Source organism: Arthrobacter sp. MDT2-16, from assembly GCF_054510925.1.
Genome location: NZ_JBTNDP010000001.1, coordinates 56,961 through 171,850, shown reverse-complemented (window position 1 = coordinate 171,850; position 114,890 = coordinate 56,961). Strand labels below are relative to the sequence as shown.

Sequence of the window (114,890 nt, the reverse complement as noted above, 5' to 3'; positions counted from 1 at the left end):
GGCGGGTCATGCGGTCCCGCGCGGCCCCGGGCCCGCGGCGCCCTGCGGGTAGAGCAGGGGGAGCTGGAGCGTCAGCCAGGGGCTGAAGGCCCAGGGTGTGGCCGTGACGGCCCGGACGAGTTCGGCGGCGTCGACCCACTGGAAGTCCATGACCTCCTCGGGCAGGGGATCCACGGCACCGTCCGCGACGGCGGTGTAGACCGGGCAGATCTCGTTCTCGACGATGCCCGAGGCATCGACCGCGCGGTAGCGGAAATCGGGGAGCGCGGCGCGGACGTCCCGCACCGTGAAGCCGAGCTCCTGGGCCGCACGCCGGTCGACGGCGTCCTCGAAGGCCTCGCCGGGGGCCGGGTGCCCGCAGAAGGAGTTGGTCCACACGCCGGGCCACGCCTTCTTCGACAGCGCGCGGCGTGTCACGAGGATGCGGCCCCGGTCGTCGAACACGTGGGTGGAGAACGCCAGGTGCAACGGCGTGTCGAGGGTGTGGACGGTCGACTTCGCGTGCGTACCGACCGGGCTGCCGTCCTCGGCGAGCAGCACCACGACCTCGTCCTCGGGGGCCGTCCGTCCCGTGGCTGCCGCGTCCTGCCGCGTGGTCCCTGCTTCGCTCGCCATCGTGGCACCCTCTTGTCGCTGATGATCCGGCCGGCGGGTCCGCCGCAGCCGGGCAGCCGATCCGGCCGCCTGTGCCCTGCATTTCGTCAGGGGCACCCTATCCGTTGTTTACTTTACCTATGGACATGGACACCCTGCTGGTCGCGCCCGCCGGGCTCGAGCAGGTCGAGGGTGCCCTCGCCCGGTTCTTCGAGGAGTCCAAGGTCCGTGCCGCGAAGGTGGGTCCCGGTTACCACACGCTGTGGGAGACCCTCGAGCGGTGCACGGCCGGGGGCAAGCGGTTCCGCCCCCGCCTGGTGATGTCCGCCTACCAGATGCTCGGCGGGCAGGACCTCGACAACGCTGCCGAGCTCGGCGCCGCCTTCGAGCTCCTGCACACCGCCCTGATCGTGCACGACGACGTGATCGACCGCGACTTCGTCCGCCGCGGGATCCCGAACGTCTCCGGCCACTACCGGGGCGTCGCGGCCGCCGCAGGCATGACACCGGACGGTGCACACCACGTCGGTCTCTCGGCCGGGGTGATCGCCGGGGACCTCGCGCTCTCCAACGCCTACCGGCTGCTCGAACGGGTCGAGGCCGGCGCCGCCACCCGCCGCAGGCTCGGGCAGATCCTCGACGAGGCGGTCTTCGCCTCCGCCGCCGGCGAGTTCCTCGACATCGAGACCTCGCTCGCCCCCACCATGCCTCCCCTCGAGGAGATCGTGCAGATGGCCCGCCTCAAGACCTCCGTCTACTCGTTCGAGGGGCCGCTGCAGGCCGGCGCCGTCCTCGCGGGCGCGGAGGAGCAGGTGATCGTGCGGCTCGGTGAGTTCGGCCGCGACGCCGGCATCGCCTACCAGATCGCCGACGACCTGCTGGGTGTCTTCGGCAACGAGACACGCACGGGGAAGACCAACTGGGGGGACCTGCGCGAGGGCAAGCGGACCGCCCTGATGTCCTACGTGTCCGCGCGGCCCGAGTGGGACAGCATCTCCTCGCTCGTCGGCAGTCCGGGCATGTCCGCGGCGGACGCCGACTTCGTCCGGCGCATCCTGGTCGACAGCGGTGCCAAGGACTACTCCGCGGGCCTCGCGGAGCACTACGCCGCGCGCGCCCGCACGCATCTGGAGTCCGGAGCGGTCCCGGAGGCGCTGCGCTCCGCGCTGGAGCCCGTGGTCACCGCCGTCGTGGACCGGGTGCACTGAGTGGGCGTTGAGGACTCGCTCGCGCGCTACAACGCCGCGGCGCTCAGGACCTCCGCGGAGGTCATCCGCTGCTACTCGACGTCGTTCGGCCTCGCCGCGCGTACGCTCGACCGCACCACCAGGAGCTCCATCGAGGCGGTGTACGCGCTCGTACGCGTCGCCGACGAGATCGTCGACGGCGCCGCCGCCGGGGCCGGCCTGCCGGCGTCGGCCGTCGAGCGGCTGCTCGACGACCTCGAGCGCGAGACGGAGGCCGCCCTGGCGACGGGCTACAGCGCCAATCTCGTGGTGCACGCCTTCGCGGTCACGGCGCGCGCCACCGGGATCGGCACCGACCTGACGCGGCCCTTCTTCGCCTCGATGCGCGCGGACATCACCCAGCGCGAGCACACCCCGGAGTCCTTCGACCTGTACGTCTACGGGTCCGCGGAGGTCGTGGGGCTCATGTGCCTGCGGACGTTCCTCGTCGGTCGGACGGTGACGCCCGAGGAGGACGCCGTCCTCGTCGACGGCGCGCGCCACCTGGGCGCCGCCTTCCAGAAGATCAACTTCCTGCGGGACCTCGCCGAGGACTTCTCCACCCTCGGCCGGAGCTATTTCCCGGGTATCCGGCCCGGCAGCTTCACCGAGGCGGACAAGATCCGGCTGCTGGACGACATCGACGCCGACCTGCGTATCTCCGCCGCGGCCCTCCCGGGCCTGCCGCCCACGCCGCGCCGCGCCGTGGCCCTCGCACAGGGCCTGTTCGCCGAACTCGCCGCCAGACTGCGGCGCACCCCGGCCGACGAACTCCTCCGTGCGAGGATCCGGGTGCCCAACCCGGTGAAGCTCCGCATCCTGGCACAAGCCTTCACCGGTCGCGCGGTACCGGAAGTCACCGCGCAGGAGAGGACGGCATGACACCGAAGCAGGGCGGGCGAACCAGGGTGGGCGCGAAGGACGTCGTCGTCGTCGGCGGCGGGATCGGCGGGCTGGCGACGGCGGCGCTGCTCGCACGCGAGGGCCACTCCGTCACGCTGCTGGAGAAGCGGGACCAGGTGGGAGGACGCGCCGGGTCCTGGGAGCAGGACGGCTTCCGCTTCGACACCGGCCCGTCCTGGTACCTGATGCCCGAGGTGATCGACCACTTCTTCCGCCTCATGGGGACGAGTGCGCAGGAGCAGCTCGAGCTCGTGAAGCTCGATCCCGGCTACCGCGTGATCTTCGAGGACGGTTTCGACACCGTGGACGTGCCCGCGGACCGCGAAGCCGTCACGAAGCTCTTCGAGTCCCTGGAGGCCGGGGCCGGCGAACGGCTCTCGCAGTACCTCGATTCGGCCGAGGACGCCTACGAGATCGCCAAGAAGCGTTTCCTCTACTCGACGTTCCAGTCCTTCCTGCCCTTCATCCGCCCGGACGTCCTCCGGAGGCTGCCCCGGATCGCCTCCCTGCTGCTGCAGCCGCTGCAGTCCTTCGTCGAGAAGCGCTTCACGGACCCCCGCATCCGGCAGATCCTCGGCTACCCGGCGGTGTTCCTGGGCAGTTCGCCCTTCGACGCGCCGAGCATGTACCACCTCATGAGCCACCTCGACCTCGACGACGGCGTGCTCTACCCGATGGGCGGCTTCACCACCCTCATCCAGGCCATGCGCCGCGTCGCCGTCGACGCCGGCGTCGAGATCCGCACGGGTGCCGACGTCGTCTCCATCGACACCGCCCCCCGCACCCCCGGACGGTCGCCACTGGACCGGCAGGCGGCGAGCGTGCGCGCCGTCACCTACCGCGCGGGTGGCGCGACGACGTCGGTCCCCGCCGACATCGTCGTCTCCGCCGCCGACCTCCACCACACAGAGACCACGCTGCTGCCGGCCGAGCTGCAGACGTACCCGGAGCGCTACTGGGAGACGCGTGTCCCCGGACCGAGCGCCCTGCTGCTGTATCTCGGCGTCCGCGGCGGGCTGCCGCAGCTCGACCACCACACCCTGCTCTTCACCACCGACTGGCGCGACAACTTCGGCCGGATCTTCGGGAAGGAGACCTCCGTGCCCACGCCGGCGTCGCTCTACGTCTGCCGGCCCAGCGCGACCGACCACTCGGTGGCTCCGGAGGGCCACGAGAACGTCTTCGTCCTGGTGCCCATCCCGGCGGACGTGACCATCGGCAGGGGAGGGCTCGAGCGCGGGGGAGACGCCCGCGTCGAGGAACTCGCCGACGCCGTGATCGGGCAGATCTCCGAGTGGGCCGGCATCTCCGATCTCGCCGAGCGCATCGTGGTGCGGCGCAGCTACGGACCCCAGGACTTCGCGGAGGACCTCAATGCATGGCGCGGCACGTCCCTCGGGCCGGCGCACATCCTGAAGCAGAGCGCGTTCTTCCGCGGATCGAACCGCAGCGCGAGGGTGGAGAACCTCTTCTACGCGGGCAGCTCCACGGTGCCGGGCATCGGCATCCCCATGTGCCTGATCAGCGCCGAGCTCATCGTGAAGCGCCTGCGCGCGGACACCAGTACGGGCCCGCTGCCGGAGCCCGCGGCCGGCTAGGCGGCAATCACCTGGGGATACTGGGGGTCCCACGTCCTCCCCACCAGACGCAGCGGGCTTGACGCATCCGGGGGAGAGAAGCTATTGGACTTCACGCTGCGCATGCCGTAGTGTAGTTCTTTGCGTCTTCCCTCAAAACTGTGGTTCATTCTAAAAGCGGTAGCCTTCATATAGCGGTGGGCATTGCTCTGCTCTCGTCGTTCGACCGGCCGCCCGGTCGGGAAGCATGCGAGCAGACCCGGTAGGCACTGAGATCCCCGCAGCACACTGCGGTGGCGGTGCCGAGGCGAAAGCGCTGACAAGCCTGACGGTCTGTGGAAGGATCCCTCTTGGTCGCCCCGAGCACCTCTAATAATGCAACCGCTACCAGCCAGGTCGACGCCGACGGCGCCGCACCCCGGCTCTCATTCGCAAAGATTCACGAACCGCTTGATGTCCCCAACCTCCTCGCCCTGCAGACGGACAGCTTCGACTGGCTCGTCGGCAACGAGCGCTGGAAGGCCCGCGTCGAGGAAGCGCTCGAGAAGGGGCTGCAGGGTGTAGCCACCACCTCCGGGCTGGCCGACATCTTCGAGGAGATCTCCCCGATCGAGGACTTCCAGGGCACCATGTCCCTGAGCTTCTCCGAGCCGGAGTTCGCCGATCCCAAGTACACGATGGCCGAGTGCAAGGATCGCGACGCGACCTACTCGGCACCGCTGTACGTCAAGGCCGAGTTCATGAACAACAACACGGGCGAGATCAAGCAGCAGACCGTGTTCATGGGCGACTTCCCCCTCATGACCGACAAGGGCACGTTCGTCATCAACGGCACCGAGCGTGTCGTCGTGTCGCAGCTGGTCCGCTCACCGGGCGCCTACTTCGAGCGCACCGCGGACAAGACCAGCGACAAGGACATCTTCAGCGCGAAGATCATCCCGTCGCGCGGTGCCTGGTTCGAGCTCGAGATCGACAAGCGCGACCAGGTCGGTGTCCGCCTCGACCGCAAGCGCAAGCAGTCCGTCACAGTGCTGCTCAAGGCCCTCGGCTGGACCGAGGCACAGATCCTCGAGGAGTTCGGCCAGTACGACTCCATCCGCGCCACCATGGAGAAGGACGCCACGGAGACCCGCGAGGACGCCCTCCTGGACATCTACCGCAAGCTGCGACCGGGCGAGCCCCCCACGGTCGAGGCTGCCCAGACGCTCCTGGACAACCTGTACTTCAACCCGAAGCGCTACGACCTCGCGAAGGTCGGCCGGTACAAGATCAACCGCAAGCTCGGCATCGACAAGGACCTCACGGATTCGGACGCCTCGGTGCTGAACATCGACGACATCGTCGCGATGATCAAGTTCCTGGTCGCCCTGCACGCCGGCGAGAAGACCCTCGGCGGCAAGCGTGACGGCGGCGACGTCGAGCTCCGCGTCGAGGTCGACGACATCGACCACTTCGGCAACCGCCGCATCCGCGCGGTCGGCGAGCTCATCGAGAACCAGGTCCGCACGGGCCTGTCCCGCATGGAGCGCGTCGTCCGTGAGCGGATGACCACCCAGGACGTCGAGGCGATCACGCCGCAGACCCTGATCAACATCCGCCCCGTCGTCGCCGCGATCAAGGAGTTCTTCGGGACCTCCCAGCTCTCGCAGTTCATGGACCAGAACAACCCGCTCGCCGGACTGACGCACAAGCGTCGCCTGTCCGCGCTGGGCCCGGGTGGTCTGTCCCGTGACCGCGCCGGCATGGAGGTCCGTGACGTCCACCCGTCGCACTACGGCCGCATGTGCCCCATCGAGACCCCTGAAGGCCCGAACATCGGCCTCATCGGTTCGCTCGCCTCGTACGGCCGTATCAACGCGTTCGGCTTCATCGAGACCCCGTACCGCAAGGTCGTCGACGGCATCGTCACCGACCAGATCGACTACCTGACCGCCGACGACGAGGTGGAGCGCCTCATCGCCCAGGCGAACGCGCCCCTCGACGCGAAGAACACGTTCACCGAGGACATGGTCCTCGTGCGGACGCGCGGTGGTTCCGGTGAGCCCGTGCTCGTCGAGCCCTCCGAGGTCGAGTACATGGACGTCTCCCCGCGCCAGATGGTGTCCGTCGCCACCGCGATGATCCCGTTCCTGGAGCACGACGACGCCAACCGCGCCCTCATGGGTGCGAACATGCAGCGCCAGGCCGTCCCCCTGCTCCGTTCCGAGCGTCCCCTCGTGGGCACCGGCATGGAGAAGAACGCGGCCGTCGACGCCGGTGACGCCGTCACCGCGACGAAGGCAGGCGTGGTCAACGAGGTGTCGGCCGACCTGGTCAGCGTCCTCAACGACGACGGCACGGAGACGAACTACCCGATCATGAAGTTCGCCCGCTCGAACCAGGGCAACGCGTACAACCAGCGCGTCCTGGTCTCCGAGGGCGACCGCGTCGAGTACAACACGATCATCGCCGACGGTCCCTCCACGGACCAGGGCGAGCTCGCGCTCGGCAAGAACATGCTCGTCGCGTTCATGTCCTGGGAGGGTCACAACTTCGAGGACGCGATCATCCTGTCGCAGCGCATCGTCTCCGACGATGTCCTGACGTCGATCCACATCGAGGAGCACGAAGTCGATGCCCGCGACACCAAGCTCGGTGCCGAGGAGATCACGCGTGACATCCCGAACGTCTCCGAGGAGGTCCTCGGTGCTCTCGACGAGCGCGGCATCATCCACATCGGTGCCGAGGTCGAGGCGGGCGACATCCTCGTCGGCCGTGTCACCCCCAAGGGCGAGACGGAACTGACTCCGGAGGAGCGCCTGCTGCGCGCCATCTTCGGCGAGAAGAGCCGCGAGGTCCGCGACACGTCGCTGAAGGTGCCCCACGGCGAGTCGGGAACGGTCATCGGCGTGCGGATCTTCGACCGCGACAACGACGACGAGCTGCCCCCGGGCGTCAACCAGCTGGTCCGCGTGTATGTGGCGCAGAAGCGCAAGATCACGGACGGCGACAAGCTGGCCGGCCGCCACGGCAACAAGGGCGTCATCTCCAAGATCCTGCCGATCGAGGACATGCCGTTCCTGGAGGACGGGACCCCCGTCGACATCGTCCTGAACCCGCTCGGCGTCCCCGGACGCATGAACGTCGGCCAGGTCCTCGAGATCCACCTCGGCTGGGCAGCCAAGCAGGGCTGGAAGATCGAGGGCGAGCCCGAGTGGATGAAGAACCTCCCGAACCTCCCCCGGGAGATCGCATCGACCACCGTCGCCACCCCCGTGTTCGACGGCGCCACCGAGGACGAGATCGTCGGCCTGCTCGGTTCCACGAACGTCACCCGCGACGGACAGCGCCTCATCGGCGAGTCCGGCAAGGCGCGGCTGTTCGACGGCCGCTCCGGCGAGCCGTTCCCGGACCCGATCTCCGTGGGCTACATGTACATCCTGAAGCTCCACCACCTGGTGGACGACAAGATCCACGCCCGCTCCACCGGTCCGTACTCGATGATCACGCAGCAGCCGCTGGGTGGTAAGGCGCAGTTCGGTGGCCAGCGCTTCGGTGAGATGGAGGTGTGGGCCCTCGAGGCCTACGGTGCGGCGTACACGCTGCAGGAACTCCTGACCATCAAGTCGGACGACATCCACGGACGCGTGAAGGTGTACGAGGCCATCGTGAAGGGCGAGAACATCCCCGAGCCGGGTGTCCCCGAGTCCTTCAAGGTCCTGATCAAGGAAATGCAGTCGCTCTGCCTGAACGTGGAAGTCCTCTCCACCGACGGCACCACGATCGAGATGCGTGACTCGGATGAAGAAGTCTTCCGGGCCGCGGAGGAACTGGGCATCGACCTCTCACGGGCCGAGCCGAGTTCTGTCGAAGAGGTCTAGGTTTCATGGCGCCGGTCCGGTCCGGTGCCCGGAACGGCGGCAACGAAATTTCCGCGGCCGCTGGGCGGCCTTGAAATATTGAAGCCGCCTTCCTCCGGACACCTCCCCGGACCGGCGTCGACCTGGCTTTTCGCCGCACCCCACGAGACTTCAAGAATTTAGAGAACAAAGAGAGAACAGGGACCATATGTCCAGCGAATCCTCCTTCGGCCTCATGCAGATCGGCCTCGCCACCGCGGATGAAATCCGTGGCTGGTCGTACGGTGAGGTCAAGAAGCCGGAAACCATCAACTACCGCACGCTCAAGCCCGAGAAGGACGGCCTCTTCTGCGAGAAGATCTTCGGCCCTTCCCGTGACTGGGAGTGCTACTGCGGCAAGTACAAGCGCGTGCGCTTCAAGGGCATCATCTGTGAGCGCTGCGGCGTCGAGGTGACGCGTGCCAAGGTGCGCCGCGAGCGCATGGGCCACATCGAGCTCGCCGCTCCCGTCACGCACATCTGGTACTTCAAGGGCGTGCCCTCACGCCTCGGCTACCTCCTCGACCTCGCCCCCAAGGACCTCGAGAAGGTCATCTACTTCGCCGCGTACATGATCACCTCGGTGGACGAGGAGAACCGCCACGCCGAGCTGCCCAACCTCCAGGCCGAGCACGACCTCGAGAAGAAGCAGATGACGGACCAGCGCGACTCCGACATCGCCACGATCGCCCGCGACCTCGAGGACGAGCTCGCTCGCCTCGAAGGTGAAGGCGCGAAGGCCGCCGACAAGAAGAAGGCCCGAGACTCGGCCGACCGCCAGATGGCGAACGTCCGCAAGCGTGCCGATGCCGACATCGAGCGCCTCGTCCAGGTTTGGGAGCGCTTCAAGAGCCTCAAGGTCGCCGACCTCGAGGGCGACGAAGGCCTCTACCGCGAGCTGCGCGACCGCTACGGACTGTACTTCGAGGGCTCGATGGGAGCCGAGGCGATCAAGAAGCGCCTCGAGAACTTCGACATGCCCGCCGAGGCCGAGCTGCTGCGCGACATCATCCAGAACGGCAAGGGACAGCGCAAGACGCGTGCCCTGAAGCGCCTCAAGGTGGTCAACGCGTTCCTCACGACGACGAACAGCCCCCTGGGCATGGTCCTCGACGCCGTGCCGGTGATCCCGCCGGAACTGCGCCCGATGGTCCAGCTCGACGGTGGCCGTTTCGCGACGTCCGACCTCAACGACCTGTACCGCCGCGTCATCAACCGCAACAACCGCCTCAAGCGCCTGCTCGATCTCGGTGCCCCCGAGATCATCGTGAACAACGAGAAGCGCATGCTGCAGGAAGCGGTCGACTCCCTGTTCGACAACGGCCGTCGCGGCCGTCCCGTCACCGGACCGGGCAACCGTCCCCTGAAGTCCCTCTCGGACATGCTCAAGGGCAAGCAGGGTCGTTTCCGCCAGAACCTCCTCGGCAAGCGCGTCGACTACTCGGGCCGTTCGGTCATCGTCGTCGGCCCTCAGCTGAAGCTGCACCAGTGCGGTCTGCCCAAGCAGATGGCCCTGGAGCTCTTCAAGCCGTTCGTGATGAAGCGCCTGGTCGACCTCAACCACGCGCAGAACATCAAGAGCGCCAAGCGCATGGTCGAGCGCTACCGTCCGCAGGTCTGGGACGTGCTCGAGGAGATCATCACCGAGCACCCCGTGCTGCTGAACCGTGCACCCACCTTGCACCGTCTCGGCATCCAGGCGTTCGAGCCGCAGCTCGTCGAGGGCAAGGCGCTCCAGCTCCACCCCCTGGTCTGTGGTGCGTTCAACGCCGACTTCGACGGCGACCAGATGGCGGTGCACCTGCCGCTGAGCCCCGAGGCCCAGGCCGAGGCGCGCATCCTGATGCTCTCCTCGAACAACATCCTGAAGCCGTCGGACGGCCGTCCGGTCACCCTGCCCTCGCAGGACATGATCATCGGTCTGCACCACCTCACCACCAAGCGTGAGGGAAGTGCCGGCGAAGGCCGCGTCTTCACCAGCATGGCCGAGGCGATCATGGCGTTCGACATGGGCTCCCTCCACCTCAACTCGGTGGTCCGGATCCGCGTGGACAACTTCGTGCCCAGCGCCGACATCGCCGCTCCCGAGGGCTGGGAGCCGGGTACCCCCGCGCTCATCGAAACCTCACTCGGACAGGTCCTGTTCAACGAGACGCTTCCCCTGGACTACCCCTGGGTGGAGAAGGTCGCCGACAAGGGCCAGCTCTCGACGATCGTCAACGATCTCGCGGAGCGGTACCCGAAGGTGGTCACCGCGGCGACGCTGGACAACCTGAAGGACGCCGGTTTCTACTGGGCCACGCGCTCGGGCGTCACCGTCGCGATCTCGGACATCTCCGCGCCGATCAACAAGGCCGGCATCATGGAGGGCTACGAGACGCAGGCCGCCAAGGTCCAGTCGCAGTTCGACAAGGGCCTCATCGCCGACGAGGAGCGCCGTCAGGAGCTCATCGACATCTGGAACAAGGCGACCAACGAGGTTGCCGCATCCATGCGCGACGCGATGCCGAAGGACAACACCATCAACCGCATGGTGTCCTCCGGTGCCCGTGGCAACTGGCTGCAGGTCCGCCAGATCGCCGGTATCCGTGGCCTCGTGGCCAACCCGAAGGGCGAGATCATCCCTCGTCCGATCAAGTCCTCGTACCGCGAGGGCCTGTCGGTCCTGGAGTACTTCATCGCGACGCACGGTGCCCGTAAGGGCCTCGCCGACACCGCCCTGCGGACGGCCAACTCGGGTTACCTGACCCGTCGCCTGGTCGACGTCTCGCAGGACGTCATCGTCCGCGAGGACGACTGCGGTACCGAGCGCGGCCTGAAGGTCACCATCGCCGTGCCGAACGCCGACGGCGAGCTGGTGCTGCACGAGGAGGTCGAGAACTCGGCGTACGCACGTACGCTGGCCACCGACGTCCTCGACTCCAAGGGCGCGGTGCTCGCTGCGGCGGGCTCCGACGTCGGAGACGTGCTCATCGGTGAGCTGTTCGAGGCGGGCATCTCGGACATCAAGGTGCGCTCCGTGCTCACCTGCGAGTCCAGCGTCGGTACCTGTGCGCTCTGCTACGGCCGCTCGCTCGCGACCGGCAAGACCGTGGACATCGGCGAGGCCGTCGGCATCATCGCCGCACAGTCCATCGGTGAGCCCGGTACGCAGCTGACCATGCGTACCTTCCACACCGGCGGTGTGGCCTCCGCGGAGGACATCACCCAGGGTCTGCCGCGTATCCAGGAGCTCTTCGAGGCGCGTACCCCCAAGGGTGTCGCCCCGATCTCCGAGGTCGCAGGGCGTGTCACCATCGAGGATGCCGAGAAGCAGCTTCGCCTGGTGGTCACCCCCGACGACGGATCCGAGGAGATCGCGTACCCGGTCCTGCGCCGTGCACGCCTCCTGGTGGCGGACGGCGACCACGTCGAGGTCGGGCAGCAGCTCGTCTTCGGTGCGGTCGACCCGAAGCAGATCCTGCGCATCCTCGGCCCCCGCAAGGCCCAGGAGTTCCTGGTCGACGAGGTGCAGCGCGTGTACCGCAGCCAGGGCGTGGGCATCCACGACAAGCACGTGGAGGTCATCGTCCGCCAGATGCTGCGTCGCGTCACCGTGATCGAGTCCGGCGAGTCGGACCTGCTCCCCGGTGAGCTGGCAGAGCGTCGCCGCTTCGAGGACGAGAACCGCCGCGTGGTGTCCGAGGGCAAGAAGCCGGCCTCCGGCCGTCCCGAGCTCATGGGCATCACCAAGGCGTCGCTCGCCACCGAGTCGTGGCTGTCGGCCGCTTCCTTCCAGGAGACCACGCGTGTCCTCACGCAGGCCGCCATGGAAGGCAAGAGCGATCCGCTGCTCGGCCTCAAGGAGAACGTCATCATCGGTAAGCTCATCCCGGCCGGTACCGGCCTGGACCGCTACACCAAGGTGACCGTCGAGCCCACCGAGGACGCCAAGGCGAACCTCTTCACCGGTCCGAGCGCGTTCAGCGACTTCGACTACGCCGGTGTCGAGGGCGGCCTGAGCCCCGAGTTCCATGCCATCCCGCTGGACGATTACGACATGGGCAACAGCGACTTCCGCTAGGAAGACCGCGAGGGTGGCACCGGCTGGAGGCCGGTGCCGCCCGGTGCCCGAGAGGCCCCGGACCGAACCTGGTCCGGGGCCTCTCCCGTCCGCAGCGGCACCCCTACCACACGGGGGAGGGCCGCCCGCGTGGGACGACATCCGATCTCTGGTAGACTTGGGACCAATTGTTTGTGTGGCAGTGGATCGGCGTTGCGAAACGTATCTCCGTGCTGTACGTAGGTTGTACAGCGAATGCCACATTTTCGCACGCCTTCAGTCGTTCTGCGGCAGCTTGTCAGTTGGTGGTGCGCCAAACGACTGATCATCCCGACCTCCGGACCGCGCGGCCCTGCGAAGCCGCCGCGACCGCGGAGTAGGGCGACAGGAATCTCATCTTCAGACATTACGGAGAACACGAAAGTGCCTACGATCAACCAGCTGGTCCGCAAGGGCCGGTCACCTAAGGTCTCCAAGACCAAGGCGCCCGCACTGAAGGGCAGCCCCATGAAGCGCGGCGTTTGCACCCGCGTCTACACCACCACCCCGAAGAAGCCGAACTCGGCTCTCCGCAAGGTCGCCCGCGTGCGTCTGAACGGTGGCATCGAAGTGACCGCGTACATCCCCGGCGTCGGTCACAACCTTCAGGAACACTCCATCGTGCTCGTGCGCGGTGGCCGTGTGAAGGACCTCCCCGGTGTCCGCTACAAGATCGTCCGTGGCGCGCTGGATACCCAGGGCGTGAAGAACCGCAAGCAGGCTCGCAGCCGCTACGGCGCAAAGATGGAGAAGAAGTAATATGCCTCGTAAGGGCCCGGCCCCGAAGCGGCCGCTCGTTGTAGATCCCGTCTACGGTTCGCCCCTGGTCACGCAGCTGATCAACAAGGTGCTTGTCGACGGCAAGAAGTCCACCGCAGAGCGCATCGTCTACGGTGCCCTGGAAGGCGCACGCGCCAAGTCCGGCGGCGATCCCGTGGCAGCACTGAAGAAGGCCATGGACAACGTCAAGCCGACCCTCGAGGTCCGCTCACGCCGCGTCGGTGGCGCCACCTACCAGGTCCCCGTCGAGGTCAAGCCCGGTCGTTCCACCGCCCTGGCCCTCCGCTGGCTCGTCGGCTACTCCAAGGCCCGCCGCGAGAAGACGATGACCGAGCGCCTGCAGAACGAGATCCTCGACGCCTCCAACGGCCTCGGTGCCGCTGTGAAGCGCCGCGAGGACACGCACAAGATGGCTGAGTCCAACAAGGCCTTCGCACACTACCGCTGGTAGTCAGGGCTGCCGGTCGGGCCGTCACCCACAAGGGGCGGCCCGGCCGCTAGGCCAGCAGAACTCCATTCTCGTCAAAAGGGAGACACCGTGGCACAGGACGTGCTTACCGACCTCAACAAGGTCCGCAATATCGGCATCATGGCCCACATCGATGCCGGCAAGACCACTACTACCGAGCGCATCCTGTTCTACACGGGTGTAAACCACAAGATCGGCGAGACGCACGACGGTGCCTCCACCACCGACTGGATGGAACAGGAGAAGGAGCGCGGCATCACCATCACGTCTGCCGCCGTGACCTGCTTCTGGGAGAACAACCAGATCAACATCATCGACACCCCCGGGCACGTCGACTTCACCGTCGAGGTGGAGCGTTCGCTCCGCGTCCTCGACGGCGCCGTCGCGGTGTTCGACGGCAAGGAGGGCGTGGAGCCCCAGTCGGAGACCGTCTGGCGCCAGGCCGACAAGTACGAAGTGCCCCGCATCTGCTTCGTCAACAAGATGGACAAGCTGGGCGCCGACTTCTACTTCACCGTCGACACCATCATCAGCCGCCTGGGCGCGAAGCCCCTCGTGCTGCAGCTCCCCATCGGCGCCGAGAACGACTTCGTCGGCGTCGTGGACCTGCTCTACATGCGTGCCCTCGTGTGGCCCGGCGACTCCAAGGGTGACGTGACCATGGGTGCCAAGTACGAGATCCAGGAGATCCCCGCCGATCTCAAGGAGAGGGCCGAGGAGTACCGCGCGACCCTCGTCGAGACCGTCGCCGAGTCCTCCGACGAGCTCATGAACAAGTACCTCGAGGGCGAGGAGATCTCGATCGAGGAGCTGAAGGCCGGCATCCGCAAGATGACGATCAACTCCGAGCTCTACCCGATCCTCTGCGGTTCCGCGTTCAAGAACCGCGGTGTGCAGCCGATGCTCGACGCCGTCATCGACTACCTGCCGTCGCCGCTGGACGTCCCCCCGATGATCGGTCACGATCCCCGCAACGAGGAGACCGAGCTGACGCGCAAGCCCAGCACGGAAGAGCCGTTCTCGGCCCTCGCGTTCAAGGTCGCCACGCACCCCTTCTTCGGTCAGCTGACCTTCATCCGCGTGTACTCCGGCCAGATCTCGGCCGGCACGCAGGTGACGAACTCGACGAAGACCAAGAAGGAGCGCATCGGCAAGCTGTTCCAGATGCACGCCAACAAGGAGATCCCCGTGGAGGAGGCCCTCGCCGGTCACATCTACGCGGCCATCGGCCTGAAGGACACCACCACCGGTGACACCCTGTCCGACTCGGCGAACCAGATCGTCCTCGAGTCCATGAGCTTCCCGGAGCCCGTGATCTCGGTGGCCATCGAGCCGAAGACGAAGGGCGACCAGGAGAAGCTGTCCACCGCCATCCAGAAGCTCTCGGCCGAGGATCCCACCTTCCAGGTGTCCCTCAACGAGGACACCGGGCAGACGATCATCGCCGGCATGGGCGAGCTCCACCTGGACATCCTGGTGGACCGCATGCGCCGCGAGTTCAAGGTCGAGGCGAACGTGGGCAAGCCCCAGGTCGCCTACCGCGAGACGATCAAGCGCTCCGTCGCCAAGCACGACTACACGCACAAGAAGCAGACCGGTGGTTCGGGTCAGTTCGCGAAGATCCAGATCGCGATCGAGCCCCTCGACACCTCAGAGGGCGAGCTCTACTCGTTCGACAACAAGGTCACCGGTGGCCGCGTGCCGCGCGAGTACATCCCGAGTGTCGACGCCGGCATCCAGGATGCACTCAACGACGGTGTTCTCGCGGGCTACCCCGTGGTCGGCATCAAGGCGACCCTGCTCGACGGCGCCTACCACGACGTCGACTCCTCGGAGATGGCGTTCAAGATCGCCGGCCGCATGGCGTTCAAGGAGGCCGCGCGCATGGCACAGCCCGTGCTGCTCGAGCCGCTCATGGACGTCGAGGTGCGCACTCCTGAGGAGTACATGGGCGAGGTCATCGGCGACCTGAACTCGCGCCGTGGCCAGATGCAGTCCATGGAGGACGCGAGCGGCGTGAAGGTCATCCGCGCCCACGTGCCCCTGTCGGGCATGTTCGGCTACATCGGCGACCTGCGGTCGAAGACCCAGGGCCGCGCCGTGTACTCGATGCAGTTCGACAGCTACTCGGAGGTCCCGAAGGCAGTAGCCGACGAGATCATCCAGAAGACGCGCGGCGAGTAGCCCCCGAGACGGGATACCGGAGAGCGGGTCGGCCTGTCCAAGGGCGGGCCGACCCGCCTTCCAGCCGCTGGATCACCCGGTCCCGCGGCGAACGGCAATTTCATCAAAACCAAAGCCCCCCAGTAGACTTGCATGAGTTTCAGCTGCGAAAAGCGCGGCTGGGAAGCAGATCTTCTCAAACGTTCTAGGAGGAACCCGTGGCGAAGGCAAAGTTCGAGCGGACTAAGCCGCACGTTAACATCGGCACCATCGGTCACGTCGACCATGGCAAGACGACGTTGACGGCTGCCATTTCCAAGGTGCTGTACGACAAGTACCCCACTCTCAACGAGCAGCGTGACTTCGCGTCGATCGACTCGGCTCCCGAGGAGAAGCAGCGCGGCATCACCATCAACATCTCGCACGTCGAGTACCAGACCGAGAAGCGCCACTACGCACACGTGGACGCCCCCGGTCACGCCGACTACATCAAGAACATGATCACGGGTGCGGCGCAGATGGACGGCGCCATCCTCGTTGTCGCCGCGACGGACGGCCCCATGGCCCAGACCCGCGAGCACGTTCTGCTCGCCCGCCAGGTCGGCGTTCCCTACCTGCTGGTCGCGCTGAACAAGTCCGACATGGTCGACGACGAGGAACTGCTCGATCTCGTCGAGATGGAGGTGCGTGAGCTCCTCAGCTCGCAGGGCTTCGACGGTGACGACGCTCCCGTCGTGCGCGTCTCCGGCCTGAAGGCCCTCGAGGGCGACGCCGAGTGGGTCAAGTCCGTCGAGGACCTCATGGAAGCCGTTGACAACAACGTTCCTGATCCCATCCGCGACAAGGACAAGCCGTTCCTCATGCCTGTCGAGGACGTCTTCACGATCACCGGTCGTGGAACCGTCGTCACGGGCCGCGCCGAGCGTGGAACCCTCGCCATCAACTCCGAGGTCGAGATCGTCGGTATCCGTCCGGTCCAGAAGACCACGGTCACCGGTATCGAAATGTTCCACAAGCAGCTCGACGAGGCCTGGGCCGGCGAGAACTGTGGTCTGCTGCTCCGCGGCATCAAGCGTGAAGACGTAGAGCGTGGCCAGGTCATCGTGAAGCCGGGTTCCATCACCCCGCACACCGACTTCGAGGCCAACGTCTACATCCTGGCCAAGGACGAGGGCGGGCGTCACAACCCGTTCTACTCGAACTACCGCCCGCAGTTCTACTTCCGCACCACGGACGTGACCGGCGTCATCACCCTCCCCGAGGGCACCGAGATGGTCATGCCCGGCGACAACACCGAGATGAGCGTCGAGCTCATCCAGCCGATCGCCATGGAAGAGGGCCTCGGCTTCGCTATCCGCGAAGGCGGCCGTACCGTCGGTTCGGGACGTGTCACCAAGATCCTCAAGTAGTCCTTCCGACTGCTGACCGATCAGAGAGAGGCCCCGTTGCTCCGGCAGCGGGGCCTTTCTCTTCGCAGGGCCGACCCAGCAGGAGGACTCCCCGTCCCCGTCCTCGGGGCGGGAATCGAGGACGCCGTGGTGCAGCCGGTGGTTGTGACAGTCGGCCTACGGGGGCTCGACCACTCCGCGAGCGGAACGACGACGGGTCTGATCGACTGCCCCGTCGGCGGGGGAGTAGCGCACATCACCCGGGCCCGCGTCCCGTCGGTTCGCAATCGTCAGGGCAATCTGCGACACTAGATAAGTTGTTCAAGTGCTCACGCGCGTGGTCTGAGACTTCATCCCGGTCGGGATAATGCCCGATGCAGGGATCAGGTCCGCCGAATCGCGTGGCCCAAATATAATCCACCCCGTTCGGCCCTGCCGGAATCAGCGGAGCGTGTGTGTCCAGATTGTGGTTTCCCCACAGCGCGACACGCCCGAGCGCGGGGGTCGGAGCCCTGGCAGGGTGAGGAACCCGGATTCTTCCGGATTCAGTCTGCTCAGGAAGCGTCGTACAACGGGCGCAGGAAATGTACGCATGTACCGGAACTGCCCAGGCAGTTAGAGAGAGAGTCGAGACGCCATGGCGGGACAGAAAATCCGCATCCGGCTGAAGTCATATGACCACGAGGTCATCGATGTTTCAGCACGGAAGATCGTTGAGACGGTGACGCGCGCAGGCGCAACGGTAGTGGGCCCCGTGCCCCTGCCCACGGAGAAGAACGTATTCGTTGTCATCCGGTCCCCGCACAAGTACAAGGACAGCCGTGAGCACTTCGAAATGCGTACTCACAAGCGTCTGATCGACATCATTGATCCCACGCCCAAGGCCGTCGATTCGCTGATGCGTCTCGATCTGCCTGCGGACGTGAACATCGAAATCAAGCTGTAAGGGAGAGCGGATACACATGTCTACTTCACTTACGCGCCAGGTCAAGGGCCTGCTGGGCGTCAAGCTCGGCATGACCCAGGTCTGGGACGAGAACAACGTCCTCATCCCCGTCACCGTCGTCCAGGCTGACTCCAACGTCATCACGCAGCTCCTCAGCGCGGACAAGGACGGCTACACGGCCGTCCAGATCGGCTTCGGCCAGATCGATCCCCGCAAGGTCACCAAGCCGCTCGCCGGACACTTCGAGAAGGCAGGCGTCACGCCCCGCCGTCACGTCGTCGAGCTGCGCACCTCCGACGCCGAGAGCTACTCGCTCGGCCAGGAGCTCTCCGTCGAGATGTTCGAGGCCGGCCAGACGGTCGACGTCATCGGCACCACCAAGGGCAAGGGCTTCGCCGGCGTCATGAAGCGTCACGGCTTCCACGGTGTCGGCGCCTCGCACGGTGCCCACAAGAACCACCGCAAGCCCGGTTCCATCGGTGGAGCATCCACCCCCAGCCGCGTCTTCCGTGGAATGAAAATGGCAGGCCGTATGGGTGCCGTTCGTCAGACCACGCTGAACCTCCGCGTTCACGCTGTCGACGCCGAGAAGTCGCTGCTGCTGATCAAGGGTGCCGTCCCCGGCGCCCGCGGCCAGGTCGTCCTCGTACGCACCGCCGTGAAGGGAGCATAGCCAGATGGCTGCCAACACTGTAAAGGTCGATCTCCCCGCGGAGATCTTCGACGCACAGACCAACGTGCCGCTGCTGCACCAGGTCGTCGTGGCTCAGCTTGCCGCCGCCCGCCAGGGCACGCACAAGACGAAGACCCGCGCCGAGGTCAGTGGCGCAGGCCGCAAGCCGTTCAAGCAGAAGGGAACCGGTCGTGCCCGTCAGGGTTCGATCCGCGCCCCCCACATGACCGGTGGTGGCGTCGTCCACGGGCCCACGCCCCGCGACTACAGCCAGCGCACCCCCAAGAAGATGAAGGCCGCCGCCCTGCGCGGAGCCCTCTCGGACCGGGCACGCAACGGCCGTATCCACGTCCTCGAGTCCCTCGTCACCGGCGGCAAGCCGTCGACCAAGGGTGCCATCGAGACCCTCCGCGCGATCTCCGAGCGGCCCCGCCTGCTCGTCGTGATCGAGCGTGCCAACGACGTCGCAGCACTGTCGGTGCGCAACGTCCCCGAGGTACACGTCCTCTACGTAGACCAGCTCAACACGTACGACGTGCTGGTGTCCGATGACGTGATCTTCACCAAGGCCGCCTACGACCAGTTCGTCGGCACGGCTGATGTCATCTCCGAGGAGGATGCCAAGTGAGCGGCACCATCGCAAAGGACCCGCGCGACGTCGTCATTGCACCCGTCGTATCGGAAAAGAGCTACGGCCTGATCGACGAAGGCAAGTACACCTTCCTGGTCGACCCCCGCTCGAACAAGGAAGAAATCAAACTGGCGGTCGAGAAGATCTTCTCCGTGAAGGTCGACTCCATCAACACCATCAACCGGGCGGGTAAGCGCAAGCGCACCAAGTTCGGCTGGGGCCAGCGCAAGGGCACCAAGCGTGCCATCGTGTCCCTCAAAGAGGGCACGATCGACATCTTCGGCGGTCCGCTCTCCTGAGAGCGGAGACCACTTTAACGAGGAATTGAGTTATGGGAATCCGTAAATACAAGCCGACAACCCCGGGCCGTCGCGGCTCGAGCGTTGCCGACTTCGCTGAAATCACCCGGTCGACGCCGGAGAAGTCGTTGGTCCGTCCCCTCCCCAAGAAGGGTGGACGCAACAACACCGGTAAGATCACGACCCGCCACAAGGGCGGTGGACACAAGCGTCAGTACCGCCTGATCGACTTCCGCCGCCACGACAAGGACGGCGTCGACGCCCGCGTTGCCGAGATCGAGTACGATCCGAACCGCACCGCGCGCATCGCCCTCCTGCACTACGTCGACGGCACCAAGCGCTACATCGTCGCGCCGAACAAGCTCAAGCAGGGCGACTTCGTCGAGGCCGGGGCCGGGGCCGACATCAAGCCCGGCAACAACCTGCCGCTGCGCAATATCCCCGTGGGTACCGTCATCCACGCCGTCGAGCTCCGTCCAGGTGGCGGCGCGAAGATGGCACGCTCCGCCGGTGCGTCGGTCCAGCTCGTCGCCAAGGAAGGCCGCTTCGCCCAGCTGCGACTGCCCTCCGGCGAGATCCGCAACGTCGACGTCCGCTGCCGCGCGACGATCGGCGAGGTCGGCAACGCCGAGCAGTCGAACATCAACTGGGGCAAGGCCGGCCGTAACCGCTGGAAGGGCATCCGCCCGACCGTCCGCGGTGTCGCCATGAACCCGGTCGACCACCCGCACGGTGGTGGCGAGGGCAAGACCTCCGGTGGACGCCACCCGGTCAACCCGAACGGTAAGGCCGAAGGCCGTACCCGTCGCCCCAACAAAGAGAGCGACTCACTCATCGTGCGTCGCCGTCGTTCCGGCAAGAACAAGCGATAGGAGCCTGGAGACATGCCACGCAGCCTGAAGAAAGGCCCCTTCGTCGATCAGCACCTTTACGTAAAGGTCGCTCGCGAGAACGAATCGGGCACGAAGAACGTCATCAAGACGTGGTCCCGCCGCTCCATGATCGTCCCCGACATGCTCGGGCACACGATCGCGGTGCATGACGGACGCAAGCACATCCCGGTGTTCGTCACCGAGTCGATGGTCGGGCACAAGCTCGGCGAATTCGCTCCCACGCGGACCTTCCGCGGCCATGTTAAGGACGACCGCAAGGGCAAGCGCCGCTAGGCGCTGCTCTTACGGCTAAGACGAGAGAAGGAAAGCAATGGAAGCCAAGGCTATTGCGCGTCATATCCGCGTAACGCCTATGAAGGCCCGGCGCGTCGTCAACCTTGTTCGTGGTAAGCAGGCGAATGAGGCTCTGGCTATTCTGAAGTTTGCCCCACAGGTTGCTTCGGAGCCGGTATTCAAGGTGGTCCAGTCGGCCATGGCCAACGCCCGGGTCCTCGCGGACCGCGACGGCGTGGCCTTCGACGAGGACAACCTCATCATCAGCGAAGCATTCGTCGATGAAGGCCCCACGATGAAGCGGTTCCGTCCGCGTGCCCAGGGCCGCGCGTTCCGCATCAACAAGCGGACCAGCCACATCACGGTTGTCGTCGCTACCCCTCAGAAAGTGGAGGTCCGCTAAGTGGGACAGAAAGTAAACCCGCACGGGTTCCGACTCGGCATCACCACCGACCACCGGTCACACTGGTTCGCCGACAGCAACAAGCCGGGCCAGCGCTACCGTGACTTCGTCCGCGAAGACATCAAGATCCGCCAGCTCATGTCGACCGGCATGGACCGCGCCGGCATCGCGAAGGTCGAGATTGAGCGCACCCGTGACCGTGTCCGCGTGGACATCCACACGGCACGTCCCGGCATCGTCATCGGCCGCCGTGGAGCAGAGGCGGACCGCATCCGCGGCGAGCTCGAGAAGCTCACCGGCAAGCAGGTCCAGCTGAACATCCTCGAGGTCAAGAACCCCGAGATCGAGGCACAGCTCGTGGCCCAGGGCATCGCCGAGCAGCTTTCCTCCCGCGTGGCGTTCCGCCGTGCGATGAAGAAGGCCATGCAGTCCGCACAGCGTGCCGGCGCCAAGGGCATCCGTGTCCAGTGCTCCGGTCGTCTGGGCGGCGCAGAAATGAGCCGTTCGGAGTTCTACCGCGAGGGACGCGTTCCCCTGCACACGCTCCGTGCCAACATCGACTACGGCTTCTTCGAGGCGAAGACCACCTTCGGCCGCATCGGCGTGAAGGTCTGGATCTACAAGGGTGACGTCACGGCGAAGGAACTCGCAGCCCAGGCTGCAGCAGCTCCTTCCCGTGGCCGCGGTGGAGACCGTCCGGGCCGTGGCCCTGCCGGCGCCGACCGCGGTGGCGACCGTGGTGGAGACCGCCGTCGTCGTGCTCCCGAGCGCTCCGAGGGCCAGGGTGCCTCGGCACCCGCCGAAACCGCCGCAGCACCCGCTGCGACTGAAGGAGGACAGGCTTAGATGCTTATCCCGCGTCGCGTCAAATTTCGCAAGCAGCACCACCCGGGTCGTTCCGGCGCTGCTACCGGCGGTACCGAGGTCAGCTTCGGCGAGTGGGGTATCCAGGCGCTGAGCCCGGCATACGTCACCAACCGCCAGATCGAGTCCGCTCGTATCGCCATGACCCGCCACATCAAGCGTGGCGGCAAGGTCTGGATCAACATCTATCCGGACCGCCCGTTGACCAAGAAGCCTGCCGAGACCCGCATGGGTTCCGGTAAGGGTTCGCCCGAGTGGTGGGTGGCCAACGTCAAGCCGGGACGTGTTCTGTTCGAACTGTCCGGTGTTTCCGAAGAGGTAGCCCGCGAAGCCCTGCGCCTCGCGATCCACAAGCTGCCGTTGAAGGCACGCATCGTGCGTCGTGAGGGTGGTGAATAGTTATGGCTCTGGGTTCAAAGGAACTGGCAACAGACCAGCTGGACGGCTTCGACAAGGACCGTCTGGTGGAAGAACTGCGCAAGGCCAAGGAGGAGCTGTTCAACCTCCGTTTCCAGTCGGCCACGGGCCAGCTCGAAAGCCACGGGCGCCTTCGTTCGGTCAAGCGCGACATCGCCCGCATCTATACGGTGCTGCGTGAGCGTGAACTGGGTATCCGCCCCGAGGTCGTCGCTCCCGTCGAGGAAGCGAAGCCCGCCAAGGAGGAGAAGCCCAAGAAAGCCAAGAAGGCCTCCAAGGACGCACCGTCCGTGGACACCGAGGCTTCTGAGGAGGACGCCAAATGAGTGAGCAGCAGAGCGAAGCGACAGTAGGAACCGAGAAGGCCGCCCACGGCGCCGACTCGCGCGGCTACCGCAAGGTACGTCGTGGCTACGTCGTCTCGGACAAGATGGAGAAGACGATCGTCGTCGAGGTCGAGGACCGCGTGAAGCACGCCCTGTACGGCAAGGTGCTCCGCCGCAGCTCCAAGGTCAAGGCGCACGACGAGCAGAACATCGCCGGCATCGGCGACATGGTCCTGATCAGCGAGACCCGGCCGCTGTCCGCCACCAAGCGGTGGCGCCTGGTCGAGGTCATCGAGAAGGCCAAGTAGCACCCGAGCAGTACCCGGTCCGGCAGTGCCGGCCCTGAATGCCCCGGACACGATTTCGTGCCCGGGGCATTCTCGCGATACTATAAGAATCTTGTCTGTCTGGTGGGCTGGCGCATGCCCTGACGAAGCCTCCTTCGCAGGGCCTTCCCAGGGTTTCCTGCACACCGGGCAAATAGGCAAAAGCCCGATAATCTTGTTCACCACGAATCCGCTGTGCAGAAGATCCACGCACAGCCGCGCCCAGGCGTGCACGTGCTGAGTACCAGTATTACGGGGCCCACCCATATCCGTTCCGCAAGGCTCGACGAGAGAACCGGCGCGACGACAGGAGTAACAAGTGATTCAGCAGGAGTCGCGGCTAAAGGTCGCCGACAACACGGGTGCCAAGGAAATCTTGACCATCCGCGTTCTCGGAGGATCCGGGCGCCGCTACGCAGGCATCGGCGACGTCATCGTCGCCACCGTGAAGGACGCGATCCCCGGCGGCAACGTCAAGAAGGGCGACGTCGTCAAGGCGGTCATCGTCCGCACCAAGAAGGAACGCCGCCGCGCGGACGGTTCCTACATCAAGTTCGACGAGAACGCAGCAGTGATCCTGAAGAACGACGGCGACCCCCGCGGTACCCGTATCTTCGGCCCTGTCGGTCGCGAGCTCCGCGACAAGCGTTTCATGAAGATCATCTCGCTGGCGCCGGAGGTGCTGTAGTCCATGGCACAGAAGACAAAGCTCAAGATCAAGAAGGGTGACCTCGTGCAGGTCATCACCGGAGCCAAGCAGGAGCGCGGCGGAGACCGCGGCAAGCAGGGCAAGGTACTGAAGGTCTACCCGGACACCAACCGTGTCCTCGTGGAAGGCATCAACCGGATCACCAAGCACACCAAGGTCGGGCAGTCGCAGCGCGGCACCACGACCGGTGGCATCGAGGTCGTCGAGGCCCCTGTGCACATCAGCAACGTCGCGGTCGTCGACCCCGAGACCAAGAAGCCGACCCGCGTCGGATTCCGCACCGAGACCGTCGAGCGTGACGGTCGCGAGCGCGTCGTCCGCATCCGCGTGGCCAAGTCATCAGGGAAGGATCTGTAATGACTGTCGAAACCACAGAAACCAAGGTTCTTCCCCGCCTCAAGGCGCGCTACGCCTCCGAGATCAAGGCCACCCTGCAGGAAGAGTTCAACTACGCCAACGTGAACCAGGTCCCGCGCCTGGTCAAGGTCGTCGTGAACATGGGTGTCGGTGACGCCGCCAAGGACTCCAAGCTGATCGACGGCGCCGTCAAGGACCTCACCGCGATCACGGGCCAGAAGCCCCAGGTCACGAAGGCCCGCAAGTCCATCGCGCAGTTCAAGCTCCGCGAAGGAATGCCCATCGGTGCGCACGCCACCCTCCGTGGCGACCGCATGTGGGAATTCACGGACCGCCTCATCTCCCTGGCCCTGCCCCGTATCCGTGACTTCCGCGGCCTCAACGGCAAGCAGTTCGACGGCAACGGCAACTACACCTTCGGCCTCACGGAGCAGTCCATGTTCCACGAGATCGACCAGGACCGTATCGACCGCGTCCGAGGCATGGACATCACCGTCGTCACCACCGCCAAGACCGACGCCGAGGGCCGCGCGCTCCTCAAGGCGCTTGGCTTCCCCTTCAAATCCGAAGATTAATCTAACTACGTCTCAGGTCCACTCCAGCCGGCACCCCGTGTGCCGATCGGAGCACGGAAACCGTTTCGAGGAAGGGCAAGAGCCCACATGACAATGACAGATCCTGTCGCAGACATGCTCACGCGTCTGCGCAATGCGAACTCGGCTTACCACGACTCCGTGTCCATGCCGTACAGCAAGCTCAAGGCCCGCGTCGCGGACATCCTTAAGGCCGAAGGCTACATCGCCGGCTGGAAGGAAGAGGAGGCGGAGGTCGGCAAGAAGCTGACCATCGACCTCAAGTTCGGTCCGGACCGCCAGCGTTCCATCGCCGGTATCCGCCGTATCTCCAAGCCGGGACTGCGCGTGTACGCGAAGTCCACGAACCTGCCGCACGTGCTCGGCGGACTCGGTATCGCCATCCTGTCCACGTCCTCCGGTCTGCTCACGGACCGCCAGGCATCCAAGAAGGGTGTGGGTGGGGAAGTCCTCGCCTACGTCTGGTAACGGGAAAGGGAAAGAATAATGTCACGTATTGGACGTCTCCCCATCGCCGTTCCCGCCGGTGTCGAGGTCAGCATCAACGGTAGCGAGGTTTCGGTCAAGGGCTCGAAGGGCGAGCTGAGCCACACGGTTCCCAGCCCCATCGAGGTCACCCTGGACGAGGGCACCCTGACCGTCTCACGCCCCAACGACGAGCGCGAGGCGCGTTCGCTCCACGGGCTCACCCGCACGCTGATCTCCAATATGATCGTCGGAGTCACCGAGGGCTACAAGAAGAACCTCGAGATCGTGGGCACGGGTTACCGTGTGCAGGCCAAGGGCAGCGACCTCGAGTTCGCTCTGGGGTACAGCCACCCGGTCGCCGTCAAGGCTCCTGAGGGCATCACCCTGACCGTCGACAGCCCCACCAAGCTCTCGGTCGCAGGCATCAACAAGCAGCAGGTCGGCGAGGTCGCTGCAACCATCCGCAAGCTGCGCAGGCCCGACCCCTACAAGGGCAAGGGCATCCGCTACGCAGGCGAGATCATCCGCCGCAAGGTCGGAAAGGCTGGTAAGTAACCATGGGTCTGAGCATCAACAAGAAGCGCAGCTCGAAGAGCAAGTCCGCCTCGCGTGGACGCCGCCACCTCCGGGTACGCAAGCGCGTCTCCGGCACGGCCGTCCGTCCCCGCCTGGTCGTCAACCGTTCGGCCCGCCACGTCTTCGTGCAGGTCGTCGACGACACCAAGGGCGTGACCGTGGCATCAGCCTCCACCCTCGAAGCGGACCTCCGTGTGTTCGACGGTGACAAGACCGCCAAGGCCAAGCGCGTTGGCGAACTCGTTGCACAGCGTGCCATGGCCGCCGGCGTCGAAGCGGTCGTCTTCGACCGCGGCGGCAACAAGTACCACGGTCGCGTAGCAGCAATCGCAGACGGCGCACGTGAAGGTGGGCTGGCACTGTGACCGAGGAGATCAAGGCAAAGGAAGCCCCATTGAATACGGCTACAGAGCAGCCCGCGGCCGAGGCGACAACAGCCGCAGGCACGACGGACACCGCGTCGGCTGACGCGAACCGTGGCCGCGGCGGCAACGCCCGCGGCGGCGAGCGTGGCGGCAACTCCCGTGGCGGCGAGCGTGGCGGCCGTGGTGGCCGTGACGGGCGCGACGGCGGCCGCAACGACGACAAGGACAAGTTCATCGAACGCGTCGTGACCATCAACCGTGTCGCCAAGGTCGTCAAGGGCGGCCGCCGCTTCAGCTTCACCGCCCTCGTGGTGGTAGGCGACGGCAACGGCATGGTCGGCGTCGGCTACGGCAAGGCGAAGGAAGTTCCCTCCGCCATCCAGAAGGCCGTCGAGGAAGCCAAGAAGACGATGTTCCGCGTCCCGCGCATCGGTGGCACCGTCCCGCACCTGGTGCAGGGTGAGGCAGCTGCCGGCGTCGTCCTGCTCCGTCCCGCCTCCCCGGGTACCGGCGTCATCGCCGGTGGTCCGGTGCGTGCGGTCCTGGAGTGCGTCGGCATCCACGACGTTCTGTCGAAGTCGCTCGGTTCCGCGAACGCCATCAACATCGTTCACGCGACCGTTGACGCGCTGAAGCGCCTCGAGGAGCCCCAGGCCGTGGCTGCCCGCCGTGGCCTGCCCCTCGACGAGGTCGCATCCCACCAGATGCTGCGCGCGATCGCAGCTCAGAAGGCAGGTGCGTGATGACCGCGATCACCCCGAAGAACGTGCTCGTCAGCTCGGCACGGCTCGAGATCACCCAGATCAAGTCCGCCATCGGCGGCAAGCAGAACCAGCGCGACACGCTGCGGTCACTCGGCCTCAAGCGGATCGGCCACACCGTGGTCCGTGAAGCCGATGCCGTCACCGTCGGCATGATCAACACGGTTCCGCACCTCTTGAAGGTTGAGGAGGCCAACTAATGGCAGAGAACAACATCGCGGCTCCGGCCGCCACCGAGGCCAAGGTCGAGCGCGTCCACGCGCTCAAGGTCCACCACCTCCGCCCCGCACCGGGTGCCAAGACGGCGAAGACCCGTGTGGGCCGTGGTGAGGGTTCGAAGGGTAAGACCGCCGGCCGCGGTACCAAGGGAACTGCAGCCCGCTACCAGGTGAAGGCAGGATTTGCCGGCGGCCAGCTGCCGCTGCACATGCGCCTTCCCAAGCTGCGCGGCTTCAAGAACCCGTTCCGCGTCGAGTTCCAGGTCGTGAACCTGGACAAGCTCTCCGAGCTGTACCCCGCTGGCGGCGACGTCACCGTGGACAGCCTCGTGGCGAACGGCGCCGTCCGCAAGAACCAGCCCGTGAAGGTGCTGGGGACCGGCGACATCACCGTGGCCGTCAACGTGGCCGTCGACGCCTTCTCCGCCTCCGCTGCGGAAAAGATCATCGCGGCCGGCGGGACGATCACCGAGCTGTAGGTCGCCGGCCGCCCCGCTCCCGGTCCCCGGGGGAGGGGCGGCTGTGATCGACGGCACTTTGGAACTAGACTCTTGGTGGGCTGGACTCGATCAGCCCACCAGGGGTCTTTTTTCGGCTCCAGCCACCCCGCCATCCGCCGGTTCTCTCGCACCGGTGACCAACCGTTAGACTCGGTTGTTGTGTACGGTCCGCCTCAGGACCAAAAGACCTTCAGGAGGACGCTTGCTTAGCGCTATTGGCCGGGCATTCCGGACGCCAGACTTGCGGCGCAAGCTGTTGTTCACGCTGGGAATCATCACGATCTTCCGCCTCGGGGCCTTCATCCCCGCCCCGGGCGTCGACTACGGCAACGTCCAGCAGTGCCTCCAGCTCGGCAACACCGAGGGCGGCCTCTACCAGTTCGTCAACCTGTTCAGCGGCGGTGCCCTGCTCCAGGTGTCCATCTTCGCGCTGGGCATCATGCCGTACATCACCGCGAGCATCATCACCCAGCTCCTCCGGGTCGTCATTCCCCGCTTCCAGGAACTGCACCAGGAAGGCGCCCAGGGGCAGTCCACGCTGACGCAGTACACGCGCTACCTGACCATCGCCCTCGGCCTGCTGAACGCCACGACGCTGGTGTCGCTGGCCCGCTCCGGCGCGCTGCTGGGTGACTGCCCCGTGCCCCTGATCCCGGACGACTCGCTGATCACCATCATCCTCCTGATCATCACCCTGACCGCGGGAACCGGCCTCATCATGTGGATGGGCGAGCTCATCACGGAGCGGGGTGTCGGTAACGGCATGTCCCTCCTCATCTTCACGGCCATCGCCGCCGGCTTCCCGACCTCGCTGGGCGAGATCCTCCGCACCCAGGGCGCCACCGTCTTTGCGTTCGTCCTCGCGATGGGTGTCGTCGTCGTCGCCCTCGTGATCTTCGTGGAGCAGTCGCAGCGCCGCATCCCCGTGCAGTACGCCAAGCGCATGGTGGGACGCCGCACCCTCGGCGGCAGCAGCACCTACATCCCGATCAAGGTCAACATGGCCGGCGTCATCCCCGTGATCTTCGCGTCCTCGATGCTGTACCTGCCGAGCCTCATCGCGCAGTTCAACACCCCGCAGGACGGCACCGCCCCTGCCGGGTGGGTCAACTGGATCACGACGTACCTGACCAGCGGGGACCACCCCCTCTACATGGCCATGTACTTCCTGCTGATCGTGTTCTTCACCTACTTCTACGTGGCCATCACCTTCAACCCGGACGAGGTGTCCGAGAACATGAAGAAATACGGCGGCTTCATTCCGGGCATCCGCGCCGGCCGCCCCACGGCGGAGTACCTCCAGTACGTGCTCTCCCGCATCACGCTGCCCGGCGCCATCTACCTCGGGCTCGTTGCCCTGATCCCGCTGATCGCCCTTGTGGCGATCGGCGCCAACCAGAACTTCCCGTTCGGCGGCACCTCGATCCTCATCATGGTGGGCGTGGGCCTGGAGACCGTGAAGCAGATCGACGCCCAGCTCCAGCAGCGTCACTACGAAGGGTTGTTGCGTTGACTAGAATGCTGATCATCGGTCCTCCCGGTTCGGGCAAGGGAACCCAGGCCGCGCGTATCTCCGAGCGCCTCGGCGTCGTGGCGATCTCCACCGGCGACATCTTCCGCGACAACGTCAAGCGCGAGACGCCCCTCGGCGTCGAGGCCAAGGCGTACATGGACGCCGGTGACTTCGTTCCGGACAGCGTCACCAACAGCATGGTGCGCGACCGCCTGGCGGCCGACGACGTCCAGGAGGGCTTCCTGCTCGACGGCTACCCCCGCACCGCGGCGCAGGTCACCGAGCTCGACGACATCCTCCGGGAGAACGACCTCGAGCTCGACGTCGTCCTGCAGCTGACCGCGGACGACGAGGAGCTCGTGAAGCGGCTCCTCGGGCGGGCGACGCTGGACGGCCGTTCCGACGACACCGAGAAGGTCATCCGCCACAGGCTGGGCCTCTACCACGACCAGACCGAGCCCGTGGTCTCGCGCTACGACGAGCGCGGGATCGTGACGAAGGTGGACGGGATCGGCACGATCGACGGCGTCACCGAGCGCGTCATGGCAGCACTCACCGTCCCGAGCTAGGACCCATCATGTTCCGCCAGCCCAAGGTCGAGTACAAGACCACCCGCCAGATGCTCGTGATGCGCGAGGCCGGTCTCGTGCTGTCCCGGGCACTCGACGACACCGTCGCCGCCGCGACGGTGGGTGTCACGACCGCAGAGCTGAACGAGGTGTTCGAGGGCGTCCTCCGGGAGGAGGGTGCGACGTCGAACTTCCTCGGCTACCACGGCTTCCCTGCCAGCATCTGCACCTCCGTCAACCACGAGGTGGTGCACGGCATCCCGGGGGGCTACGCCCTGCAGGACGGGGACATCATCTCGATCGATGGCGGCGCCGTGGTTCGGGGATGGCACTCCGATTCCGCGCGCACGGTGATCGTCGGCTCGCCGCGACCCGAGGACGTCCGGCTCTCCGACGTCACCGAGGAGGCGATGTGGCGCGGGATCGCCGCCCTCGCCTCGGCCCGCTTCGTGGGTGACATCGGCACGGCCATCGACGACTACGTCTCCTCGGCCCCCGGACCGCCCCTCGGCATCCTCGAGGACTACGTGGGTCATGGCATCGGTACGGAGATGCACCAGGCACCGGACGTCCTCAACTACCGCAGCACCCACCGCGGGCCGAAGGTCAGGCCGGGCCTGTGCCTCGCGATCGAGCCGATGCTCGTGCAGGGCGGACTCGAGACAGCAGTCCTCGCGGACGACTGGACGGTCATCACCACGGACGGCAAACGTGCGTCCCAGTGGGAGCACAGCGTCGCGGTGCATGATGGTGGCATCTGGGTGCTGTCCGCGCCGGACGGGGGAGCGTCCCGCCTCGAACCGCTCGGCGTGACGCCGGCTCCCCTGGAGGGCTGATCCGGGACAGACCCTCGTCGGTCGGGTCCCACCGACGAAGGCCCCGCACTCCGGTGCGGGGCCTCTCCCGTCTCTGGCCCGGGGACGGACGGCGTAACGGAAGACACCGCCGATTTCATCTCTGGGAAGCCGTAGCGTAGAGTTGTCTGTTGGTTGTCTCTGCTTTCCGTGCCCAATCGGCCCCGGAGACTGTCCCGCAGGACGAGCTCCGGCTCCCCGCGGGCCGGGCGACCACAACCCTGAACCCGTCCGCCGTGCAACTGGTGGGCATAGACGTTAGCGGAGGATATGGCCAAGAAAGACGGTGTCATTGAGATTGAAGGCACTGTGAACGAGGCGCTGCCCAACGCGATGTTCCGCGTTGAGTTGGCCAACGGTCACATTGTTCTCGCCCACATCTCGGGAAAGATGCGCCAGCACTACATTCGGATCCTTCCTGAGGACCGGGTCGTAGTGGAACTCAGCCCGTACGACCTCACCCGGGGCCGTATCGTCTACCGCTACAAATAAGAATCAACTCGAAGGAAAACCATGAAGGTCAACCCGAGCGTGAAGCGGATCTGCGAGAAGTGCCAGGTGGTCCGCCGCAAAGGCAACGTTCTCGTCATCTGCGAGAACCCGCGCCACAAGCAGCGCCAGGGCTGAGAACCTCTTCCAGAGGCTCTTCCCGCGCGTAGAAGTACATTCGACGGCAGAACAGCGTCCCCCCTGGGGACGTACACCCCCGGCTCGGAGGCCGGGGACCGGAACATCGGTTCCGGGGACGTTCTGCTCCACACCTCCGGCAACACCAAAGGAGCACCGCCACTATGGCACGTCTCGCTGGCGTAGACATCCCCCGCGAAAAGCGGGTAGTCATCGCGCTTACCTATATCTACGGCGTGGGCAAGACCCGTGCAGAGAAGACGATCGTGGACACGGGGATCTCCCCGAACACGCGCGTCAAGGACCTCAGCGACGCAGAGCTGGTCCAGCTCCGCGACTACATCGAGGGCAACTTCAAGGTCGAGGGTGACCTCCGCCGTGAGGTCGCAGCCGACATCCGCCGCAAGGTCGAGATCGGCAGCTACGAAGGCATCCGGCACCGCCGCGGCCTTCCCGTACGTGGACAGCGTACGAAGACGAACGCCCGTACCCGCAAGGGTCCGAAGCGCACGGTCGCAGGCAAGAAGAAGGTCGGGCGCTAGTTCCCTGATGGCTCCCTAACCAGGCTCGCTAGCGCTCGCCCGGCCAGGGGACCCTCGCCATCAGGGGCCCTTTAACGAGGGACCCGGCATCCAGGAACCGTCGCCGACGGAGGCCCGTCCAAGGGTTCGATCCGCCGGCATCTCCGGCTAGTCCGATCAGCCGATCACATGCTTTACCCAATACCTTCGTAGGAGAAGTAATGCCCCCCAAGACTCGTGGAGCGGTTCGTAAGCCGCGTCGCAAGGACAAGAAGAACATCGCGCTCGGTCAGGCGCACATCAAGAGCACCTTCAACAACACCATCGTGTCCATCACGGACCCCAGCGGAGCAGTCATCTCCTGGGCTTCCGCCGGTGAGGTCGGTTTCAAGGGTTCACGCAAGTCCACCCCGTTCGCTGCGCAGATGGCCGCCGAGGCCGCCGCGAAGCGTGCGCAGGAGCACGGCGTCAAGAAGGTCGACGTCTTCGTGAAGGGTCCGGGCTCCGGACGCGAGACCGCGATCCGCTCGCTGCAGGCCACGGGCCTCGAGGTCGGATCGATCTCCGACGTCACCCCGAGCGCGCACAACGGCTGCCGCCCGCCCAAGCGCCGCCGCGTCTAATCGGCTTCCCGGTCACCGTACCGCCCTGCAGGGACCTCGTGTCCCGGCAGGGCGGTTCGGTGCCGTTCCGGTAGTTCTCCAGCCGAATGACCCGCAGTCCCGCCCATATCGAAGCGTCATATAGCGGATGCTTCCCGAAAGGATATGTAAGTGCTCATTGCACAGCGCCCCACCCTGACTGAAGAAGTAGTCGCCGACAACCGCTCGCGGTTCGTCATCGAGCCCCTCGAGCCCGGCTTCGGCTACACCCTCGGCAACTCGCTCCGCCGTACGCTCCTGTCCTCCATCCCGGGTGCTGCTGTCACGAGCATCCGTATCGACGGAGTGCTGCACGAATTCACCACGGTCCCCGGGGTGAAGGAGGATGTCACCGAGATCATCCTGAACATCAAGAACCTCGCCGTCTCCTCGGAGCACGACGAGCCCGTCGTCGCCTACCTGCGCAAGCAGGGTCCCGGCGTCGTCACGGCCGCCGACATCGCGCCCCCCGCCGGCGTCGAGTTCCACAACCCCGACCTCCACATCGCGACCCTCAACTCGAAGGGCAAGTTCGAGCTCGAACTGACCATCGAGCGCGGTCGCGGCTACGTGTCGGCCTCGCAGAACAAGTCCGGCGATTCCGAGATCGGTCGCATCCCGGTCGATTCGATCTACTCGCCGGTCCTGAAGGTCACCTTCCGCGTGGAGGCCACCCGTGTGGAGCAGCGCACCGACTTCGACAAGCTCATCGTCGACGTCGAGACGAAGGACGCCATCGCCCCGCGCGACGCCGTCGCATCCGCCGGAACCACCCTCGTGGAGCTGTTCGGCCTCGCCCGCGAGCTGAACACCGCCGCCGAGGGCATCGAGATCGGTCCCTCGCCCACCGACGCGGCACTGGCTGCCGACATGGCCCTGCCGATCGAGGACCTCGAACTGACGGTCCGCTCGTACAACTGCCTCAAGCGTGAGGGCATCCACTCCGTGGGTGAACTCGTTGCACGCTCCGAGGCCGATCTCATGGACATCCGCAACTTCGGTGCGAAGTCCATCGACGAGGTCAAGGCGAAGCTCGTGGAGCTCGGTCTGTCCCTGAAGGATTCCCCTCCAGGCTTCGACCTCGCCGCGCGCGCTGCCGCCATCGAAGAGGACGACGTCGCCTACGGCGACGAAGAGCTCTAAAACGCTACCTGTCCACCCGCCGCGCCCCCGTTGCGGCGGGCGGACACCTAATGAGGAGAAAGAACCATGCCCACACCCACCAAGGGCCCACGTCTCGGAGGCGGTCCGGCGCACGAACGCCTGATGCTCGCCAACCTGGCCGCCTCACTGTTCGAGCACAAGCGCATCACCACCACGGTGACCAAGGCCAAGCGCCTTCGCCCCTACGCCGAGCGTCTGGTCACCTTCGCCAAGAAGGGTGACCTCGCCTCGCGTCGTCGCGTTCTCGGCGTTATCAGCAGCAAGAGCATCGTCCACGAACTCTTCACGGAGATCGCCCCCGCGGTCGCCAACCGTGAGGGTGGTTACACCCGCATCACGAAGATCGGCAACCGCAAGGGCGACAACGCTCCCATGGCCGTCATCGAACTGGTGCTGGAGCCCATGTCGGCCAAGCAGTCCGTCGTCGCCGAGGCCGAGCAGGCCAAGGCTCCCGCTGCTGCCGCGCCCGTCGCCGCAGCGCCCGTGGAGGAGTCGCCGGAGTCCGCAGAGTCGGTCGACTCCGCCGAGTCGGTTGAGTCCGCAGAATCCGCGGCGTCTGCCGAAGAGGTAGCAGCCGAGGAGACCACGGTCGACGCCGAAGCAGGCGCCGCTGACGAGGTCGTCGTCGTCGAGGGCACCGTCGAGGACGAGAAGAAGTAATTCTTCCCCTCTCGATGCACCCATGATCACCCAGGAGCCCGCCGTCCCCCTGAGGGACGGCGGGCTTCTGCGTGTGCGGCTGGACATCGCCTACGACGGTGCCGTGTTCTCGGGCTGGGCCCTGCAGCCCGGGCTGACCACCGTCCAGGGCGTCCTCGAGGGCGCACTCTTCACTCTTCTGCGGCGGCCCGTGCGGCTGACCGTAGGCGGGCGGACCGATGCCGGTGTCCACGCACGCGGCCAGGTGGCCCACGTCGATCTCACGTCTGCGGAGTGGGAGGCGATGGCGCGCGGACGCGACGTCGACCCGGCCGATGCCTTCCGGCGGCGCCTCACCGGCACGATCAACCGTGAACTGACCGACGGCGTCACGGGACGGGGCCGCTCGGTCAGGAACTCCGTGCCGGCCGTCGTCGTCCGCTCCGCCGTACCGGCGCCCGCAGGCTTCGATGCGCGGTTCTCCGCGCTCTGGCGTCGCTACAGCTACGCCATCGCGGACACCGCCGCCGGGCAGGATCCGCTCGGCAGGCACACGACGCTCTGGTACCCGGCAGCCCTCGACGTCACGTTGCTGAACGAGGGGGCTGCGCACCTGCTGGGCATGCAGGACTTCGCGGCTTTCTGCAAGCCCCGGGTGGGTGCCACCACCATCCGCGAACTGCAGCGCTACGAGTTCGCCCGCGGGCACGACGGCGTCATCATCGCCACCGTGCAGGCAGACGCGTTCTGCCACAACATGGTGCGCGCACTCATCGGATCGACGCTGCGGGTGGGGTCAGGGGAAGTGCCGCCGTCGTGGCTCGCCGCGCGGCTGGCCGCCCGGAAGAAGGACGCGCGGTCCATCCTCGCGGCCCCGCACCCTCTCGTGCTCGAGGAGATCGCGTATCCCGGGAACGAGGAGCTCGCCGGGCGGGCGGAGCTCACACGGGCCCGGCGCAACGCGGGGCACCTGGGCACTGCGCCTGCCGACTCCTCGGACAGCGCGGTCGACTCCTCCGATGATCCGGTCGGTTCCTGACCGGGCTTCCCGGGTGCTCGTCGACGTTCTCTCGTTCCGTACCGCACCCGTTGTCGGCGTCAGCCCAGCAGGACGAAGCTCGCGAACGCGGCGAGCAGCATGCCCGGGCCGAACGGGAAGGTCGACCCCCGCGATCCGGCTCGCAGCAGGAGGACCCCGATCCCGGCCAGGCCGCCGAGGAGGAATCCGCCCAGCAGCGTCCCCATCCACGCGGCGGACCCGGCCCAGCCGCCGAACAGACCGAGGACGGCGGCGAGCTTCACGTCACCCATGCCCATGCCCGCCGGGGAGATGAGCGTGAGCAGGAAGTACACGGCGAACAGGCTCGCTGCTCCCGCTGTCGCACCGAGCAGGCCGCCCCACGCGCCGCCGGCAGCCGCCGCGACGAGCAGTAGCCCGGCCGTCACTGCCGCGAACCGGACCAGGACCCTGTTGGGCAGCAGCTTGGACCGCAGGTCGATCGCGGCGAGCAGGACCCCGAACGCGGCGAGCACCGCCACGAGCGGCCGGTCCCACCACTCGCCGGTCACCGCCGCACCCGCGCCTGCCAGGACCCCAGCGAGCACGGCGAGTGGCAGCCGCCAGGACGTCGGCAGGACGGTGCGCTGATCCCGGCCGGCCAGGACGAACAGGGCATAGCCGATCCCGGCGGCAGCTGCAGCGGTGACGAGGACGCCGATCACGGGCTCGGGACCACCTAGACGGACTCCCCGATGGAATCCTGTGCTGCCCGGCCCACTTCGCCGTTGGCGGGCAGCGTCACCGTGAAGCGGCTGCCCTTGCCGGGGGAACTCACGCAGGAGATGGTCCCTCCGTGGCTCTCGACGATGGACTTGGTGATCGCGAGTCCCAGTCCGGCGCCGTCGATGTCGGCGTGACGTGCCGCAGGCGTGCGGTAGAAGCGTGAGAACACCTGGCGGGCCTCCTGCTCCGTCATGCCCATGCCCCGGTCCTCGACGTGCAGGCTGATCGCGGACTCGGACTCCTCCGCGTGGATGTTCACCACGCCGCCGTCGGGGGAGTACTTGATGGCGTTGGAGAGCAGGTTGTCGAGGACCTGGGAGATCCGCAGGGGATCGATGAGCGTCCAGAGGGGCGTCTGGGCGTCGGTCTTCAGCTTGACGCCGTTCTTCTGGGCGCGGAGCCGGTTGGACCGGACGCTCATCTCGATCAGGGCCGCGAGGTCAACGGGCCGTGGATGGACCCGCACGCGATCGCCCGCCGTCGACAGCAGGTCGGCGACCAGATGCAGCACGCGCTCGGCGTTGCGTCCTGCGACGTCCACATAGCCCCGGAGGTGAGCGGGCAGCGGGTGGTCGTCCTCCAGCACCAGCTCGAGGTATCCGAGCACGGACGTCAGCGGGGCGTGGAACTCGTGCGAGATGTTGGAGATGAAGGCGTCCTTGGCGGAGACGGCCTCGACCAGCTCCGTGACGTCGCTGCAGACGATCAGCGCACCGGCGATGCCGCCGTCGGCGTTCTTGATGGGCCGTGCCGCGGTGGAGAGGGCGCGCTGAGCGTCGCCGTCGCCCACCCAGATGAGCTGGTCGGCGAACGTCTCGCCGGTGAGTGCGCGGTAGATCGGCTGCCTGTCCACGCCCAGCGGCGTCACCCGATCGGCATCGAAGAGCAGTGCGCCGCTGTCCTCGTGGCCGGCCGCGAGTCGATCGAACAGTTCCTGCTGGTGGTTGGTCATCGTGGTGTTGCCGTGGGCGTCGACGGCGGTCAGTCCGACGTCGACCGTGTTGAGGATCGCGGTGAGGACGCGTTCGCGGTCGATGGCGGCACGCAGCAGGTCGTTGAGTTCGCGATCCTTGCGCTCGATCTCGATGTCGCGGGCCCGCGCACTGGAGCCCATCACGCGGATGGTGACGGCGATGCACAGCATCACGATCGGCAGGAGCAAGGGAGCCAGGTAGGACTCGCGCCGGGCAGGATCGAAGGAGCCCAGCAGCGGCCAGGCCGTGACGAGCAGCGAGCCGGCAGCCGTGAAGCTCAGCGACACCCAGGTGGGCAGGGAGGAGCGCATCAGCCACAGGACGGGGAAGATGACGAGGACGCCGAGCGCCGGCTGTGTCTCGAGGGCACCGGCCCGGACGAGGGCGATGGCGACGAAGTCGAGGACGGGGACGATCAGCAGGCTGCCGCGCGGCAGCTCGCGCCACGGAACGACGACGCACAGTGCCAGCAGCACCAGGATCATCGAGAAGCCGAGTTCGAAGGTGGGGTTGGACATGAGACCCGGCCGGAGGAGTGGCGCCGTGAGAGCGATGACGACCACGATCAGGGTCAGGGGGATCTGACAGAGCACCACCGAGCGGCTGATGCTGACCTTCGCGGCGACCGCGCGCAACCGCGCGGCACCGGCATCCCTAGGCACGCACTATCCGGGGAAAGGGGAAATACGGCATTCTGAATGACTTTCCGACGCTGAGACCTACGTACTGACTCCCATTATGTCGTTCCTCCCGCGTTTTGGAATGCAGGGGGAGCCAAATAGCCGATACAGATGTGCACAATGGGGTTCATGAGAAGTGGAACAGAGTGCAGCACAGGTCAGACGGGAGCGGGGGCTCGATGAGCGATCCGGGAGTGGCAGTCGTCATCGAGGACGATTCCGATGTCCGGAATCTCGTGGCGGCCGTCCTGAAGCAGTCGGGATTCGACGTGCACATCGCGCCGAACGGGCGTGCGGGCGTCGAACTGGTCAGGACCCACGAGGCAGCGGTCGTCACCCTCGACGTCGGGCTGCCCGACATCGACGGGTACGAGGTGCTGCGCCGCATCCGGGATTTCAGCACCTGCTACGTGGTGATGCTGACCTCGCGCGGCGACGAACTGGACACCCTCACGGCCCTGCAGTCCGGCGCCGACGACTATCTCACCAAGCCGTTCCGCCCCCGGGAGCTCCGCGCCCGGGTCGCGGCGATGCTGCGCCGGCCGCGGGTCGCCGCGGAGCCGGTGCCCGCTGTGCAGCCGGCCGCTTCGACGCCCTTGCCGGAAGCTCCCGCTGTGGTGCCGTCGCCGTCGCCCGTGGTGGAGCACAACGGCCTGGCCCTCAATGCGGATGCCCGCACCGTGGTGCTCGACGGACGTGACCTGCCCCTGACGCGGAGCGAGTTCGACCTCCTCAACGAGATGCTCAAGAGCAACGGCTCCGTGAGGACCAAGGCCGATCTCGTGCGGGTGGTGCGCGGTGAGTACTACGGCGAGGACACCTACATCAGCGACTCCGACGAGCGGGCCATCGAGGTGCACATCGGCAACCTGCGCCGGAAGCTCGAGGAGGACCCGAAGAACCCGCGGTGGCTGCAGACCGTGCGCGGCGTTGGCTACCGGCTCACGCCCGCCCGTTCCTGAAGGGCGTCGGACGGCTAGACGGACGCCAGGTAGCGGGACTGGATTTCGAGGATGGTGTCCAGCCCGCAGCGCTCGATCGCGGGGAGGATGTCACGCGCCGTATCCAGCTCGAAGGCCGTCACTGCCACCTCGAACTCGGCAGCCATGGCCGAGAGTCGGGCGGCACCGACCATCGCGGATGAATTGCGGAGGCTCAGGGCGGCATCGAGGGCGGCAGAGACGTCGCGGTCGCCGATCGCGTTGGTGAGGCGGAGGTAGCGCCCCTCGAACCCGGCGATGTAGTCACGGGCGAACGCCTTGGCGGGTGAGGGGTCGTTCAGCTGCCGCTCGAGGTGGGCGAGCACGGTGAGGTCCACCAGTGGCAGGTCCTGCTGGGAATCGATCGAATGCACCATCTCAGGCTACGTGTGTGATCTGACGGTTTGCCGTGAAGCCGCTCACCCTGTGCGAGAAATGCGCTATTGCTTGGCCGTCCCCTGCGATGGCACACCGCCGTGGTTCTATTCGCCACGGCTGCTCACTGGGCGGCGAACGTGTCCATCACGTTGAGCACGGCAGGGCCGAGGATGACGATGAACAGGACGGGGAAGATGAACAGCAGCAGCGGGAAGAGGACTGCGACGGGTAGCTTCATGGCCTTCTCCTCGGCTCGCTGACGCCGCTTCACGCGCATGACCTTGGCCTGCGTGCGCAGGACCCCGGAGAGGGCGATCCCGTAGGCGTCGGCCTGGACGATGGCCTTCACGAAGCTGCGCAGTTCCGGGATGGTGCTGCGGTCGGCCAGGGCCAGGTAGGCCTCCCGCCTGCTGCGTCCCACCTGCATGTCCTGCAGGGTCCGCACGAGTTCTTCCGCCAGGGGGCCCTTGCCGGTCTCGCCGGCCCGCTGCATGGCACTCTCGAAACCGAGGCCCGCTTCAACGGAGATCAGCATCTGGTCGAGGGTGTTGGCCAGTTCCAGGGCCATCGCCTTCTGGCGTTCCTGGCCCTTGCTGTAGAGGAGCAGGTCGGGGACGAAGTAGCCGAGTACCGTGATGAAGATCGCGAGCAGGACGTAGAGCCGGCTGGGGTTCGACTGCAGGAGCAGCAGACCAGCCAAGCCGCCAGCGAAACCGAGCAGGGGCTTGGCGGTGAGGACCTTGGCCAGCGGCATCGAGACCGGCCGCCCGGCAAGGGCGAGTAGGTGGTCCAGTTTGAGGACGTACGCCGGCGGAGTAAGGCGCCGGCCAAGCCGGAGGAGGGGGTTTGGGCGGTCAACGGCGGCGACGGCCCCTGCAATGCCCTGGTTTAGGTTGTGCTGCACGATGCGGCGCATCCGAGCATCGGAGGTGAGCAGTGCCCAGACGAAATAGCCGATGGGTGCCGAGGTGAGCAGGAGCGAAGCGAGCAGGGTGGGGTCGATGACGATATCCTCAGAATTTCAGGTCGATGATCTTGCGCAGCCACAGCCCGCCAATAGCCATCATGACGGCGGCGGCTCCGAGCATCACCCAGCCCAGCGGCTTCGTAAAGAGCGGGTCGACATACCCGGGACTGATGAGTGTGAGGATCAGCGCGATGCCGAAGGGCAGTGCCGCGAGGATATAGGCGGAGAACTTCCCCTCGGCCGCAAGCGCCTTGATCTGGCCCTTGATCTCTGCGCGTTCGCGGATCGTATGGCCCACCTGATCGAGGACATCGGCGAGATCCCCGCCCACCTCGCGGTTGATCTGGATGGCCTGGGCGATCCACGCGAAGTCCTCGTTCTGCATGCGCTCCGAGGTGTCCATGAGGGAGGCGAGGAGGTCCTTGCCGAGGCTCGTCTCGGCGACGATCCTGCGCATCTCCTCCGACGTCGGGCTGTCGGCCTCCGTGGCGGCGGCGTCGATCGCGCGGAGGATGCTGTGGCCCGCCCGCAAGCCGCCGGTGAGCAGCTGCAGGGTGTCGCCCAGCTGCGCGTCGAAGCGGCGACGTCGTCGTCCGGTCAGGAACGAGACCACGAGGTGCGCGACCGCCGGGGACAGCAGGAGCAGGAGGATGCCGACGGCGGGCGCGAGCAGCACCCAGCCGAGCAGGAGACCGGTGACGCCCTCGAGGATGATGAGCAGGTACACCTCGGCCTGGCTCAACTTCACGCCCGCGGTCTCCAGGACCTGCTGGTTCAGGAACCGCATCGGCCGACGCTGCAGGTAGCGGTCCATCGCCCGTCCGACGACTCCCGCGAAGCGCGAGAGCTGCGAGTCCGGCTGGTCCACCGGCGGACGGCGGCGATCGAGCGGCACGGGCGACTGGAGGGGCCGAAGTGCGATGACGGCGAGCACGATGGCGCCGATCACCAAGGCGAGCCCGGCAAGGAGCAGGACGGTCATGCGGCTATCGTCCGCGCGCGGGGACGGACCCGAAGACGGCGGGGGATACCGTGATCCCCATGTCCTCGAACCGTTCCATGAAGCGGGGACGGATGCCCGTGGGTACGGGTCTGCCGAGGAAACGGCCCTTGCTGTCCACGCCCGCGGAGTAGTCGAAGACGAAGGCGTCCTGCAGTGTGACGACGTCGCCCTCCATACCCTGCACCTCGGTGACGTGCGTGATGCGCCGGCTTCCGTCCCGGAGCCGCGAGATCTGGACGACGAGATTCACGGCGGAGGCCAGCTGCTCGCGGATGGCGCGCAGCGGGAGGTCCATCCCGGCCATGAGGACGAGCGTCTCGAGGCGGGCGACGGCGTCACGCGGTGAGTTGGCGTGCACGGTGGAGAGGGAGCCGTCGTGTCCGGTGTTCATGGCCTGCAGCATGTCCAGGGACTCACCGCCACGCACCTCGCCGATCACGATGCGGTCGGGCCGCATCCGGAGGGAGTTGCGGACGAGGTCGCGGATTGTCACGGCCCCCTTGCCCTCGGTGTTCGGCGGTCGGCTCTCGAGGCGCACCACGTGCTGCTGCTGGATCTGCAGCTCGACGGCGTCCTCGATGGTGACGATGCGGTCGCCCTCGGGCAGGAAGGAGGACAGCACGTTGAGCAGGGTGGTCTTCCCGGTGCCCGTGCCGCCCGAGACGATGATGTTGAGCTTGGCCTTGACGCAGGCATCGAGCAGTTCGGCCATCTCGGGGGTGAGCGTCCCGAAGTCGATGAGGTTCTGCACCGTGAGCGGGACCTTGCTGAACTTGCGGATGGTCAGCGAGGAGCCGTTGACGGCGAGGGGCGGGATGACGGCGTTGACGCGTGAACCGTCCTCGAGGCGGGCATCCACGAAGGGGGAGGACTCGTCGATGCGGCGGCCCACCTTGGAGACGATGCGCTCGATCACCCGCCGGAGGTGCTCCTCCGAGCTGAACCGGGAGTCACTGAGCCGCAGTTTGCCCTGCTGCTCCACGTAGATCTGGTCCATCCGGTTCACCATGATCTCGGTGACGGATGGGTCGTCGAGGAGACGCTGGAGCGGGCCGAAGCCGAGGACGTCGTCGGCAACGTCCTGGATGAGGCGCCGTCGTTCGTCGGGGCTGAGGGGCACCTGCTCGGCGTCGATGATCTGGCTGAGCTCCTCGCGGGCGATCGCCTTGAGGTCCTCCTCGGTGATCGACGTGTCGCTGGCGCGGACGCCCATGCGCTCGAAGAGGGCGGAGGCGGCGCGCTGCTTGAGGCCGGCGAAGACGTCGACCTTCGCCGTCCCGGGCTTCTCGGGAGCATCGCGGACGACGGCGGGGGCGAGGGGAGCGGGGCGTGGTTCCTCGGCGGGTAAGGCGGGTTCCGGCTCGAGGACGGGCGCGGTCGCGAGGCCGGCGGCCTGGATGCGGGCGGAGAGCTTCATCGGACCACCACGCGGCGGTGCACCTTGCGCTGAGACTTGGCACGCCACGCGTGGTCGAACCGCTGCACGAGGTCGGTGAGGCTCTTCGTCGCCGGATCGCGCACCTTGTCCTGCAGCAGGGGAATCCCCCGGTTCGTGGCCAGCGTCAGGGCCCGGGAACGGGGGATGGAGACGTCGACGGGCGCAGCGAGGGTCGCCTCGATGTCCTGGACGGAGAGCCCGGTCTTGGTGTCCGCGAAGTTGAGGACCACGTGGCGGGTCTCCGGCATGAGGTTGAGCTTGTTGAGGACGTCGAGCCCGGTGCGGAGGCCGCGGACACTGGGCACGTCCATGCCGGTGACCCATACCGCGTCCGTGCACTGCTCGAGGGCGGCGAGGCTCGGCTCGGTGAGTCCAGGGCCTGTGTCGATGACGACGTACCGGAACTCGAGGGCGAGCTGCCGGATCAGGCGGGTCACCTGCTCGGAGCTGATGCGGTCGGCGTCGGCCGGGTTGCGTGGGCCGCACAGGGCGTAGATCCCCGACGGGTGGGCTGTCAGGAAGGCCTTGAGGACCATGGAGTCCTGGGTGGCGGCACCGGACACGGCGTCGAGCACCGAGTATTCGGGGTTGAGGTACAGGCCCGTGCCCACGTCACCGAACTGGAGGTCGAGGTCCACGATGACGACGCTCAGTGGTGCGATCTTCCCCAGGCCGACGGCCAGGTTGGTGGCGATGGTCGTCTTGCCCACACCACCCTTGGGTGAGAAGACACCGATGACCAGTCCGCTCTGCTTCTCGTGCGGGAGCTGCGCATCGGTCCGCTGGCGTGTCGCGAAGGCCTGGCAGGCACGTTCGAGCTGGGCGCGGATGCTCGCGATGTCGGCCAGTGGCGTGAGGATGTCCCGGACGCCGGCCCGCATGGCCTGCAGGGCGATCTCGGGGTGGTCCTCGTGCACCAGCACCACGCTCACCTCGGGGAACTTCACGTCCACGATGATGGCGAGGCGCAGCACGTCCTCGATGGCGATGCCCGGGCCGAAGATGAGCACCTCGGGGCGTTCCAGCGCCAGCTGGTCGAGGATGGCGTCCGAGTCGCCGGCCAGGACGGTCGAGGGCAGGCTCTTCACATGACCCTGGAGACCACCGGCGACGGCATGGCGGACCTTCTGCTCGAAGTCAGAACTGGGCGTGATCAGGACGAATCTGCTCATCGGTACAGGACCTTGTCGTGGATGGTGATCGGTTCAGAGCTTTCAGTAGCTCCAACAGGCTCCTTGCTGAGCCAGATAGTGCCGAACTCGTTGCCGAAGACAATCTTGGTTGCTTGTTCCTGAGTCACGGCCACCGTCAGCATTAGTGAGCCGCTCGGTAGCGCTTCTGCCTCTGCGCGGGCTTGCTCCTCTGGCGTGGCAGCCGGATCGAGGGCGGCCTCAACAGGGGCTCGCTGCACAGCGGTGACAAGTATCTTGTGCAGCACCAGTTGGGTTACGCGCGGTTCCAGTCCTTCCGGCGCCGGGTCCAGCGAAGTGGAGATGAAGACGCCGACCGCATCTCCCGGCTTGACATTGCCTCCCAATGCACGGCCCGGATCGAGGGCGAAGGAGACCTCTTGGAGGCCCTCGGGTATGTCGGGGCGGTCCGTCAGTTCTGCATCATTTGGATTGACGAGGCGCTCCGCTAATAACTGTTCACCGGGCAGGAGATCGGCCGACGTGACCTTCCCGCCGGACGAATCGAGGTCCTTCAACGCCGACGGATTCACGGCCGTGGCAGGGAAGGTCCTTTTAATGAGAGACGGCATGAGATCCGCGGTCGGTGTTCCTGCGGGAACCTCTTTTGTCACTACCAGCACGTCAATGGGGTTAAGGCCCTCGACGGCCCGTGCTTCTGCGTCTTGCGCGTAGCCGAACAGCATCATTGCTCCGAGGAGCCCAAGAACGACAGCGGCGACGCCGGCCAGGAGGCGGGATTTCATGGTGTTGCTTTCTCGAGGGTGAGACGGACGACCGCGGTGCGCATGCTCGGGTCGAACGCTCCCAGCTTGTAGGCATCATCTAAAGACACCATCGTCACGAACCGGCCGATAATGCCGACGCACTTCACGGAGCTGCACTTGTAGCCCGGGTAGTAGTTGTCACGAAATGAGTCCGGGAAGACAGAACTACCTTCCTGCTTGAATTTCCAACCGTGCACTTCGAAGGCGGCAAAGCCGATGAGGTGGTAGGTGCCGTTCGAGCCGCTATCGGTGACCATGTCGTAGATCGGGAACAAACCGACCGGAGGAGTTCCAGCCTCGATCTTGGACCGCCATTCGCCGAGCAGGGATTCGCAGTTCGACGGTGCCCCGTTGTTACCCGTGTTGCTTCCCGACGCGGCCTTGCTCATGTCGACGATGGCTTCACATTGGCCCGGAACCTGATTCAAGCTGCCGAACCCGCCAGGAGGCCCACCGGCACACGCAGCGGTGCCATCGGACTTCTTGCGGTATTCGACGATTTGCCAGCCGGGTCCGTCTTTGAGTTCGCATTCCGAGAAGGTGATAGGGAACGGCGCCGGTCCCGAGACCGGGCTGCCCCACTCGGCGGTGGATGACGCAGTCACTTCCGTCGATGCAAATCCGAGTGCTTTCGCGAAGATCAGGGAGACACGGTTCGGCATTTGTCCATCTTCGAGCGCTCCCGTCGTCACGGTGACTTTCCGGACAGAACCGTTGATGCTGATTTCCTTGATATTGCTCCTGGAGTCCAAGGCATTACCGTCTGCGAGACTCCGCGCGATGTTTGAGGACGCCGTGCAGTCAGGGTTGGACGCATTCTCTGCGCATCTTTGCGCAGTAGCGATGGCCGCAGCATCAGCGCCGTTCTGCAGCTGCGTCCTCTCGGAGTAGATCATGGCCACATCGATGGCCAGTGCAGCGAAACCAAGCAGCACTATCATCAGTACGGCTACGAGGACGCTGATGGCACCCTTCTCGTCACTACCCCTTGTGATCCTGCCGCGCTTCAGCCTCCGCATAGCATGACCCCTTTTCCCTTTACGGAATAAGGGGCAGCGATACCGGTCAAGGTGCTCATCGTGTAGGTGATCGTCACGGTGGCCGTACTCCCTGATGGGCAGGTGTTCGATGCGCCGACCGGGGAGCGCGAAACGGCGATATTTGAAGCGTCTAGGTCGGGAGTAAGAAATTCTGCCGCCGATATAGCGATGTTGACTGCATCAGAGTCGTTTTTTCCAATTGCTACGACGCGGACGCTTTCCCGAGCAGCACTGGCGAGCGTGGCTTGCGCATTGAAAGCTCGGCTCACTTCGATAATGCCAAGAAGTAGAAGGATGAGTAGCGGAACAACCAGGGCGAACTCGACTGCAACGGCGCCGCGCTGGCTTGTCTTCAGTAGCATGGTTGTCCCTTCGGAGCACTTGGCGGCAACCTCACGGTCGCCGCCAAGTGCGTGTGACTACGATTCCGTTGGATACCTGCTAGAGCTTGAGCTTTGTGAAGAGTCCAGAGAAGAACCCGTTCAGAGACGTGCCGAAAGCGCCGACTCCGACGATCAGGACCACGGCGATGAGCGCGACCATGATGCCGTACTCGACCGCGGTGGCGCCGGCCTCGTCGCGGCGGAGGCGGGCCTGGACGGTGAAACCGAGGGTGTGCAGGCTAGCTGCAAGGTGAGCGAACATGAGGAACTCCTGAGTGACGGGGTATCTCCGGCCCAGCGCCGGATGTGCTCAAAAACTAGCGCCTCGGCAAGCCGCTATACCGACAAATCCCTGATCCTGCGCCAAGCCTGCCCTGCCTGCAGTTTTCCTGCGCCAACGCTGCGTTCGACCGACGTACGAACGCAGGTCGAAGCGAGGACAACGCTGCAAGACACCGGTTCTGCCAAGGAACTCGACGCACCCGTTGAGACGAGTTGCACCCCACCTACACTGGCGGAATGGTCTCTCCTTCCACGCCGAACGATGCTGCGTCAGAGCTCGAGCACGTGCGCCTGCTCGCAGCGCTGGTGGAGGCGTCGGACGATGCGATCAACGGTGCCGACCTGGACGGGATCATCACCAGTTGGAACGCGGGCGCCGAGAAGATCTACGGGTATACGGCCGAGGAAGCCATCGGCCGCAGCGTCGGAATGCTGACGCCCACCGGAGCCATGGACGTCGAAGGCACCCTGCGCTCCGGGCTGGCCGGCGGAAAACCGATCATCGGGCAGGCAGTCGTCGCGCGGCACCGGGACGGCTCGCTCATCGAGCTGTCCCTCACCCTTTCTCCGGTCCTCGACGACGACGGCCGAGTGATCGGCTCCTCCGCAGTGGCACGTGACATCACCGAGGCCCAGCGGAAACGGACCGCCGCTGAACACGAACGGGATCGACTGGCCTTCGCGCAGGAGTTGGCGCACGTCGGGTCCGTGGAACTGAACATGCTGACCGGACACCGGTGGTGGTCGGACGAGTACTTCCGTATTCACGGCCTCCCGATCATCCCGGACCCGACCGAGGAGCTGTGGCTCTCGGTGCTGCACCCCGAGGACCGGGAGCGGGTGCGGCAGGTCTGGCATGACCTCGAGTCGGGCGGGCCACCCTTCAAGCTGGTTCACCGGATCCTGCGGCCGAGTGGAGAGGTGCGCTGGGTCCACACGAGCGCCGCCGCCGAACACCGGGACGGTGTCCTGGTCCGGCTCCTCGAGACCGTCGTCGACATCACCGAGCGGAAGCTCGCCGAGGAAGCCCTCGAACGTCAGGCGTTCCAGGACCCGTTGACTGGCCTGGCGAATCGGGCGCTCCTGACGAACCGCATCGAGCGCGTGCTGGAGGAGGCCCGACAGAACGGTACCCAGGTGGGCGTGCTGTTCCTCGACGTCAACCGGTTCAAGGTGGTCAATGACGGGCTGGGGCATGCTGCAGGTGACAGCCTCCTCATCCAGCTCGCCGCCCGTCTTCGCAGCGCCGTGCGTCCCACCGACACGCTCGCTCGTTTCGCCGGCGACGAGTTCGTCATCGTCTGCAGCGGCGTGGGCCAGGGGGAGGTCCATGACCTCGCCCGGCGGATCGCGGCCGAGGTCCAGGTTCCGTTCGATCTGCTCGGCCATGAGTTGTTCGTCAGCGTGAGCATCGGCATCGCGCTGTCCTCGAGTGCGGACACCGCGGAAGCACTGCTCCATCAGGCGGACACGGCGATGTACTCCGCGAAGGACACCGGTCGCATCGACGGCGTCGTCTTCGAGAGCTCGATGCATCGCCGCGCCGGAGCTCGGCTCGACATCGGATCGCAGCTACCGCGTGCGATCGAGCGCGGCGAGCTCGAGGTGTACTACCAGCCGATCGTCGATGTGGTCAGGGAGGTGCCCCTGGCCTTCGAGGCTCTCCTTCGATGGAGGCACCCCAGACACGGGCTGGTGTCCCCCTGCGACTTCATCCCGGTTGCCGAGGAGACGGGGCTCATCGTGTCCATCGGCAGGTGGGTGCTGGTCAACGCACTCGCCCAGACGCAGCACTGGCGGTCCCAGGTGCCGGGAGCTTCCGGGCTGCGCGTCGCCGTCAACCTCTCGGCACGTCAACTGCAGGATCCTTGTCTCTTCGACACGGTGGCTGACGCGATCACGGAGGCCGGTATCGATCCGTCGGCCGTGGAGCTCGAGATCACGGAGTCAGCGCTGCTGAAGAACGTGGAATGCTCGATGGTCACGCTCACACGGCTTCGCGCGCTGGGCGTAGGGCTGTCGATCGACGACTTCGGCACCGGATACTCGTCGCTGAGCTACCTCAGCCGGCTCCCCGTCACCAGTCTGAAGATCGATCGCTCCTTCGTGGACGGTCTGGGAGGCGGTGACCTCCACGCACGACCCATCGTCGCCGCGATCACCATGATGGCCTCGGCGCTCGGCCTCGATGTCGTCGCCGAGGGAGTGGAGACGCCGGGTCAGCTCCGCGAGCTCGAGCGGCTCGAGATCGGTGCGGCGCAGGGCTTCCTCTGGGCTCGCCCCATGCATGTGGGGGACGCCGGTGCGTGGCTCACAGGGGGCATGAGCCGTCCGGATGCAGGCCGGACGCAGCCGGCAGCCGCCGGCTGATCGCCGCCGCCGCTCTGTTTTGACCGGGCACCGTACGGCACGCTATTCTTGGTAGTCGTTGTGCGTATCCCAGCTCGATACGTCTGCGCCCCACGGAGCGGTTCAGTTGCAGAACCACCTGGCCCGGGGGCGGAGCCGAGATTTACGGGATGACTGGTCGTATTTCAGCCCTCACCTGAAGTTCCGGTAGCGCATGAATAAGCTGAGCCCGCGGGTACGGAGATCTCCGGAATCGCGGGCGACACCGAAATAGAAACGAAGGCCATAACCGTGCGTACGTACACCCCGAAGCCAGGCGACATCACCCGCCAGTGGCACGTAATCGATGCAACCGACGTCGTCCTCGGCCGTCTTGCCAGCCAGACCGCAATCCTGCTCCGCGGAAAGCACAAGCCGACCTTCGCTCCCCACATGGACATGGGCGATTTCGTCATCATCATCAACGCTGAAAAAGTAGCCCTCACCGGCTCCAAGCTCGAGCAGAAGCGGGCATACCGCCACTCGGGTTACCCGGGCGGCCTCAAGTCCACCAGCTACGTGGAACTCCTGGACAAGAACCCGGAGCGCGCAGTCGAGAAGGCCATCCGTGGCATGCTCCCCAAGAACTCGCTCGCCGCCCAGCAGATCGGCAAGCTGAAGGTCTACCGCGGCGCCGAGCACCCCCATGCTGCGCAGCAGCCCACCACGTACGAAATCACTCAGGTCGCCCAGTAGTCCTGGCCACCAGTACTAAGAAATCACTTCAAGGAGAACCGTGGCTGAGAACACTGAAGAGCTGAACGACCCTACTGAGGAGCTCACGAGCTACACCTCAGAGTCCACCGAAGGTGGCGAGACCGCCGTCAAGGAGCGTCCCGCGCTGACCGTCGGCGGCGGAGCCGTCGGACGCCGCAAGGAAGCTGTCGCCCGCGTGCGCCTCGTCCCCGGCACCGGCAAGTGGATCGTCAACGGGCGCGAGCTCGCCGACTACTTCCCGAACAAGCTGCACCAGCAGGAAGTCAACGACCCGTTCAAGCTCCTCGAGCTCGACGGCGCCTACGACGTCATCGCCCGCATCCACGGTGGTGGACCCTCCGGCCAGGCCGGTGCCCTCCGCCTCGGTGTTGCGCGCACGCTGAACGAGATCGACCGCGAGAACAACCGCCCCGCCCTCAAGAAGGCAGGCTTCCTGACCCGTGACGCCCGCGTCATCGAGCGCAAGAAGGCCGGTCTCAAGAAGGCACGCAAGGCCCCTCAGTACTCCAAGCGGTAACTGCCGCTTACCCCGGAGAAGATCGCCGGCGCGATCTTCTCCGGGTCCCCTCAGCGGCATTTGCCGCTCGGCTCCACGCTCCGTGGAGCTTCGCGGCAGGATTCGGCGCCTGGCCCCATGCTCCAAAGCATGGGCCGGGTCTCAATTTTTCGTCACAGGGGACACGCGCAGAAGCCCGTCCGGGCTCCCGGACGGGCTTCTTGCTTTAACCTGTAGGAGGCCCACCCGGTCTCAGGCTTTCCACTTAGGATGATCAACGATGAGCAAGTTATTCGGCACCGACGGCGTGCGTGGCCTGGCCAACGGCCTGATCACGGCAGAACTGTCCCTCCAGCTGGCCCAGGCCGCAGCCGTCGTCCTCGGCCACAACGCCGTCGAGGGCGGGCGCCGCCCCACCGCCGTCATCGCCCGCGACCCCCGCATCAGCGGCGAGTTCATCGCGGCCGCTGTCGAAGCGGGCCTCGCCAGTTCCGGCATCGACGTCTACGACGCCGGGGTGCTGCCCACGCCGGCCGCGGCCTTCCTCGTCGCCGATCTCGACGCCGACTTCGGCGTCATGATCTCCGCCTCCCACAACCCGGCACCGGACAACGGCATCAAGTTCCTCGCCCGGGGCGGCAACAAACTCAGCGACGCACTCGAGGACGCCATCGAGGACGAGATGGCCAGTGTGGTGCGCCGCCCGGTGGCCGGCGACGTGGGACGCATCAAGCGCTTCGCCGACGCCGAGGACCGCTACGTGGTCCATCTGCTCCAGACGCTGCCCAACCGGCTCGAAGGGCTGACGATCGTCCTCGACTGCGCACACGGCGCGGCCAGTGGCTGCTCGCCCGAGGTGTTCCGGAACGCGGGCGCGGAGATCGTGGTCATCGGTGCCGATCCCGACGGCGTGAACATCAACGACGGCTACGGCTCCACCCACCTGGAGAAGCTGCAGGCCGCGGTCCTCGAGTACGGGGCCGACCTCGGCGTCGCCCACGACGGCGACGCGGACCGCTGCCTCGCCGTGGACCACGAGGGCACCGTGGTGGACGGCGACCAGATCATGGCCGTCATGGCCCTGGCCATGAGGGATGCGGGAAAGCTCAAGGACGACACGCTCGTGGCCACCGTGATGAGCAACCTCGGACTGAAGATCGCCCTGCGGGAAGCGGGCATCAACCTCAAGGAGACCGCCGTCGGGGACCGCTACGTCCTCGAGGGCATGCGCGACGGCGACTTCAGCCTCGGCGGCGAGCAGTCCGGTCACGTCATCTTCGGTGAGTACGCGACCACCGGCGACGGCGTTCTCACGGGCCTCCAGCTCGCCGCCCGCATCGTCGCGACCGGCAAGAGCCTCAAGGAACTGGCCGCCGTCATGACGAAGCTCCCGCAGGTGCTCATCAACGTCCGGGGCGTGGATCGCAGCGCCGCCAGCACGGATGAGGGTGTCCAGCACGCCGTCCGTCAGGCCGAAGCCGTCCTGGGCGAGACCGGGAGGGTGCTGCTGCGTCCCTCCGGCACCGAACCCGTGGTGCGCGTGATGGTCGAGGCCGCCGATACCGCGACGGCCCAGCGCATCGCCGAAGAGCTCGCCGCGACGGTCCAGGAGCGGCTGTCGCTCGAGCCGGCGGTCTGACCCGACGGTCACGCCGACCTCGGGGCCCACTGCTCCACCCGGAGCCGTCAGCCCACCAGGGAGGCGCCACTGCGCACGCACGACGAGACCAGGGCCCGGCACGGCCGGTCGCAGTCGCCCGCACCGTGGGAAGACCCGGCGAGCAGGCGCCGGACGGCGTCGTCGTACCGTGACAGGGCGATCTCCGCGATCACCGGACTCGGGAGCAGCGGAGCAGTCACGACGTCGGCGCGGGCCTTCGTGAGCTGGTCGTGGAAGTAGCCGGGAGCCAGCAGGTAGGACGCCACCGCGACCGGCGACTGCATCGAGCCAGCTCGCTCGGCCGTCACGGCGTCAGGGACGGACGGGACCGCCTTCGAGCCGAACCCTGCGCGTACCCGGCCGGTCCTGAGCCCGGTGAGCGCAGCCCGAACCTCGGCGACGTCCTCCGCGGCACAGGCGTCGGAGGATCCCGCGGCGGCCAGCACCACGGCGTCCGAGTCGGCCACCCCTGCCTCGGTCAGCCGCTGCTGCAGTACTCGGGCCAGGCGCGGATCCGGGCCCAGCGGAAGAGCTGACACCGTGCCGGGCCTGCCGCCCGCGGCCCGGGCGATGTCCACCTTGACGTGGTAGCCGACGGAGAGCAGCAGCGGCACGATGACGGCCGGACGACCTGCCGGAAGGGAGGCGACCACGTGCACGAGGTCCGGCTCCTGCACGTCCACATAGGCCTCGAGTACCTCCACATCCGGACGGAGCGCACGGATCCGTGCGCGCACCGCGTCGATCTCACGCCGACCCTGCGCGTTGTCGGTGCCGTGGGAACAGGCGATGAGGACGGGGAGGGCGCCCGGCGCAGGGTTCGCGGTCATGGCAGCCATTGAAGCACCGTGCACGGCTCAGGCGGCAATACAGACCTCGACGACGCCGTCGACGCACCGCACCGGATAGGCACCGAGACCCTCGCCTCCTGACAGGCACGCTCCGCTCGCAAGGTCGTAGACCTCCTTGTGGAGGGGCGAGGCGATCGTCGCCAGTGACCCCCGCGACCCGACGATCCCCCGAGCCATCACGGCAGCCCGCGTCCGCGGATCGATGTTGCCCACGGCGTGCACCTGATCCCCGGGCAGCCGGAACAGGGCGATCTGCTCCCGGCCCACCAGCGCGGCCTCGCCCCAGCACTCCTCGAGGTCGTCGAGGCGGCAGACGGCCGCCCACCTCGTGCTCGAGGGGGCAGGACGCTGCAGGATGAGCTCGGTCATGGCGTTCTCCTCGGTGGCGGATGAGTTCCTTCAACGCTAGGCCGTCGATATGTCGTCGACGTCCCGGCGCTGTTGCCCCCCGGTAACGACCACCTCACGGTGGACGCTCCGGCCGGTGAGCCCGAAGTTAACCTCGCGACACATCGGCGACACATGCGGGAAATTGGCCCTTCGTACCGTGGAGGGACGAGCGGGAGCTCCCCGGTCCGGACGGAAGGCACTCCATGAGCGAGACCCGATCAGCCCGGCACGCCGAGACGGGTGCCGCGTCGCAACCGCGGCGCGTCGTCGTCGTCGGCGGTGGGCCTGCTGCCCATCGGTTCGTCGAGGCACTGTGGCGGCGCGGCATGGACGGGCTGCACATCACCGTGCTGGCCGAGGAGGCCCATGCCCCCTACGACCGTGTCGCGCTGAGCACCGCGCTGACCGGCGAGGTGGACCTCGGACTCGGGGAGCCGCTGATGTGGCGGGAGCCGGCGATCCGGCTCGTGACAGGGGAGCGGGCTGTCCGCCTCGACGTCGCGGCACGGTGCGTCGAAGGGGCGTCCGGTGAGAAGTATGCCTACGACGACGTCGTGCTGGCAACGGGATCGGACGCCGTGCGCCTGCCCCTGCCGGGTGCTGAGCACGCCGCGGTCTACCGGACCCTCGACGACGTGCAGTGGCTGCGCTCCGAGACGTCCCGGCTCGCGGCAGGCCTCGGCAGGGAACCCCGCGCAGTCGTCATCGGGGGCGGGCTCCTCGGCCTCGAAGCCGCCGGCGGGCTCCAGCAGCTCGGCGCCGCGTCCACCGTGGTCAACCGAGCCGGCTGGCTCATGAATGCACAACTGGACCAGGGCGGCGGCCAGGCTCTCGGCAGGCTGATCAGTGCCAAGGGGCTGGGGATCCACTGCGGAGGAGCGCCCGTCGCCATTCAGACGGACGACGACGGCGGCGTCACGGGCGTGGCCCTGGGTGACGGGACCGTCCTCCCGTCCGACCTCGTGGTGTTCGCCGTCGGCATCCGGCCGCGCGACGAGCTCGCCCGTGCCGCAGGGCTCGAGGTTGCGCCCCGCGGCGGTGTGGTGATCAGCGCGGCCTGCGAGACATCGATGCCCGGCGTGTGGGCGATCGGGGAGGTGGCGAGCTACGACGGCGTCAGCATGGGCCTGGTGGCTCCGGCGAATGCCATGGCCGAGGTCTGCGCGGACGGCATCCTCGGGAGGGTCTCGACCTTCCCCGGCTTCGACACCGCCACCAAGCTCAAGCTCTCGGGCGTCGAGGTCGCGAGTTTCGGGGACGCGCTCGCGGAGTCCGAGGGCAGCCTCGAGATCGTCTACGCCGACCCTGCCCGGGGGCTCTACCAGAAGCTCGTGGTCACCGACGACGCGAGGACGCTCCTCGGCGGCATCTTCGTGGGCGATGCCGCGCCGTACTCCGCCCTGCGGCCACTGTTGGGCCGTGAACTGCCCGCGGAACCCGGCGCCTACCTCTCGTCGGCCGGCGGAGGCGACGCCCCGCCGTCGGAACTGCCCGACGACGTCATCCTCTGCTCCTGCAACAACGTGACGGCCGGCGCCTGCCGGTCCGCGGTCCACGGATTGGGCACGGACGGCTCCGAGGGGGAGCCGGCGCTCGACATGCCCTCCCTGAAGGCCTGCTCGCGTGCCGGGACCCAGTGCGGCTCGTGCGTCCCGATGCTGAAGAAGCTGCTCGACAGCGAACTCACGAAGGCTGGACGCACCGTCCCCAAGGGGATCTGCGAGCACTTCGCGATGTCGCGGCCCGAACTGTTCGAGGCCATCCAGGCCCTCGACCTCGCATCCTTCCAGGAGATCCTGCTGCGCTTCGGGGCGTCGGAGGAGGCGAAGGCCGGACACGGCTGCGACATCTGCAAGCCGGCGATCGGCTCCATCCTCGCCACCCAGCGGGGGGAGTACGTGCTCGACGGCGGACGGGGGACCCTGCAGGACACGAACGACCGCGCGCTCGCGAACATGCAGCGCAATGGCACCTACTCCGTGGTGCCCCGCATCCCCGGCGGCGAGATCACCCCGCAGAAGCTGGCGGTCATCGCGCAGGTCGCCGAGCAGTTCGGCCTCTACGTGAAACTGACGGGCGCACTGCGGATCGACCTCTTCGGCGCCCGGCTGGAGCAGCTGCCCGAGATCTGGAAGATCCTCGTGGAGGCCGGGTTCGAGTCCGGGCAGGCCTACGGCAAGGCGCTGCGGAACGTGAAGTCCTGCGTGGGGTCGACCTGGTGCCGGTTCGGGGTGCAGGACTCCGTGGCGATGGCGATCGACCTCGAGCTGCGGTACCGCGGGCTGCGGGCGCCGCACAAGTTCAAGATGGGCGTGTCGGGGTGTGCCCGCGAGTGTGCCGAGGCCCGGAGCAAGGACGTCGGCGTGATCGCCACCGATCAGGGCTGGAACCTCTATGTCGGAGGGAACGGGGGCTTCCAGCCCGCGCACGCCCAGCTCCTCGCACAGGACCTCGACGGGCCGACCCTCATCCGGTACATCGACCGCTACCTCATGTACTACATCCGCACCGCCGACCGGATGCAGCGGACCGCGCGGTGGATGGACGACCTCGAGGGGGGCCTCGACCACGTGCGCGACGTCGTCATCGATGATTCCCTCGGGATCGCCGCGGACCTCGAGGCCGCGATGGCCCGCCACGTCGAGCACTACGAGGACGAGTGGGCCGCCACCCTCAGGGACCCGGACAGGCTCCGCCGCTTCCGGTCCTTCGTCAACGCCCCGGACGCCGCCGACCAGTCGATCGTGCTCGTCGAGGAGCGCGGCCAGCGCCGCCCCGCCACGCAGGAGGAGATCGACGCGGGAGCCGCCCGCGTGGGCCTGGGAGCAGTGATCCCCGTGCGCGTCCCGACGGGACCGGCACCAGGAAGCCTGGAGGACTGAACCGTGCACCTCGACATCGACCTGACCGGACGCCGCGTGGTGGTCCTCGGACACCCCGGCGCGTCGCGGCGCGTCGTCGCCCGGTATCGCGCCTCGGGAGCCGACGTGGATCGCTTCGACACGCTCCCCTCGGCCAGCAGCGCGCTGGACGGCGCCACCCTCGTGGTCAGGGTGGCGGGCACGGGCACGCCGAGCCCCGGGGACGACGCCGATACGGTCCTGCGGCAGCGGTGCCGGGACGCCGGTGCACTCCTGATCCGGGAAGCGGCCGCATCCGACACCGGTCACGTGAGCCTGGTCGGCGGCGGCCCCGGGGCCCGGGGACTCCTGACCCTGGATGCGGCCGCCGCGCTGAGGGACGCCGATGTGGTCCTCTACGACCGGCTCGGTCCCACGGACTCGCTGGCCGAGATCGCACCGTCGGCGGAGCTCGTCGACGTCGGGAAGCTGCCCGGCCACCACCGCGTGCCGCAGGCGGGCATCAACGCACTGCTGGTGCAGCACGCCCGCGCCGGACGGCACGTCGTCCGGCTGAAGGGCGGCGACCCCTTCGTGTTCGGACGCGGGAGCGAGGAGCTCGCCGCGTGCCTTGAGGCATGCGTGCCCTGCACGGTGCTGCCGGGCATCAGCTCGTCGATCGCCGTCCCGGCGGCCGCCGGCATCCCGGTCACGCACCGGGGGGTCAGCCACCTGTTCACGGTGGCGTCCGGGCATGCGCCCCTGACCGACGAGGAGCACCTCCACCTCGCGGGCCTCGGCGGGACCATCGTGGTCCTCATGGGCGTCTCCACACTGCCACAGCTCGTCGCAGGTCTCGGCCGGGCGGGGATGCGCCCCGACATGCCGGTCGCCGTCGTCGAGCGCGGGTACAGCGCATCGCAGCGGACGACGTCGGGGACCCTGGCGACGATCGTCACGGACGCCGGCACCGCACGCTGCCAGTCGCCAGCGGTCCTGGTCATCGGCGAGGTGGTACGCGTGGGGCTCGAGCTGCAGGGCAGCGCCGCACACCTCGCGCGACTCACCGAGTCGCTCGCATCATGAGTGAGACCATCCGTCCCGACGGAGCAGGCGGTCAGCTGGCAGGCTTCCGCATCGGCGTGACCTCGGACCGCCGGTCGGGTGACCTGATCGACGCGCTCGAGCGGCGAGGGGCGTCGGTGTTCCATGCGCCGGCGCTGAAGATCGCCCCGATCGCCGAGGACGTGGCCCTCCTCGCGGACACGGCCGCCATGGTGTCCGCCCGACCGGATCTCTTCGTCATCACCACCGCGTACGGGATGCGCCGCTGGTTCGAGGCCGCCGACGCCGCGGGGCTGGGCGACGACCTCCTCGACGTGCTCGGGAGCGGCAGGATCCACGTCCGTGGTCCGAAGGCCAGGGGAGCGGTGCGGGCGGCCGGCCTGGACGACGTCGGCATCAGTTCCGACGAGACGACGGCGACCCTCGTGGACCAGCTCCTGCAGGAGGACCTCGCGGGACTCACCGTAGGCGTCCAGTTGCACGCCTACGCGGACGAACACCAGCTCGAACGGCTCCGGGACGCGGGCGCCACTCTGCTCACCGTCACGCCCTACCGGTGGATCAAACCGGAGGGCTCGGAACGGCTGCCCCGCCTCATCGAGGCGGTGTGCGCGGGGCAGCTCGACTGTGTCACGTTCACCAGCGCGCCCGCGGTGGACGCCCTGTTCAGCACCGCCGCCGAGCAGGGCATGCAGGAGGACCTCGTCCAGCGGTTCCGGCAGGGCGTCCTCGCCGCCGCCGTGGGACCGGTGACCGCCCAGCCCCTGCTCGACGCCGGCATCACGCCGCTCGTCCCCGAACGGTTCCGCATGGGCGCCCTGATCCGGCTCGTCTGCGACCACCTCGCCGAGCACCACGTGGAGCAGCTCCGCACACGCTCGGGCCACGTCGAGGTGCGCGGCCGGTCGGTCCGGGTGGATGACGTCCAGGTGGACCTCGCACCCGCCCAGCTGGTGCTCTTCAAGGCCCTGCTGTCGGCGCGCGGGGCGGTCCTCAGCCGCGAGGCACTGACCACCCTCCTCGCCCCGGCCGGTGCAGGCCATGCACTGGACATGAGCGTGAACCGCCTGCGGAAGTCGCTGCCCGACCCGGCCCTGGTCGAGACGGTCGTCAAACGCGGGTACCGGCTGCACGTCTGACGCCGGCAGCGCCGGGTTCCTGCGACTCCGGCCCTGTGGGCATTCTGCAGGGGTGCAGGTGTCGGACGCAGCGGGCGTGCCCGTCCGCGCGGTCCTCAGCATGGCGCACGGGGTTCCGAGCGGCAACCGGCGTCATGGCGTGGTTGCCGCGTCCCACGGGCGGCCGGGCGGCAACCGGCGTCGCACCGGCGCTGCCGCGTCGTGGACCCTCGGACGATGTCCGCGTCATGACGCCACCGGCGCTGCGAAGTGCTCTTCGATGACGGCGCGGATGTCCTCGTGGCACCCGCCGCACCCGGTTCCCGCCCGGGTGGACGAGGAGACGTCCCGCACGGAGGCGCAGCCCGCGGCCACGGACTCCTGCACCGTGCCGCGGGTGATCCCCGCGCAGCGGCACAGGGTGGCGGCCGGTCCGGGAGGCGATGCGGCCAGCAGTCCTTCGGCGCTGTCGAGGCGCAGCAGGCTGGAGCGGTCCGCGGGGAGCTCGCTGCCGCGCTCGAACAGAAGCACCAGTTCGGCACCCGTGCGCGGCATGCCCACGCAGACGAGTCCGGTGAGCACGCCGTCGCGGGTGACCATCTTCGCGTAGCGTCCGTGTCCCGGGTCGGCCCACTCCGCCACGGTGAGTCCGGGCTCCACCGTCCAGGGGTCGGCGTCCGTCTCGCCCGCGACGACGGCGTCGACGCCCCGGGCCTTCAGCACGATGACGGGCTCGCGCCGTCCGACGGGCTCGATGTGCCTGTTCCGCGTGCTGCCGGCCCCGGTACCGTTCCCCGACAGCTCCGCGACCAGCGCGGCACCAAGCTCGTCCGCCTGCTGCCAGCCCGGGCCGATGAGGCCCTGCGGCGCGGTGGGGCCGGCGCACACCGTGCAGGAACTGCGGAGGCAGCACACCTCCGCGCAGTCGCCGATCGCCCAGATGTCGTCCGTGCCGACGGCGCGCAGCGTATGGTCCACGAGGACACCGTCCGCGACGGCGAGGCCGCAGCCCTCGGCGAGCTCCGTGCGCGGGCGCACGCCGCAGGCGAGCACGAGCGCACCGCCGTCGACCCGCGCGCCCCCCTCCAGCCTGACGCCCGCGAACCGTCCGTCCTCCAGATCGATCCCTGCCGAGACACCGGCCACGACCGTGATGCCGGCTTCCCGCAGTGCTGTCGCCAGGACCCGTGAGCCTACCCCGAGGAGCCGTTCCATGGGGGAACGGCCGGTGTGGACGAGGGTCACCCGCCCGCCCTCCTCCGCGGCTGCGAGGGCGGCCTCGATGCCGAGGATGCCGCCGCCCAGCACCACGATCCGCTGCCGCGCGGCGAGCGCGGAGGCGACCGCACGGGCGTCGGAGAGGTCGCGGAGGAAGCTGACACCGGGCGGGAGGAGCGCGTCGTCGGACTCCTCCCGCCCGGCGGGTGTCTCCAACCCGTCCAGGCGCGGGCGGACGGGCCGCGACCCGGTCGCGAGGACCAGGCGGTCGTAGTTTATGGCCGCGCCGTCGTCCAGCAACACGCGCCGGAAGGGCCGATCCACCCGGACGACGCGGGCTCCCAGGCGCACGTCGATGCCCGCGGCCCGGAGCGCGGGGGCGTCCGCGAGCCGGATGGCGGCTTCCCGGGTGCGGCCGACGGCGAGATCGGCCACGAGCACCCGGTTGTAGGCGGCGTCGGGCTCCTGCCCGATGATCGTCAGCGCGACCAGTCCCGCGGCGACGAGCGATTCGAGGTGCTCGACGAGCCGTGCCGCGACGGGTCCGAAGCCGACGACGACGACGCGGGACGGCAGGGAGGAAGCAGGGCCGTTCATGCGACGACCTCCAGTCCGACGGCGCGCACCGGGTCGGCGGGGACCACTCGTGCCACGCTGACGGCCGTCGTCTTGAACTCCGGCATGCCCGACACCGGATCGGTGGTGCTCCCCGTCAGGCGGTTCGCGGAGCCGGCATCGGCGAAGTGGAAGGCCAGGAAGACCGTGTCCTGCCGGATCTCGGGGGTGAGATCCGCCAGCGCGCGCGCCTCGCCCTGGCGACTCGTCACGACGACGGGGTCGCCCTGGGCTATGCCGAGGTCCTGTGCGGTCGACGGATGGATCTGGAGTCGCGCGGACGGCTGTGCCGCGAGCAGCGCCGGAACGCGGCGCGTCTGCGTACCGGACTGGTAGTGCTCGAGGAGCCGGCCCGTGGCCAGGAGCAGCGGCGCCGGTCCGCGGGCCGCGGCGGCGTCGGCCGGCGGGACGACGGGGACCAGCACGGCCCGCCCGCCGGCGTGGGCGAAGGCGTCGCGGAACAGCCGCGGCGTGCCCGTGCTGCCCGCCGGGTACGGCCAGTACGCCGGGGCACCGCCGTCGAGCACGCGGTAGTCGAGTCCCGAATAGTCCGCGATGCCACCGGCGCTCGCCCGGGTGAGCTCGTCGAACATGGTCGACGGGTCCTCGCTGAACAGGGAGGGTGCATCCAGCAGCCGCGCGAGTTCCTGCATAATCCAGAGCTCGCTGCGGGCGCCGGGGGGCGGTTCGACGGCCGCGCGCCGGCGCAGGACCCTGCCCTCCAGGTTCGTCACCGTGCCCTCCTCCTCCGCCCACTGCAGGACCGGCAGGACCACGTCCGCCAGCGCGGCGGTCTCCGACAGGAAGAAGTCCGACACGACGAGGAGGTCGAGGGAGCGCAGGCCGTCGATGACGGAGGCGGCGTCGGGCGCGGAGACGGCGACATTGGCCCCGTGCACGAACAGGCAGCGCGTGCCGCCCGGCTTCCCGAGCGTGCCGAGGAGTTCGACGGCGGGGAGGCCTGGCCCGGGGATCGACTCCTCCGGGACGCCCCAGACGGCGGCGACGTGGGCGCGGGCCACGGGGTCGGTGATCTTCCGGTATCCGGGCAGCTGATCGGACTTCTGTCCGTGCTCCCGGCCACCCTGCCCGTTGCCCTGGCCCGTCAGCGTCCCGTAGCCGCTGTGCGCTGTGCCCGGCAGCCCGAGGAGCAGCGAGAGGTTGATCGCGGCGGTCGTGGTGTCGGTGCCGTCGGCGTGCTGCTCGATCCCGCGCCCCGTCAGGATGTAGGCCCCGGGTCCGCCGTCCGCTCCGCGCCGGGCGCCCTCGGCGAGGAGCCTCGCCACCGCGCGCAGGGAGGCCGCGGGAACACCCGTGACGCCTTGCACGCGTTCGGGCCACCACCGCGCGAGGCCGCGCGCGACGTCGTCGTACCCTGTGGTGCGCGCCTCCAGGAAGCGCCGGTCCTCCAGGCCCTCCGCCACCACGACGTGGGCGAGGCCCAGGAGGAGGGCGAGGTCCGTGCCCGGCGTGGGCTGGAGGTGGACGCCCCGGCCCTGGTCGGTGAGCCGGGCGGTGGCGGAGCGCCGGGGGTCGACGACCACCAGCCCGCCCGCGGCCTGCGCTCCCCGCAGGTGCTGGATGAAGGGCGGCATGGTGTCCGCCGCGTTGGAGCCGAGGAGCAGGACCACGGAGGCGGCGCCGAGGTCCTCGAGGGGGAAGGGGAGTCCCCGGTCGACGCCGAACGCCCGGTTGCCGGCGGCCGCGGCGGAGGACATGCAGAATCGGCCGTTGTAGTCGATCCGCGAGGTGCGCAGTGCGAGGCGGGCGAACTTGCCGAGCGTGTAGGCCTTCTCGTTGGTGAGCCCGCCGCCCCCGAACACGGCGACGGCGTCCCGGCCGTGCCGGGCCTGGATGCTCCGGACGCGGTCGCTGACGAGGCGCAGGACGGTGTCCCAGGAGGCCTCCCGCAGGACGCCGCCGGCACCGCGGACCAGCGGCGCGGTGAGACGGTCCGGGTGATCGAGCAGCTCGGCTGCGGACCAGCCCTTGCGGCACAACCCGCCCCTGTTGGTGGGGAAGTCGCGGGCATCGACGCGGGCGCCGCCGTCGTGCGAGCCTGCGGTGACCGTCATGGCGCACTGGAGGGCGCAGTAGGGGCAGTGCGTGGGCTGTCCGGTCCCTGCCTGCTGCATCGGTCAGACCTTGCCGAGTGTCGAGGAGCGGCGGAGGTAGAAGAACCAGGTGACGGCGAGCATCAGGACGTACCCGCCGACGAAGCCGTAGAACGCTCCGTCGTAACTGCCGGAGGCGCCCTTCGAGGCGTTGAGGACCTGCGGGATGAGGAAGCCGCCGTAGGCGCCGACCGCCGAGATGAGTCCGAGGGCAGCGGCGGACTTGCGGGCGGTGCTGACCGATTCGCGGAGCTCGGAGCCCACTGCGGCTCCCCGCCGGGCGAAGATGACCGGGATCATGCGGTAGGTCGCTCCGTTGCCCGCACCGGCCGCCGCGAAGAGGACGAGGAAGAGGCCGAGGAAGAGCCAGAAGTTCGCCAGGGGGAGCGTCCAGACGACGGAGAGGGCGATCGCGGCCATCACCGCGAAGGCGCAGACGGTGATCACCGCTCCGCCGAAGCGGTCGGCGAGGCGTCCGCCGAAGGGCCGGGCGAGGGATCCGACCAGGGGACCGAGGAATGCGAGGGACAGCGTGGCAGGTCCCATGGCGATCGTCGAGAAGGCGGGGAAGGAGTCGACGATCAGTTTGGGGAAGACACCGGCGAATCCGATGAAGGACCCGAACGTGCCGATGTAGAGCAGCGCCATGATCCACAGGTGCGGTTCCCGGACGGCCGCGAGCGACCCCGCGAGATCACTCCTGGCGCTCGACAGGTTGTCCATGAACCTCCAGGCACCGAAGGCGGCGGCGAGGATCAGGGGCACCCAGATCCAGCCGGCGAGGGGAAGGTCCAGTGTCGCCGCAGCGCCGAGGGCGATGACGATGGGCACCACCAGCTGCGCGACGGCGGCGCCGAGGTTGCCGCCCGCCGCGTTCAGGCCGAGTGCCCATCCCTTCTCGCGGGCGGGGTAGAAGAAGGTGATGTTCGCCATCGAGCTCGCGAAGTTGCCGCCGCCGAATCCTGCGAGCGCCGCCACGGTGAGCATCACCCCGAAGGGGGTCTCCGGGTTCGAGACGCACAGCCCGAGACCGATGGTGGGGATCAGCAGGAGCAGGGCGGAGACGATGGTCCAGTTCCTGCCGCCCAGCCTCGGCACCATGAACGTGTAGGGGATGCGCAGTGTCGCCCCGACGAGGGACGGCATGGAGATCAGCCAGAAGATCTGCGAGGTGGAGAAGGTGAAGCCCGCCGCCGGCAGGTACACCACGACGATCGACCACAGTTGCCAGACCACGAATCCGAGGAACTCGCAGGCGATCGACCACTGCAGGTTGCGCCGGGCGATGGGCCTGCCGACGCTGTTCCACTGGTCGGTGTCCTCGGCGTCCCAGTTGTCGATCCAGCGGCCGGGGCGGTGGGCGAGGGGCGGTGCGCTCGGGGCAGGTGCGGGAGCCGCTGTCGCCAGAGCGGGGGATGCTGCTTCGTCGATGCTCACGGGAGTCCTCCAGGGGCCGGTGTGGCTGCTTTCCCCCGACGCTAGTGAGCGCGCGTTTCCGTCCGCGGCGTCCTGCGTAAACGTCCCGTGACGTTCACCTATCGGTGCCCGGACGGCGCCGTGAGGTCGGCTCGGCGTCGCGGGTGGCGGGAATCCGGCAGCAGTACTGTGTTGCGGACTCTCCGGTGGCGGACGATGCTGGGCGCAGGGTGCCCACGCGAGGGCCCGAGGCGGGCATCCGACGGCGGGGTGGGCGACGCTCGGAGGATGCCCGGTCCCAGGAGGAGGGAAGAGCATGAGGATACTGGTGACGGGTTCGACCGACGGTCTCGGGCGAACGGCGGTGGAGACCCTCCTGGCGACAGGACACGACGTCGTGGCGCACGCCCGCACCGCGGATCGTGCGGCTGCCCTCGACGCGCTGACAGCACGGGGAGCAGGTCTCGTGGTGGGCGACTTCGAGGACCGGGAGGCCGTGGTGCGGATCGCGGCCGAACTGACCGAGCAGGATCCGCTGGACGCCATCATCCACAATGCCGGCGTCCATACCGGTCGCGCCGTGATGCCGGTCAACGTGATCGCGCCGTACCTCCTGACGGCGCTGATCGACGGCCCGCGCCGGCACATCTATCTCAGCAGCGGCTCGCACTACGGCGGACACCCGGTGCTCGACGGCGTGGACTGGCGCGGGACCACGGCCGGTTCCTACGGCGACAGCAAACTCTTCGTCACCACGCTCGTCGCAGCCCTCGCACGGCTGCGTCCGGATCTGCTGGTCCACGCCGTCGACCCCGGATGGGTGCCCACTCGGATGGGCGGGCCGAATGCGCCCGACGACCTCGACCTCGGCCACGAGACCCAGATCTGGCTGGCGACGAGCGATGATCCCGGGGTGCTCGCGAGCGGCGGGTACTGGTATCACCGGCAACGGCGCGAGCCCCACGGGGCCGTGCATGACGAGCACTTCCAGGACCGTCTGCTCCGGACCCTGGCAGGGGAGACCGGGGTGGCCCTGCCCGGCAGGTGAAGGGATGCCGGTCAGTACGAGGGTGCTGCGGGAAGCCCGAAGTGCTCCTCGAGCGTCTGCGTGCCGGCTGCCTTCATGGCGAGTGAGACGTCCTTGCCGACGTACCGGAAGTGCCAGGACTCCGCGGAGAAGCCCGTGATCTCGTGGTAGCCCAGCGGGTACCGGAGGATGAATCCGTAGTCGGCGGCCCTGGCGGCCACCCACTGGGCCGCAGGGGTGTCGCGGAAGCACAGGACCAGCGTGCACGCGCCGTCGGCCTGCCCGACGTCGAACGCGAGGCCCGTCTGGTGCTCGGAGTAGCCGGGCCGCGCCGAGACGGTGTCGGCTCCTGCCGCGTCGCCGTACTGGGCCACCCACGAGGCGTACGTGGATTCCTGGTTCGCATAGGAACGGTAGCCGCTGACGAGAGTCAGGCCGACGCCGTCCGCTGCGGCCGCCGCGAACATCTCCTCGACGGCCGTGGAGACGTCGGGGCGCAGCAGCGCGTTGTCGGTGGCTGTCGCGACGCCGGGTCGGCGCAGCTCGGCGGGTGCGAAGTCCAGGGGCACGAGGGGGCGGCGCTTGTTGACCACGACGTCGACGGCACGGGGATCGGCGTGCGCACCGGTGGCCGGGGGAGTCGCCTCCGGGCTCGCCGCCGCCCCCGAGGTGCTGGGAGCGGGTGCCGGTTCGCGCTGGAGTGGAGCGGGAAGCCCGCCGTGCGTCGGCCCAGCGGCGGGATCCGATGTAGCACCCGGCCCTGACTCCGGGGTCGCTTCCGGGGCGCCCGCCGACGCCGCGGCCGTGCCGGTCGGCCCCGCCGCGGTCGGGGCAGGGCCGGGAATGCCCACCGACGACGCGGCCGTGCCGGTCGGGGCCGCCGCGGTCGGGGCAGGGCCGGAGCACGCCGACAATGCCACCACGAGGAGCGCGCTCGCCGCGAACGTCGTGACGCGCATGATCAGGTCTTCCGGAGCAGCATGCGACGCACGGAGTGGTCGGCGTCCTTGGTGAGGACCAGCCGGGCACGGCCGCGGGTGGGGAGCACGTTGGTCACCAGGTTGGGCTCGTTGATGCGCTCCCAGATGCCACGGGCGGTACGCCGTGCCTCCTCGTCGCTGAGGTTGGCGTACCGGTGGAAGTAGGACTCCGGATCGGCGAAAGCACTCGAGCGGAGCGACTGGAAACGGTCGATGTACCACTGCTCGATGTGCGTGGTCTTCGCGTCCACGTAGATGGAGAAGTCGAAGAAGTCGCTCACGGCCAGTCCCGTGATGCCGTCCGTCCGCGGACGCGCGGGTGCAAGGACATTGAGGCCCTCGATGATCAGGACGTCCGGGCGTCGCACCACGACCTCCCGGCCGGGCACGATGTCGTACGTGAGGTGCGAGTACCACGGCGCCCGGACCTCGGCGGCGCCGCTCTTGACCTCGCTGACGAAACGCAGCAGGCGCCGGCGGTCGTAGGACTCGGGGAACCCCTTGCGCTGCATGAGGCCGCGCCGTTCGAGTTCCGCATTGGGGTAGAGGAATCCGTCGGTGGTGACGAGTTCCACGTTCGGGGTGTCCGGCCAGCGCCGCAGGAGCTCGCGCAGCACCCTCGCCGTCGTCGACTTGCCCACCGCCACCGAACCGGCGACGCCGATCACGAAGGGCGTCCTGGCGGTGGTCTCCCCGAGGAAGGTGTTCGTCGCGGCGTGGAGCTGTCCCGCGGCGGCGGTGTAGAGGTTCAGCAGGCGGGAGAGGGGAAGGTACACCTCGCGCACCTCGTCGAGGTTCAGAGCGTCCCCGAGGCCTCGCAGGCGCTGCACGTCCTCGACGTTCAGCGGACTCGTGATCTCGTTCGCCAGGCGGGACCACATCTGCCGGTCCAGTTCGACGAAGGGTGTGACGGATTCGGCACTGGTGGCCTGCTGCGTCCCCGTGCTCGTGTCACTCACCTCATGATTCTGCCGGGTGGCTTGCGCATTAACAAACGCGGCCACCGGTACTCTGGTGACATGTGTGGAATTGTGGGTTATGTAGGCCGGGACCACGGCCAGGGATCGTCGGCGCTTGACTCAGTCGCCCCGGCGTACGAACACGAATCGTCCGAGGCGCAGCACGGCGCCCTGGACGTCGTCATGGAGGGCCTCCGGCGCCTCGAGTACCGCGGGTACGACTCAGCGGGTGTCGCCGTCATCACCCCGGCCGGCATCCAGTCGCGGAAGAAGGCCGGCAAGCTGAGCAACCTCGTCGAGGAGCTCGCCGCCGATCCGCTGTCGCGCTCGCTGACGGGCATCGGCCATACCCGGTGGGCGACGCACGGCGGGCCGACCGACCGGAACGCCCATCCTCACCTCGCTGACGACGGCCGACTGGCCCTGATCCACAACGGCATCATCGAGAACTACGCCGAGCTGAAGGCCGAGCTGACGGGTGAGGGCCTCACCTTCATCTCCGACACCGACACGGAGGTCGCCGCAGGCCTCGTCGGCTACCTCTACCGGGGGCTCGTCGAGAGCGGCGCGGAGGGCGACCTCCTCACGCTTGCCCTGCAGCAGGCCTGCCAGCGCCTGGAAGGTGCCTTCACGCTCCTCGCCATGCACCAGGACCAGCCCGGCGTCGTCGCCGCGGGCCGCCGCAACTCCCCGCTGGTCGTCGGTCTCGGCGACGGCGAGAACTTCCTGGGCTCCGACGTCTCCGGCTTCATCGACTTCACCCGCCGCGCCGTGGAGCTCGGCCAGGACCAGATCGTCACGATCACACCCGACGACGTCGTCATCACCGACTTCTTCGGCGCACCCGCCGAGGGCACCGAGTTCCACGTCAGCTGGGACGCCGCCGCGGCCGAGAAGGGTGGCTTCGACTCCTTCATGGAGAAGGAGATCCACGACCAGCCGGACGCCGTGGCCCAGACCCTGCTCGGGCGCTCGGACGCCTCGGGCAACCTCGTGCTCGACGAGCTGCGCATCGACGAGTCCATCCTGCGCTCCGTCGACAAGATCGTGGTGCTCGCCTGCGGCACCTCCGCCTATGCCGGGCAGGTGGCCAAGTACGCGATCGAGCACTGGTGCCGCATCCCCACCGAGGTGGAGCTGTCCCACGAGTTCCGCTACCGGGACCCGATCGTGAACGAGAAGACCCTCGTGGTCGCCATCTCGCAGTCCGGGGAGACCATGGACACGCTCATGGCCGTTCGGTACGCCCGGGAGCAGGGCGCCAAGGTCGTGGCGATCTGCAACACCAACGGGTCCACGATCCCGCGCGAATCGGACGCCGTGCTCTACACGCACGCCGGCCCCGAGATCGCCGTCGCCTCGACGAAGGCGTTCCTCGCCCAGATCACCGCGGCGTACCTGCTGGGCCTGTACCTGGCGCAGCTGCGCGGCAACAAGTACCGTGACGAGATCTCGGACGTGCTGAACGACCTCTCGGCGATCCCCGCCAAGATCCAGGCCATCCTCGACGACGCCGACAAGGTCAAGCAGCTCGGCGCCGACATGTCCAACGCGAAGTCGGTGCTCTTCCTCGGCCGTCACGTCGGCTTCCCCGTCGCGATGGAGGGTGCGCTCAAGCTCAAGGAGCTCGCCTACATCCACGCCGAGGGCTTCGCCGCCGGTGAGCTGAAGCACGGCCCGATCGCCCTGATCGAGGAGGGACAGCCCGTGGTGGTGGTCATGCCGTCCCCCCGTGGCCGGGACTCGCTGCACTCCAAGGTGGTCTCGAACGTCCAGGAGATCCGTGCGCGTGGCGCCATCACGATTGTCATCGCCGAGGAGGGCGACACCTCCGTCGAGGCGTACTCGGAGCACGTGTTCTACGTGCCCACGTCCCCCACGCTCCTCGCACCGCTGCTGACCACCGTGCCGCTGCAGATCTTCGCGCTCGCCCTCGCCAGCGCCAAGGGCTACGACGTCGACCAGCCGCGCAACCTGGCGAAGTCGGTCACGGTTGAGTAGTACCCGCCGGGTGCCGTCGCGCAGCTGCGCGGCGGCACCCAGCGGGGGCGCGGCGTGATCGTCGGTATCGGTGTCGACGTCGTCGACATCGAACGCTTCCGGCAGCAGCTGGAACGCACCCCCGCCCTGGTGGAGCGGCTCTTCGTCCCCTCCGAACGCCACCTGAACACGCGGTCGCTCGCCGCCCGTTTCGCGGCCAAGGAGGCGATCGCGAAGGCGATCGGTGCCCCCGTGGGCATGAACTGGCAGCACTGCACCATCGAGGTGGACGAGGCGGGCGCGCCCTCCGTCGTCGTCGACGGGACGGTGGCCGACGCCGCGCGGGCGCGCGGCGTCGAGACCTGGCACCTGTCCATCAGTCACGACGGCGGGCTTGCCACGGCGATGGTCGTAGCGGAAGGCCGGGGACCGTCCGGCAACGGATAGTAACCATACTGATAATTCGCTGGCTTACCGCTAGGCTGGACCATATGCTCCCAGCCTTCTCCGGTGGTGACGTCCGCGCTGCGGAGGCCCCCCTCATCGACGCCGGGCTGGGTGATGCCCTGATGCAGAAGGCTGCCCACGGACTGTTCGGCGTCGTTCTCGGCCTGCTGCGCGACGCCGGGCGCGGCATCTACGGAGCCACCGCCGTCGTCCTCGCAGGCAGCGGCAACAACGGCGCGGACGCGCTGTACGCGGGCGAGCGGCTGCTGCGCCGGGGCGTCGGAGTCACCGCCGTCCTGACGTCCGAGCGGACCCACACCGCATCGCTCGACGCCTTCGTGGCCGCCGGCGGCACGAGCGTGAGGCTCGACGACGCAACCCTCCCCGGACTCGTGGCCCAGGCGGCATCCTCGGACGTCCTGATCGACGGTATCCTCGGAACCGGGGCGAGCGGGGGCCTGCGGGGCACCGCGGCATCCTTCGTCCAGCGCTTCGACGAGACCGCCGGCCCCCGCGGCCGGCGCTCCACGCTCGTCGTGGCCTGCGACCTGCCGAGCGGAATCGGCGTGGACAGCGGGCTCGTCGAGGGCCCGGTGCTCCAGGCGGACGCGACCGTGACCTTCGGGGCTGCGAAGCCCGGCCTGCTGATCGGTGATGGCGCCGTGGCGGCCGGTGAGCTCGACGTCGTCGACATCGGCCTGGACCTCTCGCCCTTCACGCCCGCGGCGCGCACCCTCCTCGACGCCGATGCCGCGGCGCTGCTGCGGCTCCCGGGCGCGCGGGACCACAAGTACTCGCGCGGGGTGCTGGGCGTGGCGGCCGGATCCGCGCGCTATCCCGGTGCCGCGGTGCTCGCCGTCGGCGCCGCACTGGCGACCGGCGTCGGCATGGTGCGTTACCTCGGTCCCGCCGCGGTCGCCGCCCTCATCCATGCGCGCAACCCCGAGGTGGTCGCCTCCGACGGCTCCGTCCCCGATGCGCGCTCGCAGGCATGGCTCGTGGGTCCGGGCGCCGTGGACGACGACGACCAGCGCCGGCGCGCCGTCGACGCCGTGACGTCCGGCCTGCCCGTCGTCGTCGACGCCGGTGCCCTCACCGAGGTGCCCGAGCGTGTGGGTCCCCAGGTCATCCTCACACCCCATGCGGGCGAGCTCCGCCAGGTGCTCGCCGCCCGCGGGGTGGACGTCGAGCGATCGGTGATCGAGGCAGAGCCCGCGCACTACGCGCTGCGCGTGGCGGAGCTGACCGGCGCCACGGTCCTGCTCAAGGGGTTCACCACCGTCGTCGCCGCGCCCTCCGGCATCCTCTTCGCCCAGACCGATGCCACACCCTGGCTCGCCACGGCGGGAGCGGGGGACACGCTCGCCGGGATCATCGGGGCCCTCGCCGCGACCCTGGCGGAGGACGACGGGGCCGCAAGGCGGGTGGGGGTCGCGCAGGAGGACCTCTGGGCCGCGGTGGCCGCGGCCGGAGCCCTGATCCACGGCAGGGCCGGCGTGCTGGCGGCCCGGCATGGGCCCGTCGTCGTCTCCGGTCTCCCCGCCCACATCGGCGCGGTGATCGCAGGCCTGGTCGAGGAGCGTCGCCTGGCCGGGGCGACATGAGGAGCACGCGACGCAATTAACCTGACCGACAGCTGAATGCGCTATGTATGGAACAAGCGGCCGGGGCACCAGGACCCCGATGCCGGCGAGCACCACCCGAGGACGCCTCGACGGCGTCCACGGAAGAGAATCAAGGAGAACTGATGGAACTATGGCCCGGCGATGCGTATCCCCTGGGAGCCACCTACGACGGCACGGGAACGAACTTCGCGCTCTACAGCGAGATCGCGGACTCCGTTGTCCTGTGCCTCTTCGACGACGAAGGCGTTGAGACCTGCATCGAACTGAAGGAGGTCGACGGCTACGTCTGGCACGGCTACCTCCCCCATGTGACCCCCGGACAGAAGTACGGCTACCGTGTCCACGGCCCGAACAACCCGGCTGAGGGACACCGCTGCAACCCGAACAAGCTCCTCCTCGACCCCTACGCGAAGGCCATCTCCGGTGACCTCGACTGGGACCAGGCGCTGTTCGGCTACAACTTCGGCGATCCCGACTCGGTCAACAACGAGGACTCCGCAGCACACATGATGCTCGCCGTCGTCGTCAACCCCTTCTTCAACTGGGACGGCGACCGCATGCCGCGGACGCCGTATCACCAGTCCGTGATCTACGAGGCACACGTCAAGGGCCTCACCCAGCTGCACCCCGACGTCCCCGAGGAGCAGCGCGGCACCTACGCGGGCGTCGCGCACCCGTCGGTGATCGCGCACCTGCAGAAGCTCGGCGTCACGGCGATCGAGCTGATGCCGGTGCACCAGTTCGTCAACGACAGCACCCTGCAGGAGAAGGGCCTCTCGAACTACTGGGGCTACAACACCATCGGGTTCTTCGCCCCGCACAACAAGTACAACTCCACGGGTGACCAGGGCGAGCAGGTCCAGGAGTTCAAGGCCATGGTGCGCGAGCTGCACCTCGCCGGCATCGAGGTCATCCTCGACGTCGTGTACAACCACACGGCCGAGGGCAACCACATGGGCCCCACCATCTCGATGCGCGGTATCGACAACGCGTCCTACTACCGCCTGGTGGAGGACGACAAGCAGTACTACATGGACACCACGGGCACCGGCAACTCGCTCAACGTCGGCAACCCGCACTCCCTGCAGCTGCTCATGGACTCCCTGCGCTACTGGGTCACCGAGATGCACGTCGACGGGTTCCGCTTCGACCTCGCCTCCGCCCTCGCCCGCGAGTTCTACGAGGTGGACCGCCTCTCGGCGTTCTTCGAACTCGTGCAGCAGGACCCCATCGTCTCCCAGGTCAAGCTCATCGCCGAGCCGTGGGACGTCGGACCCGGCGGCTACCAGGTGGGCAACTTCCCGCCGCAGTGGACGGAATGGAACGGCAAGTACCGCGACACCGTCCGCGACTTCTGGCGCGGCGAGCCCTCCAGCATCGGCGAGTTCGCCTCGCGCCTGACCGGCTCGGCCGACCTCTACGAGCACAGCATGCGGCGCCCTGTGGCATCGATCAACTTCGTCACCGCTCACGACGGCTTCACCCTGCGGGACCTCGTGTCCTACAACGAGAAGCACAACGAGGCCAACGGCGAGGACAACAACGACGGCGAATCGCACAACCGCTCCTGGAACGGCGGCATCGAGGGACCCACCGACGATCCGGACGTCCTCGCGATCCGCGTGCGCCAGCAGCGCAACTTCATCGCCACGCTCCTGCTCTCGCAGGGTGTCCCCATGCTGCTCCACGGTGACGAGCTCGGCCGCACGCAGGACGGCAACAACAACACCTACTGCCAGGATTCCGAGCTCAGCTGGGTGCACTGGGACAAGATGGACCAGCCGCTGCTCGAATTCACCGCAGCGGTGAACCGCCTGCGCTCGGAGCACCCCACGTTCCGCCGCCGCCGGTTCTTCGACGGGCGCCCCGTGCGCCGCGGCGAGGGCGAGGCGCTGCCGGACATCGTCTGGCTGGACACCTCCGGCGAGCTCATGGCTCCCGAGGACTGGGACAGCGGGTTCGGGCGCTCGATCGGCGTCTTCCTCAACGGGCAGGGCATCCAGGGCCGTGACGCCCGCGGACAGCGCATCGTGGACGCCAACTTCCTGCTGTACTTCAACGCGCACGACGAGGCCGTGGACTTCACGGTGCCGTCGGACGAGTACGGCACGTCGTGGGACGAGGTGATCGACACTGCCGGAAGGTACGCCGACACCGCCGCGATCCCGGCCGGAGCGACCCTCTCGGTCGAGGGCAAGTCCATGGTCGTCCTGCGGGCCCACTCCGAGGTCGAGGACCTGGACCACTCGGTCGCGGCGTCCCTGGCGATCCTCGCCAACGAGGTCACCGCCAAGACCGGCACCCCCTAAGCACCACCCGCACAGCCCCATCCGCTCCAGTCCATGTCCCAGGAGGACCCCCACGTGTTGACACCGAAATCCACCTACCGGCTGCAGATCCGGAGCGAGTTCGACCTGCAGCGGGCCGCGGCCCTGGTGCCCTACCTGCACGACCTCGGGGTGGACTGGGTGTACCTGTCGCCGATCCTGACGGCGGAGAAGGGGTCCGGTCACGGCTACGACGTGACCGACCCCGCCACCGTCGATCCCGACCGCGGTGGCCCGGACGGCCTCGCCGCTCTCAGCGAGGCCGCCCGGGCGGCGGGCATGGGGGTGCTCGTCGACATCGTGCCGAACCACATGGGCATCGAGACGCCCGCCGACAACGCCTGGTGGTGGCAGCTTCTGAAGGAGGGCCGCACCTCGCGCATGGCGGATGCGTTCGACGTCGACTGGGAAGCCGGGAACGGGCGCGTCCGCGTGCCCGTCCTCGGTGACGGCGACGACGAACTGGCCCAGCTCGAGGTGGTCGACGGCGAGCTGCGCTACTACGACAACCGGTACCCGATCGCCGAGGGGACGGCGCACCCCGGGGACACGGGTGCCGAGGTGCACGCCCGCCAGCACTACGAACTCGTCAACTGGCGTCGCGCCGACAGCGAGCTGAACTACCGGCGTTTCTTCGCCGTGAACACCCTCGCGGGCCTGCGCGTCGAGGTCCCCTGGGTGTTCGAGGAGAGCCACAGCGAGGTCAAGCGCTGGTTCGACGAGGGACTCGTGGACGGCCTGCGGATCGACCACCCGGACGGCCTTGCCGATCCCAAGGGCTACCTCGAGAATCTCCGCTCCCTCACCGGCGGTGCCTACGTGCTCGTGGAGAAGATCCTCGAGCCGGGTGAGAAGATGCCGGAGGACTGGGCCACCCAGGGCACCACCGGCTACGACGCGCTCGCGGACATCGACCGGCTCTTCACCGACCCTGCCGGGGAGCACGCCCTCACAGCGTCGGTCCCCGTGGACCTTTTCCACGAGATGATCCACGGCACCAAGCGCGGCATCGCGGACGGCATCCTGCGCTCGGAAGTGCTGCGGATCGCGCGGCTCGTCCCCGCCGACGCCGGGCTCGACGCCGGCGCCGCAGCGGATGCGATCGCCGAATTGCTGACCTGCTTCCCGGTGTACCGCAGCTACCTGCCCGGTGGCGCGGAGTACCTCGCCGAGGCGGTACGGGACGCCCAGGTGCGTCGGCCGGACCTGGCGGACAACATCACCGCGCTCCACCCGCTCCTCAACCCGTTCCTGGACGGGGGCCCGGGAGAGCTGACGGAGCTCGCGCAGCGGTTCCAGCAGACCTCCGGCATGGTCATGGCGAAGGGCGTCGAGGACACGGCGTTCTACCGGTACTCGCGGCTCGTCTCCCTCAACGAGGTGGGCGCAGACCCGGGCATCTTCGCGATCGATCCGCTGGAACTGCACCGGCGACTGCTCGAGCGTCAGACGGACAGCCCGCTGGCCATGACCACCCTCAGCACCCACGACACCAAGCGCAGCGAGGACACCCGGACGCGCATCTCGGTGCTGTCCGAGATCGCCGAGGAGTGGACGGGCATCCTTGGGCAGCTCGAGGAGTTGGCACCCATCAAGGACCCCACCTTCGCGCCGCTGCTCTGGCAGTCCCTCATCGGTGCGTGGCCGCTGAGCAGGGAACGTGCCCACGCGTACGCCGAGAAGGCGTCGCGCGAGGCCGACCTCAGCACCCACTGGACCGCACCGGACGAGGAGTTCGAACGCGGCATGCATGCCGCGGTCGACGCCGCGTTCGACGACGACGCCGTCACCAGCATCATCTCCGACCTCGTGGAGCGCATCCAGGCAGCCGGCTGGTCGAACTCGATCGCACTGAAGCTGCTGCAGCTGACCATGCCGGGCGTACCCGACGTGTACCAGGGCACCGAATTCTGGGACACGTCCCTCGTGGACCCGGACAACCGGCGCGAGGTCGATTACGACGCACGCCGGCAGGTGCTGACCGATCTGAACTTCGGGGCGCTGCCCCAGCTCGGGTCGGACGCGCACGCCAAGCTGCTCGTGGTCTCGCGTGCCCTCAAGCTGCGCCGCGACCGGCCCGAGCTCTTCTCCGGCTACACCGCCGTGGCTGCGACCGGTGAAGCTGCCGACCACGTCTTCGGCTTCGACCGCGGGGGCGCAGTCACGCTCATCACCCGCCTGCCGTACGGACTCGCAGAACGCGGGGGTTGGGGCGACACCACGTTCGAACTGCCGGCCGGTAGCTACACGTGTGCACTCACCGGCACCGCGGTGACCGGAGGCACGGCGCGTGCAGCCGACATCTTCTCCACCTACCCTGCAGCCCTACTCGTCCAGGAGGACGCCTCATGAGTTCCATCTTCGACGTCTGGGCCCCCCGCGCCGAGTCCCTGATCCTCGTGGCCGACGGCACGCAGTACGCGATGACCCAGGGCGAAGGCGGATGGTGGCATCCCACCGATCCGCCGTCGTCGTCGGATGTCTCCTACGGCTACCTCGTCAACGGGTCGGACACCCCGGTGCCCGACCCACGGTCGCGCCGGCAGCCCGAGGGTGTGCACAAGCTGTCCCGCACCTTCGATCCGGCAGCGCACGCCTGGCAGGACGAGTCCTGGCAGTCTCCGGGCCTGACCGGCGGGGTCATCTACGAGATGCACCTCGGTACCTTCACCCCCGAGGGGACGCTGGACGCGGCGATCGGGAAGCTCGACTACCTCGTGGACCTCGGTGTGCAGTTCGTGGAACTGCTGCCGGTCAACGCGTTCAACGGCACCCACAACTGGGGCTACGACGGCGTGCTCTGGTACGCCGTCCAGGAGACGTACGGTGGGCCGGCTGCGTACCAGCGCTTCGTCGATGCGGCACACCAGAAGGGTCTCGGGGTGATCCAGGACGTCGTCCACAATCACCTGGGTCCGAGCGGCAACTATCTCGGCCTCTTCGGCCCGTACCTCACCGAGGGCATGTCGAACACCTGGGGTGATTCCCTGAACCTCGACGGACCGCAGTCGGACGAGGTGCGCGACTACGTGATCGAGAACCTGCTGATGTGGTTCCGCGACTACCACGTCGACGGACTCCGGCTCGACGCCGTGCACGCACTCCACGACGAGCGTGCAGTGCACATCCTCGAGGAGTTCGCGACGCGGACCGACGAGTGCGCCGCGGAACTCGGCAAACCGCTGTTCCTCATCGCCGAATCGGACCTCAACAACCCGCGCCTCATCCAGAGCCGTGACGCCGGTGGGTACGGCCTCGCCGGGCAGTGGAGCGACGACTTCCACCACGCGGTCCACGTCAACCTGACACGTGAGACCGAGGGGTACTACCTCGACTTCGACTCCGTCGGTGCGCTCGCGAAGGTCCTCGAGAAGGGGTTCTTCCACAACGGCACCTATTCGTCGTTCCGGGAACGGCACCACGGCCGGGAGATCGACCCGTCGCGGGTGTCGCCCCTGCAACTCGTCGTCGCGGCCCAGAACCACGACCAGATCGGCAACCGCGCAGCCGGTGACCGCATCAGCGCCACCCTCAACCCGGCGCAGCTCGCGCAGGCCGCGGTTCTGACCATCCTCGGTCCCTTCACCCCCATGCTCTTCATGGGGGAGGAGTACGGCGCTTCGACGCCGTGGCCCTTCTTCACGTCGCATCCCGAGCCGGAGCTCGGGAAGGCGACGGCGGAGGGGCGCCTGAAGGAGTTCGAGCGTATGGGGTGGCGTCCCGAGGACGTCCCCAACCCGCAGGACCCGAAGACGTTCGCGTCGGCGAAGCTGGACTGGTCCGAGGTGGAGCAGGGGCACCACGCCGAGCTGCTCTCCACCTACCGGGAACTCATCCGCCTGCGCCGGTCGCACCCTGAACTGCGGGACGCCGACTTCGGCAGTATCTCCGTGGACTTCGACGAGGAGAACCGCTGGATCGTGCTCCATCGCGGCAGCACCGACGTCATCCTGAACCTGAGTGATGCCATGGTGACCGTGCCGGTCCGCGGCGCCGACGCCGAAGTCCTGCTGTCCACGGTGGACGGTGTGGGCCTGCTCGCCGACACGGTCCAGCTCCCGCCCCATGCGTCACTCGTCCTCAAGCCGACGGCGGCGTAGGGCAGGACCGGCTTCTGTCCTGCACGTCGCGCGTCGTCAGGCGGGCGGCCGTGGAGGGCTATGCGTCCGTGCTCCGTGTCGTTGGTCCTCAGGCGAGCGGCGTAGGACTGGACCAGCTTTCCGTCCAGCATCGTACTCGTCCTGAGCTGGGGTGCCGGGCAGTTAGGCCTTCCGTCGTGCATCGCGCCCGTCCTCGGACCAGCCGAGTCTTCCGGCGGGCGCGAGGCTCATCCGCCGGCGGGCTGCGGTGTAGGGCAGCAGGGTGATCCCGTCCCACAGGTTGCTTCTGCTCGGCGCAGGACGGAGGCATGGGGCAGGACTGTGCAAGGGTTCCGACAGGACTGGCGCCGGAGGAGCAACCCGCTCGTTCCCTTCGGCCATACTGGGCCGAATGCCCTTCCCTGAGGAGATGAGGTCCCGCCGCCGAAGGCGGTTGGACCCGAACGTATCAGGAGCGGGACCCGGCAAGAACGAGGTGGCGACAACGGCATGACCCTGGACATCACGACACTGCGGATAGCGTTCGGCGCCATCGCCATTACCCTCCTCGTCCTGTTCTATACGGTCTCGTTCCGCCAGACCCGCTCGGCCTACAGTGCCTGGTGGTGCGCGGCCATCGGGTTCTTCTTCACGGGGACTTCCGCGTTCCTGCTGGACGGCACGGTCCATCAGGTATGGGCCAACCCACTGGGAAATACCCTGCTGGTCATGGGTACGGTCAGTGTCTGGGCGGGAGCGCGAACGCTGCGCACGAGCAGGCCGGCGTGGCTCCAGCTGGCGGCAGCGCCGCTGCTGACGCTGTTCGCGTCGTTCCTGGGCGATCCGGCCACCGACACATGGCCCGGCGGCGCCGTGTTGCTCGGCATGATGTCGCTGACCATAGGCCTCGCGTCCTGGGAACTATGGCGTCTACCAAGCAGCTACAGCAAGGTGCAGGTTCCTCTGGCGATGGCCTCCGGGTTCCTCGCGGTCCTCTATCTCGCACGGTGTATCGCGTTCGTGGTGGGTGGTCAGAACGGTTACCTCTTCACTACCTTCTTCGGCTCCGGGATCACGACTCTGGTCACCATGCTCCTGCTCGTCGTCGTGTCGTTCAGTGCTGCGGCGCTGAGCGCGGAGCAGATCGCCACCGATCTGCGGGCACGCGCGGATCGGGATGCGCTGACAGGCCTGCTCAACCGATCGGGCTTCCTCGACGTCGCCGTTACCCAGGCGGACCGCCTGGAGCGCACGGGCCGTCCGGGAACGCTGATCCTCGCTGACCTCGACTACTTCAAGTCCGTCAATGACACCCACGGACATGCGGCCGGAGACGCGGTTCTGAAAGCCTTCGCCGAGGCATGCACGGAGACGGTGAGGTCCACCGACCTCGTGGGGCGCTACGGCGGTGAGGAGTTCATCTTCCTGTTGCCGGGCGCCTCGGTGGGCCGGAGCGAGGACATCACCCGCGATGTCAGCATGGCTCTCCGGGGATACTCGACTCCCGGGGGGTTCGAGTTGCCGACCGTCAGCTACGGGATCGTTGCGATCGAGGCTGTCGACTACGACCTCGACGCCGCCATAGCTGCTGCCGATCGCGCGCTGTATGCAGCGAAGGCCAGCGGTCGGGACCGCTCGATGCGGGCGATCGGGCCCGCCCTTGAGAAGGAGCGGGGCTCCTCGACGGACACCCCTGACGATTCAGTGAGCGTCTGAGTACGCGTTCACCGTCGGTCGTCGCGTCGCGTCGCGTCGGTCGTCGGTCGTCTCGACATTGCGCCGTCCGCCGTGGACCGTCGAGAGTCAGCACAGTAGCTCCCTGTGCTCGTTGCGACGTGGCACCCGCCGGGGATCGACGTAGGCCGGGGAAGTGAACCACGGGATACCGTTCCTCACGTCGATGGTCCAGTTTCCCTGCTCGACGAGCCGGTGGTGGAAAGAACAGAGCAGGCACCCGTTCGAGATGTCTGTTCGTCCGCCGTCCATCCAGGGCGTGATGTGGTGCGCTTCGGTCCAGACCGCCGGGATGGTGCAGGAGGGGAAGGCACAACCCTTGTCACGTGCAACCAAGGCCCGTCGCTGAGCCACCCAGAAAAGACGACGTGCGCGGCCGACATCGAGGATCTCGCCGTGACCACCCAGGACGACCGGGATGATGTCCGCATCGCAGGCCATCTTCCTCACCACCCGCGCACTGACGGGACCACCGAAGACGCTATGGCCCGCCCCAGGGCCGATGGCCGATCGGTGCCAGGTTTCGCCGGTCGAGGAGCGTGACTCTCCCACATGCTCGCGCCCGATATCCACGGTGCTGGGGTATCCAATGCTTTCGGATGGGGCGCCCACATCGCGCGAGGGGCTGTGCCCTCCGGGCCATGTACCCGGGTTGTCGGGGTAGCCGATGGTTTCAGCCAGGGCACTGGCGTTGCGCGACCGGCTGTCCACTCCTGGCTCGCCGGGGGTCTCATTCCTCCGACCGTGCTCGCCGTAGGTGCTTCCCGCCCAGTGGTGAACTCGTTGCTGCACCTGTCCGACGAGAGACCGGTAGTCGATGGTGACCATGACCTGAGGACGATGACCACCCGTCGCAGGCAGGGTATCGGTCGCGAGGGCGACCTGGCAGGCTCCCACGAGCCCGTCGAGCAGGAGTTGAGGACGCGTTCTCCTCTCGAACGAATCGGCGCCCGCGTCATGGGAGATTGTTCGCGCCTCCCGGACCGGCATGGGGACGGATCCCGGTCCAGCAGGGTCACCGGCCAGGATCTCGGTGGCGGGCGCGGGTGCAGAATCGGGTTCAGCACGGTCATGAGCCTCGGAACAACCCGAGTGAGGGCTTACGGCATTCTTGCCCTGCCCCGGGTGATCTGACCGCAATCGGGGATTGGCGGCGGTGTTCATCACCGTCACGAGGTACTCGAACTGCTCGTCGTCAGCCGCTATTTCGAGCCGCTGCAACCCGCGTCGCCTCCCCCTGAGGAAGACGCCCTGCTGAGCTCGCAGCGTCTTCTCCGTGGGTTCGGCACCGTCCGGATCCAGGACAGACTCCCACCGACGCAGCACCGTTTGAAGTAGGTCGCCATCGGCTTCGATGGCTTGGGCTGTGAGATTGTCCTCCATGGCGCGCACTGCTGCCGGTGTGGCACTTGTGCGGACCCGATCCACACCATTGCTGATCTGCGTGGCTGCATATGCTCCGACCTCGCCGGCTCGGAATGCTGCTGCCAGCACCCCGTAGCGCGGCGGACACCGGTCGCCGGTCAGGGTCGGCTGTTCCGTGACGGCCAGTCCGAGTCGCACCCGCCGTCGGGCTTCGACCCTGGTGATACGAAGCCGAGCCCGGAGGAAGTCGGCGGTGTCCTTGAACTCGGCCTGCTCCCGTGGATCGGTGTCGCCGCCCGTCGAGACAGGGCCCGACCACGACAGCGGCGCTGAACTCTCCGCGACGTTCGTGATGCGCTGCCGTTCCGCGGCGGCCGCTCCCACAACCTGCAGGTACTCCACCGTGCGGGCGAGGGCCTCCACCGTTGCCAGCGACGCCACCAGTTCGGCCACCGGAAGGAGATCCGCCTCGGCGGCGAATCGCTGCCCCACCATGGTCAACCTCGGTGCGAGGGCGGTGAGGGAGTCCTGCATGCCGGCTGCGGGGTCCACGAGTGCGAGTGACATGACTCGACTTTATTAGGATCTATGTACTATTGATGCTCATCGAACGCTATGTGGACAACTCGTTGCCGGACGTTCCCTTCCCGGAGAATCCGCTTCCTTGACCGGCTCAGCACCTCGGACCAAATCCCTGAGGGAATCGGGGAAGGCGACTATTGCACCGCACCTCCGGCGGTGCTCCAGGGCGTTGTTCTGCTTGAATCGTGCGCGAAGGACGAGGCGGCGGACGTTCCGACCCGACCGGGACTCGTCCACCTCTCGAAGACTCCGATTCCTTCAGGCCTCTGGCATGGTGATCTGGATGGGTGCGGCATCGGATGGCCGGGTCTGTTCCTCGGACCTGGCCCGGGTGACGCACACCATCTCCCTGCCCGAGACGGTCAGGACGGAACACCTGGATCGGCTCCTCGACGGAGAGCCGGTCCGAGATACGAAGGACACCTGATGCTGCGATTCCGAGAAGCCGCCCCGGACGATTGGCCGGGCATCTGGGCCATCATGAAGCCGGTTGCCCGAGCCGGCGAGACCTACTGCTGGGACACATCCATCGATGAGACCGCGGGACGGCAGGAATGGCTTCCCGGTACGTCCGGGTCCGATCCGACGCTCGTCGTCTTCGTGGCCGTGGAGGCGGGCACTGACCGTGTGGTGGGTACGGCACAATTGCACGCCAATCGGGGCGGCAACGGCGCACACGTCTCCAACGCATCCTTCCTCGTCGCCGCCGATGCCGGGGGCAGGGGTGTGGGCCGGGCACTCGCAGGACACGTGCTCGACGAAGCGCGAGCAGCGGGTTACACCGCGATGCAGTTCAACGCCGTCGTGGAGACGAACGAGCGGGCCGTCGCCCTGTGGATCTCACTCGGCTTCTCGATCATCGGGACCGTGCCCGGCGCATTCGTGCACCCGTCCGCGGGACCGACCGGCCTCCACATCATGCATCGGTTCCTCTGAGGCCGGCTCACCGCCGGAACATGGAAGGGGAAGGACGACGCCGGTCGTCCTCCTGCCCGCCGATGACGACGCCGGTTCAGACGGGTGGGGCGACGGCGGACGCCATCCGGACGCCATCCGGATGCGGAAGGGGCGGGACGGCGGTGGACGCCATCCTGCCCGGTGGATGGCCCCGCCCGTTCACGGTGGGTCCGAACAGCTGCGGGCGCGATCCGCCGGACCTGGGCCGGGGCGGGATCAGCGGCTGGTCCACGATCGTGCCGGAGGGCCACCCGGTCCGCCGACCCGAGCCGTTGTGCGACATGAACGCGAAAGTTAGCATGATGCCCGGGGAGGGTCCCGGTCTCACCCGATCTCCGTCAGGAGTAGTCCGATGACCGATTTCTTCACCATGCAGCCCGGCGAGACTGCTGCTCCGCTACCGGACCGCCCGGTCCTGTGCACCGGGTCGGCGACGATGCGCCGCATCCACCGGTTCTTCCTCTGGGCGTACGACGAGGCGCCCGGCCTGGTGCGATCCGTGCAACCGCACGACACCACCCGAGCAGAGTACGTCGGCGAGGTGCTCGGGAATTTCGACAAGCTGCTCCACCTCCACCACGAGGGCGAGGACGTGCTCATGTACCCGCAGTTGGCGGAGCGGGCACCGGCGTGCGCGTTGCACGTGGAGCAGATGCTCGAGCACCACCGGCAGGTCACACAGCGCCTCGAGGCCATCGAGCCCGTCCGCCTGCGCTGGATGACCACGGCGGACGCTGAGGCCGGGGAGGACCTCGCCCAGCGCTATACGGACCTGTCCGCCGTTCTCCAGGTGCACCTGCGCCGCGAAGTCACGGAGGTGATGCCGGTCGTGGACCGGGTGCTGACCGAGCGGGAGTTCAAGGGAGCCGGGCAGCACGGGATCAACCGGCTGGACAAGAAATTCCTGGTCGGCAACCTCGGGATGGTGCTGGCAACGAATCCGCCGGCGGACCAGAAGGAACTCCTCAGGGAGATCCCACCGCCGGTCCGCCTCGCCTACCGTCTCGTCGGGCGCAGGATGTACCGGCGACAGCACTCCACGCTCTTCCCGGGACGCGCCATCCCTGGGACGCTCTAGCCCACTCGGTGAGTCGGTCGGTCGGGAACGGCGGAACGCCCGACGGTGCGGCCAAGGAGGCCCCGGACGTCAGGGCCTCGGTGGAGCCGATCATCCCTCCGCAGGTGACCACCCGTCGCCGCCACGCTCCGGTGCGGCAACACCGCTGGCGGGACAGGGCGGAAGCAGTCGGGCCGAAAGCGGACGGCGATCGCGCTCGAGGACGCACTTCCGGGACACAATGGGCGCATGAGTGCCACGACACCCGTCCCTGATCCGCTCCTCGGCGTCTGGGCCACGCTCGGCGAACCGCGCCTGACCGCTGCGCTGGCAGGATCGGGCGTCGGCTGGGTAGGCCTCGACGCACAGCACGGGCACTTCGACGACCGCGCCCTCCGCGACGCGCTGGGCCACCGGACGGAGGGAGCGGCACCGATGCTCGTCCGCGTCGCCGCGAACGACGCCGCGTTGATCGGTCGGGCGCTCGACGCGGGAGCCGACGGCGTCGTCGTGCCCCTCGTGGACAGCGTTGCCGACGCCGAGGCAGCGGTGACAGCAAGCCACTACCCTCCCCATGGTGGGCGCAGCTGGGGGCCGCTGCCCGGCAGCGATCCGGTCCACAGCCCCGGCTCCGATGGCGGCAGGCACGCGGTACCGCTGTGCGCCGTGATGATCGAGACCGCTGCCGCGCTCGCCGCGGTCGACGCGATCGCCGCCGTACCCGGCGTCGACATGATCTTCGTGGGCCCGTTCGACCTGTCGCTCGCACTGGGGACGGACGTCGACCACCTCCTCGCGTCGCACGGTAACGAGGACGCGCCTCTCGCACGGATCACCCGCGCCTGCACGCGTGCCGGGATCGCCGCCGGCGCCTACGCCGGTACCCCCGAGCGGGCGGTGCTGCTCGCTGCGGCCGGTTTCCGGTGGATCGCCGCCACCACCGACGCCGCACTGGTGACCCTCGGGGTCGAGGACGTGCGCCGGCGGGTGCGGTCCGGGGGATCGACTCAGACCCAGGACGCCCGCAGTGCGGGGAACGCCTCCTCGTAGCCCGCGAGCGCCCTCGCGGCCGCGTGGAACGAGTCCACCAGCGGATGCCCGGCGAAGGCGCGCAGGGCGGCGTCGCGGTCGTGGTGGACCGCCGCCTGCACCGTGTCCCGCTCCACGGCCTTGACCGCGGACATGAGTCCCAGCTGGTGCGACGTCAGGGGCGCCGCGGGCAGGGGACGGGCGCCGTTCGCGTCGACCGTGGACGGCACCTCCACGACGGCGTCCTCCGGCAGCCCGGGGAACGTCGGGCCATTGCGCACGTTGAGGATCAGCTCGGCACGCCGACCCGTGAGCAACGCGCGCATGACCTGCAGGGCCACCCGCTCGTAGCCGCCGCCGGCGAGGTCCGCCTCGTCGCGCTCCTCGTCCTCCGAGCGGGCCTCGGCGAGGTATCCCGATTCGCGCTCGCGGCGCGCGGCCTCCCACACGGCGAACGGGGCATCGGCGGCGAGGAGGCGCGGGTAGAGGTCCCGCTGCTGGTCGCGGAGGATCTCCCCGCGCGTCCTGTCCGCACCGCCGATCGAGCGAAGGGCCTCCCGATGGAAGTAGTAGTAGAAAAGGTACTCGTTGGGCAGGGAGCCGAGCACCCGGAGAAGGTCGGGACCGAAGAGCCGTCCCTCCTCGAAGCCCGCGAGACGCACCGGATCGTCGAGCAGTGCGGGGAGGCGGTCGGTTCCGCCGTCGTCGAGCCTGCGGAGCCAGCCCAGGTGGTTGAGGCCCACGTAGTCGACGCCGGCGAGCGTACCGCGCAGGTCCACGCGTGCCGCCCGTGCCGCACGGGTGACGAGGCCCGACGCCGAGTCACAGATCCCGACGACCCGGTGTCCCAGGACGGTGGCGAGCGCCTCGGTGACCATCCCGGCAGGGTTTGTGAAGTTGACGAGCCAGGCGTCCGGCGCGACGGCGCGCATCGCCGTGGCGACACGCATCATGTCGGGGATGGAACGGAGGGCGTAGGAGATGCCGCCGGCACCTACGGTCTCCTGGCCGAGCAGCCCGGCGGACAGGGCGACGCGTTCGTCCAGGACCCGCCCCTCCGCCCCGCCGCTACGGACCGCCGCGAACACGATGTCGGCATCCTGCAGCGCGTCCTCGAGCCTGTCCTCCACCCGCACCGACGGCGCGGGATGCTCCCCGTGCAGCGGCACGGCGTCGAGCACGCGGGCGATCGCGTGGGCCCGCTCGGGCCGGGCGTCCAGCAGGACGACGTCGGACACGAGCCCGGCGAAGGGACCGTCGGCGAGCGCACGGTAGACCAGCGGGACGCGGAAGCCCCCGCCGCCCACGATGACGAGGCGTGCGCCGGGTCCCACCGTCTCGGGCATGGTTCGTCCCACTTCCGTTTGCGCCGTGATCGGGCGTCCGACCGGTTCCTCGGCGACACAGCCGCTGCGCGACCGGCGCCTTGCACGTATTCTGCCGTACATGCTCCAACAGCACCGCTTCGATCCGCTGGCGGCCACCCGTAGCCCGGACGGGCCCGAATTCGACCTCCTCCTCGCCGGCCAGGTGTTCTTCGACATCATCTTCACGGGCCTCGAGCAGCTGCCGTCGCCGGGCACGGAGGTGTGGACCGAGGGGATGGGCTCCGGTCCGGGCGGGATCGCCAACCAGGCGATCGCCGCGAGCCGGCTGGGCCTGCGCACCACCCTCGCGGCCGCCTTCGGCGACGACGGGTACGGCCAGTTCAACTGGGACGTGCTGCAGGACCAGGAGCACGTGGACCTCTCGCGGTCGCGCGTGTTCGGGCGGTGGCACTCCCCGGTCACGGTCTCCCTCTCGGTGCATCAGGACCGCTCGATGATCACGCACGGGCACGCATCTCCGCTACGGGCCTCCGAACTGATCGGTGCGCCGCCGTCGTGCCGCGCTGCCATCGTCAGCCTGGACCGCGAGGTAGAGCCCTGGGCCAAGGCTGCCGCGGCCAATGGCACCAAGCTGTTCGGCGACGTGGGCTGGGACCCTGCAGGGGAGTGGGCACCCGAGACTCTGGCCACGCTCGACCACTTCCACGCGTTCATGCCGAACGCCGCCGAGGCCATGGCCTACACCCGGACCGACGATCCGTGGGCCGCCCTGTACGCGCTCGCTGACCGCGTCCCCGTGGCCGTGGTGACGGTCGGGCAGCAGGGCGCCATGGCGATCGACTCGCAGACCGGTGAGGAGGAGTGGGTGCCGGCCCTGCCCGTGTCCGCCTACGACCCGACCGGGGCGGGCGACTGCTTCGGGGCGGCGTTCGTCATGGGCGACCTCGCGGGTTTCCCGCTCGCCGACCGCCTCCGCTTCGCGAATCTCTGCGCCTCACTCTCCGTCCAGCACGTGGGCGGTTCCCTGGCCGCACCCGGATGGGGCGACATCGCCGACTGGTGGCACTCGGTCAACGCGGGCCGTGACGGCATCCGGCGGCAGTGGGTGCGGCGGTACGCCTTTCTGGAGGACCTGGTGTCGGACGTGCCCACGGAGGCGGTGCGCCGGGCGACGGCCACGATCGCCCGCCACTCCGACGCGTCGCCCTCGTTCCGCCCGTCCGACGTCGGCGGGGACCTGGACGGGGCTGCCGAGGAGTCGGCGAGTGACCGGGAGAACTGCTCGCGCTGATGGGATGTCGCCGGGAAACGCCGGCGAGCCGGGGCCCCGGGCCGTCAACCGCGTAGCGCAGCAGCCTCTCCGAGCCAGCGGGCGTACAGCGCCCAGGGGTCTCCGACGCCCGCGGCGAGCCGCCCGACGTGCTGCTCGAGCTCCGGCGCCGCCTCGAACCACTCGGAGCGGTCGAGGCGCGAGTCCGCGAACTGCTCGTGCCGACGTCGCTCGACGAGCCGGTCACCGCGTTCGAACGCGAGGACCTCGTCGTGCCAGATCCTGGCCAGCCGCTGCCGCGGGTTCGCCGTCGTCCCGATCTTGATGCGGTCTCGGAACCGGAGGTAGTAGACGACGTCGACGCGCGGCGGCGGCAGGCCGTCGTCGAGGACGTCCCCGACCCGCCACTCGCATGCCGCGCACACCCAGCCGGAGGGATACCGCACACCCACCCGTGAGCCGCACGCCGCGCATGGCGCCGGCAGCAGGTCGGTGACGCCCCAGGAGCCCTCCGCCCACTCGGCGACCACCGCCACGTGCGCCGGGCACAGCGGGAAGGGACTTTCGCCGGTCTCCCTGCCGCACGTCTGCCCGTCGTCGTCGGGCAGCACGCACCCCGGACCGGCGGGCAGGGAATCGAACACGGCTTCGATTGTTCCCCCTTCCCCGGGCACAGGCAAGCGATGATGACGGCGACCAAGCTGGCAGAATGGGACGGGTGACTTCCTCCGAACGCGCTGCAGAGATCGACCTCGACGCCCTGCGGCACAACATCCGGCACCTGGGCGGAATCGCGCACCCCGCCCGGGTCATGGCCGTGGTGAAGGCCGACGCCTACGGCCACGGCGCCGTCCCCGTGGCCCGGGCCGCGCTGGAGGCGGGAGCCGCCTGGCTCGGCGTCGCCCACGTCGCCGAGGGCGTCGCCCTGCGGAAAGCGGGCATCGAGGCTCCCATCCTCGCGTGGCTGCACACCGCGGGCACCGACTTCACCGCCGGCGTCGAGCACGGACTGGACCTCGGGATCTCCGGGTGGGAACTCGACCACGTGGTCGCGGCGGCCCGCGAACTGGAGCGCCCCGCCATCGTGCACCTGAAGATCGACACCGGCCTCGGTCGGAACGGATGTCCACCGGAGCAGTGGGACTCCCTGCTCAGCCGTGCCGTCACCCACCAGGAGGAGGGGCTGATCCGCGTCGTCGGGATCTTCTCCCACCTCGCGGTCGCGGACGAGCCTGCACGGCCCGAGACCGACCTGCAGGTGCAGGCGTTCCGCGAGGCCGTCGCCGCCGCGGAGAACGCCGGGATCGACGTCGAGGTCCGGCACCTCGCCAACACCCCTGCCGCGTTCTCGCGGCCCGACTGCCACTTCGACCTCGTACGCGTGGGCCTCGGCATCTACGGCCTCTCGCCCTTCTCCGACCAGGGCTCCGCCGACCTCGGCCTGCGGCCCGTCATGACCCTCAGCACCACCGTGTCGAACTGCAAGGAGGTGCCCGCCGGACAGGGCGTCTCCTACGGCTACGCCTACCGCACGCAGAAGCCCACCACGCTCGGACTCATCCCCGTCGGCTACGGCGACGGAGTGCCGCGCATCGCCACCGGAGCGCCGGTCCTCGTCGGGGGCCGCATCTACCCGGTGGTGGGGCGCATCGCGATGGACCAGCTCGTCATCGACTTCGGCACCACGGGCCTCGTCGGCTCGCCGGACAGCCCCCTCGGCAAGCGCGCGGTGCTCTTCGGCGGCACCGATTCACCCCCTGTGGAGGACTGGGCGGCAGCGGCCCAGACGATCAACTACGAGGTGGTCACCCGGATCAGCGGCCGCGTGGAACGCGTGTACGTGGATGCAGCGCAGGAGGCGCGTGATGACCGTCCTGCCTGAGTGGACCGTGGTGCACGACGTCGGATCGGCCGCCGAGCTGCAGACCCTCGCCGCCGCCCTGGCCCCCCACCTGCGCGCGGCGGACCTGCTGGTCCTGTCCGGTGAGCTGGGTGCCGGCAAGACGACGTTCACGCAGGGGCTCGGGCGTGGTCTCGGCGTCACGGACCGCATCATCTCGCCGACCTTCGTGCTCGTCCGCCAGCATGCCGCCGGCGGCAGCGGGCCCGGCCTCGTCCACGTCGACGCCTACCGCCTGGACGGCGCGGCCGCCGTGGACGACCTCGACCTCGAGGCCGGCATGGCAGCGAACGTCACGGTCGTCGAATGGGGAGCAGGCCGTGTGGAGCACCTCAGCGACAGCTGGCTGCGCGTGGACATCCTCCGGCCGGTCGGCGTCCTGCAGATCGCCGCGACCGGCGGACCGGTCACCGCGTTCGACGACGACGGCGAGGACGAGGTGCGTACCGTCACCCTCGCGGGCTTCGGTCCGCGCTGGCACGCCCGGCAACCCCCGCTCCCGCTCGACTAGGCTGGACAGGTGCTCCTTCTCGCCCTCGACACCTCCGCCGCGGCCACCGTCGCGCTCCTGCGTGACGACGTCGTCGTCGGCCGGTTCGGCAGCGCGGACACCCGCTCCCACGCCGAGGTCCTCGCTCCCGCGGTGCAGGGCATCCTCGCGGATGCGGGCGTTCCGGGGGCGGACCTGGACGGCATCGTCGCCGGCGTCGGCCCCGGTCCCTTCACGGGACTGCGCGCGGGACTGGTCACGGCCCGGACCCTCGGCTTCGTCTGGGACGTCCCGCTGTTCGGCGTCCTGAGCCTGGACGCCCTGGCCTTCGATGCCGTCGCCGGCGACGCCGTCGAGGCCGGCAGCGCGTTCCTCGTCGGCACCGATGCGCGCCGCGGGGAGGTCTACTGGGCCGCCTACCGGGCAGCCGGGGACGCACTGCCCGAACTCCTCGACGGACCGCACGTCGGCACCGCGGCGAGCCTGCCGAAGGATCAGCCCCTCGCGGGACGCGCCGCGAGCCTGTACCCGGATGACCTGGACGGGCTCCCGGCCTTCGCGACGTCGGACCCCGACGCGGCATCCCTCGCCCGCGTCGCCCGGCTGCGCCTCCTCGCGGGCGAGCCGCTCCTCGACACCGCGCCGCTGTACCTGCGCGAATCCGATGCCAAGGTGCCAGGGCCACGGAAGCGGGCGACGGCGTGAGCTTCACCCTGCGCAGCCTCACCTTCGAGGACATCGAGACCATCGGGCGGCTGGAGGACGAACTGTTCCCCACCGACGCCTGGCCGCTCGACATGTTCTACACCGAGTTCTTCCAGCCCGAGACGCGGCGGTACATCGTGGCCGAGGTGGACGGCGTCCCCGTGGGATACGCCGGTGTCATGGTCATCGACACGACGGCGGACATCCAGACCATCGGCGTGCTGCCGCGCTTCGAGGGACAGGGGATCGGACGCGCCCTGCTCACCGAACTGCTCGACGAGGCACGGCGTCGCGGCGCGGAGACCGTGATGCTGGAGGTGCGCGCGGACAACCCGCGAGCGCAGGAGCTCTACTCGCGGTTCGGCTTCGTCAAGATCCACACCCGGAAGAGGTACTACCGCGACGGCGTGGACGCCTGGGTGATGCGACTCGTCCTGGCCGCGGACGGAGGAACACGATGACGCGCGGGGAACCGCTGGTGCTCGGCATCGAGTCCTCCTGCGACGAGACCGGAGTCGGGATCGTGCGCGGCACGCAACTGCTGACCAACACCGTGTCCTCCTCGATGGACGAGCACGTGCGCTTCGGCGGCGTCATCCCCGAGATTGCCTCGCGCGCTCACCTGGAGGCCTTCGTGCCGACCCTGCGCACGGCCCTCGACGACGCCGGCGTGACACTCGAGGACATCGATGCGATCGCCGTGACGGCCGGTCCGGGGCTGTCGGGCGCGCTCATGGTGGGGGTGTCGGCCGCCAAGGCCCTCGCCGTCGCCACGGGGAAGCCGCTGTACGCCATCAACCATCTCGTGGCGCACGTGGGGGTCGGCATGCTCGGGGGTACCTTCGCCGACGGGCTCCCCGCGAACCTCGGTGCGCTCCTGGTGTCCGGCGGGCACACCGAGATCCTGCGGATCGGGAACATCGCGAGCGACGTCGAGTTGCTGGGATCCACGATCGACGACGCCGCCGGCGAGGCCTACGACAAGACGGCCCGCATCCTCGGCCTGGGTTATCCGGGCGGTCCCGTCATCGACCGGCTGGCGCGAGAGGGGAATCCGAAGGCCATCCGGTTCCCCCGCGGCCTGTCCCAGCCGAAGTACATGGGCACGGCGGAGGAACCGGGCCCGCACCGGTACGACTGGTCCTTCAGCGGTCTCAAGACCGCCGTCGCCCGCAGCGTGGAGCAGTACGAGGCAGCGGGGATGGAGGTGCCCGTGGCGGACATCGCGGCCTCCTTCCAGGAGGCGGTGGTGGACATCATCACCTCGAAGGCCGTGCTCGCCTGCCGGGAGCACGGCATCACCGAACTCCTGCTCGGGGGAGGCGTGGCCGCGAATCGCCGGCTCCGCGAAGTGACCGGAGAACGGTGCGCAGCCGCGGGCATCACCCTGACGGTCCCGGCGCCGTCGCTCTGCACCGACAACGGAGCCATGGTCGCTGCGCTCGGCGCGCAGATCGTCATGGAGGGTCGCGCCCCGAGTGGAGTGTCCTTCGGCACGAACCCCTCGTTGCCCGTCACGGAGATCGTGCTCGCGTCCGGTGAGGACGGCGCGGCCTAGTTCCCGCCGGGCGCAGGTACCGGCGCCGGGCGCGCTGTCAGGTCCTGCTTGCGGGAGCATGGCGGTCGCCGGCTGCTCGACCGTCGCCAAGCCCTCCAGCCCTTCGAGCGCTGGGGGCGGGGGACGTGTCAGGGATCCTGGAGACGGAACGACAGCGGGCCGGACTCCCGAGGGAGTCCGGCCCGCTGCATCACCTGCGTGATGCCTAGAGAGTGCCCCGGCGGTCCGTCGGGTCACCGTCGGCCAACGGGTCGTTCTCGAAGCCCTGACTCTCGGACGGGACACCCGTTCCCGGGACGCCGTCCACGGCAGGTACGGGATCGACGTCGATGACGTCCACCTCGTCCACGATCGGGGTGTTCTCGGGGACGAGGGGCGCAGCGTTCGTCGTGGTCACCGTGTCCACGGTGTCCACGGTCTCTACGGCGTCCACGGTCTCGTCCGACTCGTTCTTCTTGCTGACAGCCGCTGCGGCCACCCCGGCCACGGCAGCCGCCGCTGCCACTCCGACTCCGGCGGCCAACTTGCCCGACACGCCGGCCTTGCCGCTGTCACCGCGCGATTCCGCAGCGTCCTCGGCGGTGGGGGTGCTCGTGGTGCCCGTGCCCGCTACGGAACCGCGCCATGCGCCCGTCGCGTAGCTCTCGGACTCGATGAACTCCTTGAACTTCTGGAGGTCGGCCTTCGCCTGGTTCTCGACGACGTTCAGCTTGTCGCCGACCTTCTCGACGAGGCCCTCCGGCTCGTACTCGAGGACGAGGTTGACGCGCGTGATGCCTCCCAGGTCCTCGAAGGACACCGAGCCGGCGTTGGTCGCCCCCTCCGTGGCGGCCCAGGACACCTTGCGGTCAGGGACCTGCTCGAGGACCTTGGCCTCCCACTGCCGGCGGATCCCGCCGATCTCGGCAACCCATTCGAGCCGGTCGTCGCTGAGCTGGGTGATCTGCTTGATCCCGCCCATGAAGTGCGGGAACTCCTCGAACTGCGTCCACTGGTTGTACACGGTCGTCACTGGAAGATTCACTACAACGGTTTCTTCGACCTTCGTGCTCATCATGCCTCCCTGAGGGTTGGGGATACGGTCACTGATCGCATCATCAGCATGCTTAGCTTATGGTGCGGACCGGGCTGTGACCAGCACCGTCCCCGTGAAGTCAGGAGGGCAGGTCCCCGACGCTCGCGTACCGGCGTCGCCAGTCGCGCCCCTCTTCCCCGCCGTACAGGGTCCAGTACTCGCGGCCCGAGGTGATGACGCCGTCGTCCACGGTCCAGATCGAGACGACACGGAAGATCCCGACGTCCTCCTGCGGGACCTGGACCTCTGAGACGACGACGTCCCCGGCGTCGTACACGTTCAGGACGTCGATGCTCCACCCGTTCGGGTGCTCCGAATTGACCGCCACCATGTTGTCCCTGCCGCGGATGATCTCGCGCGTGACGGGCCAGAAGACCTCGACGTCCTCGGCGAGCGTCCGTCCCACGGCGTTCCAATCCCTGCTCCACACCGACTGCCAGTACCGGCGGACCACCTCTGTAGACTCCATGCGCCGATGCTACCGGCCGACGACGGCGCCCGGACCTCGGAGGTGGGCTGCCACGTTCGCCCCGAACCCCTCGATGGTGCGCGCGATCGCGGTGGCGGGCGCGGTGTCCCAGACCTCCTGGTTGAAGATCTCCACCTCGATGTCACCGGCATACCCGGTGGCCTCCACGGCGGCCGTGATGGCGCCGAAGTCGATGACCCCGTCCCCGGGGTAGTGGCGCGAGAGCAGCACGTCCGCGGCAAGGGGCGTCGCCCAGTCGCACACCTGGTAGCTCGCGATGCGGCCCTCCCGGCCGGCCCGGGCGATCTGCTCCGACAGCTCCGGATCCCACCACACGTGGAACGTGTCGACGACGGCGCCCACCACCGAGGAGGGGAAGGGGGAGGCGAGGTCGAGCGCCTGCTTCAGTGTCGAGATGACGGCGCGGTCCGAGGCGTACATGGGGTGCAGCGGCTCGAGGGCCAGGGTCACTCCGGCCGCCTGTGCCTCCGGCGCGAGTTCGGCGAGGGCGTCCTGCACCATGGAGCGGGCGCCCACGAGATCCTTCGAGCCCTGCGGGATGCCGCCTGCCACCATCACGAGGACCGACGACGAGCCTGAGGCTCCCGCGGCCGCGAGGGTGGCGGTCTCCTCGATGGCCCTGCGGTTGTCGTCCATCGCGGCCCTGCGAGCCCGGCCTTCGGGGACGGTGAAGAATCCGCCACGACACAGGCTGGAGAAGCGGAGCCCCGAGTCGGCGAGGAGCCGTGCGGCCCCGACGAGGGAGGCGGCCTGCACGGAGTCGCGCCACAGGCCGATGCTGGTGATACCGGCGTCCGCCGTCGTCCTCAGCGCCTCCTCGAGCGTCGCGTACTTGATCGTGGCCTGGTTGATGGACAACCGTGGATCCGGCGTCGTCACTGGGTCACCCCGCAGGTGCCCAGCAGCGCGTGCCATCGGTTCCGGGCCAGCTCGGGCTGTTCGAGGGCTCCGCACGCATTGGCGAGGCGGACGATCGCGGACAGGTGCGGCAGGCTGCGCGCGGCGTGCAGCCCGCCCACCATGGAGAAGCCGGCCTGGTGACCGTTGAGCCAGCTGAGGAACGCCACACCCGTCTTGTAGTAGAACGTGGGTGCCGCGAAGATCTGGCGTGAGAGCGCCTCGGTCGGACCGAGGATCCGTTCGTAGGCCTCGCCGTCACCGGCGTCGAGGGCCTGGACCGCGGCGGAGGCGTGCGGGCCGAGGGCTGCGAAGGCTCCGAGCAGGGCATCCGAATAGCCCGAGGAGTCCCCACCGATGAGGGACACGTAGTTGAAGTCGTCTCCCGTGAACATACGGGCGGGCTCGTTGAGCCGTGCGCGCACGGACCGCTCGGAGTCGGCGTCGAGCAGGCTCATCTTGACGCCGGCCACCTTGTCGGGGGAGTTGGCGATGATCTTCAGGAGCGTGGAGGATGCGACCTCCGTGTCCGCGGCCCCGAAGTAGGTCCCCAGCTCGGGATCGAAGGCGCTGCCGAGCCAGTGCAGGATCACGGGCGCCCCGGCGGCGGCCAGGACCTCCGAGTAGACACGCTCGTAGTCCTCCGCCGTCCGTGCGGCGCGGGCGAGGTGGCGGCTCGCCATCAGGACCACGGACGCGCCCGCATCCTCGGTGAAGTGGAGCTGCTCCTTGTAGGCATCGATGACGGCGTCGAGGGAGATGACGGACTCCCCGACGTGGTCGGTGTTCACGCCGGCCACCAGGGCGCCTCCGACGGTCCGCGCTTCTGCAGCACTGCGGGAGATCAGCTCGCGCGTCGCGGCGGCGTCGAGTCCCATGTTCCGCTGCGCGGTGTCCATGGCATCAGCGACGCCCAGTCCCCAGGACCACAGGTGGTGGCGGAAGGCGAGGGTCGCGTCCCAGTCCAGGTCGGCCGGCGCCCCGGGGACGTTCTCGGCCGTGGTGCGGGGGACCACATGCGCTGCAGCGTAGACCGTCCGGCTGGCCAGCGGGACGGCCGGCTTCGAGAACGACGGTGCAGGGTTGAGTTCGACGGCGGAGGTGGCCCCCGCCGCATCGACGAGGGTGATCATGCCAGCGAGTCCGCCTCCTCGCGGGGGAGGACGGTGGTGCGCACGTCCTCCAGCTCGAGGCGTCGCCCCGAGCGGGAGCTCTCGAGGCCCTGCTCCGCGAGGTACATGCCCCGTGCACCTGCGAGGAAGTCGTACGGGTGCGGCGCGTCCTCGAGCACGTGGCGCAGGAAGTCCTCCCACTGTGTCTTGAAGCCGTTCTCGAACACCTCGTTGGTGGGAACGTCCATCCAGTCGCCGTCGTAGTCGTGGGTGTCCTCGAGGTCGGGGTTCCACACAGGCTTGGGCGTCGCGTTGCGGGGCTGGATCTTGCAGCCGAACAGCCCGACGACGGCGGAGCCGTGGGTGCCGTCGACCTGGAACTGCACGAGCTCGTCGCGGTTCACACGGACCGTCCAGCTCGAGTTGAGCTGTGCGACGATGCCGCCCTCGAGCTCGAAGACGGCGTAGGCGGCGTCGTCGGCGGTCGCGCGGTAAGGATGGCCCTGCTCGTCGACGCGCTCGTCGATGTGCGTCACGGCCCGCGCGTAGACGGACTCGACCCTGCCGAAGAGGTTCTCCAGCACGTAGCTCCAGTGCGGGAACATGTCGACGACGATCCCGCCGCCGTCCTCCGCGCGGTAGTTCCAGCTGGGACGCTGCGCGTCCTGCCAGTCACCCTCGAAGACCCAGTAGCCGAACTCGCCGCGCACGGAGAGGATGCGGCCGAAGAACCCGGAATCCACGAGGCGCTTGAGCTTCTGCATGCCGGGGAGGTACAGCTTGTCGTGCACCACGCCGTTCTTGATCCCGGCCGCCTCGGCGAGGTTCGCCAGCTCCAGGGCATCGGCCGCGGTCTCGGCGGTGGGCTTCTCGGTGTAGATGGCCTTGCCTGCGGCAATGGCCTTCCGGATGGCGGCGGAGCGTGCCTTCGTCACCAGGAAGTCGGCGTAGACCTCCCAGGTCGGATCCGCCAGGACGCTGTCGAGGTCGGTGGAGTAGTGCTCGATGCCGTGCTTCGCGGCGAGCTCAGCGAGCTTCGCCTCGTTGCGGCCCACCAGGATCGGTTCGACCTGCACGCGGGTCCCGTCGGAGAGGAGCACGCCGCCCTGGTCGCGGATCGCGAGGATGGAACGGACCAGATGCTGCCGGTAGCCCATGCGCCCGGAGACGCCGTTCATGATGATCCCGATTGTCTTCGTCGACATTGATGCTCCTAGATTCCGGCGGTACCGCTCGATTGGAAAGCGTTTACCGAGAGTGTAGGGGAAGAAGCAGGGAGGGGCAATAAGGGGGAGGCGGCAGCCTCCGGTGGTCAACTGCGGGGGAGTTCGCGGCGAGTGCACTGGTCCGGACGCACCCAGGCTTCGCGGGCTATCGAGAACTCGATCCACTGCGCCAGCACCGCCGTATCGGTCCACGCCATCGCGAATCCGCGCACGGTCTGCCGCGCGCCGTCCGGGTACTCGAGCTCGACCCACAGTGCCGGTGCCGGCGATGCCGACTCGGTGATCCCGCGGGTGGGTGCCTCGAGCTGGAGCGGTGGGACGAATCCATGGGTCGTCGGAGGCGCCCCGTGCCATCCGGCCACCCTACGCATGCGGGCACGCCCAAGGGGTGGCACAGGATGCGGACCGGGTCATGCCACCACTGTACGAGGGCGGCATGGCCCGGCGTCGGCAGGTCGGGACCGTGGGGTGGGCCCACCTCGTGGGGGGCCGGGGCGAGGTCCCACTCGACGCGCATGGAACTCGTCAGGCGGCGTGGGACGCGAGCGGCTTCAGAGCCCGACGCCGGCAGTGCCCGGCATCGACCCACGCCTCCCGCGCCCTTGAATACTCGATCCACTGCGCCAGGACCGCCGTGTCCGTCCAGGCCATCGCGAAACCCTTCATGGTGCGCCGGGAGCCGTCGGGATAGTCGAGGTCGACCCACAGCGCGGGGGAGCGTTGCGGTTCGACGACACCGCTCGCAGGCGCGTCGAGCTGAAGAGGTGGGACGTACCTGTCGGCGCTGGGTGGGATGCCGTGCCATCCCGGTCGTTCTGCCATGCACCGAGGGTATGCAGCAGGTCCGACAACCTGACGTGCCGCCAGCGCTCGCCCTGCAGCCGGCGCTACCCTGCGCCGTCGGAGGCTGCGTGGGCCTGGAGCAGTTCGTCGCTGAACGGCGCACGTCTCCTCGGCGGGAGGTCGTCGATCAGTTCGTTCACCGCCAGGGCGAGCACATCGCACTCGAGCGCGGGCATGGGCATGAGCCCGGCGAGATACGCCTCGACCTCGTACTCGTCCACATCGCCGCTCAGGGAGAAGTAGCGCAGCCACACCTCGCCCACGGAGAAGCCGGACTCCGCGATGGCGGCATGGGTCATCGCCCGCTGTTCCTCCGCATAGGGGAACGAGATCATGACGGTTCCGTTCGCTCCGACGCATCGTGGTCGCTCACGAGGTCCGCGGTGAGCCTGCGGAAGGGGACACCCCGGGTGCGTGCGCGGACGGTCAGGGCCGTGAGCGCCTCGGCCTCGCTCAGGCCGTCCCGCTCCATCAGGATCCCCTTGGCGATACCGACGAGGTCGCGTGAGCGAAGCGACTCCCGCAGCTCACTGCTGATCCGGGTCGATGTCTCCGACGTCTGGACGTGGCCGAGCAGTGCCGCGGCGGCGACGGCGATCCCTGCGAGGCGGGCACGGTCCGCATCGCCGAACGTCGCCGGCATCGTCGAGTAGATCTTCATGGCACCGATCGAGTCGCGTCCGCGCAGGAGGGGGACGCTGAAGCACGAGAGCACCCCGGCATCCGCCGCGGCGGCGCTCCAGCGCGGGAAACGCTGGTCGGTGCTCGTGTCGTCGACCATCACCGGTCCGCGGGCGGACCACGCCGTCAGGCATGGCCCCTCACCCAGGCGGTACTGGAGGTCGTCGGCGAGGCGCACGAGGTCGTCCGTCGCTCCCACGCTGACCCGCTGTGCCTGGTGGATGAGGGAGACGCCCGCGCCGAAGGCATTCGGTGTCGTCTCCTGCGTGATCCGCGCCAGGAGGTCGACCGCGTGCTGCGCTGTTTCCTGCGTGAGTGCCAGGCCCCGGATTCGGCCGAGCGTCGTACCCAACTCGCTGGATGGGGGATATGGGTCCATCAGTAGCCTCGAACATCAAGCCAGATCTGATCCTGGCGCCACGGGCCTTCTGCTAGACCTCGATCGCGTTACCGACGATCCGCTGGACTCATCCTAGCCGTGCGGAAGCGCATCCCGCATGGACGTGGCAGGGCTGTTGCACCGGGCGCGTCATCGTGCAGCAGGTCGGGCAAGGGCGGCGTCCCGATCCGGCGACGCTCCACCTCCCACAAGATCTCACGCCGCGTGGAGGCAGGTATTTCCGGCCGGTGCAGGTGGCGGAGGGCGACGGGCCGTTCATCGCGGCGTCGCCGGGATGTCGCGCATATTTCCGCCCGCGCGGGCGTACGTCTGGTTACGATGGTCCCGACGAGGCCGCAGCCGCTCTGCCCCCTGGCACCAGCGGACGGCGGATGCGCCTGCGTCACGCCGCCGATCCGCGAAGTGTGAGGTTCCCTCAGCGCCATGACGAATGATGATTTGCAGAAGATCCGTGTTGCAGCGGCCGACAAGGAGGACGTCGAGTTCGAGCTCGACCGCGCTGAGCTGGTCCTGCAGGAGGCAGTCTCCGAAGCCCTCAGCCACGGTGAGGACATCAACGTCGTCGCCGAGGTCGCCGAGCTGCCGCTGGACGATGTCGTGAAGCTCGCTACCCAGGACGCCAGCCCGGACCCTGTCCTGCCCTTCTGACTCAGGCCTGCCGGCGCGGGGTACTCTCCCGCAGGATCGTCTTCATGGGGATCGTCCCCGGCCCGTCGCCCGCCTCCGTGCCGGCACCGCTGGAGGCGGAGCCCGTGGCGAGCCGGAGGGCGCGACGCCCCACATCCTCGAGCGGGATGCGCACCGTGGTCAGTGCCGGCGTGATGTCCTGGACCGTCGGGATGTCGTCGTAGCCCGCCACGCCGATCTCCTCCCCGGGCACGACTCCCGCATTGCGCAGGGCGGAGACGACGCCCACGGCCATGACGTCGTTGACGGCGAAGATCAGGTCCACGGCGAGTCCCGACGCCAGGAGTTCCTGAGCGCCGCGGTAGCCGCCGTCGCGCGTGAAGTCCGCCTGGATGATGCGTTCGGGCGTCAACAGGATGCCATGTTCAGCCAGCCCCGCAGTGAAGCCGTCGAGCCTTTCCTCCGCGGTCCTGATCTCGGACGGTCCGGCGATGACCGCCACATCCCGGTAGCCGAGTTCGGCCAGGGACACCGCGAGGTCATGAGCGCCCCTGCGGTTGTCGAGGAGGACGGTCGCGAAGGGCGGCGCATCCTGGCTGATGAAGGCGGCCTTGCCCCCGGTGTCCTCGAAGGCTGTCAGTTCCGCGCGCAGCTCCTCCTGGAACGCCGACGCCGTGGGCCGCGAACCGGCGAGGATCATGACGCGCGGACGCTGCCCGCGCAGCGCTCTGACGGTCTCCAGTTCCCGCTGCGCGTTGCGGCCCGTCACGGCAATGGTGACCACGAGGTTCTCCTCGCTTGCCGCATCGATCACACCGGCGGCGATGCTGGAGAAATACGGATCCGCGATGTCCGCCACGAGGAGGGCGACCGTGGTGGTGCTTCCCTTCGCCACCGCCTGCGCGAAGAGGTTCGTCGTGTAGCCGAGCCGCTGCGCCGCTTCGACAACACGCTCCCGGTACGCCTCGTTGACCTTCCGGGCGCTCCCGTTGAGGGACCTCGACGCTGTCGCGAGCGACACGCCCGCCTCCCTCGCCACGTCGTGCAGCGTCGCAGGGCTCTTGCTGGCCGGTGCAGACATCGCTTCCACTCCTGACGGTGCGGGCAGCGGCCACCGGCCTTGCCCTGGACTTTCTTCGGAAAGGGCCATTCTCGCACGGGTCCGTCAGCGTCGAACGGGTGGAAGCACGGTTCGGTAAGCGCTTTCTCTGCTACCGTTTCCTCCACTGCCTTCCCGTCCAGAGTCGGAGGAACCGTGTCCCAGTCCGCGTCACCCGCCGGGTCCGCTGCCGAGCCGGGGGAGCCGCTCCGGGCGGCGATCCTCGGTACCGGGAGCGTCGCGCATCTCCATGCAGCCGCGCTGCGGGATCTCCCCGGCGTCGAGCTGGTCGCAGCCGCGGATCCTACCGCGCAGCAGCTGGTGGCCTTCGCCGAGACCTACGGCATCCAGGGCCGCCACGCCGCGCTGGAGGATCTGCTCGCGGCGGAGAAGGTGGACGTCCTCCATATCTGCACCCCACCGGCCGGCCACGCGGAGCAGACCGTCGCGGCCTTCGCCCGGGGGGCGCACGTGGTCGTCGAGAAGCCGGCGGCCCTGAGCCTGGCCGAACTCGACCTCATGGCGGATGCCGGCCGCACGGCAGGACGTGGTCTGGCCGTCGTCTTCCAGCAGCGCTCCGGCTCCGCCGCGGCCCACGTGAAGGGGCTGCTGGACTCCGGCGCGCTGGGTCGACCCCTGGCCGCGCTCTGCCAGACACACTGGTACCGCACGGCCGACTACTTCGCCGTGCCGTGGCGCGGCACCTGGGCGTCGGAGGGCGGCGGCACCACGCTCAGCCACGGCAGCCACCAGATCGACCTGCTCGCCTACCTGCTGGGCGGGTGGAGCGCCGTCCATGCCACGATGTGGCGCCTGCAGCACGACGTCGAGACCGAGGATCTCTCCCACGCATCCCTCGTCTTCGAGTCCGGCGCCGTCGCCTCGGTGGTCTCGACGGTGCTGGCACCCCGGCAGTCGAGCCTTCTCCGCATCGATACGGAGAACGCAACGATCGAGCTCGAGCACCTGTACGGACACGGGCACGCGCACTGGAGGATCACCCCGGCCGAGCACGTCGACGCGGTGACCGCGGAGTCCTGGAGACTGCCCGACCGCGAGGTCCCGAGCGGGCACGATGCGCTCTTCGCCGAGGTCTATGCCTCGCTCCTCGGAGGACACGGGATGCCGCAGATCGTCGGCCACCCGGCGCGCGCACTCGAGATCGTCTCGGCGATGTACGCCTCGGCACGGGACGCCCGCTGGATCTCCCGGTCCGACCTCGCAGGACCCGGGATGCGAGGTTCCCTGGCGGGACCGATCATCGATGCCCGCCCCCGCCGATCCGCATGAGCGACCGGCATCCTCTGCTGACGCCCGACGGGCGGACGGCGGGCATCCTCCACGACGGCGCCGACGAGCCCGAGGGGCACGCACCGCGGCCCTTCCTGCATCCGGTCCTGACGCCGCGGGGACTGGCCGTGAGCGACTACCGCCCCGCCGACCACCTGTGGCACTGGGGGCTCGGTATCGCCGTCTCGAACATCGACGTCGCGGGCCAGGACCTGCCGGTCAACCTGTGGGGCGGCCCGACGTACCGCGAGGGGCACGGCTACGTGCACCTGCCGAACAACGGCTCCCAGCAGGTCCGTGCCGGCGAGCGACGGGAGGGCGGAGTCCTCCAGCACCTCGACTGGCGCGCGGCCGACGGTGCCGTCGTCCTGACCGAGGAGAGGAGCTGGATCTCCGGCTCCGTCCGGACGGCCGATGTGGAATGGACGGCGATCAGCGTCCGCAGCAGGTGGGTCAACACCGGCGACGGTCCGCTCGCGTTCGGCAGCCCGACGACGGCGGGACGGCCGAACGCCGGCTACGGTGGGTTCTTCCTCCGCCTCGCCCCGTCCTTCGACGGCGCCGAGATCGTCGCGCCACGCGCCGGCGATCCGCAGGGCAGCGCCGGGGCGACCGTCACCGAGGCCGACGCCATGGGCAGCACGCGACCCTGGCTCGGCATGAGGTCGGATGATGCGTCGGTACTCATGGTCCCGGCGGCGGACAATCCGGGGGAGGGGTCCCCGTGGTTCGTCCGGAGCAGCGGCACGCCCATGCTGTGTGCCGCCCCCTTCTTCCACCGGAAGCTGCACCTCGAGGCCGGAGGCACCCTGGACTGGGCATGGTCGCTCCTGGTCGCGGATGAAGCAGTCGATGAGGACGCCTTCGCGGCGGCAGCATCCCCTGCGACGCGTGTTCGGCCTCCATCGGAGGTTCAGGCCCCGCCCGTGACCTGACCCGGAGGATGTCCCTCCACCGGGTCAGGTCCCGGATGGCCTACAGGCCGAGCGACTCGAGTGCGGGCAGTTCGGCCCGGGCGCGTGCCCTGGCCTCCGCAGCGGTCGGCGCGGCGACGGCGATCTCCGCGATCCGCTGCGCCTCGGCGAGTGTCACGCTGTTGAGCACGGCGCCCACCCCGGCGAGCGCGCGGGGCGTCATCGACAGGGTCGAGACGCCGAGGCCCACGAGGACGACGGCGAGTGCGGGGTCCGCCGCAGCCTCGCCGCACACGCCCACGGGCTTGGCGTGGCCTTCCGCGAGGGATCCCTCGACCGTCAGCCTGACCATCCGCAGGACCGCCGGCTGCCACGAGTTGTTGAGCGCGGCCAGGGACCCCAGTTGCCGGTCCGCGGCCATGGTGTACTGCGTGAGGTCGTTGGTGCCGAGGCTCGCGAACGACACGGCGCCGAGGATCGCCTCGGCCATGAGCGCTGCCGACGGCACCTCCACCATGACACCCGGGGTCTGCAGGCCCGCGTTGCTGCAGAGCTTCGCGAAGTCCGCGGCCTCCTCGGCGGTCGAGATCATCGGGGCCATGACCCACACGTCAGCGGTGGCCTGCGAAGCGGCGTCGGCGATGGCCTCGAGCTGGCGTTCGAGGACGCCGGGGGACGAGAGGTCGGTGCGATAGCCGCGCACGCCGAGGGCGGGGTTGGGCTCGGTCGTGTCGGTGAGGAAGGGCAACGGCTTGTCGGCGCCGGCGTCGAGCGTGCGCACCACCACCTTCTTGCCGGGGAAGGCGTCGAAGACGCCCTTGTAGGCCTCGACCTGCTCCTCGGCGGTGGGCTCCGTGTCACGGCCCAGAAAGCAGAACTCCGTGCGGAGCAGGCCCACGCCCTGCGCTCCGGCGTCGGCGGCCTTCACGGCATCCTTCGCGCCGCCCACATTGGCCAGGAGGGGGACCTCGTGCCCGTCGGAGGTGGCACCGACGCCGTCGAACGTCGTGAGCGCCGCAGCGGCCGCGCGGTAGGACTCCGCCGCCGCCTCCTCCTCGGCCCCCGGATCGAGCGCCACTGTGCCCGCGGCGCCATCCACGAAGACGAGGGTGCCACTGTCGATGTCGTCGACACCGGAGGCGGCGACGACGGCAGGCAGGCCCAGGGAGCGGGCGATGATCGCGGTGTGCGACTGCGGACCGCCGCCGGACGTGACGAGGGCGAGCACCATCGCCGGGTCGAGGGTGGCGGTGTCGGCCGGGGCGAGATCCTCGGCGACCAGGATGAAGGGGGTGTCCGACGACGGGATGCCGGGCGCGGGGAGTCCCCGCAGTTCAGCGACGATGCGGGAGCGGACATCGAGCACGTCGGCCGTCCGCTCGGCCATGTATCCGCCGAGGTTGTGCAGCATCTCGGCGACGGAGGCGCCGGCCTCCCATACGGCACGGGCAGGGGAGGTGCCGTTGTTGATGAGCTTCGTGGCCGACTTCAGCAGCATCGGATCGGCGGCCATGAGGGAGGTCGCCTGCAGGACGGCCTGGGCGTCCCCCTTGGCGATCCCGGCCCTCCGCTTGAGCTCCTCCTGGACGACCTTGGAGGCGGCCTTGAGGGCGGCGACGGCCTGCTCGGGCGCGTCGGGGGAGTCGTGACGCTCACCGGCCGGCGGTTCGCCGACCGATGCAGGCATGTGGCGCACCGGGCCGATCACGCGCCCGGGGCTTACTCCGACTCCTGCGAAATTCACCATTGAACGTCCTCGCTTTCTTGCCGGTAGTCGTCTCGGTCTTCCATTGTGCCGCCTCCGGCAGGAAAATCGTGTGACTCAGTTCATATAACACCGCTATAGGTGCTACGGTAGCAGCCATGAAGAAGGTAGGCGAACCCACGCCTAAGACACGGCTTCTCCGGGCCGCTGCGGCACTGCTCGCGGAGTCCAACGGCGAGCCCGTCTCGACGCGGCAGATCACCCAGGCTGCGCGCGTCACCGCACCCACCCTCTATCACCACTTCGGTGACAAGGAAGGCCTCTTCGATGCCGTCGTCGCCGAAGGCTTCTCCGAGTACCTCGACGCCGAGAGGAACCTCCCGACGTCGGGACAACCGGTGGAGGACCTCCGAATGCACTGGGACAACCACGTGCAGTTCGGCCTCGACCATCCGCACCTCTACCTGGTCATGTTCGGCAACATCCGCCCTGAGCACCGGCCATCGATGGTGGCCAGTGCGGAGGCCTTCCTCGAGGAGGTCCTGGTGCGGGCAGCCGCGGCGGCCCGCCTCGTGGTGACGCCGCGGGAGGCCGCGCGCAGCATCCTCGCCGCCAACATCGGCGTCACGCTCATGCTGATCGCGGAACCGGCGGCGAAGCGCAACCTCGAGCTCTCCGCGATGACGCGGGAGGCCGTGATCTCTGCGGTCGCCACGGATTCCGAGGCCGATCCCACCACGGACACGGAGGGATCACCCTCGGTGGTCGTGGCCGCGATAGCACTCAACGCCGCTCTGCAGTCCTCGCACCCCGACCAGCTCTCCAGTTCCGAACTGAAGCTCTTCCTCGAATGGCTCCAGCGCATCTCCAGCCGGTCGGGAAGCTGACGCTTCCCGGCAAGTCCACCCCTCCGCAATGTTGCGGAACGACGCTAAGGAAAGAATGTGGCAACTCAAGTAGAAGCGCGATCCGGCACCAGCGCCCGGGTCCGCGTGCAGAAATTCGGGACGTTCCTGTCCGGGATGATCATGCCCAATATCGGCGCCTTCATCGCGTGGGGGCTCATCACGGCGCTCTTCATCGAGAAGGGATGGCTCCCCGTACCGCAGCTCGGCGGCTTCGGTGAGACCGACGGCGTGGCCAACACCGGCCTCGTAGGTCCCATGATCACGTACCTGCTGCCCCTGCTGATCGCCTACACGGGCGGACGGATGGTCTACGACGTCCGCGGTGGCGTCGTCGGTTCGATCGCGACGATGGGTGTCATCGTCGGAGCCGGCATCCCCATGTTCATCGGCGCCATGATCATGGGTCCGCTCGGTGGCTGGACCATGAAGAAGATCGACGCGATCTGGGACGGCAAGATCCGGCCCGGTTTCGAGATGCTCGTCAACAACTTCTCCGCCGGGATCTGGGGCGCGCTGCTGGCGTTGCTCGGCTTCTACGGTGTCGCGCCGCTCGTGCAGGCCTTCAGCACCGCCGCGGGCAACGTGGTGCAGTTCCTGGTCAACAACGGCCTGCTGCCGCTGACCAGCATCTTCATCGAGCCCGCGAAGGTGCTCTTCCTCAACAACGCCATCAACCACGGCGTCCTGACTCCGCTGGGCGTCCAGCAGTCGCTGGAGCAGGGCAAGTCGATGCTCTTCCTGCTCGAAGCCAACCCGGGCCCGGGCCTCGGCATCCTGCTCGCCTACATGTTCTTCGGTCGCGGCGCCGCCAAGGCCTCGGCGTCCGGCGCCGCCATCATCCACTTCGTCGGCGGTATCCACGAGATCTACTTCCCCTACGTGCTGATGCGCCCGCTGCTGATCCTGGCCGCGATCGCCGGCGGCATGACCGGTATCGCAACCCTGAGCATCACCAATGCCGGCCTCGTCGCACCGGCCGCGCCGGGCTCCATCCTCGCGGTGCTCGCCCAGACAGCCCGTGACAGCTACTTCGGTGTCGGTCTGTCGGTCGTGCTCGCCACGGCCGTGTCCTTCCTCGTCGCCGCGGTCATCCTCAAGACCGGCAAGAACCAGGACGACGGCGATCTCGCCGCCGCTGCCTCCAAGATGGAGGGGCTGAAGGGCAAGAAGAGCTCCGTTGCCGGCAATTTCCGCTCCACGTCCGCAACGGACGGCCCCATCCGCAACATCGTCTTCGCCTGCGACGCCGGTATGGGATCCTCCGCCATGGGCGCCTCGGTGCTCCGCAACAAGATCAAGGCAGCAGGCTTCCCTGAGGTCAAGGTCAGCAACCTCGCCATCGCCAGCCTGAAGGACGACTACGACGTCGTCGTCACGCACCAGGACCTCGCCGCCCGCGCCGAGCCCCTGACGCAGAGCGCCACGCACGTCTCGGTCGACAACTTCATGAACAGCCCCCGCTACGACGAGATCGTCGAGCTGGTGCGCGCCAGCGCCGCAGCGGAGGGTGGGGTCGATCCGAAGGACCCGATGCCGGCCGCCGTAGCGGCCGACACGGGCGCAGGGAGTGCGGAGGACGAAGGCAGCGGCAACGCCGGTTCCGATGTCCTCGCCCACCAGAGCGTGGTCCTCGACGGCAGGGCCACCACGCAGCAGGACGCCATCGACGAGGCAGGACGCCTGCTGGTGGACCGGGGCGCCGTCGATGTCAGCTACGTCGCCGCCATGCACGAGCGTGAGAGGTCTGTGCCCACCTACATGGGCAACTTCCTCGCCATCCCGCACGGCACCAACGCGGCGAAGGACCTGATCAAGCGCTCCGCGGTGTCGATCGTCCGCTACCCCGAGGGCATCGACTGGAACGGGAAGCAGGTGAAGTTCGTCGTCGGCGTCGCAGGCGTCAACAACGAGCACCTGTCCATCCTGTCAGCGATCGCCCGCGTCTTCTCGGACAAGGACCAGGTGGCCAAGCTCGACCAGGCGACCTCCGTGGACGAGGTCCTCGCCCTCTTCGGAAAGGTCAATGCGTAGTGAAGGCAGTACATTTCGGTGCCGGCAACATCGGACGCGGCTTCGTGGGGCTCCTGCTCCACGAGGCCGGGTACGAGGTGGTCTTCGCGGACGTCGCGGACGCCCTGATCGACCAGCTGGCCTCCACGCCCAGCTATGACGTCCACGAGGTCGGTGAGGAGCCGGCCGTGAGGACGGTCGGAAACTACCGTGCCCTCAACTCGGCGTCGCACGAGGACGACGTCATCGCCGAGATCGCGACGGCGGAGATCGTCACCACGGCCGTGGGGCCGAACGTGCTGAAGTTCGTCGCACCCGTCATCGCCCGGGCCATCGCCCGACGCAAGGACGGCCTTCCGCCGCTGCAGGTGATGGCGTGCGAGAACGCCATCAACGCGACCGACATCCTGCACGCCGAGGTCGAGCGGACGTACGACGGACCCTCCCTGGACCTCGCGTCCAGGGCCGTCTTCGCCAACACCGCCGTCGACCGCATCGTGCCCGACCAGGCCGCTGGCCAGGGACTGGACGTCACCGTCGAGACCTTCTTCGAGTGGGTGATCGACCGCACGCCCTTCAAGGGCGACGCGCCGAAGATCCCCGGAGCGACCTACGTCGACGACCTCGCGCCCTACATCGAGCGCAAGCTCTTCACCGTGAACACCGGTCACGCCGCGGCGGCCTACTTCGGCTATGCGGCCGGCGTCGACAAGATCGCGGACGCGATGGCGGACGAGGGCATCGCGGCGAAGGTCGGCGCCGTGCTCGACGAGACGAAGCGGCTGCTGGTCGCCAAGCACGGGTTCGACGACGCGGAGCAGGAGGCCTACGTGCAGAAGATCCTGCGGCGCTTCTCGAACCAGCACCTGCCGGACACCGTGGTGCGTGTCGGCAGGGCGCCGCTGCGGAAGCTGGGCCGGAAGGAGAGGTTCGTGGGACCGGCCGCCGAGCTGGCCGAAGCGGGCATCCATCCGGCCGCACTGCTCGAGGCGATGCAGGCAGCGCTGTCCTTCTCGGCTCCGGACGACGCCGAGGTCGCCGCGCTGGCCGAGATCCTGGCGACCCGGGAACCCGGCGAGGCGACGACGTCGATCACGGGCCTGGAACCGGAGCACCCGCTGTACGGGCCGGTGCGAGACCTGGTCGCACAGCACGCACCGGGGCACGGCCGGGTGTAGCCGACGCACCGAGGACGCGTCGCGGACTCATCGCGAAGAAGGGAGCAGCTCCGGCTGCTCCCTTCTCCGTTTCCCTTGACGAACCGGGTACCCCCTCATAGTTTGTTAAGGAAAGCGTTTTCCAAACGAAGGATTCAATGATGAGTTCGACTCAGAGAACAGCGGTCTCGGCATGCGTGGCGCTCGCCACGAGCACTCTCCTCACCGTGGGCGGTCTGGCCGTCCCTGCCATTGCCCAGGGGCCGGACCAGGGCCCGGCGCAGCGGGGGACGATCGGGGGAGTGCAACTCGAGTACCTGGACCGCGGACTCGTCGCCGCAGCGACCCCCCAGGGCGTCTTCCTCAGCTGGCGACTGAAGGCCACGGAGGCGACGGGCGCGACCACCGACGGCCTCACCGGGACCGACTTCACGGTCTACCGGGACGGCGTAGCGATCGCCACCGTCACCGACAGCACCAACTACCTCGACGCGGCCGCGACGGGTGCCGCCGGAACGGGTGCGCGGTACAGCGTGGGAGCCGTCGTCGACGGGGTGGAGGTGGAGCGGAGCATCGAGGTCACACCCTGGGCGCAGGCGTCCAGGGACCTGCCGCTGGTGAAGCCCGCGGGCGGCGTGACACCGACCGGAGAGGCCTACACCTATTCGGCGAGCGACATGAGTGTCGGTGACGTCGACGGCGACGGGTCGTACGAGTACTTCGTGAAATGGGATCCGTCCAACGCGAAGGACGTCTCGCAGGTGGGCTACACGGGCAACACCTACATCGACACCTACACCGCCGAGGGGCGCCTGCTGAGCAGGATCGATCTCGGTGTGAACATCCGCTCGGGCGCGCACTACACCCAGTTCATGGTGTCGGACTTCGACGGCGACGGCCGGTCCGAGATGATGCTCAAGACCGCTCCGGGAACGAAGACCACCACCTACGGCCCGAGCGGCGAAATCCTCGACGAGAGGTACGTGACGCTGCCCGCGGCCGACGTCGCCGCAGGCACCGACAACGGCGACGACTACCGGCTCGGCGCGGCCGGCTACTACGAGCACGTCGTCGAGCTCTTCAAGGGGTGGCAGGATCATCCCGAGGTCGCCGCCGGCAACTGGCCCGCCACCCTCGAGGAGGCCTTCGGCACAGAGCAGCGCTACGAATACCCGCTGTCCGACGCCGACGCCCGCGCGATGGCGGACTACTTCATGGACGTCTACGCGCCTTCGCGTAGCGCCCGCAACAATCTCCGCGCCTTCGAGGGCTTCATCCTGAGCGGACCCGAGTACCTGACCGTGTTCGAGGGAGCCACGGGAGCGGAACTCGGGACCGTCCCCTACGAGCCGGGCCGCGGAGACGACGGGCTGCTCTGGGGCGACTACGCCATGTCGCGTATCGAGCCGGGCAACAGGGTGGACCGCTTCCTCGCCGGCGTCGCCTATCTCGACGGGGAGCACCCGTCCGCCGTCTTCGCCCGGGGCTACTACACCCGGGCCAACATCGTCGCCTACACCTGGGACGGCGAGCGGCTGACGCAGGACTGGACGGTCGATTCCGGGCACGTCCCCATGTCCAACCCGTTCAACGACGGCCCGCACGGTGGCACCGGCAGCAGCGAGGAGTTCGGTGCCCTGGCGGGGCAGGGCTTCCACTCGCTCAGCGCCGCCGACGTGGACGGCGACGGCCGCCAGGAGATCGTGTACGGCAGCGCCACGATCGACGACGACGGGTCCCTCCTCTACAGCTCCTTCGACACGCTCCCCGTCGGAAGCTCGGCACCGGGTACGGAGGCCAAGCTCGGCCACGGCGACGCCATCCACGTGACGGACATCGACCCCGACCGTCCCGGCCTCGAGATCTTCTCGGTCCACGAGGGTGCGACCGGCGCACCCTACGGATGGGCCATGAGGGACGCCGCCGACGGTGAGGTGCTCTTCGGCGGCTACACGGGCAGGGACACCGGCCGCGGCATGATCGGCGACGTCGATCCGACCGTGCGCGGGATCGAGAACTGGGCCGTGGGCCTGCGTTCGGCCTCCGGCGCCGTGCTGCCGGGCAGTGGCTACGGGACCAACATGAGCATCCGCTGGGCGGCGGACGGCACCACGCAGCTCGTGAACGGCGCCGGCGAGCAGACTCCCACCATCGACGATGCGAGGCGAGGGCGACTGCTGACGGCGACCGGCACCCGCACGAACAACGGCACCAAGGGCAACCCGTCGCTCGTGGCCGACGTCCTCGGCGACTGGCGGGAGGAGCTGCTGGTCCGCACCGCGGACAGCTCGGCCATCCGCATCTTCACCAGCACCGAGGTGACGGACCGGAAGCTCTACACGCTGATGCACGATCCCCAGTACCGCGCGGAGATCGCCCGCCAGAACACGTCCTACAACCAGCCCGCGTACCCGGGGTTCTATCTGGCCTCGGACACCGACTTCACGGACGTCCCGGTACCCTCCGCCTTCCTCCCGGGCGCACTCCCTGCCCTCCAGCGGCACTTCGAGCAGCTGGTGGCCTCCGGTGGTGTGTCCGGGCCGGCCGTGCAGCAGCTGCGGGCCTCCCTCGATCAGGCGCAGCGTGCCGTGGAGCGGGACCGGGCCGACCAGGCGGCCAGGGCGATGAGCAAATTCGTGGAACGGCTCGCGCAGAAGAAGCCGGGCACGGTGACGGACGGCGCCCGGGCCGCACTCGACTACCAGGCGAGGGGGATCCTCACGGCGCTGCAGTGATCCGGCAGCCGGCAGGATCGCACGCGGACGGGCGTGCGGTCCCGCCGGCTCCGTGCGCGAGGAGCCGCGGGTCCGGGCCCCGCATCTTGGGTAGATTGAAGGGGTGAGCAACCTCCCCAACGATCTGCTGTCCATCGTCTACTCGAGCACCGCGGACCACCCGTTCACGGACGAGGAGCTGAGCTCGCTGCTGGACACCAGCAGGGAGAACAACGCCCGCACGCAGCTGACGGGGATGCTGCTGTACCGTAGCGGGCGGTTCCTCCAGGTCCTCGAGGGTCCCGCCCAGCTGCTGCGCGAACGCATGTCGGTCATCGCCGCCGACCCCCGCCACCTGGACGTCCGGATCCTCCTGCAGGAGACCGTGGACGAACGGCAGTTCCCCGAGTGGACCATGGCCTTCGAACCGGCCGCCGATTCGCACCCGGACGACATCCCCGGGTACCGCGCCACGTTCTCCGACGTCATGGACGACGGCGAGGGTGACGGCGACCCGCAGCGCTCGCTCGCCGCCCTGCGCGAGCTGATCCGCTGGTTCCAGGACCGGGCGGGCCAGGGGCGGTGAAGCCCGCCGGGACAGGACGGCAGAGCCTCGCCGGCCTGGTCGGAGCCTGCAGACCCGGGCCTGCAGGCTCCGTCCGCCGCGGGACTCAGGTGCCGACGAGCTCCCGGATGAAGGCCAGGTGTTCGGCGTCCTGGAAGGCCCCGCCCTGCTCGTGACCGTTGTAGGGGTACACCTTCATCCGCGCCGGCCCCGCATAGTGGTTGTGGGCTGCGAAGACGCACGACGGGGGGCACACGTCGTCCATGAGACCCACGGAGAACAGTGCGGGCATGGTGCTGCGGGATGCGAAGTTCACGCCGTCGAAGTAGCTGAGCGTCCTGAAGACGGCATCGACGTCGTTCCGCCGCGTGCCGAGGAATCGCGCGATCTCCGAGTACGGTGCCGTGTCGACGATCTCGGTGGCACGGCGCATGTGGGCCAGGAACGGCACATCGACGATGGCGCCGACCGGCGGCGTGCCGTTGACCCGCTGGGTGAGGGCTGCCGCGGCGAGGGTGATGCCTCCGCCCTGACTGCCGCCGGAGATGACCACCCGGGAAGGATCGACGCCCGGATGCGCCTGCGCGGCCTCGACGGCGTGGACGGCATCGATGAAGAGCCGGCGGTAGTAGTAGGTCTCCGGGCTTCCGATGCCGAGGGTCATGAAGCCTCCGTGGTGCGGACCGCTGAGGGCGCCGTCGGCTGTGTCGCCCACGCGGTGCCCCGAGCCCTGCCCGCGGAGGTCCATGACGAAGTGCGCGTAGCCGGCGCTGGGCAGGGCTGTCCACTCACCGAGCAGGCCGCGTCCGCCTCCGTAGCCGATGAACGTGACGACGGCCGGCAGGGGGCCCGTGAGGTGCCGGGGCCTGAGCATCCAGGCCTTGATCGGGTGTCCGTCGTATCCGGCGAAGGTGACGTCCTCCGTCACCAGCTGGGAGTAGCCCGCGTCGACCTCCTGGAAGGAGGGGGCGGTGACGTGCGCCCGCTGTGCGGACAGCGTCCGGTCCCAGAACGCGTCGTAGTCGGCAGGTTCGTCCCGCTCGGGGCGGTACTCGCGCAGTTCGGGCAGTGGAAGGTCGAAGTGAGTCACGCGTGGATCCTCTCAGGGCGGCGGTAGGGGAAAATGGAGCGCGGACCCGCCGGTGGCGACCGGGCTGTTGACCATTGATACGATTCAACCTACCCTTTGGGATAACGCTTTCCCAAGGGCGTCCCACGACGGCGACAAAGATGTTTTCCAGGAGGACAAAGATGTTCCGCATACTCTCACGGCGCACCCTGACGGGCGTTGCAGCCCTGGCCGCGACAGGGCTCGCCCTGACCGGTTGTGGCGGTGGCGGGAACGAACCCGCAGCCCTCGACACCGAAGAGCAGATCACGCTCAACTACACGTTCTGGGGCAACGACGACCGCGCCGCCCGCTACGACAAGGCCATCGAGGCGTTCGAGGCGAAGTTCCCGAACATCACGATCAACGACACGTTCACGGACTACCCCTCCTACTGGGAGAAGCGGCAGACCGAGGCGGCCGGCGGCGGGCTCCCCGACGTCATGCAGTTCGACTACACCTACCTGCGCCAGTACGGCGACAACGGCCTGCTCCTGAACCTCGAGGAGTACTTCGGCAACGGCATCACCACCGACGCCATCGAGGAGAGCCTGCTGGCCACCGGCAAGCTCGAGGACGGCACCTTCGCCATTCCCACGGGCTACAGCGCATGGTCCGTCTTCCAGAACCCCGGCCTGCTCGCAGATACCGGCGTCGAGCCCTATGCGGGCGGGACGAGCTGGGAGGAGTACAACACCTACATGGCGTCCGTCACCGACGCCACGGGCGGCACCGTCTACGGCGGCACCGACACCACGCAGCGGATCCAGGACCTGGAACTGAAGCTGCGCCAGGACGGCCGCCAGCTGTTCACCGAGGAGGGCGAGCTGAACTTCACGCAGGAGGAGCTCGCCGACCACTGGAAGGAAGGCCAGGCGAACCGCGACAAGGTCACCGTGCCGCAGAGCAAGCTCGAGGAGATCAGCCCCGTCTCCGGCTTCGGCGCCAACCTGACCACCAGCGAGATGAGCTGGAGCAACTTCCTCGGCGGTTACCTGGGTGACTCCGGTGCCGAGGAGATCACCATCGTCGCTCCTCCGACGAGCAACCCGGACGAGAAGGACCTCTACCGCAAGGTGGGACTCATGCAGGCGGCCTCCGCCTCGACCGAGCACCCCGAGGCGGCGGCGGCGTTCGTCGACTTCCTGATCAACAGCCCCGAGGTCGGCGGGATCTTCGGTGCCACCCTCGGCATCCCTGCATCCGAGACCCAGCTCGAGGGCGCCGATCTCCAGGGACCCGACAAGGCCGTCCAGGACTACCTCGACTCCATCTCCGACCGCCTGGGTGAGGCCCCGGCGGCACCCGTGGCCGGCTTCGGCGCGATCGAGCAGACCTTCTGGGACCTCGGCAAGTCGATCGGTCTCGGTACCGTGACCCCCGAGGAGGCGGCCAAGCAGTTCTTCGACGAAGCCGCCGTGACGCTCGGCAGCTGACCAGACGAAGGAGTTTGACCGTGACCACGGACTCGGCGCACGCGCCGTCAACACAACGCAGCGCTGAATCCGGCGCCCACCCGGCGGGCAGCCGCCGGGCGGGCGCGTCACGGCCCCGCCGTCCCCGTAACCGGGACTCGCTCGCGGGCTACGTCTTCCTCTCGCCCTGGCTGCTGGGCTTCATCGGCCTCACGCTCGGGCCCATGCTCGCCTCGCTGTACCTGGCGTTCACGGACTACAACCTCTTCACCGCCCCGGAATGGACCGGACTGGAGAACCTGGGGCGCATGGCCGAGGACGAGAAGTTCTGGGGATCGGTCAGGATCACCCTGATCTACGTCCTGGTGGGCACGCCCATCAAGCTGGCTGCCGCCCTCGCGGTGGCCATGCTCCTGAACTACAAGGCGAAGGGCACCGGCTTCTTCCGCTCGGCGTTCTACGCACCGAGCCTCATCGGAGCCAGTGTCAGCATCGCGATCGTCTGGCGGGCCATGTTCTCCACCGACGGTCCCGTGGACGGCACCCTGAACCTCTTCGGGATCAACCTCGGCGGCTGGATCGGCAACCCCTCGCTGATCATGCCCATGATGATCCTGCTGGCCGTCTGGCAGTTCGGCGCCCCCATGGTGATCTTTCTCGCCGGCCTCAAGGGCGTCCCGGCCGAGCTGTACGAGGCCGCGTCCGTCGACGGCGCCCGGGCCTGGCGCAAGTTCCTCAGCGTCACGGTGCCCATGCTCTCGCCGGTCATCTTCTTCAACCTGCTGCTCGAGATGATCAACGCGTTCCAGGTCTTCGCCTCGGCGTACATCATCGGGTCGGGGACAGGCGGACCCGGCGGAGCCACGAACTTCTACACCGTGTACCTCTACACGCGGGCGTTCGCCAACAACCAGATGGGCTACGCCTCGGCGATGGCCTGGGTGTTGCTGCTCGCCGTGGGCGTCCTCGCCCTCATCCTCTTCCGTACCTCCAGGAGCTGGGTCCACTACGCAGGAGACTCCAAGTGACCACCATCGAATCGAACCCCGCCGTTCCCGTCCCGCGGAACCCGGACGATCTGCGGCCCGGGCCGCGGCGCCGCCCCCTGCGACGGCACGTGCCCACCGCCCTCTGGATCGTGGCGATCGTCGCCCTGACGGCGATCGTGCTCTACCCGCTCCTGTGGATGTTCTCGGCCTCGCTGAAGCCCAACTCCGAGTTCGGCAGCAACCAGGGCTTCCTCCCCGAGAACCCGACCTTCGACAACTTCGTCAAGGTCATGCAGGGGATCGCAGGCATCCCCACCTGGAAGTTCTTCCTGAACTCGCTCCTGCTCGGCATCGGTGCGGTGATCGGCACGGTCATCTCCTCGTCCATGGCCGCGTACGCGTTCTCGAGGATCAACTTCCGGGGCAGCAAGATCCTCTTCGCAGCCATGATCGGAACCCTGCTCCTGCCGTTCCACGTGCTGATCATCCCGCAGTACGTCATCTTCCGGAACCTCGGCCTGATCGACACCTTCTGGCCGCTGCTGGCGGGCAAGTTCCTGGCCACCGAGGCGTTCTTCGTCTTCCTCATGGTGCAGTTCATCCGCAACCTGCCGCGGGAGCTCGACGAGGCGGCGCGCATCGACGGCTGCGGGCACGCCCGGATCTTCTTCTCGATCACGCTGCCGCTGATCAAGCCCGCCCTCATCACGTCGTCGATCTTCGCGTTCATCTGGAGCTGGAACGACTTCCTCGGCCCGCTCCTGTACCTGAACTCGCCGGACAAGTACCCGCTGCCGCTGGCCCTCCGCATCTTCAACGACCAGACGAGCACCTCGGACTACGGGGCGACCATCGCCATCTCCGTCCTGGCCCTGCTGCCTGTGATGCTGTTCTTCATCATCTTCCAGCGCTTCCTCGTCGACGGCGTGGCGACGCAGGGCCTCAAGGGATGAGCCCGCGCCGGCGCGGCGGGGCCGATCGCGGGAGGCAGTCCGCCGCCCGCGACGGCAGTACGCTGCGCTGGCCGGGCGCGACGGCGAGGTTCGCCCTGTTCGGGGAGGTCCTCTGGGTCGGTCTGCTCTGCTGCGTCGCCGGTCTCGGGCTCGTCACGCTCCCCGCGGCCCTTGCCGCCGGCTCGGCGCACCTGCACCGCTTCCTGCGGGCAGAGGACTCCAGCCTCCGACGGTTCACCATGGACTTCACGTCGGCGCTCCGGACGGGCTGGCTCGTCGGGCTCGGTGTGGCGGTCGCCGCGGCACTGATCCTGCTGGACATCGTCGTCGCGGGCTCCGGACTCCTGCCGGGCGGGCAGTTCGTCCTGGCGGCCG

110 protein-coding genes (1 of these 110 only partly in view) are annotated in these 114,890 nt (G+C 68.3%); 76 read left to right on the top strand and 34 right to left on the bottom strand.

The features are described 5' to 3' along the window. Positions 1-6 precede the first annotated feature (6 nt). Positions 7-615, bottom strand: coding sequence for an isopentenyl-diphosphate Delta-isomerase (gene idi, locus ACX80N_RS00800; protein ID WP_459337908.1), 609 nt, complete (start codon positions 613-615; stop codon positions 7-9). A gap of 119 nt (positions 616-734) precedes the next feature. Here idi and ACX80N_RS00795 point away from each other — a divergent pair, with 119 nt between their 5' ends. From ACX80N_RS00795 to ACX80N_RS00605, 39 genes are all read left to right on the top strand, one after another. After that, the gene (locus ACX80N_RS00795) at positions 735-1,802 is read left to right on the top strand and encodes a polyprenyl synthetase family protein (RefSeq protein WP_459337907.1); all 1,068 of its coding nucleotides are present in this window, start codon (positions 735-737) and stop codon (positions 1,800-1,802) included. Then, positions 1,803-2,702: a phytoene/squalene synthase family protein gene (locus ACX80N_RS00790; protein WP_459337906.1), complete on the top strand. Its 900-nt coding sequence runs from the start codon at positions 1,803-1,805 to the stop codon at positions 2,700-2,702. Beyond that, on the top strand, positions 2,699-4,321 hold the full coding sequence (gene crtI / locus ACX80N_RS00785) for a phytoene desaturase family protein (protein ID WP_459337905.1): 1,623 nt from the start codon (positions 2,699-2,701) through the stop codon (positions 4,319-4,321). Before ACX80N_RS00790 ends, crtI begins: the two co-directional genes overlap by 4 nt. A 329-nt stretch (positions 4,322-4,650) precedes the next feature. Beyond that, entirely contained in the window at positions 4,651-8,160 is a 3,510-nt protein-coding gene (rpoB, locus tag ACX80N_RS00780; RefSeq protein WP_105032930.1) for a DNA-directed RNA polymerase subunit beta, read from the top strand. Between the two features lie 187 nt (positions 8,161-8,347). Further along, complete coding sequence (locus ACX80N_RS00775; RefSeq protein WP_105032929.1) at positions 8,348-12,241, top strand: DNA-directed RNA polymerase subunit beta'; 3,894 nt, start codon at positions 8,348-8,350, stop codon at positions 12,239-12,241. Positions 12,242-12,643: 402 nt separating this feature from the next. After that, positions 12,644-13,018 carry a 30S ribosomal protein S12 gene (gene rpsL / locus ACX80N_RS00770; RefSeq protein WP_026545668.1) on the top strand — a complete coding sequence of 125 codons (375 nt, stop codon included), beginning with the start codon at positions 12,644-12,646 and terminating at the stop codon, positions 13,016-13,018. A gap of 1 nt (position 13,019) precedes the next feature. Further along, positions 13,020-13,490 carry a 30S ribosomal protein S7 gene (gene rpsG, locus ACX80N_RS00765; protein WP_043440595.1) on the top strand — a complete coding sequence of 157 codons (471 nt, stop codon included), beginning with the start codon at positions 13,020-13,022 and terminating at the stop codon, positions 13,488-13,490. An 87-nt stretch (positions 13,491-13,577) separates the two neighbouring features. Then, positions 13,578-15,692, top strand: coding sequence for an elongation factor G (fusA, locus tag ACX80N_RS00760; RefSeq protein ID WP_105032928.1), 2,115 nt, complete (start codon positions 13,578-13,580; stop codon positions 15,690-15,692). A 197-nt stretch (positions 15,693-15,889) separates the two neighbouring features. Next, positions 15,890-17,080 (top strand): elongation factor Tu, encoded by a 1,191-nt coding sequence (tuf, locus tag ACX80N_RS00755; protein WP_105032927.1) that lies wholly within the window; start codon positions 15,890-15,892, stop codon positions 17,078-17,080. A gap of 616 nt (positions 17,081-17,696) precedes the next feature. Beyond that, positions 17,697-18,005, top strand: a complete 309-nt coding sequence (gene rpsJ, locus ACX80N_RS00750) for a 30S ribosomal protein S10 (RefSeq protein WP_026531952.1) — start codon at positions 17,697-17,699, stop codon at positions 18,003-18,005. 16 nt (positions 18,006-18,021) lie between these two features. Beyond that, complete coding sequence (rplC, locus tag ACX80N_RS00745) at positions 18,022-18,678, top strand: 50S ribosomal protein L3 (protein WP_459337904.1); 657 nt, start codon at positions 18,022-18,024, stop codon at positions 18,676-18,678. Between the two features lie 4 nt (positions 18,679-18,682). Further along, on the top strand, positions 18,683-19,306 hold the full coding sequence (gene rplD / locus ACX80N_RS00740; protein ID WP_105032925.1) for a 50S ribosomal protein L4: 624 nt from the start codon (positions 18,683-18,685) through the stop codon (positions 19,304-19,306). Beyond that, positions 19,303-19,608 carry a 50S ribosomal protein L23 gene (gene rplW / locus ACX80N_RS00735; RefSeq protein WP_105032924.1) on the top strand — a complete coding sequence of 102 codons (306 nt, stop codon included), beginning with the start codon at positions 19,303-19,305 and terminating at the stop codon, positions 19,606-19,608. The genes rplD and rplW overlap by 4 nt, the downstream gene beginning before the upstream one ends. 32 nt (positions 19,609-19,640) lie before the next feature. Continuing rightward, positions 19,641-20,480: a 50S ribosomal protein L2 gene (gene rplB, locus ACX80N_RS00730; protein ID WP_055768070.1), complete on the top strand. Its 840-nt coding sequence runs from the start codon at positions 19,641-19,643 to the stop codon at positions 20,478-20,480. A 12-nt stretch (positions 20,481-20,492) separates the two neighbouring features. After that, entirely contained in the window at positions 20,493-20,774 is a 282-nt protein-coding gene (gene rpsS / locus ACX80N_RS00725) for a 30S ribosomal protein S19 (protein WP_026549122.1), read from the top strand. 37 nt (positions 20,775-20,811) lie between these two features. Further along, entirely contained in the window at positions 20,812-21,177 is a 366-nt protein-coding gene (rplV, locus tag ACX80N_RS00720) for a 50S ribosomal protein L22 (RefSeq protein WP_105032923.1), read from the top strand. Further along, positions 21,178-22,023, top strand: coding sequence for a 30S ribosomal protein S3 (gene rpsC / locus ACX80N_RS00715; RefSeq protein WP_104118808.1), 846 nt, complete (start codon positions 21,178-21,180; stop codon positions 22,021-22,023). After that, on the top strand, positions 22,024-22,440 hold the full coding sequence (gene rplP, locus ACX80N_RS00710) for a 50S ribosomal protein L16 (protein ID WP_049829176.1): 417 nt from the start codon (positions 22,024-22,026) through the stop codon (positions 22,438-22,440). A 2-nt stretch (positions 22,441-22,442) separates the two neighbouring features. Further along, positions 22,443-22,784, top strand: coding sequence for a 50S ribosomal protein L29 (gene rpmC, locus ACX80N_RS00705; RefSeq protein WP_104050955.1), 342 nt, complete (start codon positions 22,443-22,445; stop codon positions 22,782-22,784). Then, a complete protein-coding gene (gene rpsQ / locus ACX80N_RS00700) occupies positions 22,781-23,092 on the top strand; it encodes a 30S ribosomal protein S17 (RefSeq protein ID WP_105032922.1) in 312 nt (103 codons plus the stop codon). Before rpmC ends, rpsQ begins: the two co-directional genes overlap by 4 nt. A gap of 337 nt (positions 23,093-23,429) precedes the next feature. Continuing rightward, entirely contained in the window at positions 23,430-23,798 is a 369-nt protein-coding gene (rplN, locus tag ACX80N_RS00695) for a 50S ribosomal protein L14 (RefSeq protein WP_049829173.1), read from the top strand. Positions 23,799-23,801: 3 nt separating this feature from the next. Next, complete coding sequence (gene rplX / locus ACX80N_RS00690; protein WP_105032921.1) at positions 23,802-24,176, top strand: 50S ribosomal protein L24; 375 nt, start codon at positions 23,802-23,804, stop codon at positions 24,174-24,176. Beyond that, on the top strand, positions 24,176-24,751 hold the full coding sequence (gene rplE / locus ACX80N_RS00685; protein WP_104118812.1) for a 50S ribosomal protein L5: 576 nt from the start codon (positions 24,176-24,178) through the stop codon (positions 24,749-24,751). The genes rplX and rplE overlap by 1 nt, the downstream gene beginning before the upstream one ends. A gap of 87 nt (positions 24,752-24,838) precedes the next feature. Further along, a complete protein-coding gene (gene rpsH / locus ACX80N_RS00680) occupies positions 24,839-25,237 on the top strand; it encodes a 30S ribosomal protein S8 (RefSeq protein ID WP_043440638.1) in 399 nt (132 codons plus the stop codon). Positions 25,238-25,255: 18 nt separating this feature from the next. Beyond that, entirely contained in the window at positions 25,256-25,792 is a 537-nt protein-coding gene (gene rplF, locus ACX80N_RS00675; protein ID WP_105032920.1) for a 50S ribosomal protein L6, read from the top strand. Positions 25,793-25,794: 2 nt separating this feature from the next. Then, complete coding sequence (gene rplR / locus ACX80N_RS00670) at positions 25,795-26,178, top strand: 50S ribosomal protein L18 (RefSeq protein WP_105032919.1); 384 nt, start codon at positions 25,795-25,797, stop codon at positions 26,176-26,178. After that, the gene (rpsE, locus tag ACX80N_RS00665; RefSeq protein ID WP_420808253.1) at positions 26,175-26,921 is read left to right on the top strand and encodes a 30S ribosomal protein S5; all 747 of its coding nucleotides are present in this window, start codon (positions 26,175-26,177) and stop codon (positions 26,919-26,921) included. The genes rplR and rpsE overlap by 4 nt, the downstream gene beginning before the upstream one ends. Beyond that, positions 26,921-27,139, top strand: a complete 219-nt coding sequence (gene rpmD / locus ACX80N_RS00660; protein ID WP_105032917.1) for a 50S ribosomal protein L30 — start codon at positions 26,921-26,923, stop codon at positions 27,137-27,139. The genes rpsE and rpmD overlap by 1 nt, the downstream gene beginning before the upstream one ends. Continuing rightward, complete coding sequence (gene rplO / locus ACX80N_RS00655; protein ID WP_105032916.1) at positions 27,139-27,636, top strand: 50S ribosomal protein L15; 498 nt, start codon at positions 27,139-27,141, stop codon at positions 27,634-27,636. The genes rpmD and rplO overlap by 1 nt, the downstream gene beginning before the upstream one ends. A 223-nt stretch (positions 27,637-27,859) precedes the next feature. Further along, positions 27,860-29,170, top strand: a complete 1,311-nt coding sequence (gene secY, locus ACX80N_RS00650) for a preprotein translocase subunit SecY (RefSeq protein ID WP_459337903.1) — start codon at positions 27,860-27,862, stop codon at positions 29,168-29,170. A gap of 5 nt (positions 29,171-29,175) precedes the next feature. Continuing rightward, positions 29,176-29,739, top strand: a complete 564-nt coding sequence (locus ACX80N_RS00645; RefSeq protein ID WP_105032914.1) for an adenylate kinase — start codon at positions 29,176-29,178, stop codon at positions 29,737-29,739. Positions 29,740-29,744: 5 nt separating this feature from the next. Next, entirely contained in the window at positions 29,745-30,575 is an 831-nt protein-coding gene (map, locus tag ACX80N_RS00640) for a type I methionyl aminopeptidase (RefSeq protein ID WP_459338456.1), read from the top strand. Between the two features lie 288 nt (positions 30,576-30,863). Beyond that, complete coding sequence (infA, locus tag ACX80N_RS00635) at positions 30,864-31,085, top strand: translation initiation factor IF-1 (RefSeq protein ID WP_019481515.1); 222 nt, start codon at positions 30,864-30,866, stop codon at positions 31,083-31,085. A gap of 21 nt (positions 31,086-31,106) precedes the next feature. Beyond that, positions 31,107-31,220 carry a 50S ribosomal protein L36 gene (gene rpmJ, locus ACX80N_RS00630; RefSeq protein WP_043440658.1) on the top strand — a complete coding sequence of 38 codons (114 nt, stop codon included), beginning with the start codon at positions 31,107-31,109 and terminating at the stop codon, positions 31,218-31,220. Between the two features lie 164 nt (positions 31,221-31,384). Further along, a complete protein-coding gene (rpsM, locus tag ACX80N_RS00625) occupies positions 31,385-31,762 on the top strand; it encodes a 30S ribosomal protein S13 (RefSeq protein ID WP_104179298.1) in 378 nt (125 codons plus the stop codon). Between the two features lie 200 nt (positions 31,763-31,962). After that, on the top strand, positions 31,963-32,364 hold the full coding sequence (gene rpsK, locus ACX80N_RS00620) for a 30S ribosomal protein S11 (RefSeq protein ID WP_026531448.1): 402 nt from the start codon (positions 31,963-31,965) through the stop codon (positions 32,362-32,364). Between the two features lie 150 nt (positions 32,365-32,514). Continuing rightward, complete coding sequence (locus tag ACX80N_RS00615; protein WP_105032912.1) at positions 32,515-33,525, top strand: DNA-directed RNA polymerase subunit alpha; 1,011 nt, start codon at positions 32,515-32,517, stop codon at positions 33,523-33,525. Positions 33,526-33,591: 66 nt separating this feature from the next. After that, positions 33,592-34,206 carry a 50S ribosomal protein L17 gene (rplQ, locus tag ACX80N_RS00610; protein ID WP_459337902.1) on the top strand — a complete coding sequence of 205 codons (615 nt, stop codon included), beginning with the start codon at positions 33,592-33,594 and terminating at the stop codon, positions 34,204-34,206. A 22-nt stretch (positions 34,207-34,228) separates the two neighbouring features. After that, positions 34,229-35,224, top strand: coding sequence for a tRNA pseudouridine synthase A (locus tag ACX80N_RS00605; RefSeq protein WP_459337901.1), 996 nt, complete (start codon positions 34,229-34,231; stop codon positions 35,222-35,224). A 59-nt stretch (positions 35,225-35,283) separates the two neighbouring features. Here the strand turns inward: ACX80N_RS00605 and ACX80N_RS00600 are convergent, their stop codons facing one another. Both ACX80N_RS00600 and ACX80N_RS00595 read right to left on the bottom strand, forming a co-directional pair. After that, complete coding sequence (locus ACX80N_RS00600; protein WP_459337900.1) at positions 35,284-35,907, bottom strand: prepilin peptidase; 624 nt, start codon at positions 35,905-35,907, stop codon at positions 35,284-35,286. Positions 35,908-35,921: 14 nt separating this feature from the next. Further along, entirely contained in the window at positions 35,922-37,604 is a 1,683-nt protein-coding gene (locus tag ACX80N_RS00595; protein ID WP_459337899.1) for a sensor histidine kinase, read from the bottom strand. Between the two features lie 197 nt (positions 37,605-37,801). Between ACX80N_RS00595 and ACX80N_RS00590 the strand changes: the two genes are divergently transcribed. After that, positions 37,802-38,584, top strand: a complete 783-nt coding sequence (locus tag ACX80N_RS00590) for a response regulator transcription factor (protein WP_459337898.1) — start codon at positions 37,802-37,804, stop codon at positions 38,582-38,584. A 14-nt stretch (positions 38,585-38,598) separates the two neighbouring features. Here ACX80N_RS00590 and ACX80N_RS00585 read toward each other — a convergent pair whose 3' ends face one another. The 9 genes from ACX80N_RS00585 to ACX80N_RS00545 form a co-directional block, all read right to left on the bottom strand. After that, positions 38,599-38,976 carry an Hpt domain-containing protein gene (locus ACX80N_RS00585; RefSeq protein WP_459337897.1) on the bottom strand — a complete coding sequence of 126 codons (378 nt, stop codon included), beginning with the start codon at positions 38,974-38,976 and terminating at the stop codon, positions 38,599-38,601. Between the two features lie 125 nt (positions 38,977-39,101). After that, positions 39,102-39,983 carry a type II secretion system F family protein gene (locus ACX80N_RS00580; RefSeq protein ID WP_459338455.1) on the bottom strand — a complete coding sequence of 294 codons (882 nt, stop codon included), beginning with the start codon at positions 39,981-39,983 and terminating at the stop codon, positions 39,102-39,104. A gap of 10 nt (positions 39,984-39,993) precedes the next feature. Next, entirely contained in the window at positions 39,994-40,929 is a 936-nt protein-coding gene (locus tag ACX80N_RS00575) for a type II secretion system F family protein (RefSeq protein ID WP_459337896.1), read from the bottom strand. Positions 40,930-40,933: 4 nt separating this feature from the next. After that, positions 40,934-42,367 carry a CpaF family protein gene (locus ACX80N_RS00570; protein ID WP_459337895.1) on the bottom strand — a complete coding sequence of 478 codons (1,434 nt, stop codon included), beginning with the start codon at positions 42,365-42,367 and terminating at the stop codon, positions 40,934-40,936. After that, positions 42,364-43,560: an AAA family ATPase gene (locus ACX80N_RS00565; protein WP_459337894.1), complete on the bottom strand. Its 1,197-nt coding sequence runs from the start codon at positions 43,558-43,560 to the stop codon at positions 42,364-42,366. The genes ACX80N_RS00570 and ACX80N_RS00565 overlap by 4 nt, the downstream gene beginning before the upstream one ends. Next, positions 43,557-44,324 (bottom strand): Flp pilus assembly protein CpaB, encoded by a 768-nt coding sequence (gene cpaB, locus ACX80N_RS00560; protein WP_459337893.1) that lies wholly within the window; start codon positions 44,322-44,324, stop codon positions 43,557-43,559. The genes ACX80N_RS00565 and cpaB overlap by 4 nt, the downstream gene beginning before the upstream one ends. After that, positions 44,321-45,364, bottom strand: a complete 1,044-nt coding sequence (locus ACX80N_RS00555) for a pilus assembly protein TadG-related protein (RefSeq protein WP_459337892.1) — start codon at positions 45,362-45,364, stop codon at positions 44,321-44,323. Before ACX80N_RS00555 ends, cpaB begins: the two co-directional genes overlap by 4 nt. Beyond that, positions 45,352-45,747, bottom strand: a complete 396-nt coding sequence (locus ACX80N_RS00550) for a TadE/TadG family type IV pilus assembly protein (protein WP_459337891.1) — start codon at positions 45,745-45,747, stop codon at positions 45,352-45,354. The genes ACX80N_RS00555 and ACX80N_RS00550 overlap by 13 nt, the downstream gene beginning before the upstream one ends. A 79-nt stretch (positions 45,748-45,826) precedes the next feature. Next, entirely contained in the window at positions 45,827-46,030 is a 204-nt protein-coding gene (locus ACX80N_RS00545) for a Flp family type IVb pilin (RefSeq protein ID WP_459337890.1), read from the bottom strand. 257 nt (positions 46,031-46,287) lie between these two features. Between ACX80N_RS00545 and ACX80N_RS00540 the strand changes: the two genes are divergently transcribed. The 4 genes from ACX80N_RS00540 (at position 46,288) to glmM (ending at position 51,290) form a co-directional block, all read left to right on the top strand. Further along, positions 46,288-48,420, top strand: coding sequence for a putative bifunctional diguanylate cyclase/phosphodiesterase (locus ACX80N_RS00540; protein ID WP_459337889.1), 2,133 nt, complete (start codon positions 46,288-46,290; stop codon positions 48,418-48,420). 270 nt (positions 48,421-48,690) lie between these two features. Next, positions 48,691-49,134, top strand: a complete 444-nt coding sequence (gene rplM, locus ACX80N_RS00535; protein WP_105032898.1) for a 50S ribosomal protein L13 — start codon at positions 48,691-48,693, stop codon at positions 49,132-49,134. Between the two features lie 40 nt (positions 49,135-49,174). Beyond that, positions 49,175-49,672: a 30S ribosomal protein S9 gene (gene rpsI / locus ACX80N_RS00530; RefSeq protein ID WP_105032897.1), complete on the top strand. Its 498-nt coding sequence runs from the start codon at positions 49,175-49,177 to the stop codon at positions 49,670-49,672. A 259-nt stretch (positions 49,673-49,931) separates the two neighbouring features. Next, positions 49,932-51,290 carry a phosphoglucosamine mutase gene (glmM, locus tag ACX80N_RS00525; protein WP_459337888.1) on the top strand — a complete coding sequence of 453 codons (1,359 nt, stop codon included), beginning with the start codon at positions 49,932-49,934 and terminating at the stop codon, positions 51,288-51,290. 47 nt (positions 51,291-51,337) lie between these two features. Here the strand turns inward: glmM and ACX80N_RS00520 are convergent, their stop codons facing one another. Beyond that, a complete protein-coding gene (locus ACX80N_RS00520) occupies positions 51,338-52,150 on the bottom strand; it encodes a sirohydrochlorin chelatase (protein WP_459337887.1) in 813 nt (270 codons plus the stop codon). Positions 52,151-52,168: 18 nt separating this feature from the next. Then, positions 52,169-52,531, bottom strand: coding sequence for a nitrite reductase small subunit NirD (gene nirD, locus ACX80N_RS00515; RefSeq protein ID WP_105032894.1), 363 nt, complete (start codon positions 52,529-52,531; stop codon positions 52,169-52,171). A gap of 224 nt (positions 52,532-52,755) precedes the next feature. On the opposite strand from nirD, the gene nirB reads away from it, so the two are divergent. Genes nirB through ACX80N_RS00500 form a run of 3 tightly spaced genes read left to right on the top strand, consistent with a single transcriptional unit; the run spans position 52,756 to position 57,596 of the window. Next, complete coding sequence (gene nirB, locus ACX80N_RS00510) at positions 52,756-55,434, top strand: nitrite reductase large subunit NirB (protein WP_459337886.1); 2,679 nt, start codon at positions 52,756-52,758, stop codon at positions 55,432-55,434. A gap of 3 nt (positions 55,435-55,437) precedes the next feature. Continuing rightward, a complete protein-coding gene (gene cobA / locus ACX80N_RS00505) occupies positions 55,438-56,478 on the top strand; it encodes a uroporphyrinogen-III C-methyltransferase (RefSeq protein WP_459337885.1) in 1,041 nt (346 codons plus the stop codon). Beyond that, positions 56,475-57,596, top strand: a complete 1,122-nt coding sequence (locus ACX80N_RS00500) for a uroporphyrinogen-III synthase (RefSeq protein WP_459337884.1) — start codon at positions 56,475-56,477, stop codon at positions 57,594-57,596. Before cobA ends, ACX80N_RS00500 begins: the two co-directional genes overlap by 4 nt. Positions 57,597-57,821: 225 nt before the next feature. On the opposite strand, the gene ACX80N_RS00495 is transcribed toward ACX80N_RS00500, so the two are convergent. The 3 genes from ACX80N_RS00495 to ACX80N_RS00485 are packed head-to-tail and all read right to left on the bottom strand — an operon-like array spanning position 57,822 to position 62,959. After that, positions 57,822-59,390 (bottom strand): FAD-dependent oxidoreductase, encoded by a 1,569-nt coding sequence (locus ACX80N_RS00495; protein ID WP_459337883.1) that lies wholly within the window; start codon positions 59,388-59,390, stop codon positions 57,822-57,824. Then, a complete protein-coding gene (locus ACX80N_RS00490) occupies positions 59,387-61,543 on the bottom strand; it encodes a molybdopterin oxidoreductase family protein (protein WP_459337882.1) in 2,157 nt (718 codons plus the stop codon). The genes ACX80N_RS00495 and ACX80N_RS00490 overlap by 4 nt, the downstream gene beginning before the upstream one ends. 3 nt (positions 61,544-61,546) lie before the next feature. Continuing rightward, positions 61,547-62,959, bottom strand: coding sequence for an MFS transporter (locus ACX80N_RS00485; protein ID WP_459337881.1), 1,413 nt, complete (start codon positions 62,957-62,959; stop codon positions 61,547-61,549). 295 nt (positions 62,960-63,254) lie between these two features. Between ACX80N_RS00485 and ACX80N_RS00480 the strand changes: the two genes are divergently transcribed. Continuing rightward, a complete protein-coding gene (locus ACX80N_RS00480) occupies positions 63,255-63,986 on the top strand; it encodes an SDR family NAD(P)-dependent oxidoreductase (RefSeq protein ID WP_459337880.1) in 732 nt (243 codons plus the stop codon). An 11-nt stretch (positions 63,987-63,997) separates the two neighbouring features. On the opposite strand, the gene ACX80N_RS00475 is transcribed toward ACX80N_RS00480, so the two are convergent. Next, the gene (locus ACX80N_RS00475; protein ID WP_459337879.1) at positions 63,998-64,924 is read right to left on the bottom strand and encodes a M15 family metallopeptidase; all 927 of its coding nucleotides are present in this window, start codon (positions 64,922-64,924) and stop codon (positions 63,998-64,000) included. A gap of 2 nt (positions 64,925-64,926) precedes the next feature. Continuing rightward, entirely contained in the window at positions 64,927-65,904 is a 978-nt protein-coding gene (coaA, locus tag ACX80N_RS00470) for a type I pantothenate kinase (protein WP_459337878.1), read from the bottom strand. 60 nt (positions 65,905-65,964) lie between these two features. Between coaA and glmS the strand changes: the two genes are divergently transcribed. The 7 genes from glmS (at position 65,965) to ACX80N_RS00435 (ending at position 78,078) form a co-directional block, all read left to right on the top strand. Continuing rightward, on the top strand, positions 65,965-67,905 hold the full coding sequence (glmS, locus tag ACX80N_RS00465) for a glutamine--fructose-6-phosphate transaminase (isomerizing) (RefSeq protein ID WP_459337877.1): 1,941 nt from the start codon (positions 65,965-65,967) through the stop codon (positions 67,903-67,905). Between the two features lie 54 nt (positions 67,906-67,959). Next, positions 67,960-68,331: a holo-ACP synthase gene (locus ACX80N_RS00460; RefSeq protein ID WP_459337876.1), complete on the top strand. Its 372-nt coding sequence runs from the start codon at positions 67,960-67,962 to the stop codon at positions 68,329-68,331. A gap of 44 nt (positions 68,332-68,375) precedes the next feature. Then, entirely contained in the window at positions 68,376-69,935 is a 1,560-nt protein-coding gene (locus tag ACX80N_RS00455) for an NAD(P)H-hydrate epimerase (protein ID WP_459337875.1), read from the top strand. Positions 69,936-70,078: 143 nt separating this feature from the next. Further along, positions 70,079-72,265 (top strand): glycogen debranching protein GlgX, encoded by a 2,187-nt coding sequence (gene glgX / locus ACX80N_RS00450; protein WP_459337874.1) that lies wholly within the window; start codon positions 70,079-70,081, stop codon positions 72,263-72,265. 54 nt (positions 72,266-72,319) lie between these two features. Further along, entirely contained in the window at positions 72,320-74,635 is a 2,316-nt protein-coding gene (gene treY / locus ACX80N_RS00445) for a malto-oligosyltrehalose synthase (RefSeq protein WP_459337873.1), read from the top strand. Then, complete coding sequence (gene treZ, locus ACX80N_RS00440) at positions 74,632-76,383, top strand: malto-oligosyltrehalose trehalohydrolase (RefSeq protein WP_459337872.1); 1,752 nt, start codon at positions 74,632-74,634, stop codon at positions 76,381-76,383. The genes treY and treZ overlap by 4 nt, the downstream gene beginning before the upstream one ends. A gap of 489 nt (positions 76,384-76,872) precedes the next feature. Continuing rightward, on the top strand, positions 76,873-78,078 hold the full coding sequence (locus ACX80N_RS00435; RefSeq protein WP_459337871.1) for a GGDEF domain-containing protein: 1,206 nt from the start codon (positions 76,873-76,875) through the stop codon (positions 78,076-78,078). 87 nt (positions 78,079-78,165) lie between these two features. On the opposite strand, the gene ACX80N_RS00430 is transcribed toward ACX80N_RS00435, so the two are convergent. Further along, positions 78,166-80,028, bottom strand: coding sequence for an HNH endonuclease (locus tag ACX80N_RS00430; protein ID WP_459337870.1), 1,863 nt, complete (start codon positions 80,026-80,028; stop codon positions 78,166-78,168). A 441-nt stretch (positions 80,029-80,469) separates the two neighbouring features. On the opposite strand from ACX80N_RS00430, the gene ACX80N_RS00425 reads away from it, so the two are divergent. The 3 genes from ACX80N_RS00425 to ACX80N_RS00415 all read left to right on the top strand — a co-directional run bounded on the left by ACX80N_RS00425 (position 80,470) and on the right by ACX80N_RS00415 (position 83,107). After that, complete coding sequence (locus ACX80N_RS00425) at positions 80,470-80,979, top strand: GNAT family N-acetyltransferase (RefSeq protein WP_105032877.1); 510 nt, start codon at positions 80,470-80,472, stop codon at positions 80,977-80,979. A gap of 373 nt (positions 80,980-81,352) precedes the next feature. Beyond that, the gene (locus tag ACX80N_RS00420; RefSeq protein WP_459337869.1) at positions 81,353-82,078 is read left to right on the top strand and encodes a hemerythrin domain-containing protein; all 726 of its coding nucleotides are present in this window, start codon (positions 81,353-81,355) and stop codon (positions 82,076-82,078) included. A gap of 228 nt (positions 82,079-82,306) precedes the next feature. Further along, entirely contained in the window at positions 82,307-83,107 is an 801-nt protein-coding gene (locus ACX80N_RS00415) for an HpcH/HpaI aldolase family protein (protein WP_459337868.1), read from the top strand. Here the strand turns inward: ACX80N_RS00415 and ACX80N_RS00410 are convergent. Beyond that, a complete protein-coding gene (locus tag ACX80N_RS00410) occupies positions 83,065-84,432 on the bottom strand; it encodes a family 4 glycosyl hydrolase (RefSeq protein WP_459337867.1) in 1,368 nt (455 codons plus the stop codon). The two genes, ACX80N_RS00415 and ACX80N_RS00410, sit on opposite strands and share 43 nt — an antisense overlap. Before the next feature lie 100 nt (positions 84,433-84,532). On the opposite strand from ACX80N_RS00410, the gene ACX80N_RS00405 reads away from it, so the two are divergent. Next, complete coding sequence (locus ACX80N_RS00405) at positions 84,533-85,705, top strand: carbohydrate kinase family protein (protein WP_459337866.1); 1,173 nt, start codon at positions 84,533-84,535, stop codon at positions 85,703-85,705. 44 nt (positions 85,706-85,749) lie between these two features. Here the strand turns inward: ACX80N_RS00405 and ACX80N_RS00400 are convergent, their stop codons facing one another. Continuing rightward, on the bottom strand, positions 85,750-86,328 hold the full coding sequence (locus tag ACX80N_RS00400) for a GIY-YIG nuclease family protein (RefSeq protein ID WP_420808251.1): 579 nt from the start codon (positions 86,326-86,328) through the stop codon (positions 85,750-85,752). 65 nt (positions 86,329-86,393) lie between these two features. Here ACX80N_RS00400 and alr point away from each other — a divergent pair, with 65 nt between their 5' ends. From alr to tsaD, 5 genes are read left to right on the top strand one after another with little or no spacing between them, the layout of a single operon-like run. Next, on the top strand, positions 86,394-87,566 hold the full coding sequence (alr, locus tag ACX80N_RS00395) for an alanine racemase (protein ID WP_459337865.1): 1,173 nt from the start codon (positions 86,394-86,396) through the stop codon (positions 87,564-87,566). Then, complete coding sequence (gene tsaE / locus ACX80N_RS00390; protein WP_459337864.1) at positions 87,550-88,095, top strand: tRNA (adenosine(37)-N6)-threonylcarbamoyltransferase complex ATPase subunit type 1 TsaE; 546 nt, start codon at positions 87,550-87,552, stop codon at positions 88,093-88,095. Before alr ends, tsaE begins: the two co-directional genes overlap by 17 nt. Before the next feature lie 9 nt (positions 88,096-88,104). Further along, positions 88,105-88,779: a tRNA (adenosine(37)-N6)-threonylcarbamoyltransferase complex dimerization subunit type 1 TsaB gene (gene tsaB, locus ACX80N_RS00385; RefSeq protein ID WP_459337863.1), complete on the top strand. Its 675-nt coding sequence runs from the start codon at positions 88,105-88,107 to the stop codon at positions 88,777-88,779. Beyond that, positions 88,776-89,240 (top strand): ribosomal protein S18-alanine N-acetyltransferase, encoded by a 465-nt coding sequence (gene rimI, locus ACX80N_RS00380; RefSeq protein ID WP_105032869.1) that lies wholly within the window; start codon positions 88,776-88,778, stop codon positions 89,238-89,240. Before tsaB ends, rimI begins: the two co-directional genes overlap by 4 nt. Beyond that, positions 89,237-90,337: a tRNA (adenosine(37)-N6)-threonylcarbamoyltransferase complex transferase subunit TsaD gene (gene tsaD, locus ACX80N_RS00375; protein ID WP_459337862.1), complete on the top strand. Its 1,101-nt coding sequence runs from the start codon at positions 89,237-89,239 to the stop codon at positions 90,335-90,337. The genes rimI and tsaD overlap by 4 nt, the downstream gene beginning before the upstream one ends. 205 nt (positions 90,338-90,542) lie before the next feature. Here the strand turns inward: tsaD and ACX80N_RS00370 are convergent, their stop codons facing one another. The 9 genes from ACX80N_RS00370 to ACX80N_RS00330 all read right to left on the bottom strand — a co-directional run bounded on the left by ACX80N_RS00370 (position 90,543) and on the right by ACX80N_RS00330 (position 97,040). Continuing rightward, on the bottom strand, positions 90,543-91,391 hold the full coding sequence (locus ACX80N_RS00370; protein WP_459337861.1) for an SRPBCC family protein: 849 nt from the start codon (positions 91,389-91,391) through the stop codon (positions 90,543-90,545). Positions 91,392-91,491: 100 nt separating this feature from the next. Beyond that, entirely contained in the window at positions 91,492-91,881 is a 390-nt protein-coding gene (locus ACX80N_RS00365; protein WP_459337860.1) for a nuclear transport factor 2 family protein, read from the bottom strand. A gap of 9 nt (positions 91,882-91,890) precedes the next feature. After that, positions 91,891-92,817, bottom strand: a complete 927-nt coding sequence (locus ACX80N_RS00360) for a sugar phosphate isomerase/epimerase family protein (RefSeq protein WP_459337859.1) — start codon at positions 92,815-92,817, stop codon at positions 91,891-91,893. Beyond that, positions 92,778-93,932, bottom strand: coding sequence for a dihydrodipicolinate synthase family protein (locus ACX80N_RS00355; RefSeq protein ID WP_459337858.1), 1,155 nt, complete (start codon positions 93,930-93,932; stop codon positions 92,778-92,780). The genes ACX80N_RS00360 and ACX80N_RS00355 overlap by 40 nt, the downstream gene beginning before the upstream one ends. Continuing rightward, entirely contained in the window at positions 93,929-95,116 is a 1,188-nt protein-coding gene (locus tag ACX80N_RS00350; RefSeq protein ID WP_105032864.1) for a Gfo/Idh/MocA family protein, read from the bottom strand. Before ACX80N_RS00350 ends, ACX80N_RS00355 begins: the two co-directional genes overlap by 4 nt. Positions 95,117-95,223: 107 nt before the next feature. Beyond that, the gene (locus tag ACX80N_RS00345) at positions 95,224-95,499 is read right to left on the bottom strand and encodes a hypothetical protein (RefSeq protein WP_459337857.1); all 276 of its coding nucleotides are present in this window, start codon (positions 95,497-95,499) and stop codon (positions 95,224-95,226) included. Positions 95,500-95,662: 163 nt separating this feature from the next. Further along, entirely contained in the window at positions 95,663-95,959 is a 297-nt protein-coding gene (locus ACX80N_RS00340; protein WP_157940287.1) for a hypothetical protein, read from the bottom strand. A 65-nt stretch (positions 95,960-96,024) separates the two neighbouring features. Beyond that, entirely contained in the window at positions 96,025-96,315 is a 291-nt protein-coding gene (locus tag ACX80N_RS00335; protein ID WP_459337856.1) for a hypothetical protein, read from the bottom strand. Then, positions 96,312-97,040 carry a GAF and ANTAR domain-containing protein gene (locus tag ACX80N_RS00330; RefSeq protein WP_459337855.1) on the bottom strand — a complete coding sequence of 243 codons (729 nt, stop codon included), beginning with the start codon at positions 97,038-97,040 and terminating at the stop codon, positions 96,312-96,314. The genes ACX80N_RS00335 and ACX80N_RS00330 overlap by 4 nt, the downstream gene beginning before the upstream one ends. Positions 97,041-97,484: 444 nt before the next feature. Here ACX80N_RS00330 and ACX80N_RS00325 point away from each other — a divergent pair, with 444 nt between their 5' ends. After that, on the top strand, positions 97,485-97,709 hold the full coding sequence (locus ACX80N_RS00325; RefSeq protein ID WP_157940286.1) for a hypothetical protein: 225 nt from the start codon (positions 97,485-97,487) through the stop codon (positions 97,707-97,709). A gap of 1 nt (position 97,710) precedes the next feature. On the opposite strand, the gene ACX80N_RS00320 is transcribed toward ACX80N_RS00325, so the two are convergent. After that, positions 97,711-98,769 carry a LacI family DNA-binding transcriptional regulator gene (locus ACX80N_RS00320; RefSeq protein WP_105032858.1) on the bottom strand — a complete coding sequence of 353 codons (1,059 nt, stop codon included), beginning with the start codon at positions 98,767-98,769 and terminating at the stop codon, positions 97,711-97,713. A 174-nt stretch (positions 98,770-98,943) separates the two neighbouring features. On the opposite strand from ACX80N_RS00320, the gene ACX80N_RS00315 reads away from it, so the two are divergent. Next, a complete protein-coding gene (locus tag ACX80N_RS00315) occupies positions 98,944-100,077 on the top strand; it encodes a Gfo/Idh/MocA family protein (protein ID WP_459337854.1) in 1,134 nt (377 codons plus the stop codon). Then, a complete protein-coding gene (locus tag ACX80N_RS00310; RefSeq protein ID WP_459337853.1) occupies positions 100,074-101,012 on the top strand; it encodes a DUF6807 family protein in 939 nt (312 codons plus the stop codon). Before ACX80N_RS00315 ends, ACX80N_RS00310 begins: the two co-directional genes overlap by 4 nt. A gap of 40 nt (positions 101,013-101,052) precedes the next feature. Here the strand turns inward: ACX80N_RS00310 and ptsP are convergent, their stop codons facing one another. Next, positions 101,053-102,738 carry a phosphoenolpyruvate--protein phosphotransferase gene (gene ptsP / locus ACX80N_RS00305; RefSeq protein WP_459337852.1) on the bottom strand — a complete coding sequence of 562 codons (1,686 nt, stop codon included), beginning with the start codon at positions 102,736-102,738 and terminating at the stop codon, positions 101,053-101,055. A gap of 116 nt (positions 102,739-102,854) precedes the next feature. Here ptsP and ACX80N_RS00300 point away from each other — a divergent pair, with 116 nt between their 5' ends. The 5 genes from ACX80N_RS00300 (at position 102,855) to ACX80N_RS00280 (ending at position 110,071) form a co-directional block, all read left to right on the top strand. Continuing rightward, positions 102,855-103,583: a TetR/AcrR family transcriptional regulator gene (locus tag ACX80N_RS00300; protein WP_459337851.1), complete on the top strand. Its 729-nt coding sequence runs from the start codon at positions 102,855-102,857 to the stop codon at positions 103,581-103,583. A 135-nt stretch (positions 103,584-103,718) separates the two neighbouring features. Beyond that, the gene (locus ACX80N_RS00295; protein WP_459338454.1) at positions 103,719-105,635 is read left to right on the top strand and encodes a PTS mannitol transporter subunit IICBA; all 1,917 of its coding nucleotides are present in this window, start codon (positions 103,719-103,721) and stop codon (positions 105,633-105,635) included. Then, positions 105,635-106,792, top strand: coding sequence for a mannitol-1-phosphate 5-dehydrogenase (locus ACX80N_RS00290; RefSeq protein ID WP_459337850.1), 1,158 nt, complete (start codon positions 105,635-105,637; stop codon positions 106,790-106,792). The genes ACX80N_RS00295 and ACX80N_RS00290 overlap by 1 nt, the downstream gene beginning before the upstream one ends. Before the next feature lie 140 nt (positions 106,793-106,932). Continuing rightward, positions 106,933-109,506, top strand: coding sequence for a rhamnogalacturonan lyase (locus ACX80N_RS00285; RefSeq protein ID WP_459337849.1), 2,574 nt, complete (start codon positions 106,933-106,935; stop codon positions 109,504-109,506). Positions 109,507-109,609: 103 nt separating this feature from the next. Next, entirely contained in the window at positions 109,610-110,071 is a 462-nt protein-coding gene (locus ACX80N_RS00280; RefSeq protein ID WP_459337848.1) for a BLUF domain-containing protein, read from the top strand. A gap of 85 nt (positions 110,072-110,156) precedes the next feature. Here the strand turns inward: ACX80N_RS00280 and ACX80N_RS00275 are convergent, their stop codons facing one another. Beyond that, entirely contained in the window at positions 110,157-111,140 is a 984-nt protein-coding gene (locus tag ACX80N_RS00275) for an acetylxylan esterase (RefSeq protein WP_459337847.1), read from the bottom strand. A gap of 161 nt (positions 111,141-111,301) precedes the next feature. On the opposite strand from ACX80N_RS00275, the gene ACX80N_RS00270 reads away from it, so the two are divergent. The 4 genes in view from ACX80N_RS00270 to ACX80N_RS00255 are tightly spaced (at most 20 nt apart) and all read left to right on the top strand, a layout consistent with a single transcriptional unit that may run on beyond the window. After that, complete coding sequence (locus ACX80N_RS00270) at positions 111,302-112,594, top strand: ABC transporter substrate-binding protein (RefSeq protein ID WP_459337846.1); 1,293 nt, start codon at positions 111,302-111,304, stop codon at positions 112,592-112,594. 20 nt (positions 112,595-112,614) lie between these two features. Beyond that, positions 112,615-113,601 carry a carbohydrate ABC transporter permease gene (locus ACX80N_RS00265; protein ID WP_240615221.1) on the top strand — a complete coding sequence of 329 codons (987 nt, stop codon included), beginning with the start codon at positions 112,615-112,617 and terminating at the stop codon, positions 113,599-113,601. A 5-nt stretch (positions 113,602-113,606) separates the two neighbouring features. Next, positions 113,607-114,515: a carbohydrate ABC transporter permease gene (locus tag ACX80N_RS00260; protein WP_420808263.1), complete on the top strand. Its 909-nt coding sequence runs from the start codon at positions 113,607-113,609 to the stop codon at positions 114,513-114,515. After that, positions 114,512-114,890, top strand: the 5' portion of a protein-coding gene (locus ACX80N_RS00255; RefSeq protein WP_459337845.1) for a hypothetical protein. Its footprint extends 263 nt past the window's final position; only the first 379 of its 642 coding nucleotides appear in the window; it begins with the start codon at positions 114,512-114,514; its stop codon lies off the right edge, out of view. The genes ACX80N_RS00260 and ACX80N_RS00255 overlap by 4 nt, the downstream gene beginning before the upstream one ends.

Excerpts from the sequence above, each read along its gene's own strand:
- ACX80N_RS00495 (WP_459337883.1), bottom strand. The coding sequence starts at position 59,390 with ATGAACGGCCCTGCTTCCTCCCTGCCGTCCCGCGTCGTCGTCGTCGGC.
- ACX80N_RS00330 (WP_459337855.1), bottom strand. The coding sequence starts at position 97,040 with ATGGACCCATATCCCCCATCCAGCGAGTTGGGTACGACGCTCGGCCGA.
- ACX80N_RS00325 (WP_157940286.1), top strand. The coding sequence starts at position 97,485 with ATGACGAATGATGATTTGCAGAAGATCCGTGTTGCAGCGGCCGACAAG.
- ACX80N_RS00545 (WP_459337890.1), bottom strand. The coding sequence starts at position 46,030 with ATGTTCGCTCACCTTGCAGCTAGCCTGCACACCCTCGGTTTCACCGTC.
- rpsM (WP_104179298.1), top strand. The coding sequence starts at position 31,385 with ATGGCACGTCTCGCTGGCGTAGACATCCCCCGCGAAAAGCGGGTAGTC.
- idi (WP_459337908.1), bottom strand. The coding sequence starts at position 615 with ATGGCGAGCGAAGCAGGGACCACGCGGCAGGACGCGGCAGCCACGGGA.
- rpsS (WP_026549122.1), top strand. The coding sequence starts at position 20,493 with ATGCCACGCAGCCTGAAGAAAGGCCCCTTCGTCGATCAGCACCTTTAC.
- ACX80N_RS00555 (WP_459337892.1), bottom strand. The coding sequence starts at position 45,364 with ATGCGGAGGCTGAAGCGCGGCAGGATCACAAGGGGTAGTGACGAGAAG.
- rplC (WP_459337904.1), top strand. The coding sequence starts at position 18,022 with ATGTCTACTTCACTTACGCGCCAGGTCAAGGGCCTGCTGGGCGTCAAG.
- rpsH (WP_043440638.1), top strand. The coding sequence starts at position 24,839 with ATGACAATGACAGATCCTGTCGCAGACATGCTCACGCGTCTGCGCAAT.
- ACX80N_RS00340 (WP_157940287.1), bottom strand. The coding sequence starts at position 95,959 with ATGGCAGAACGACCGGGATGGCACGGCATCCCACCCAGCGCCGACAGG.
- ACX80N_RS00425 (WP_105032877.1), top strand. The coding sequence starts at position 80,470 with ATGCTGCGATTCCGAGAAGCCGCCCCGGACGATTGGCCGGGCATCTGG.
- ptsP (WP_459337852.1), bottom strand. The coding sequence starts at position 102,738 with ATGGTGAATTTCGCAGGAGTCGGAGTAAGCCCCGGGCGCGTGATCGGC.
- rplB (WP_055768070.1), top strand. The coding sequence starts at position 19,641 with ATGGGAATCCGTAAATACAAGCCGACAACCCCGGGCCGTCGCGGCTCG.
- ACX80N_RS00310 (WP_459337853.1), top strand. The coding sequence starts at position 100,074 with ATGAGCGACCGGCATCCTCTGCTGACGCCCGACGGGCGGACGGCGGGC.
- nirB (WP_459337886.1), top strand. The coding sequence starts at position 52,756 with ATGAGCGAGACCCGATCAGCCCGGCACGCCGAGACGGGTGCCGCGTCG.
- rplQ (WP_459337902.1), top strand. The coding sequence starts at position 33,592 with ATGCCCACACCCACCAAGGGCCCACGTCTCGGAGGCGGTCCGGCGCAC.
- treZ (WP_459337872.1), top strand. The coding sequence starts at position 74,632 with ATGAGTTCCATCTTCGACGTCTGGGCCCCCCGCGCCGAGTCCCTGATC.
- alr (WP_459337865.1), top strand. The coding sequence starts at position 86,394 with ATGGGACGGGTGACTTCCTCCGAACGCGCTGCAGAGATCGACCTCGAC.
- ACX80N_RS00420 (WP_459337869.1), top strand. The coding sequence starts at position 81,353 with ATGACCGATTTCTTCACCATGCAGCCCGGCGAGACTGCTGCTCCGCTA.
- ACX80N_RS00270 (WP_459337846.1), top strand. The coding sequence starts at position 111,302 with ATGTTCCGCATACTCTCACGGCGCACCCTGACGGGCGTTGCAGCCCTG.
- ACX80N_RS00430 (WP_459337870.1), bottom strand. The coding sequence starts at position 80,028 with ATGTCACTCGCACTCGTGGACCCCGCAGCCGGCATGCAGGACTCCCTC.
- ACX80N_RS00300 (WP_459337851.1), top strand. The coding sequence starts at position 102,855 with ATGAAGAAGGTAGGCGAACCCACGCCTAAGACACGGCTTCTCCGGGCC.
- rpsQ (WP_105032922.1), top strand. The coding sequence starts at position 22,781 with ATGAGTGAGCAGCAGAGCGAAGCGACAGTAGGAACCGAGAAGGCCGCC.
- ACX80N_RS00360 (WP_459337859.1), bottom strand. The coding sequence starts at position 92,817 with ATGGCACGCGCTGCTGGGCACCTGCGGGGTGACCCAGTGACGACGCCG.
- ACX80N_RS00550 (WP_459337891.1), bottom strand. The coding sequence starts at position 45,747 with ATGCTACTGAAGACAAGCCAGCGCGGCGCCGTTGCAGTCGAGTTCGCC.
- ACX80N_RS00795 (WP_459337907.1), top strand. The coding sequence starts at position 735 with ATGGACATGGACACCCTGCTGGTCGCGCCCGCCGGGCTCGAGCAGGTC.
- ACX80N_RS00520 (WP_459337887.1), bottom strand. The coding sequence starts at position 52,150 with ATGGCTGCCATGACCGCGAACCCTGCGCCGGGCGCCCTCCCCGTCCTC.
- ACX80N_RS00435 (WP_459337871.1), top strand. The coding sequence starts at position 76,873 with ATGACCCTGGACATCACGACACTGCGGATAGCGTTCGGCGCCATCGCC.
- rplR (WP_105032919.1), top strand. The coding sequence starts at position 25,795 with ATGGGTCTGAGCATCAACAAGAAGCGCAGCTCGAAGAGCAAGTCCGCC.
- rpsG (WP_043440595.1), top strand. The coding sequence starts at position 13,020 with ATGCCTCGTAAGGGCCCGGCCCCGAAGCGGCCGCTCGTTGTAGATCCC.
- ACX80N_RS00335 (WP_459337856.1), bottom strand. The coding sequence starts at position 96,315 with ATGATCTCGTTCCCCTATGCGGAGGAACAGCGGGCGATGACCCATGCC.
- ACX80N_RS00350 (WP_105032864.1), bottom strand. The coding sequence starts at position 95,116 with ATGTCGACGAAGACAATCGGGATCATCATGAACGGCGTCTCCGGGCGC.
- rplX (WP_105032921.1), top strand. The coding sequence starts at position 23,802 with ATGGCACAGAAGACAAAGCTCAAGATCAAGAAGGGTGACCTCGTGCAG.
- tsaD (WP_459337862.1), top strand. The coding sequence starts at position 89,237 with ATGACGCGCGGGGAACCGCTGGTGCTCGGCATCGAGTCCTCCTGCGAC.
- ACX80N_RS00590 (WP_459337898.1), top strand. The coding sequence starts at position 37,802 with ATGAGCGATCCGGGAGTGGCAGTCGTCATCGAGGACGATTCCGATGTC.
- glgX (WP_459337874.1), top strand. The coding sequence starts at position 70,079 with ATGGAACTATGGCCCGGCGATGCGTATCCCCTGGGAGCCACCTACGAC.
- ACX80N_RS00480 (WP_459337880.1), top strand. The coding sequence starts at position 63,255 with ATGAGGATACTGGTGACGGGTTCGACCGACGGTCTCGGGCGAACGGCG.
- ACX80N_RS00570 (WP_459337895.1), bottom strand. The coding sequence starts at position 42,367 with ATGAAGCTCTCCGCCCGCATCCAGGCCGCCGGCCTCGCGACCGCGCCC.
- ACX80N_RS00410 (WP_459337867.1), bottom strand. The coding sequence starts at position 84,432 with ATGCCCGAGACGGTGGGACCCGGCGCACGCCTCGTCATCGTGGGCGGC.
- rpmD (WP_105032917.1), top strand. The coding sequence starts at position 26,921 with ATGACCGCGATCACCCCGAAGAACGTGCTCGTCAGCTCGGCACGGCTC.
- ACX80N_RS00370 (WP_459337861.1), bottom strand. The coding sequence starts at position 91,391 with ATGAGCACGAAGGTCGAAGAAACCGTTGTAGTGAATCTTCCAGTGACG.
- rplP (WP_049829176.1), top strand. The coding sequence starts at position 22,024 with ATGCTTATCCCGCGTCGCGTCAAATTTCGCAAGCAGCACCACCCGGGT.
- ACX80N_RS00295 (WP_459338454.1), top strand. The coding sequence starts at position 103,719 with ATGATCATGCCCAATATCGGCGCCTTCATCGCGTGGGGGCTCATCACG.
- tsaE (WP_459337864.1), top strand. The coding sequence starts at position 87,550 with ATGACCGTCCTGCCTGAGTGGACCGTGGTGCACGACGTCGGATCGGCC.
- rplO (WP_105032916.1), top strand. The coding sequence starts at position 27,139 with ATGGCAGAGAACAACATCGCGGCTCCGGCCGCCACCGAGGCCAAGGTC.
- crtI (WP_459337905.1), top strand. The coding sequence starts at position 2,699 with ATGACACCGAAGCAGGGCGGGCGAACCAGGGTGGGCGCGAAGGACGTC.
- nirD (WP_105032894.1), bottom strand. The coding sequence starts at position 52,531 with ATGACCGAGCTCATCCTGCAGCGTCCTGCCCCCTCGAGCACGAGGTGG.
- ACX80N_RS00490 (WP_459337882.1), bottom strand. The coding sequence starts at position 61,543 with ATGCAGCAGGCAGGGACCGGACAGCCCACGCACTGCCCCTACTGCGCC.
- ACX80N_RS00365 (WP_459337860.1), bottom strand. The coding sequence starts at position 91,881 with ATGGAGTCTACAGAGGTGGTCCGCCGGTACTGGCAGTCGGTGTGGAGC.
- rplF (WP_105032920.1), top strand. The coding sequence starts at position 25,256 with ATGTCACGTATTGGACGTCTCCCCATCGCCGTTCCCGCCGGTGTCGAG.
- infA (WP_019481515.1), top strand. The coding sequence starts at position 30,864 with ATGGCCAAGAAAGACGGTGTCATTGAGATTGAAGGCACTGTGAACGAG.
- rpmJ (WP_043440658.1), top strand. The coding sequence starts at position 31,107 with ATGAAGGTCAACCCGAGCGTGAAGCGGATCTGCGAGAAGTGCCAGGTG.
- ACX80N_RS00355 (WP_459337858.1), bottom strand. The coding sequence starts at position 93,932 with ATGATCACCCTCGTCGATGCGGCGGGGGCCACCTCCGCCGTCGAACTC.
- rplV (WP_105032923.1), top strand. The coding sequence starts at position 20,812 with ATGGAAGCCAAGGCTATTGCGCGTCATATCCGCGTAACGCCTATGAAG.
- cpaB (WP_459337893.1), bottom strand. The coding sequence starts at position 44,324 with ATGAAATCCCGCCTCCTGGCCGGCGTCGCCGCTGTCGTTCTTGGGCTC.
- rplD (WP_105032925.1), top strand. The coding sequence starts at position 18,683 with ATGGCTGCCAACACTGTAAAGGTCGATCTCCCCGCGGAGATCTTCGAC.
- ACX80N_RS00565 (WP_459337894.1), bottom strand. The coding sequence starts at position 43,560 with ATGAGCAGATTCGTCCTGATCACGCCCAGTTCTGACTTCGAGCAGAAG.
- ACX80N_RS00320 (WP_105032858.1), bottom strand. The coding sequence starts at position 98,769 with ATGTCTGCACCGGCCAGCAAGAGCCCTGCGACGCTGCACGACGTGGCG.
- ACX80N_RS00645 (WP_105032914.1), top strand. The coding sequence starts at position 29,176 with ATGCTGATCATCGGTCCTCCCGGTTCGGGCAAGGGAACCCAGGCCGCG.
- glmM (WP_459337888.1), top strand. The coding sequence starts at position 49,932 with ATGAGCAAGTTATTCGGCACCGACGGCGTGCGTGGCCTGGCCAACGGC.
- ACX80N_RS00775 (WP_105032929.1), top strand. The coding sequence starts at position 8,348 with ATGTCCAGCGAATCCTCCTTCGGCCTCATGCAGATCGGCCTCGCCACC.
- glmS (WP_459337877.1), top strand. The coding sequence starts at position 65,965 with ATGTGTGGAATTGTGGGTTATGTAGGCCGGGACCACGGCCAGGGATCG.
- ACX80N_RS00405 (WP_459337866.1), top strand. The coding sequence starts at position 84,533 with ATGCTCCAACAGCACCGCTTCGATCCGCTGGCGGCCACCCGTAGCCCG.
- ACX80N_RS00540 (WP_459337889.1), top strand. The coding sequence starts at position 46,288 with ATGGTCTCTCCTTCCACGCCGAACGATGCTGCGTCAGAGCTCGAGCAC.
- ACX80N_RS00475 (WP_459337879.1), bottom strand. The coding sequence starts at position 64,924 with ATGCGCGTCACGACGTTCGCGGCGAGCGCGCTCCTCGTGGTGGCATTG.
- ACX80N_RS00575 (WP_459337896.1), bottom strand. The coding sequence starts at position 40,929 with ATGACCGTCCTGCTCCTTGCCGGGCTCGCCTTGGTGATCGGCGCCATC.
- ACX80N_RS00500 (WP_459337884.1), top strand. The coding sequence starts at position 56,475 with ATGAGTGAGACCATCCGTCCCGACGGAGCAGGCGGTCAGCTGGCAGGC.
- rpsJ (WP_026531952.1), top strand. The coding sequence starts at position 17,697 with ATGGCGGGACAGAAAATCCGCATCCGGCTGAAGTCATATGACCACGAG.
- ACX80N_RS00605 (WP_459337901.1), top strand. The coding sequence starts at position 34,229 with ATGATCACCCAGGAGCCCGCCGTCCCCCTGAGGGACGGCGGGCTTCTG.
- rpmC (WP_104050955.1), top strand. The coding sequence starts at position 22,443 with ATGGCTCTGGGTTCAAAGGAACTGGCAACAGACCAGCTGGACGGCTTC.
- rplE (WP_104118812.1), top strand. The coding sequence starts at position 24,176 with ATGACTGTCGAAACCACAGAAACCAAGGTTCTTCCCCGCCTCAAGGCG.
- ACX80N_RS00285 (WP_459337849.1), top strand. The coding sequence starts at position 106,933 with ATGAGTTCGACTCAGAGAACAGCGGTCTCGGCATGCGTGGCGCTCGCC.
- ACX80N_RS00415 (WP_459337868.1), top strand. The coding sequence starts at position 82,307 with ATGAGTGCCACGACACCCGTCCCTGATCCGCTCCTCGGCGTCTGGGCC.
- ACX80N_RS00455 (WP_459337875.1), top strand. The coding sequence starts at position 68,376 with ATGCTCCCAGCCTTCTCCGGTGGTGACGTCCGCGCTGCGGAGGCCCCC.
- rpsK (WP_026531448.1), top strand. The coding sequence starts at position 31,963 with ATGCCCCCCAAGACTCGTGGAGCGGTTCGTAAGCCGCGTCGCAAGGAC.